Here is a 112,692-nt window from a genome sequence, read left to right as displayed (position 1 = left end):
TGTCTCAAGTGATACTGGCGGTACCGCCTTGCCCTTGAGTGGCCCACGGCCGACTTTGGTTCCCAACAGGCAGGTGCTTAACCCTCGCCCTGCCCAGGCGCCCCCGCTTTGAACTCTAAGCCTTACTCAGAGCAAGGCCTAGGCACCGAAGGAGATGCCAACAGCGCAGGCGCCAGGCTGATCAGCCCAAGCAACGCCATCGCCGCCCCTACCCACAGGGGCGAGCGCAGGCCATGGCCGGCATCGATCACCGCTCCCCCCGCCCAGCTGCCAAAGGCCAGGCCTGCGGTGATCACGGAGGTGTGCAGGGTATTGACCAGCGCGCCGGGTTCGGCGGCTTTCATCACCCGCGCGACCATGGCCGGGTTTAGGGCTACGCCGGTCAGGCCTACCGCAATCAGACACGCCAGGTTCAGAGCAGTATGGGCGCCGGCGAGGGCAAAGCCGGTCAATGCTACTATCAGCAAGGTCAAGCCCCAGCCTAAGGCGGCGAACGTATGGCGATCAGCGATACGCCCGACCACCATGTTGCCTACTAGGTTGGCAACCCCATAGAGCGCCAACAGCGGCGCCACGGCGCCCGGCCGCACGCCTACTTCCTCGATCAGGATGGGGGTGATGTAACTGAACGCGGCGAAGGTCGCACCAATGATCAACCCGCTGGTGAGGTAAGCGCCCCACAGGCTACGGCTGTGCAGGGCGGTCCATTGCGAACGAAGGTTCTGCTGTTGATCGGAGGTGCCTGGCGGCAAGCGCAGGCTTACCAGCACCGTACACAGCACAGACAACACCACGATTACCCAGCTACTGGCTCGCCACCCAAACCCGTGCTCGATCCAGTTGGTCAGCGGTACCCCAGCCACGGGGGACATCATCAGCCCGGCCAGGACCACGGACACCGCCCTGCCCCGTGCCTCCAGGGGCACAAGTTCAGCGCAGAGGGTCATGCACAAGCCCAGGCAGCCTGCGCTGGCAACGCCCATCAGGATACGCGCCAGCAGCAAGCAGTTGTAAGTGGGCGCGGCGGCGGCCAGGGTGCCAGCGGCCACGTACACCACAAGCAGCACGATCAATGCGCGCTTATTACCAATACCCTGGGCAATCAGCAACACGCTGACCACCGGGCCACCCAAGGCCATGCCCAACGCATAAAACGCAATCAGGTTGCCGACCTTGGCCAGGCTCACCGAGAAGGCCTCTGCCAACCCAGGCATGATCCCAGCTACCATAAACTCGGCGGTAACCAGTGTAAAAATCGTTAAACCCAACAAGTAGACCGTTGAAGGCAATGTGTAGCGGTTAGCCATGTTCATCCCAAGAACGCGTGAAAGCCGGCTACCCTAGGCAGATGTGACCGAATGGTCAAACGCTGCTGTTCCTAAAGGTCGATTGATCCACGGTCGTGCTGGTTATAGGTGCGCTGAGTCGACGTTTTAATCCATGCCCCCTGCGCACCCGTATCAGGAAGTAGCCTGATGGGCGCGAACGGGGGCCGCGTTCGTGGGAGCGCTCTCGGCAAATAAGCCCGCCAGGTACCTTCTGTTCTAGTCCTCTGCGGGCAATGCCCAGCTGTGCGCGGGCATTGCCCACTCGTCATCGCTGAGCAGGCAGCCATCGAGCATCGCGGTGAGCGCGGCTTGGTCCATCCCCATGCCGATCAGCACCAGTTCTTGGCGAGCATCGCCCACCTCGCCCTGCCACAGCGCCTGGATCGCCGCTAGCTCGTCAGGCTCGGTAGGCCATTGCGCCTTAGGCACCGACACCCACCACTGCCCTGCCGGCTCCCGTCGACAGATGACGCCTGCCTGGGACCAGGCGTAGGCGTGGCTCGGCTGGTGGGCCAACCAGATAAACCCCTTGGAGCGCACTACCCCCGGCCAACCTTCAGTGACGGCGGCGTGCAAACGCTCTGGGTGGAACGGCCTTCGGGCACGGTATACGAAGCTGCCAATGCCATAGGTTTCGGTTTCAGGTACGTGCTCACCGCGTAATTCGCGCAGCCAGCCGGGGGCGTTGGCCGCCTGCTCGAAATCGAATAACCCGGTATCCAGCACTGTGCCTAAGGGTACTCGGCCAAATTCCGCCGCCTCGATCCGTGCCCGTGGATTGAGCCGCTCAAGCAGGGCCCACAGCCGATCGCGCTCCTCCGGGGCGACCAGGTCCAGCTTGTTGAGCACAATGACATCGCAGAATTCGATCTGCTCCACCAGCAAGTCGACCACGGCACGGGTGTCTTCTTCGCCCAAGGACTCGCCCCGCTCGGCGATGCTGTCCTCGCAGCTGTAATCCCTCAGAAAGTTAAAGGCATCCACTACCGTTACCAACGTATCGAGCCGGGCCACGGCCGACAGCGACACACCCTGTTCATCCGTAAAGGTGAAGGTTTCCGCCACCGGCATTGGCTCGGAAATACCTGTGGACTCGATCACCAGTTGGTCAAAGCGCCCTTCCTTGGCCAAGCGAGCGACTTCGATCAACAGGTCTTCGCGCAAGGTGCAGCAAATGCAGCCGTTGCTCATCTCCACCAACCGCTCCTCGGTACGCGACAAGCCTGCCCCGCCACCCCGTACCAAGGCCGCGTCGATGTTCACCTCGGACATGTCGTTGACGATCACCGCCACCTTGCGGTGTTCACGGTTATTAAGAATATGGTTGAGCACAGTTGTTTTCCCCGCGCCGAGAAACCCGGACAGCAAGGTGACCGGCAGCCGAGCAAATGCGCCCGCGGCAGGGTTGAAAACGGTATCCACGGTAAGCAACTCCTGGCAAAACAGTCGGCGCATAATGTTATGTTATAACTCTTAACATTGAAAGGGCCGGTGGTTTGCTTACAGGGTGATGCCAGGTACAGCGCCCGTCCATCGCCTCAAGCCATTGCTTGCCGACTTTCCGTACAGGGCCAAGGCTCCAATGGCCAAGGTTCATGAATAAAGGAAATCCGATGAAATATGTAAAGCTAGGCTCCACCGGCCTGGATGTCTCTCCCCTGTGCCTGGGCTGCATGACCTTTGGTGAGCCGCAATCGGGCACCCACCCCTGGACCCTCGACGAAACCGCCAGCCGGCCAATCATCCGTCGCGCCGTGGAACATGGGATCAACTTCTTCGATACCGCCAACAGCTACTCGGCCGGTACTTCCGAAGTGATCGTGGGCAAATTGCTGAAGGCATTCACCCAGCGCGACGAAACCGTGATCGCGACCAAAGTGTTCTACCCTGCCAACATGGGCCAGGGCACCTCCAAGCCAAACGAGCAGGGGCTGTCGCGCAAGGCCATCTTCGGCAGCATCGACGCTAGCCTCAAACGCCTGGGCGTAGACTATGTTGACCTGTACCAGATCCACCGCTGGGACTATCACACCCCTATTGAAGAAACCATGGAAGCCTTGCACGACGTGGTCAAGGCCGGTAAGGCCCGCTACCTGGGCGCCTCGTCCATGTTCGCCTGGCAGTTCGCCAAGGCCCAACAGGTGGCGGCAACCAACGGTTGGAGCCGTTTCGTTACCATGCAGAACTTCGTCAATTTGCTATACCGCGAAGAAGAGCGCGAGATGATCCCGCTTTGCCTCGACCAGGGTGTGGGCCTGATGCCTTGGAGCCCTCTGGCCCGCGGCCGGCTCACGCGCCCACGCGGTGTAGAAACCGAGCGCACCCGTACCGACCTGTCGGGGCAGTCCTTCTTCAAGGGCGCCGAAGACCTAGACGGCAAAGTGATCGATGCGGTTGAGCAGCTTGCGCAGGAACGCGGCCTGCCGATGGCGCAGATCGCCTTGGCCTGGGTGTTGCGCAAGCGTGGCGTGTCTGCGCCTATCGTAGGGGCCTCCAAGGTAGGCCAACTGGACGACGCCATCGCTGCGTTGCAGGTGGAACTCTCCGACGAAGACGTACAGCGCCTGGAAGCGCCCTACGTGCCCCATGCAGTGAGCGGGTTCAGCTAAGGCCCTCGCCTGTGCTTAAGCGGGCGGCCTAGTGCCCCGCTTAAGCTAATGGCATACAACCGGCCGGGCTTCGGCTGGCTCGTTATCGTCCCCATGCAAAGAAATCCGAGAGGTTTCTGGCAGCGCCATGCCGCCAGCCATGGCCAACAAGGCAATGACTACCAGGTAAAACGCTGGGGCCAGGTTGCTTCCCGTAAGGCCAATCAGCCAGGTCGCCATCAGCGGCGCGGTGCCGCCGAACAGCGTGTAAGCCATGTTGTAAGTAATGGCCGAACCGGTATAACGCGTACGGGTGGGGAAGGTTTCCGACAGCAGCGCCGCTGTGACCACGTTGCACAGCAGCGCGCCTACCGCTAGTAGCACCACGCCGGCGACGGCTTGGCCCATTTGGCCGGAGCTGGCCAACCAGTAGGCGGGGAATACCGTCAGCATTACCCATAGGCAGGTAAAGCCTATGGTTTTGCGCCGGCCTATCCGGTCTGAGAAGGCGCCCGCGGCCGGGCAGGCGGCTGCGGCAAACACTAAAGCCACCGTAGACACCAGCAACGACTGCGCCCGGCTAAGGTGCCCCACCACTTGCAGGTAGGTCGCAAAATAAGTGGTAAACATATAGAACGACAACGCCGTTAGCGAGATGAACGCCCCTAGGCAGCACATCGCACTGCCGTGGCTGCGCAACGTTTCTTTCAGTGGAGAGTGTGCCTGCACGGCGCCTTCGGCCTGGGCCGCCTTGAAGGCCGGGGTTTCCTCCATGCGCCAGCGCAAGATCAGCCCCACTATGCCCAAAGGCGCGGCCGCCAGGAAGGGCACGCGCCAGCCCCAGGCCGCCATGGCATCCGGCGACAGGCTGGCTTCCAGCACATAGGCGAACACCGCCGCCACGGCGAACGCGGAGAAGGTCGAGACCGGTACGAAGCTGCCGTACCAGGCGCGCTTGTGCCGTGGCGCATGCTCCATCAGGTAGGCCACTGCCCCGGCATATTCACCGCCGGCGGAAAACCCTTGGACACAGCGCGCCAGCGTGAGCAGCATGGGTGCCAACAGGCCGATGCTGGCATACGTGGGCAGCAGGCCGATTACCGTAGTGGCCCCGGCCATCATCAAAATGGTGATCGAGAGAATACGCTTGCGCCCCAGCCGGTCGCCCAGCGCGCCGAACACGATCCCGCCCAGGGGCCTTAAGGCAAAGGCCACGGCAAACACCGCAAAGGTTTTCAGTAAGGCTACGCTGGCGCTGTTACTGGTGAAAAACTGATTGGCGATGATGGTGGCAAGAAAGCCGTAGATCGCAAAGTCGAACCATTCGACGAAGTTACCAATCGCCGAGGCGGCGATGACCTTGCGCAGAGTGGCAGGCGAAACCTGCCCAGGGGTATGAGTGGTCATGGGCGAGCTCCTGGAGGTAATCCTTCGGGATTATCGGCAGATGCCCGCGCCGTTACGTTCGCAAAACGCCCTGCGCATGCCCAAGAACGAAAAGTCCGCCTGCTGGATAGGGCTTTTGTTTCAGTCAGCGATGGGCGGTTCGAGCCGTTGGGCGTTAGGGGCCGTGTAAGCGCGGCCAGGCCCCTGCTCGAACGCGTCGAAGTGGCCACGAATGGATTCGCTGAAGCGGGTGGCAGACACAATATGCTCCTGCCTCAAGGCAATGGGGCTGTACACCTCGATGGCGGCATAGTGGGTGGTGTACTCCACCTTCAGGGTTTCTTCATGACGGTAGCCGCTCAACGTCGGCACCAAAAGAATTTCCTGGTCGATGCCTACCACTTCCGTAGGCGCGCCCAGGGAAATGATATAGCCCACGTATACCTTGCGATCCTCCATGGATAGCATCACATGCTCGCGGTTGCCAAAGGCTTCGTAGAGCATCAACAAGCGCGGGCTGTGCTGCACGGATTCACGCAGCAGGTAGGTGCCCATCACCTGGTCGTCGATCCGGTGGGCAGCGGCTGGTGCCAGGTGCTTGAGGCGTTTTTTCAGGCGCCAGGTCAAGAACTTCGCCCAAGGTGCAGGCAGGCACATGGCCAACAATCCCACTAGGGTAGCGAATGCCGCCACCTGCCCCGTTGGCTGCGTGTCCACCAGGCCCAAGGCCATAAATTGAGTACCGAGCCAGCCCAGCCAGTCAGTGGAGAACGCAGGTATGCAGGTGCTGCGCAGGCAATAACCACCCCAGGCATGGGAGGTGGCACTGGCCATGGTCAGCCAGAAAGCAACGGAGAGGTAAACGCAGACCAACCCATAACGGGCAACTTGCAGATACAGTAACTGGCCTTCGTAGCGATGAAGGCGGTTGTACACGCTGGGGTTTTTCAGGCAAAACAAAAAGCCGCTAACCAATAGCGCGAGTAGCAGCAATACGCCCATCGACGGCCCTTAGCGTTGCGCCGCTACCAGCCTTTTAGTGTTTTCCCGAGAAGCACGTACGCGGGTTTTAAGGTCAGAGATATCCATGGAAACGCAGCCGTCTCGCACTTGCAAGGTTTCGATCCGGCTTAGGGCGTCCAGGAACGCACCGTCCTGTTTCTCCTCGGCCTTGCTCTTTTTACCTATCAAGCTGAATAACATCGCGGCCCCTCCGGGCGGTACTTATGGGCTGAATGTAGCATATTCTTCCAACAGCAACCTCAATCACAGGTTCAGCGGCCAATCACGCCACTTGAACTCGCCTGCGGCGCACCTTTCTACTTTCTGACTTCGAAAGAATCTGGCTGTAAGCACACGGCGCCAGGTTCCCGATCAACGGCTACCTTTTGGCGGCCCAGTAGGCCTGTATATCGGCCTGGAGATTACCTACATGAAAGCGTTAGTCGTGCGTCAACCCGGCGGTCTAGACAACCTGCATTTGGAAGACATCGCCGACCCAGGCGCCCCAGGCCCAGGAGAGCTGCGAGTCGCGGTTCATGCCACCTCGCTGAACTACCATGACCTGCTGGTGGCAAACGGCAGCATTCCTACCGAAGATGGCCGCATCTTGATGGCCGATGGCGCCGGGGTGGTCGAAGCCATCGGCGAAGGGGTAACGGAGTTCAGCGTGGGTGATCCGGTGGTCTCGGTATTCTTTCCACAGTGGCAAGATGGCCTGCCCACCCCTTCTGTAGGGCATTTCCGGCACACCCCCGGGGACGGTACCCAAGGGTTTTCCGCGCAATATGTGGTGCGATCGGCCACGGCCTTCACCAAAACCCCGCGCGGTTGGACCCATGCCGAAGCCGCTACCATCACCACTGCCGGCCTGACCGCCTGGCGTGCCTTGGTTGCCGATGGGCAGCTCAAGGCCGGTGACACCGTATTGCTGCTGGGCACCGGGGGGGTATCCATCGCCGCGCTGCAAATCGCCAAACTGTTCGGCGCACGGGTGGTGATTACCTCATCCTCGGACGAGAAGCTCGACAGGGCCAAAGCCATGGGCGCGGACCATACCATCAATTACCGGGATACCCCTGAGTGGGGCAAAGCCGTAATGGATTGGACCAATGGCCGAGGTGTGGACCATGTCGTGGAAGTAGGCGGCCCTGGCACCTTGGCGCAGTCCATCACCGCCGTACGGGTGGGTGGGCATATTTCGTTGATCGGCGTGCTGACGGGGCGCGGTGGCGAAGTGCCTACTTCCGTGTTGATGGCCAAGCAAGCTCGCCTGCAAGGGCTGATCGTGGGTACTCGCCGCCAGCAGCAGGACTACGTCGCCGCGCTGGAACAAGGCGGCATTCACCCCGTGCTGGATAAAAGCTTTACCCTGGAGCAATTGGCGGAGGCCTTCAAGTTTCAGGAAAGCGGCGGCCACTTTGGCAAAATCGTCGTAGAGTGGTAAGGGCGCTGCGCTAGTAGGCTACTTGATTTAACGCTCCCGCGCGGGCGCCGTGCCCCTGGATACACTGCATTAGCAGTCCAGCACGGCGCCCCATGGTGTTCCGGAACAGAGCCGTCGTGGCCTAATCGAACACATGCAGTAGATCTATGACCGTTGAATGAACGTATGTGGGATGATGGCTGTCTGACATCATTCCAGCGCTTACTGGCCCAGCGAGGCCGACCATGACCGACTTACATCGCCGAAATGCTTATCGCCTATCTGTGTGGCTGTTACTTATCCTGCTCACCGTTGTGGGGCTTGCCGTCCTGTGGGAATTCAAGCTTGAAATCCATGTAATGCGGTGGCTAAACCTGCCTTATGACGGTGATTTCGAAGAAGGCGAACGGTGGAAGTTTGTACTGACTTCGGCCGGGTTTTCCTTAATTTCTCTGATCATACCGGCCATAGTGCTAAAGCGTTTGGTGGCCAATACCCAATCGAGTTACCAGAGCCTGCAGCGTTTGCAGGCTCAAACCGAAGCATTGGCCAAATATGATTCGCTCAGTGGCTTGATCAACCGGCGTGTATTCATGGACCTGCTCCAGGAACAGCTCGGCGAGCAGCACCCTGCCGCGATCATGCTGATCGATCTCGACCATTTCAAAGCCATCAACGATCAGCACGGCCACTCGGTTGGCGACGTTGTACTCAGAGAAGTTGCGCGCAGGCTTGAGACCGTAGCGTGTCTATGCAACGGCAGAGCCGTGCGCTTGGGTGGAGACGAATTCTGCCTGTTACTGTTGTCGTTTGAGGAAGAAAGCGAGCTAAGCAGAATCGCCGAACTGGCTATCGCCAAGCTGAGCGCGCCTATACTGGAAACACGCGAGCCTGTTCGATTAGGGGCAACCATAGGCATTTCTCGATCCTGGACGGACGCCTCCGATCCCTCCGCGCTTCTTCACTGCGCAGACATCGCCATGTATCGAGGGAAAAAAAGCGGCCGCTCGGTGTTCAACTTTTACGATAACGCCTATGAAGGCCAGCGTCGGGCTCAAGACGAACTGGTGGCATGCCTCAAACAGGCTGTCGAACGCGAAGAGATTGTTCCCTTTTTTCAGCCGATCGTCAGGCTGCCTTCGCAAACTGTCGTCGGTTTTGAAATTCTTGCCCGCTGGATGAAGCCCGATGGAAGCCTCGGCATGCCTGGGGATTTTATTCCAGTATTGGAGCGCCTTGGCTTGATCCCGGCCATGACACGTTCGCTGGTCAGGCAAGCCTGCCGGGCAAGCCGCCAATGGAGCGCTGACCTTCACTTGTCGCTGAATGTCAGTGCCGCCATGATTACAGACGAGCTGTTCCCAGAGCGGTTGCTCGAACAACTGAGGGCGGAACACTTTGACTTCGGGCGTTTCGAGGTGGAGATCACCGAAGAAGCCTTGGTAGGAAATCTCGAAGCCGCGCAACGCAACCTGAGCAAGCTTCGTGCTCATGGCATCACGGTGGCCTTGGATGACTTTGGCACAGGGTATTCCGGGCTTTATCACTTGACCCGATTGTCCATCGACAAAATCAAGATAGACCGATCGTTCTTCGAGCCAGGGCAAACTGAGCACCTACCCATGGTGGAAGCGATTCTAGGGATGGCGCGCAGCCTGAAGATGAAGGTGACCGCCGAAGGTATCGAAGATTTTCACCTGCCCCATTTACCCACTTGGCTGGCAGATAACGGCTGTAACTATGCGCAGGGCTATTTTTATGGGCGCCCCCAGGCAAGCGTGCAGATTGCCACAGCCCTTCAAGGGCCATTGTCCCTGGGCCACGCCGCTGTAGGTGAATGAGCAGCCTGGCGGCGAGCTTGCTTTAAGCTTGCACAGGCTTCCCAGGCTGGCCTGGGAAGCGCTAGCCAGGGTTTAACGGCGCGCGGCAGGCTCGTAACGCTGCAGCCAGTGCGCGTAAGGCGCGGGCAATACCCAAGAGGGCTTGTCCACCCCAAGCTGTTTGGCGGCGTAATAGCTCCAGTGTGGGTCGGCCAAGTGGGCGCGGCCCACCATTACCAAGTCCAATTGGTCATTGGCGATGGTGTCCTCGCACAACTGCGGTTCATCCACGCCCCAGGCCGTGGCCACTGGCAAGCCCGCTTCCTTACGCACCCGTTGCGCGATAGGCGCCAGGAACGCCGGGCCCCACGGAATATTCGCCTCGGGCGTGCTGAAGCCGATGCTCACGCTAAGCATATCCAGGCCCGCGCCTCGCATGGTTTTGACCAGGGCGATGGACTCTTTCAAGGTTTGCTCATCGTTACCGTCGAATTCCAGCACACCGAAGCGCGCGGTCAGCGGCAGGTGTTCTGGCCACACTTCACGCACGGCTTCAAGGGTCTCGAGCAGGAAGCGGCCACGGTTCTCAGCGCTGCCACCGTAGGCGTCGGTACGCTGGTTGGCGTGGGCAGAGAAGAAGCTCTGGGCCAGGTAGCCATGGGCAAAGTGCAGCTCAAGCCACTCAAAACCAGCCTCCAGGGCACGTCGCGCGGTGGCAACGAAATCATCTCGCACACGCTCGATGTCTTCGAGGGTCATTTCCCGAGGCACCTGAGGCAGGTTGGCGCCAAAGGCGGTAGCCGAAGGCGACAAGGTTTCCCAGCTGCGGGCGTCGCTGGCGGCAATGTGGTCATCACCTTCCCACGGGCGGTTCGCGCTCGCCTTGCGCCCGGCGTGGGCGATCTGAATGCCCGCCACGGCGCCACCGGCCTTGATGGCCGCAGCGATCTGCGCCATGCCCTCGCCTTGCTCGTCGTTCCACAGCCCTGTGCAGCCGGGGGTAATGCGCCCTTCTGGGGATACCGCGGTCGCTTCTACGATCACCAGGCCAGCGCCGCCACGGGCCAGGCTGGTGTAGTGAGCCAGGTGCCAGTCATTCACGTAGCCGTCATGGGCGCTGTATTGGCACATGGGCGGCACCGCGATGCGGTTGCGCAAGGTAACGGATTTGAGCGAAAACGGCGTAAACAGTTTGGACATGAAAACCTCTGAACGGCTGAAAGCGACCCCTAGCTTAAAAGGGGTGGTTTCCAATCAGAAATCGTCTGCATCGATCCGTTCTATCAGTGTTGGTTATATCGACGTGGATAACTCAGCTTCTCAAGGCAGTGACAGGATGCCCAGGATCAACAGTAGCGCTCGTGTGATCACGTTCAAGGCGGTATCTGGTGGCTAACCTGGCACCAGCGGTGTTAGATTCCGCCCCATGAACGCGACCTACCTTGAACCAACAAAGCCCCTGGGCCTTGATACCTGTCGCGCACCTGTCCGGTATAGGAACCACAATGATTGACCTCACACGACGCCAACTCTTGGCGGGCAGCAGCGTGCTGGCCCTAGGTGCGCTGGCGGGCTGCGATCGCGGGAGCGACCTGGACTTCAAACACGGCAAGAACTTGAGCAACGAAGCGTTCGGGCGCACCTTCAAACTCACCGATACCCAGGGCAACACCAAAACCCTGTCCAGTTACTGGGGCAAAATGCCGATGGTGTTTTTCGGCTTCACCCAGTGCCCCGCGGTGTGCCCAACCACCCTGGCCAGGGCGGTACAGGCCAAGCGGTTGATGGGCAGGGACGGCGAGCGGCTTCAGGTGGTGTTCATTACCCTGGACCCGGAACGCGATACCCCACAGGTGCTGGAAACCTACGTCAAAATCTTCGACCCTTCATTCGAGGCGCTCACAGGCACGCCTGAGCAAATCGCAGCGGTGGCCAAGGAATTCAAGGTGTTCTACGAGAAGGTTCCAGCTGGCGATACCTATACCATTTCCCATACCTCGACCAGCTATGTATACGACTCACGGGGCACACTGCGCCTTGGCCTGTCCCATTCCTTGACCGCGCCGGAATGCGCGGAAGATTTGCTCACCTTGATGGAGTTGTGCTGATGAACCGCTTTGCCTTTACCTGCTTGCTGTCCCTTGCCTGGGCAGGTGCCGTGATGGCCGATACCAAGGTCAGCGATGCCTGGGTGCGTGCCGCGGTGCCGGGGCAGCCTGCGACCGGCGCTTTTATGACGCTGACCGCCGATAGTGCCTCGCGTCTGTTGGCGGTTCGGTCACCTCTGGCGCGTGAGGTACAGATTCACCGGATGCGCATGGACGGTGATGTCATGAGCATGACAGAGGTCAAGGCTGTGCCATTGCCTGCGCATCAGCCGGTATCACTGGACCCTCAGGGCTATCACATCATGCTGATGGGCCTTAACGGCGCGGTGAATGCTGGCGATAAGGTTGCGCTGACACTGACCGTGGAAGACAGCCAGGGCGTACAGCAAACCCTTGAAGTTAGCGCCCCCGTTCGGCCCTTGAATGCCGAGCACGGCGCACACAGCGGGCACTGAAGGGTTAGTGGGCCATCCACTCGATGACGGCGCGCAGGTCGTCATCGGTGCAGGTAAAGCACATGCCCTTTGGCGGCATGACGCTATAGCCTTTTTTTACATTCTCCAGCAGCACCTCGCTTCCTTTAGCCAGTCGCGGCTCCCACGCCACACTGTCGCCTTTTTTAGGGGCGCTGGCCAATTGACCGTCATGACACACCCCGCAGCTGGTTCGGAACACCTCTTCAGGCGTTTGGGCTGCCACTGCCAGTGGCGCGACAATGGACAACACTGCGATCAACGGCGCTTTCAACGGTCACCTCGTTCACGGCCCACAGGGCCTGCTGCCTACAACAGGCCGCGGGCAGTAAGGGCGCGAATCTGCTGGGTGAAGTACGTGACTTCATCCGCGCAGATGGCCCCCGTCACCACCAGGCCGCTTAAATAGCCAAGCAATTCGGCCTGCAGATAACCCGGCGCCTCGGGGCCCAGGGCCCGAGTGAGAAATTCGTTAACCTGGGTTTGATGGCCCCAATTGGGCACACCACAAATATGAATCGCGGCCAGCGCCTTGAAAAAGTCACTGATCGACCGCTCATCAAGAGCGTCGAGTTTCTGATCGGACATGTCACCCTCGTTTACAGCGGATAGGGCCACGACAACCAGACGTCACAACCATGGCGGTGGGTTAACTGTACGCGCTTCGCTTGTTAAGGCAAAGCGCCGCTTCGCTCATTGGCGCGGTCGAGGTTCAATGGAATGGGCGTTCTGGCCAGTTGTGGGGTTCACCCCCTGCCCCCGTTGCATGGCCCCGTGCTGCTGGCCCGTGGGATCACTGAGCTGTATGACCTTGCCCTGCTGCCAGGCATCGGCGCCAGGGGCAACCTGGGGCGCTATGATGTCGGCCCGTTGACGTTTTTCCTCGGCGCTGTTTACGCCCAATCGATGGTCCCGTTCGGCCACCAGCGCAGGGTCGATCTGCCCGTCGGCGGTAAACCCCATCATCAGTTGAGGCACGCCCAAGGGCAGGGTTTTGTCCAGGTCCGTATGCCAGGTGTGCCAGGTTTTACCGTAGGTGTGCACCAGCTTCTCCATCAGCGCATGTTCGGCAGGCGCCGGGATTCCAGGCGCAACCAGCTGGCCGGACTTCACCTCATGCCCGTGGCTGTGCCAAAGAGGTTTCTCTGCCGCCGGCAAGGTGGCAAAAAGCTGCTCGCTGATGATGTATTCAACCCCCATCAACTTGGCATCCTTGACGTTACCGTCATAGATCACGCACTGAATCACTTCTTCGTTAAGGATCGAGCAGTAGTGGTGGGCTTCCATCTGGGCGCCAGGGTGGCCGTTGTAGAAGTGAAACCCGTCCAGGTAGGCATTGAGGGCATCGATGGGCGGCCGGCTTTGCAATAAAGCGGCCCCGCTGTCCAGGGCGATGGTCGACGCTTTTTTGTCCGCCCCTGGGGCGGTCACGTCTGATCGGGTATTGTTGCCGCTACAACCTGCCGTCAGGGCCAGGGCAAGGGTCAACCCGCACAGGCCCACCCCACGTTGGGGCAATATTGTCGAAGGGTATGCTGTAGCACGTTGGGCGTTCATGGCGATCCTGCCTAGGCTATGTGGCTAGATAGACCGCCAGGGTACGGAGGGGGTTCAGGTGCGACAAGGTGTCGCTAGCTTGCCGCTTGTGTCGAAGGGCTATCCGCTCTATTTATGCCCGTTCACTCTTTACCCTGGAGCGTCCAATGCCTCGCCCCTTACAGTATGCCCTGAGCCTGATGGTGTTCTGCGCCCTGGCCCCGCCGGTATTGGCCGATGGCGACGTGGAGGCTGGCCGCGCGATCTTCCAAGCCCGCTGCACCGGCTGCCATGCCATTGGCCCAGGGGCACAAGCGGCATTCGGACCGCAGCTCAATGGCGTGGTGGGCCGTAAGGCCGGTACCAGCGACTATCAGTATTCAGCCGCCATGCAGCAGGCAAGCGTTGTGTGGGACGAAGACACGCTCAAAGCCTATATTGACGACCCTAAGGCCGTGGTACCCGGCACCCGCATGAATTTCTGGTGGATCGGCAGCGATCAGAAACTCAGCGACCTGGTCGCGTACCTGAAGTCCCAGCCCGCACAATGACCGCACATCGCCACTATTGAGCCGATGACTCAAGATTCACCGGTTCCGCCGATAAGAAGGGCAATCTAACTTTTTTCAGGCCCTTCCCATGTTCTTACGAAACGTGCGCATCGCTCAGCGTGCCATGCTGTGCTTTGGTTTCTTTGCGGTATTGATTATAGGTTTCGGCCTGTTCTCCCTGGCGCAGGTTTCGACCATCCGCGCCTCTCAAAACCTGCTGCAAACCAACGTGCTGCCCAGCGTGCAAGCCATCGATAAACTGCGTAACGACATGCTGTCCATCCGCCTGGCCAACAGCACCTTGCGCCAAGCCAAAGACAGTACTGCCGCGGCGGCTGTGGAGCAGCGGATCGAAAAAGCCCGCGCTCACATGGACCACACCCTGGATGCACTGCGCGCCTTGCTGATCAGCGAGAAGGGGCAAGCTACCTTTGCCCAACTGCGTCAGGCCATTGAAAACTACCTCAAGGTACATGACCGCTACCTGACTGCCATACGCGCAGGCCAAGAAGAACAAATTGCCGCCATGCTCTCCAGCACCGGTGAAATGACCACCGGCGCCGAACAGGTAGAAGCATTGATCGATCAGCTCAACGCGCTGATCGATGGCAAGGTCAAGCGCGAGGACGGTAACGCCGCGGCTACCTATGATCAGGCTCGGGAAGTCACGATAATCGTGATCCTGCTGGCAGTGGCCGCCACCGTGGCCTTGGCGCTGTTGTTCACCCGTAGCCTGGTAGCGCCACTCACCCGCGCGGTAGGCGTGGCTGAACGCATTGCCAAGAACGACTTCAGCCAAACGGTGGTGGTGGACGGCAAGGATGAGCCGGCCCGCCTGCTAGCTGCCCTAAGCCAGATGCAAACCAACCTACGGTCCACCGTAACCGAACTGGGTGATTCCTCCAGCCAGCTGGCCTCCACGTCCGAGCAGATGGCCGCCGTTACCGATGAGGCCTTGCGTGGGATTCAGCGCCAGAACGATGAGATCGCCCAATCCGCCACCGCCATGAACCAAATGTCCGCCGCTGTAGACGAAGTGGCCAATAACGCCGTATTGGCGTCCGAAGCCGCCCGTGACTCCAATGCTGCCGCCGAGCATGGGCAGCGCCAAGTGGCCCAAACCGTGACCTCCATTCATGACCTGCAAGGGGCTGTGGACCGCGCGGCCGGTGAGCTCAATGAGCTGGCCGGGCAAGTACGCAGCATTGGCGGGGTGCTGGAAGTGATTCGTGGGGTGGCCGAACAGACCAACCTGCTAGCGCTTAACGCAGCCATCGAAGCCGCCCGTGCCGGTGAAGCCGGGCGCGGATTCGCGGTAGTCGCCGACGAGGTAAGGGCCCTGGCCCATCGTACACAGCAGAGCACCGCGCAGATCGAGGACATGGTGGTGTCGATCCAGACCGGCGCCGATAAGGCAGTAAGCTCCATGACCGACAGCAGCGAGCGGGCCAAGGTCAGCGTAGACGTGGCTCAGGCCGCCGGGGCCGCCCTGGACGCGATCACTGCCGCCATCGCGCAAATCAATGCGCGCAACCTGAACATTGCCTCTGCTACCGAACAGCAGGCCCAGGTAGCCCGCGAAGTGGACCGCAGCCTGGTCAGCATTCGCGACCTGTCTACCCAAACCGCCGCCGGTGCCCAGCAAACCGCGTCTGCGGGCAATGATTTGTCCCGCCTGGCCGGGAACCTCAATGGTACTGTCAAACGCTTCAAACTCTAGAGCCGTTCGCAGGCTAAGGCTGAAGGGCAGCGCCCTCGGCCTGGCCTGCCCGCCCTAGCGCCTGGCGCAAGTAGCGCAGTTGTTCTAAAGAAGGCGGGCGCGGCGGGTCACTGTTGAGCTGGGTTTCCAAGGCTCCGGCCAAGGCGGCCACTTCCGTAGCACCTACCATCAAGGCCGCGCCGTAGATACGATGAGCCAAATGGCCTATGTCGGCCAGCTCCCCTGCCCTTAGAGCAGCCTCCAGGCTTAGCAAATCCGCTTCGGTACTGGTGACGAACAGCCCATGGAGTTGTTTGTTGGGCGCTGCCTCATGGGCCGGCGTGGCTGCAACCCACAGGCTGAGCAAGGCTTGCAGCTCGGCCAGGCGCAAGGGTTTGCTCAGGGTGGCGTCCATGTCGCTAGCGAATACCCGTTCCCGATGGGCGTCGTCATTGGCGGCCGAAATGGCCAGCACGGCCATTCTAGGTAGCGCCATGGCCTGTTCTCGCGCGCGGATCTGCCGCGCCACCTCATAGCCGTCCATGCCAGGCAACTGACAATCGAGCAACACCGCGGCGATATCGGTTTCGGTGGCCAAGCGGGCCAGAGCGCTGGGCCCATCGGCGGCTAATTCGCAGCGATAGCCCAACGCTTCCAGTTGCAAGCCAATGGCTTTCTGGTTAACCGGATGGTCTTCGACCAGCAAGAGCCGAGGCGCTTCACCTTGCGGGGCTTGAGCGCGGGGCAGCGCCGCGCGTTCGTTAGGTTCCAGCGGGGGCTGCGCTGGCTCGACCGGTAGCCGCAACCAGACCCTGGTACCCTGCCCTGGCTGGCTGTCCAGGCCAATTTCACCCCCCATAAGCGTGGCCAGGTCTTTACAGATCGCCAGCCCTAGCCCGCTGCCGCCATAGCGCCGACTGGTGGAACTGTCGGCCTGTACGAAAGGCTGGAACAGTTGGGCTTGACGAGCGGACTCAATACCTACGCCCGTATCGCATACCTGGATCGATAGCAGGTAAGGCGTGTTTTGGCTCAAGCGTACGTTCAGGTCCACCCGCCCTTGGGCGGTGAACTTCACGGCATTGGCCAGCAGGTTGGACAGGATCTGCCGTAGCCGTACCGCGTCCACGCGAACCCAAGGGGCCTCAGGCCCTTCGCAGTGCAGGTACAGCCCAACCCCCTTCGATTGCGCCGACAGCCTGTGGATGTCAGCCACCGCTTCGGCCAAGCTCCAGAGGTCGGTGGGCTGCGGGTCCAGCTCCACCCGGCGGGCTTCTAACCGCGACAGGTCCAGAACGTTATCCAGCAGCTCCAGCAAGTTACCCGCCGCGTTGGAAGCCATCGCAGCCAATTGGTCCTGACGATTTTCCAGTGGGGTGCGTCGGAGCAATTCCAGCGAGGACACAATAGCGTTCATGGGGGTGCGAATCTCATGGCTCATCATCGCCAGAAAGGCGGTTTTCACCCCTTCGCTATGCTGCGCGGCCCTGCGCGCCAAGGTGGCGTGGCGCGCGAATACCATCAGTAACAGCACACATAGACCCAGCGCAAAGAGTTCCCAGCGGTAGTAGCGCAGCAACGTGTGCCAGGACGGCGCGCCAAACTCGCTCTGAGCCACCCAGCGCGCATCCATCTGGTCGGTTTCCCGGGAAGTGAGCGTGCCCAAGGCTTTATCGATGATGCTCTTGAGCATAGGCTCGCTGGGTGTCAGCCCCATGGTGATCACCGCTGGCATGTCGGAAATCACCCCGGACAGGTGAAGCTGATCGAGGTACTTGCGGCGCACCAACGGTCGCAAGGCCTGGTCCAGGCCGATGGCGGCATCGGCGATTCCGTCGTCAACCGCCGCCAGTGCTTCATTAGGGTCGTTGAGCAGCAACAAGTGAATGCCGGGGTAATTGCGCCTGAGGTAGCGCTCATAACCACCACCGCCCTTTACCGCGACCTGTTGCCCCTCAAGCTTGGCGGGGTTGTAGGTGATAGGCCGCGCGGCCTTGGTGATGATCACCGAAGCGCCCACGAAATAGGGCTCGCTGAACAGCAACCGATGACGAAGGTCGTCATCGAGTAGCCGTACGGATACCGCTGATACTGCCTCAAGCTCACCGCGCGCTATCATCTCAAGGCTGTGCTGCAGGTTCGGGCTATTGACCTGTTCGAACACCAGCCCGGTTACCTTGGCAATATGGTCGATGTATTCGCGCGTCAGCCCGCGATGCTGGCCGTGGGTGTCGCGGTATTCCATGGGCCAGTACGGGTCGATGGCATAACGCACGCGCGGATGCGCGCGTATCCAGGCGCGCTCTTGTTCGGTGTAGCCCGCGCTGCGGGCCTCGTCAACCATGGGGCCTGTGCTTTGCGCGGTACTCCAGGCGCAAAGGGGCAGGCCGCCAAGTATCGCAACCAGCGATACCAGCACACCACGGCGGGCCACTTAGCGCCGTTCCAATTGAGTGCGCAGCTTGAACAGCTCGTGGTCGGTGCGCAGCCCAAGCTTGCGATAGGCCGATTGTTTCTGCGCGCTGATGGTTTTGATACTGCGGGAAAACTTGGTCGCGATATTAGTGACTGACAAGCCGTCAAGGCAGCAACGCAGCACTTCCCGCTCGCGCAGGGTCAGGCTTTGGGTACCCACCAAGAACGCGACGGGCTCCTGCTCCTCGGTATCAGGCGTTTCCAATGGCAGGGTGGCGACATTATTGCGGTTGAGCTCGTTTTCCATGCTTGGGTGCAGGTAGATGCCGCCTGCGGCAACTACCCGTACTGCGTCGAGCAGCGCCTCCACGCCCAGCTCCTTGCCAACGAAACCCAACGCCCCGCAGCGCAGGCTCAGCGCCACCGTCGCGGGCGTGTGCAGTGAAGAAATCACGATGACCTTCACTTTGGGGTAGCGAGTGCCAATGGCCTTGATCAGGTTCAGGCCGTCGACTTCACCCGGGCTAAGGGAGTAGTCCAGCACCACAATATCGGCCTCTTGGGTGCGTAACGCCTGGAGCAGTGCGCGGCTGCTGTTATACGTGCCGGCAACGGCGATGCCGGGTTGACTGGCCAACACATGGGCGATGCCGTGGAGGATGAATTCGTGGTCGTCCAGCAGCATCAGCTTGAGCGTGGCTGCTGGTGCTTGGGTCGCGAGTTTCATGCCACGGCCTCCTGTGCATGAGAGAGAACCGGAGCTGCTTGGGCCAGGGTCGACGGCGGGAGGAAAGTGCTCAGAATATTCATGGTGCCAAGCCTCGAAACTTTCGGTTCATGGCGCGCCCCGGGGCGCCCCGTTAGGGAGTTCGCCGGAAGGCTTGGCTCGGGGTAGTCCCGTTTTTTCAGAGCTTAGCTTGCAGAAATTCCAGCACGATTGCCAGAAGATGCTGCCCGCTTTTAAGCCCACCGTTGAACTGGCCGCGCACTTTAGGGGGTGGGCGGAGGCTTTAGTATCGGATTATTCCTAATTTTAACTAACCGTTACATTTTTAGACGGTATGTACACCAGTACATAAGCGTGGGATCCATGCCTGGCAGCGATAGTGGCTATCGACACAGCTAATTAAGCAATGCCGGGCCTGGGTGCTAACGTAGGCCTCGAAGAAAGAAACCGCCAGGCCCATGCATCCCCCCGCCGCGTGATCCGCCTGGTGTGTCTCCCTTCGTCCTTTGGTGATAAACGTTAGCCACCTCCCTCGCGGGCGGTGGCTTTTTTTGCATGATCGTCACGCCGGGTTCATTAGCGCTACCTGCGCGGTCAGGCTCTGACAGGCCGCCTTCGTCTCGGCCAAGGCTTCCTCTAACAAGCGGCTTCGGGCCCGTGCCTCGGCCAGCTCATCGGCCTGGTCGGCAACAGCCTGCTGTTTGGCGACCATTGCCTCGCGCGCTTCAGACAACTGAGCGGTCAGCACTTCCCGCGCGCCTTGTGCTTGTCCATGGGCCGCGGCCAAGCGTGCAACCTCTGCCTGAAGCAACCCGCCCTGTTCGGCGGCCTGGTTGCGGGCCAATTCGCTCTGGGCCAGGGCCGCCAGCAGCCGTTCGTTGTCCCGGTTGAGCCTGGTGAGTTCTTCCTGCCTTACGATCAGCGCCTGTTGCGCCTGGCGCAGTTCGGCCTGTACCTGCTGTACCTGGCCCTCATGACGGCGCTGCTCCTGATCACGCTGCTCGCGGCTGGCGGCGCGGTAATGCTCCAGCGCTTCCCTGGCGTGTTGATGTTTTTCTTCCAGCGAGGCCACTTGCTGTTGTTTATCGGCCAGGCGCACTTCGAGGTCTTCATACGCCTGAGCCAAGCGTGCGTTGCGGGTTTGTTCGGCCTGGGCCGTGGCTTGGCTTTCATGCAAGTGGCCAAGGGTTTGCGCCAAGGCTTCTTCACTCCCAGTCAGGCGTTGTTCAAGGGCTTGGACTTGGCGGGATAACCCTGCGGCCAGGGTGTGGGCCTGCGCGAGCTCGTCATCAAACGCAGCCTGGGCGGTATCGATACGAGCTTGGGCTTCATCATGCAGGCGTTGCGCGAGGGTGCTAACCAGTGAAGTCAGCTCATCGCTAATCGACCCCATGCCTTCAGACAGCGTGCCTTGGGCCTGTTCCAGTTCCTTAAGGTAGCGATGAATGGTGCTTTTCGACCCGGTGTTGCCTAGCTCGATACGGATGGCGTCGATGCTGGGGTTCAACCCACGGGCGATCAGGGCATTGCGCGCCGTTTCGACCACTGCTTTGTTGATGCCGCCACGGGCCATATCCACTCCTGGGTTTCGTTCTGTAGTACATATACTGTAATTACATACTATTTATACAACGCATACAATGGTTTTCATGTTCATCTTTAAACGTGATAATGGCGGCTTATCACAGGTGAGGGAAATTTTCGGTTATGAATCGCGTCGATCAGTACATCCAGGCGGCCACCCGCGCTAACACTCGGCGCAGCTATAAAGCAGCGCTGGAGCACTTTGAAGTCACCTGGGGTGGCTTGTTGCCAGCAACGGCGGATAGCGTGGCCAGGTATTTGGCTGATCACGCTGCCACCCATGCAGTCAGCACGCTGCGCCAGCGCATGGCAGCCTTGGCGCAATGGCACATCAGCCAGGGTTTCCCTGACCCTACCAAGGCCCCCATGGTGCGGCAGGTATTGCGCGGTATCGGTACCCTGCACCCCTCGCCGCCACGGCAGGCGGTGCCTTTGGCGCTCACCCACCTGCGGCAGGTCGTGGAGCGCCTTGAGCTGCAGGCCACCCAGGCACATACCGAGGGCGACCTACCCGGGTTGTTGCGCGCTCGGCGGGATCAGGCATTACTGTTACTGGGGTTTTGGAAGGGCCTGCGCAGTGACGAGTTGGGGCGGCTACGGGTGGAGCACATCCAGGTAGAAGGTGGCGTGGGGCTGACGCTGTTCCTGGCCCAAACCAAAACCGACCACCGTGCGCTGGGGCAACAAAGCCGTATCCCTGCGTTGCGTCAGCTATGCCCGGTCAAGGCCTATAGCGCCTGGATAGCCGCGGCGGGCATTGCCACCGGCCCGGTATTCCGCAAGCTGGATCGCTGGGGCAACTTGGGCGATGAAGGGCTGCACCCCAGTAGCTTCATACCACTGATGCGTGGGGCCTTCGTTCGGGCCGGGGTGGACGCGACCGCGCTGACCAGCCACTCCCTGCGACGTGGCTTTGCGACCTGGGCCATGAACAACGGCTGGGACCTGAAATCGCTAATGAACTATGTGGGCTGGAAGGATATGAAGTCCGCCCTGCGCTATATCGACCCCGCCGAGGCCTTTGGGGGCATGGCGTTACGTTTGTCGTGAGGGCGCCATACCGATATTCAATATGCTGATGGAACTCAATGCCTCGCGGTACCACCTAGCGTTATCAGCAATCTAGGAGGCAGCATGAGCATCGCGACTGTAGCCCGTGCGGCGGCAAAGTTAGTCAGCCAAGAGGTTACCCCGGCGAAGATCAAAGGCGCGGTGGATGTGTGCGCTAAGATCGCCGGCGGTGCAAAACTGCAGATGAAGGATTCGTTGCTTAAGCAATGTGAGTCAGCACCTACCGAGACCGCACTCCAAGCGTTCTCTCTGGTATCAAAGGCGTTCCAAGGGCTGTTTCCTACAAAGGAGGAGGCGCCCCATGCGACAGGCGGTTCATTCAAAATGGATGGCGCTGCCTATGGGGCTCATAAGGTTGAATATGAACGCGACGCAAAAGACCCTACGAACATAGGCTCTCTAAATATCCTCAATAAGGCAGGGGCATCGATCCTGGCCTTGGGTAAGCAAGTGGCCAGTACCGCATTAGATGCGGTGCCAGAACAGCATAAAGACCTTCTCACCGCTGGCGGCTTGCGCAACGCTGCGATCAATAGCCGGTCAAGTTTGAGTAGCGCGCTGATGAATCTGGCATCCCAGGGCTTGGGTAGGTCTCGGCAATCATTTAACGGCGCACCGCCACCTTCTTTTGGCCACCAGGCGCACGCGGATGCGCCCCCGCCGTTACCACCTCGCCCACCGGCAGGCACCTATGACGCAAGGCGCCCCTCAGGGGAGCCGCCAAAACCTCAACCGGCAGGCTCCGCCAACGCGAACGCGCAAACACCGCCTACCCCTAAGCCGAAGGAGCCCCATGAGCTGCTTAACGTGGCCAAAAATGCTACCCGCGCCGAGCTCAAAAAGGCCTATCACACGCTCGCCTTAAGTAAGCACCCTGATAAAAACCCAGAAGCGGCCGACGAATTTGTAAAGATTAAAGATGCTTACGAAACACTGATGAAAGCCAGCGGCTGGCAGTGAGAGCGTAGAGGCCCTTGAAGCCTAATTGACGTGGCAAGCGCTGACGTTTGGCTTCTGGCCTAGGTGATCAAGCTATGGCCCGGTACCTTATTCGCTCATCCGCCTATTGTGGGTGTGCTGACGCTCCATCCATAACACATGGCCATCACGCGAGCGCCCACGGTATCGGCCGCTTGCGTCTGGATTGAGCACTAGTAGCGTTCGCCGTTCTTCGGTTAACAAGGCCAAACCGTCGGGCTTGCTCACCCAGCCGGCGGGTACCTTACCTAACCAATGAACCCCGCAGTCAGCCGCTTCCCGTCCAAGCTGCCCGCCCATACGCAACCGCAGGGCGCACCCCTGCTCGCGCTGGCCCTCGACGAACAGCCACCAGTTCCCCTCCAGTGCCTGGGCGCTTTTGGGGGCCAGGCTAGTGGCCCCCGCTGGCAGGTGCGCCATGGCCAAGGCAGCCAGGCAACAGGCTTTAAACCACGAAGTCACTGACCTGGGCCTCGCCAAGGATCTTGATGGCAAAGTCTGCGTGGTGGTCGCCGTTGAAGTCGATGGCCAGGTGCGTGCCATAGCCTGCGCTACGCAACACCGCGGCCCCTGTAGTACCGTCGAGGGTGTTGCTGAAATGGATCGGCGCGTTGCTGTCGGTATTCAACGCAGTCAGGTCGATATGATCCTGGCCGGTGGCAAAATCCATCAGCCTGTCCACCGCGCCCACTACTGAATCGCTTTGGGTGAAGTACACGAAAGTGTCAGCCCCTTCTCCACCCCAAAGTTTGTCTGCGCCGCCACCACCGGCCAATAGGTCATCGCCTGCGTTGCCGGTAAGCCAATTGTTCACCGCGTTGCCCAGCAGCAGGTCATTGCCACCGCCGCCCACGGCTTTTTCCAGGGTCACGCCTTGGGCGATTGACACATTCCCCACCAGCCCCCCTACGTCTGAGAAGCTGGCCTCGTTCAGGTTGATGCGCTGATTCATGTTGTAGCCGGAGAAGTCCAGCGTATCGACGCCGCCACCGTCCCATACCGAGAAGATCAGCGTGCTGTCCGCGGATGTAGCCGTGGTTTCTACCCGATTGCTATTGGCGTTGAAGCCATAGATCGTGCCGCCGGAGCGGGTATCGGTATTGGCGCCGTACAGCAACTGCATGGCCGCGATATCGTCCATCAAGGGCACGGAGGCGTAGGCGTTAGTGAAATCCTGGCCGGTGAAGTATTCATCCCAGTAGCTCATCACGGTGTAGCCACGTGAGTCCTCGGCGTAACCTGCGTCGTCGTCGTAACTCAGTATGCCGTTCCAGGCATCGTAATCACCCGGGTGCGCCAAGCCTAGGGTATGGCCGATCTCATGCAGCAGGGTCTGCCCGCCGTAATTGTTCACGCCGGCTTGGCCGTTTTCGGTATAACCCGGCCCTACCCAATACCAGGATTCGCCATCACGCACCGTGCCACTGGGGAGATAAGCAAAGGCCGCCTCACCCTTGGACTGGGAATAGCTGGCCATGCTCAGGTGGCCCTCACCGCCTTGGGCTGCCTCGGTGAAGGTCAGGTTGGCGACGTCGGACCAGCCGCGCAAGGCCAGTTTAGTCTGCGCCTGCTGCTGTGCGTTAAACACCAAGAAATCCCCCAGGCCGGTGTCGAACAATGCCGGTTGCGCCTGGGTGAAACTATAGGTAAGGGCAACCTTGCCATTACCGTCTTTGTCGTTGTAGTGAAAACCCAGCCGGGTCATCTGCGTGGCGGCCTGATCCACCGTATAGGACGGATGCCCGGCATTGGAGCCTGTCCCCCGGTCAGATTGATGGCGGAATTGATCAAGGCGCTGGTAAGCCTCGCTAGGGCTAAAGGATTCAACGGCGGTGACAAGCTCAAGGTCGGACATCAAGTAACCCTATTTATAAGGAGAGCGAGCGTAATCAGGTTCACAGGTTATGGCTAACGCTGGGGCCGGCGCCTTCTGGCTACCTGATGCCTCCACGCTGGCATACTCAAAGCAGCTCTGCCATGAGCTTTTTCTTGCTTTGTGAACTGGGTCGATGAAAGGTTTACATAGCGCTAGTCGGTAGCATATTCCACGGGTGCGAGTAGGCTCCGCCGCCTAGGGGTTCCCTCCCCGCGCCCGCTTCAATAAGCAAAGGACTTATCTCTTTTTCGGCTGGATAGCTGGAGGCTTGAGCGGGTTAAGGCCTAACGGTGCAGTTGAGCGTCTATAAGCGCGCCCAAGGTCTGCATGGCCCGTTCGCTGCGCGCGTCCCAGGGGTGGCCATGGTTCAAGCGCACGCACTGGCCAAAACCTTGGGTTGCGGAGAAGATCGGCCCAGGCGCCACGCTGATACCCGCGGCAAAGGCCTGGTGGAACAACGCCAGCGCATCGAGCTTGTGTGGAAATTCGAACCACAGAAAATACCCACCGGCCGGGTGAGTAACCCGAGTCTGCTCGGGGAAGTACCGTGCCGCGGCGGCCAGCATGGCCTGTTGCTGGTCCTCCAGGCTATGGCGCAGCTTGCGCAGATGGCGGTCGTAGCCGCCGTGTTGCAAGTAATCGGCGATGGCGGCCTGGGCAGGCACCGAAGGCGAGATGGTGGTCATCAGTTTCAAGCGCGCGACTTTTTCAGTAAACCGGCCCGCCGCCGCCCAGCCCACGCGATAGCCCGGCGCCAAGCTTTTGGAAAATGACCCGCAGTGCATGACCCAGCCCTGGATATCGAAGCTCTTGACCGGCCGCGGTGGCGTGCTGGCGAAATACAATTCGGCGTACACGTCGTCTTCGATCAGCGGTACCTCGTGCTGGCTGAGCAGGGCACATAACCGCGCCTTGTCGGCGTCCGATAACGTGACCCCCAGGGGGTTCTGGAAGTTGCTCATCAGCCAACAGGCTTTGATCGGCAGGCGCTCAAGGGTGTGCGTCAGCGCGGCCAGGTCAATACCGGCGCCAGGGCGCACGGGGATTTCCACCGCCTTTAGTTGCAGCCGCTCCAGCACCTGCAGGGACGCATAGAACGCCGGCGCCTCGATAGCCACCAGATCCCCTGGTTCGGTGACCGCCTGCAGGCACAGGTTGAGCGCCTCCATGGCGCCGGTGGTGATGACCAACGCTTCTGGTGGCAAATCTACCCCGCTGAGGTTGCAACGCAAGGCGATCTGCCGGGCCAACTCCGGGTTGCCGGTGGTCATATCGGCGATCATGGCGTGGGCCGATAGCCGCTGCACTGCCCGGCCCATGGACCGCCCCAGCCGCCCGAGGGGAAACAGGCTCGCGGCGGGAAAGGCTGAGCCGAAGGGCACGGTGGCAGGGTCACGTAGCGAGCCCATTACCGAGAACACCAGTTCGCTGACGGCTACCTCGGTAGCGGCCGCGGGCGCGTTCACGCAGTGAGGCTGCGCCAGGTGAGGTCGGCCCTGGGGCCGTACGAAATAACCCGAACGCTCCCGGGCCTGGATCAGCCCCCGGTCTTCGAGCAGGTAATAGGCGCGAAACACCGTGGCGGGGCTGACGCTATAGCGTTCGCTGGCCTGGCGCACCGACGGCACCCGTTCGCCCGCGACGAGCACCCCGGAGCGGATCATGTCCGCGATGTGTTCAGCCAACTGTTCGAAACGTTTGAGCTTGTGCGCCATGCCTCCTCCCCCTACTGGGTCCATTGATGTCAGTGCCTGGCGCAGTACGCATACTCACACGCCCATGGGCCCGGTTTGGCCGCGCACCGGAGCGAAGGCACGTGCACGCCTTTGCGCTGTCTAGAATAACCCTGCCGCTGCGCTATACTCCAGGAACGCCTGGCCTGGTAGCTTTCTGAACTCGTGGCGCATGCCCTCATCTGAATGAAAGGCATACACAGTGGAGTCAAAGGCATGAAAGTTGAACACATTGCAGGCCAAGCTAAGGCTGGCGCGGTTACCGAGATCAAATTGGTCGCTATGGAAGGTGGCTCCTATACGATGCACGTGGTAGTCAATGGCGAGTCTGAACGTGTGCTCAATGCCGATGGCGATACCTTGCATGTGGCTTCGGTGGATCAAGCCCGCAAACTGTTGATCGACGTACCCGAGGGCGTGAATCTCTTTATGGTACAGCCCGCGGTATACGACGAAATGGTAGGCCTGGACAGCGGCCCTACCGACTCTCGCGAACAGATTCCTCTTCACAGCAGTAACTGACCCATGGACGCCGGCGCGGCATTTGGCACTCGAGAAGCACTGCTGGCAGAAAATGCCAAGTTGCGCGGCGAGCTGCAAGCCCTGAAAGGGGATGTGTTCGAGGCCAGCGGTGTGGGTTTTTGCATCATAGAAGTGCGCTTTGGCCCGTTGGGTGAGGCGCAGGACTACAAATTCCTCAGTGTTAATCGCGCCTTTGAAAAGCACACCGGCCTTGAGCAGCCTGAGGGTCGCTGGATGCGGGAACTGGTTCCCGATAGGGACGCATTCTGGTTCCAGGTATATGGCAAGGTCGCCCTTACTGGGGAGCCGGCTCGATTCGAAAGCGATGCCCATGTACCAGGCCGTTACTTTATGGTGCAAGCTGCCCGGATTGGCGCCCCGGATCAGCACCGGGTATCGGTGATCTTCCATGACATTACCGAGCGCCGCTCGGCTGAAAAAGCGCTGCGCGATAGCGAACGGCACTGGCGAGGCCTGTTCGAACATTTCGATGAGGCCTTCGCGCTGGCTGAAGTGATCCGTGACGCACAGGGCATCGCGGTAGACTGGCGCTTCTTGGATGTAAACCCCGCCTGCTGTCGCATCCTGGGCCGCACTTCTGAAAGCATTCAGGCCAAGACCCTGCGCGACTTGTTCCCTAACCTCGCCCCTGGTTGGGTCGCCGATGCCGCTCGCGTGGCCCAGACGGGCCAGTCGATGCCGTTTATTCGCCCCCTTGAGGATGTTCGCCGCTGGTATGAAGGGCGTTTGCATCCACTGCCTGCCGACCGCTTTATGGTGATCTTCCAAGATGTGAGCGAGCTACGCCGAGCCGCGCAGCGGCGCGAAGGCCTGCTACACCTGAGCGATCAGTTGCGCGTGCTGGACGACCCTAATGATATCGCGGGCATCGCTGCTCAGATCCTTAGCAGCGTACTGGAGGTCGGGCGCGCTGGGTATTGCCTGATTGGCCAGGCACCTGGCCAGTTCCAGGTGCAGCGAGACTGGTCCAGTGATGGCCGGCCCTCCATAGCCGGCGCTCATGACCTCAAGGCCTATGGCAGCTATGTTGATAGCCTGTTCGCGGGCGAGCCCATCATGGTCAGTGACGTGCTGTCAGACGCCAGGATTCTACAGCCCGCCCAGTTCGAGGCCTACCAGACGCGGGCTTTCATTAATGTGCCTTTAATGGAGGGGGACCGGCCGGTGGCGTTGATTTTCGCCGATTGCCGTTACCCTCGCCTGTGGAGCCAAGAGGACGTGGACTTCACCCGAGAGCTGGGCGAGCGTACGCGTACCGCCATCGAGCGGCGACGGGCCGAACAGCAATTGCAACAGCTCAATGCGCACTTGGAACACGCGGTCGCCGAGCGCACACGCGACTTGCTGCGCTCCGAGGAGCAGTTGCGCCAATCCCAGAAAATGGAAGCCGTGGGTCAGCTCACGGGGGGTATTGCTCACGATTTCAATAACCTGCTCACGGGGATCTCCGGCAGTCTGGAACTGCTGCAAAACCGTATCGCCCAAGGCCGTACTCAGGACCTTGATCGCTATATCAATGCCGCCCAAGGGGCTTCTCGGCGCGCCGCCGCCCTCACCCACAGGCTGTTGGCCTTTTCCCGCCGTCAGACCTTAGCCCCCAAGCCTACGCAGGTGAACCAACTGGTCCATGGCATGGAAGAGCTGATTTCCCGCACGGTGGGGCCGGCGGTGTCGGTGCTGGCCGACCTGAGCACGGATTTAGGGAGTGTGCTGATTGACCCTCACCAGCTTGAAAACGCTTTGCTGAACCTGTGCATCAATGCTCGGGACGCCATGCCCGACGGCGGCACGCTGACCATCAGTAGCCGTAACCGCAGCATCGATGAGCGCGGTAGTCAGGCTTTCGACTTGGACGTGGGCGAGTACGTTGCCTTGGCGGTGGCTGACACCGGCATGGGCATGGCGCCTGACGTGGCTGCCAAGGCATTTGAGCCTTTCTTTACCACCAAACCCCTCGGCATGGGTACTGGCCTGGGCCTGTCCATGATTTACGGCTTTATTCGCCAGTCCGGCGGGCAGGCCCGTATCCATTCCCAGGCCGGCAAGGGCTGCGTGGTCACCCTCTACCTGCCCCGGCATCATGGCCAGGTAATGGACGTTGCACCTGCACCCACAACCGCGCTGCCACGGGCAGAAGTAGGTGAAACCGTATTGGTGGTGGATGACGAGCCCACGGTGCGGATTATGGTCACCGAGGTACTGGAGGACTTGGGGTACCATGCGGTGGAAGCGGCCGATGGCCGTGCTGGCTTGCAGATTCTCAACTCAGGGGCCAAGATCGACCTGCTGATCACTGATGTTGGGTTGCCGGGAGGCATGAATGGCCGGCAGATGGCCGATGCGGCGCGGGTACAGCGGCCAGCGCTGAACGTGTTGTTCATTACCGGCTATGCCGAATCCAGTGTATTTGAAAGTGGCCCGGCGCAGCACGGTATGCATGTGCTGACCAAGCCGTTTTCAGTCGATAGCCTGGCAAGGCGTATTCGCGAGTTGATCGAAAACGCCAAACCCTAAGGCCCCCAGGTAAACCCTGGGGGCACAACTACGGAGGTTAAGCGGTGTGTTCGGTGTGGGTCGCAACGCCCAGCATTTGAACGTCGGCGCCATCACCGTGCGGGGCGAATACGAACTGGTCGTTGTTCAAGGTATGGCTGTAGTCCCCTACCAGGGTCACCTGAAACTTATGGCCCTCGGTGTCGGCCTCGCTGCTACGCACGTAGGTACGGTCGTTGCCAGCGTTGTAACTGACCTTCAGAGTGCCATCGGTGCCATTGCCCAGGCCAGTAAAGCCCAATGCGGACACATCCAGCAGATCCCGCCCCACTGAGAAATCGGTGATCAGGTCCGCCGAGCCTACGTAACTGTCACTAACGTGGTCAAAGCGGAAGGTATCGGCACCCGAGCCACCGCTGAGTTTGTCACTCCCAGCGCCCCCTACCAGCAAGTCGTCGCCTACGCTGCCTGCCAGTACATCGTCGCCACCCAGGCCGTAGAGCTTGTCATTCCCCCAGTCGCCGTAGAGCGTGTCGGCCCCGGACGTGCCGGTGGCCTCCACGTGAGCGATGGGTTGTGAGTTATCGGTTTGGGTAGGGTTCGGGTTGGCGAACAGCACATTGCTGGCGGTCAATTCCGACAGGTGGTTACCCTTAAGCAGGATCTCGAAACGGTTTCCATCGGCGTCTGGTTCCAGGGACTTAAGCGCGGTGTAGTCGCCGGCCAGGTTCAATACCACTTTGAGAGTGCCGTCAAAACCATTGCCCAAGCCAGTGAAACCCAGGGCAGACACATCGATCTTGTCATGGCCGTTGCTGTTGAAGTCCACGATCAGGTCGCGCTGGGCATAGCTGCCACTGGCGTCGTTACGCAGACTATCGCTGACGTTGGTGTATACAAAGGTGTCAGCGCCGGTACCGCCAGAGAGTGTGTCGCCGCCCGCGCCACCGTACAGCCGGTCGGCGCCGCCATCTCCTTGCAGGGTGTCCCGGCCAGTGCCGCTTGCCAGGGTTTCGTCTGCCGCGGTCCCGTTGAGCGTGTCGTTGTAGGCGGTGCCACCGATCAGCGACGCGAAGTTATCCGCGCCCAGGGTATTGAGGTGGTTGCCGCTCAGCGCTAGCTGGAAACGGTTGCCTTGGCTATCGGCATCCAGGCTGGCCAGGTAGGTGGTGTCGGTACTTGCGTTGTAGGTTGCCTTCAGGGTGCCGTTATGGCCATTGCCCAGGCCTGCCAACCCAAGCGCGGTGAGGTCCAGGCGGTCGGTGGCGTCATTGAAATCGGTGATGCGGTCGCTGAAGGACTGGGACCCATTGCGGTAGCTGTCACTGACCGCGTTGAAACGGAACACATCACTGCCGGTACCGCCGGTCAGCGTATCAACGCCCGCGCCACCCACGAGTACGTCGTTACCGGCGCCACCGTCGATGCGGTCACGGCCTTCGCCACCGCTGATCAGCTCGTCGGAACGAGAGCCTACCCAGGTATCCGCCCCGGCACTGCCGCGCAGGATCAGCATGTCGCTGTTGTTATACACCTGGCTTTCGCTGCCTACGGCATTGATGTCACCGGCAGGCGTACCGTTGATCACGTTGCCGAACACGATGCTGCCATTGACCACACCCTGGTCCGCTGGAATCTCCGCCACGCCCCAGGTCGCATTGGGACCGCCGGTGATCAGGTTGTCGTAGACCAGGTTCTGGCTGGCCTCGTTGCCGCCCTGGGTGCGAATCGCGACTTCAGCGGTATCGAGGGTCTGGGCGTTGCCGTGGATAACGTTGTCGGCGACTTCCACATGGGTAGTGCCTTGCAGGTTCACCCCAGAGCCGCCATTGCCGTGGATGTCCAAGCGGTACACACCGCCGTATTCCACACCGCGCACCCGTACGCCATCACCGGCGTTATCGTAGACGTCACCGCCGATGGTGCTGAAGAAACCGGTGTCCACACCGTTTTCGTTATGCACGTAGATGCCATCCGCGCCGTTGCCAGAGGCTACGGTATCGGTCAGGCTCATGGCTTCGCTGCCAAGCGCGGCGTTAACGCCGTTACGGCCGTTGTTCAAGCCGTGGTTGTCCTGGAAGGTCAACGCCGGCAATGCGCCGCCCAAGGTGAAACCATCGAGCGTGTTATTGGACGCCGTGCTGTTGCGCACGGTGAGGTTCACCACCGGGTCAGTCAGGTCAAAACCACTGCCGCTGAAGCCCGAGGCGGCCACGCCATCGATCAGCAGGTTGGTAACCGTGCCCGCACCGGCCTGGGACCACCCGCTGATCATGCCAGTGCCGGCGGCCTGGTTACCCTCAAGGCCCAGGTTGCTGACGGAGGCGTCGCGCAGGTTGCTGCCCGCGGCAACGCCTAGCAGCGAGGACGTAGGCGCACCTGCGCCATCGGCCAGCTTGAGTACGCTCTCGCCTGCGCCATTACCGGTCAGGTTGACGTTGCTCTTGAGCGACAGGGCATTGCCCGACCCGTCCGCATCGGAAACCACCCAGGTTCCAGTGGGCACGTACACTTGTCCACCGCCCGCCGCGGCCGCGGCGTTTATGGCCTTCTGGATGGCAGCGGTGTCGTCGGTACCGTTGCCCTTTGCGCCATAATCGCGGATATCAAATACAGTCATGCATAGCTCCTGTGTGGGTCATGAGGCGGCGAGCCGGCCTGGCCACCCTCCCCGATGCGTCTTTGGTCGGCTTAATCGAATGCCGGCGAAACCATGTGACCAAAGAACGCTCTTATAGTTGGTTCAGCATAGGCCACATCCGACGGAACGGCTCCTGGTAAGGCCCCTGGATCAGCGCCTGCTGACCAGGCGATGCCCTGTTATGATGGCCGCCCACCGGGAACTCCTTACAAATCGGCCAAAAGGGACCAGGGTTGCGATGAACCAGCAACTTGCTGCGCACTGCCAGCATTTTTTACATGGCGGCGAGCTAGGCGAGCTGATTCGCCAGCACGATTGGAGTAACAGTGGCCTGGGCCCTGTGGCGCACTGGCCGCAAAGCCTTAAAACCATTACCGGCATGCTCTTGGCCTCCCCGCTGCCTATCGTGCTGCTATGGGGCCCCAAGGGCATTATGATCTACAACGATGCCTACTCAGGCTTTGCCGGGGGGCGCCACCCCCAGTTGCTGGGGTCGGAGGTGCGCGAGGGCTGGCCGGAGGTAGCGGACTTCAACGACCATGTGATGCGCGTGGGCTTGAGTGGCCAAACCCTGGCTTATAAAGACCAGGAGCTAACCTTGCACCGCCACGGCAAGCCCGAGCAGGTGTGGATGAACCTGGATTACTCTCCGGTGCATGACGAAACCGGCCAACCCGCCGGGGTGATCGCGATCGTGGTGGAAACCACCGAGCAGGTCATCACTCGCCGCAACTTGCAGCACAGCGAGCAGCGATTGTTGTTCCTTGATGCCCTGGCCAAGGAAACCGCCCGTAGCAGCAACGCGGACGTCATCATGGCCATCAGCACGCGGATGCTGGGGGAGCATTTGAAGATCTCCGTATGCGCCTATGCGGACATGGACCCTGATCACACGGGGTTTACCGTACGCGGCAATTGGCATGCGCCAGGCGCCCGCAGCATCGTTGGGCATTACGATCTGGCCAAGTTCGGTAGCCTTGCGCTAAGCCATCTGCGGGCCGGTCTACCCCTGATACTCGAGGACGCCCTTGGGCAATTGAGCCCAGCCGAGGCTCAGATCTACCGCGAACTTGGCCTGGCCTCGACCATTTGCATGCCATTGGTCAAAGATGGCCGGCTTACCGCGCTGATGGCGATCAACGACAGCGTGCCGCGGCAGTGGACCGCGGCGGAGCTGTCACTGCTGGCGGAAGTGACCGAACGCTCATGGGCGCATATCGAGCGAGTGCGTGCCGAAGCTCGTCGGCGAGAAGACGAAGAGCGCTTCCGTCAGGAACTTGAGGCTCGCGTCGGAGAGCGGACCGAAGCCCTGCGCATCAGCGAGGCCAATATCCGCCGCACCGAGCAAGCGCTGCAACAGGCACAAAAAATGGAAGCGCTGGGCAATCTCACGGGAGGTATCGCCCATGACTTTAACAACCTGCTTATGGCCGTGCTGGGCAGCCTGGAGCTGCTGCGCCGGCGCATGCCCGCCGACCCTCTACTCACGCGCTTGCTGGACAACGCCAAGGCCGGGGCCGAGCGTGGGGCAACGCTTATCGCGCGGATGCTGGCCTTTGCCCGCCGCCAGGAACTGCGCGCTGAGGCGGTAGAGGTCAAGCAATTGGTCAACGGCATGGCTGAGCTCTTGCAGCGTTCACTGGGCCCTACCGTTGAGTTGGAACAGGCCTTTGTCCACGTGCCGGCCTGGGTACGCACCGATCCCAATCAATTGGAAGCTGCCCTGCTCAACCTGGCGGTCAATGCCCGGGACGCCATGGGCGGCCAGGGCCGTATCGTCATGGGCGCACACTTGGAGCAGGTGCCGCCTTCCGACCCTCGGTTGGCTCCCGGTAATTATTGGTGCCTGGGGGTGACCGATACCGGCGAGGGGATGGACGAACATACCCTCAAGCGCGCTACCGAACCCTTTTTCACCACCAAGGGCGTGGGCCAAGGCACGGGGCTTGGGCTGTCGATGGTGCATGGGTTGGCGGAGCAGTGTGGCGGCGCTCTGCGGCTTCGCAGCAAGGTAGGCCAGGGCACTACGGTGGAAATCTGGCTACCGGCGATCAACGCCCCCGCTGCCTTGCGCCCTGCCGCTGACGACCCCATGGCCCCCGCCACCCTCGACGCGCCTTCGTTGAGCATCTTGACCGTGGACGACGACGATCTAGTACTGACCAATACCGTAGACATGCTCGAGGACCTTGGCCATAGGGTACAGGCTGTCGGCTCAGCGCGGGAGGCTCTGGACTGTTTGTCACAGGCGCCCTTCGATCTGTTGATCACCGACCACGCCATGCCCCGGATGACAGGCGCGCAGTTGATCGAGCAGGTACGCGAGCGCTATCCAACGATGGCCATTATTTTGGTGTCGGGGTATGCGGAGTTGACGCCAGGGCAGCGCATCGAGGTCCCTCGCCTGCCCAAGCCCTTCTCCCAATCGCAACTGCGCGAGGCAATCAACGAACGAGTAGTGGGCTGAGCCTGCCCTGTTACCAGGGCAGGTGCGCCAGGCTGGGCTATCAGCGCTGCTTAAGCCGATCGATGATCACCGCCAGCAGCAAAATGGTGCCGCGGATCACATACTGGTAGAAGGTGTCGATGTTCTTTAGGTTCATGGCGTTCTCGATGATCGCCAGAATCAGTACCCCGGCGATCACATGGCGCATCATGCCAATGCCGCCTGCCAGCGATACACCGCCCAATACGCAGGCAGAAATCACCGTCAGCTCGAAGCCTTGACCGATCATGGGCTGGCCAGAGGTCATGCGCGAGGCCAGGACCACGCCAGCCAGTGCCCCGACCAGGCCATGCACGGCGAAGATCACGATCTTGGTACGGTCCACCGCCACGCCCGCCAGCCGCGAGGCTTCCTGGTTACCGCCAATGGCCATGGTATTACGGCCATAGGTCGTGTAATTGAGCAACCAGCCGAAGAACAGGAAGCACAGCAGTGTGATCACAATAGGTACCGGCACACCGTAGAACTGCCCATTTCCGAAAATGGAAAAGTCCTCCTGCATCACGCCCACGGCCTTACCATTGGAAAAGATATAGGCCAGCCCACGTACGATCTGCATGGTAGCCAAGGTAGTGATCAGCGCGTTGATCCGCAGCTTGGCGATCACGATCCCATTGATCAGCCCCACGATCAAACCCATGCCCAGGGCCGCGCCTACGCCCAGGGCCACGCTATCGGTATCGCGCATCACGATGGCCGCAATCACCCCGGCGCAGGCGATTACCGACCCCACCGACAGGTCGAAATGCCCCGAGGCCAGGCAGAACAGCATGGTGCAGGCCGCGATCCCCGTGGTGGAGATGGCCAGCCCCAGGCCACGCATGTTCAGGGGCGAGAGGAAATTATCGATAAAGATCGCCGAGCAGGTAAAGATAGCAATGGCCGCCAGCAACATGACCCAGTCATCGAGAAACCGCCGCATGTTCAAACGGTGGCTGGACATCAACGGGGGGTGGGGTACGCTAGCCATGGTTCACCTCTTGTTCTGAAGCCACACGGGCACCGGGCAGGGCCAGTTGTAGCAAGCTTGATTCGTTGGCCCGGGCGCGGAGCAGCTCGCCTGTGAGGGCGCCCTCGCACATGACGATCACACGGTCGGATATGCCAATCACTTCCATCAGGTCACTGGACACCACGATCACCACCACCCCTTTGGCGGCCAGGTTATGGATGATGTCGTAGATCTCTGACTTGGCGCCTATGTCGATGCCACGGGTAGGCTCGTCGAGTAGCAGCACCTTCATTGGCAGGGACAGCCAGCGGCCAAGAATAGCTTTCTGCTGGTTGCCGCCTGAGAGGTACATGATTGCCTGGTCGGCCGAAGGGGTTTTGACATTCAGCGCGCGGATTTGCCGTTGCGCGTTGTCTCGCTCCCAGCGGCCACGAAGCAGGCACCCCAGGCGGGAGTGGCGCGGGCGGGCGCCAATATTGATGTTTTCACCCACGCTGGCCAGGGGCACGATGCCTTCTTTCTTGCGGTCCTCGGGGCACAGCAGAATGCCCGCGGCAATGGCATCGCGAGGGGTATTGAGGGTAAGGTGCCGCCCTTGCAGCGCGACCTCGCCCGCGCTGGCCGGCGTCAGGCCAGACAACAGCCGCAACAGCTCGGTGCGGCCCGCACCCACCAAACCGAAGAACCCCAGCACTTCACCCTCGCGGGCGCTGAAGCTTACCGGCGAGCGCAGGCCAGGGCCGAGCAACCCTTTCACGGCCAAGGCCACGTCCCCGTGGGGGCGCTCCCGGTAGTTGTAGATGTCCTGGATGTCCCGGCCCACCATGCAGGTGACCAGCTTGTCGTGGGTAAGCTGCGCCATGTCATGGAAGGTCTGCACATAGCGGCCATCCTTGAACACCGTCACCGCGTCGCAGATGCGGAAAATCTCTTCCATGCGGTGAGACACGTACAGCACCACGCGGCCCTCATCTCGCAGGTGGCCGATAATCTCCATCAGCCTGTCGATTTCCCGCGCCGACAGGCTACTGGTGGGCTCGTCGAAGGCGATCACCCGGGCGTCATGGGACAGCGCCTTGGCGATTTCAACCAGTTGCCGCTGCCCCAGGGACAGGTTCCCCAGGCGGGTTTGCGGATGAATCTCCTCCGCCAGCCCACGCAGTAGCTCCTGCGCCCGTTGATGCATGGCGCGGCGATTGACAATCCCCAACCGCGAGGGGAAATGCCCCAGCAGCAGGTTCTCGGCCACGCTCATTTCCGGCACCAGGTGCAGCTCTTGATGGATCACCGCAATGCCACTGGCCAGGCTGTCAGCGGCGTTACGAAACTTCAGGCTGTGCTCGCCCAGCCACAGTTCACCCTCGGAGGGCGTATAGGCGCCTCCGAGGATCTTGAGCAAGGTGGACTTGCCCGCGCCGTTCTCACCCATCAAGGCGTGTACTTGCCCAGGGTGTGCGGTGAAGCTGATATCAGCCAACGCCCGTACCCCCGGGAACTGCTTGCCGATACCTTTGAACGACAGCGCCTGAGCGGTGCCGGCTTGCGCTACGGTGGACAACATCGAAAAGCTCCTCGCGCCCAGGCTCAGTTCCACAAGCCGATTTTTTCAAGCTCTTGCTTGAAGTTAGCTCGGGTAATGAGTGTCACTTCGTCCATGGCGGTGTACTTCGGCGGCTCCTTGCCGGTAGTGACCCACTCGAAGACCATGGTGGCGGTACGTTCGCCTTCGATGTGCGGGCTAGGCAGCATCGAACCGAAGAAGCCACTGTCAGGCTTTTTCAGCTCACCAATGGCATCGGTGCCATTGATGCCGATGCCAATCACATTGGCGGGCTTGAAGCCGGCGCTTTCAGTGGCGCGCACGCCGCCAAGCACGGTGTTGTCGTTCATCCCGCCAACGATCAGGTTCTTGGCCGCCGAGGGCAGCTTGACCAGCGCGGAGTTGGTGGCGTCCATGCTGCCGGGCACGTCCAGGGTTTTCTGGGGCGCATAGACGATATGGTCCTCAGGCAGGCCGGCCTTTTTCAGTGCATCCACCGAACCGTCGGTGCGCTTCTTGCCAGTGTCGAGTTCGTTGTAGGTGTTGATCACCGCCCAGGTGTCTTTCCAATCCCAGCCACGGTTCTTGGCTTCACCGGCCATGGCCGCGCCCTGCTTTTGGCCTACTTCAAAGGCCGCCATGCCCAGGTAAGGCACGTCTTCCATAAAGTTGCCCTTGGCGTCCACGAAGCGGTCGTCCACGGTCATCAGCTTAAGGTCGTTGGCCTTGGCCTTGGCCACGATGGCAGGGCCCAGGGAAACGTCTGGCGCGCAGATCACAAAGCCCTTGGCGCCGTTGGCGGCAAGGCTGTCGATAGCGGCCAAGGTCTTCTCGCCGTCAGGCACGGCGATTTTGAGCAGCGTAAAGCCTTTTTCTTTAGCGGCCTTTTCCGCGAAGGCCCATTCGGTCTGGAACCAGGGCTCTTCGGCCTGCTTGACCAAAAAACCGATTTTGACAGGCTCGGCGGCCATTGACTGGCCCGCCCAACCCAATGCGGCGGTTGTGGCTACCGCGCCACAGAAAACACGAAACCCTTTGGACAGGGACATGGCTCACTCCTTGTTTTTGTTAGAAAGCCGAGCGGCACCGGCAAGGCCGATTACCGCGAATTCAGTCAAGCACAGCGCAACGGGGGCGGTGTAACAAAGTGTCACCCACGTGCTTATTTAGAGCAGGCCTCAGCAAAACGGTGGCAGGGCCGGCCGGTGACACCCACCTCGGCGCTAAATACGCCGCCATCCAGTGCAGTGGCGCCCGACGCTGGCTGGGCCGAGGTCAGGTACAGAGTGGCCAGATCAGGGCCGCCAAACACGCAACTGGTGGGGTGGCTGACCGGCACATCGATACGTCGATCTAGGCTACCGTCCGGTGCGAATCGCAATAGGCACCCGCCACCCCAACGGGCATTCCACAGGTAGCCCTCGCTGTCCATGGCTGAGCCATCCGGCGCGCCGGGGCCATCCACGGCCCACAGCTCACGCTCGCCCAGGTCGCCATCGGGCCGCAAGGGATAGCGGTATAACTGCCCTGCCCGGCTGTCGGCGGTGTAGAGGTAACGGCCATCCGCGCTCCACTCCAAGGTATTGGGAATGCCCAACCCCTCCAGCAGCCGGGTGACCTCAGGGGCGCCCTGGGCACCGCCGGCAGTCAGGCGAAACAGGCTGCCGCTATCGCGTGTGACGGGGATGTCCTCGCCAGCCGGGCCCAGGTTATTTTGCATGGTACCCAGCCAAAGCCGCCCTTGGGCGTCACAGCGGCTTTCGTTGGCACGGTTGCCGGGCACAGGATCCACGTGGCTGAACAAGCGCAGCTGGGGATGGTCTGTGGGAGAGGTCAGATCAAGGCGATAGACACCGCTGGCCAGTGTCACCAGGGCGTCGCTTTGCTCGCTTGGAATAAAAGCCGACACTGGCTCTGCCAGTTGCCAGCGTTCCAGCCTGTGCCCGCTTAAACGGCAAGCTTGGTAACCCGCGATGTCGACGAAATACAAGGCGTGGGTGAAAGCATCCCAGAACGGGCCTTCAGCCAATTTGAAGCGGTGGGTCGTAACGGGGTGCCAGTGCATGGCGCCTCCTTTTTATTGTTGTGTACCCAGCGAACCGAAGTTAGCGGGCTTCAAGCATTAAATAATATTACTATTTAGCTTTCAAGCCCCAAAATTTGCGGTCATGCACGCTAATGATGGCAGTTGCTGTTGAAATTGGTATGACTATATTCAAGAGGCTACCCGCTTGGGTGGCCCCGTTCGATTAATAACAACAAACCCTACGGAGACGCCCCATGAACGCTATTTCACCTCGCGGCCAAGTTGCCAGCCTCGCATTGACGCTCGGCCTTGTCGCCGGAAGTGCCCATGGCGCAGGCCTGACCCAGGAGCACGTGAACTTCGCCAAGCTCGACGACGGCACGCCGGTGGAGCGCTATGTGCTGCGTAACAGCCATGGCATGCAAGCCAGCATCTTGACCTATGGCGCCACCTTGCAGTCGCTGCTGGTGCCTGACAACAAAGGCAACCTGGCCGATGTGGTACTGGGGTTCGATGACCTTAAGGGTTATCAAGCCCATGGGGATGTATATTTCGGCGCCACCATCGGCCGCTTCGGCAACCGCTTGGCCAAAGGGCAGTTCAGCCTGGATGGCAAGCAGTACCAAATACCCGTCAACGACGGCCCCAATGCCCTGCATGGTGGCCTCAAAGGCTTTGACAAGCGTGTGTGGAACGCCAAGCAGACCGACGAAAAAGGCTGGGTGGGCGTAACCCTGACCTACCGCTCGGTGGATGGCGAAATGGGCTTCCCCGGCAACCTGAACGTGGAAGTGCAATACAGCCTCAACGACCAGAACGAACTACGCGTGCGCTACAAGGCCACCACGGACCGCAGCACCGTGCTTAACCTCACCAACCACAGCTACTTCAACCTGGCCGGTGCCGGCGAAGGGGATATCCTCAATCAGGTGGCGACCCTGCATGCCGCCAGCTATACCCCTATCGACGAAACCTTGATTCCTACAGGCGAGCTTGCGCCGGTGGCCGGTACCCCCATGGACTTCACTAAACCCACGGCCTTCGGCAAGCACATACGCGACGACCATGCGCAACTGAAGTTTGCCGAGCCCAAACAGCGCGGCTTCGACTTCAATTGGGTGCTCGACAGCGCAGGCGACCTGAACAAGCTCGCCGCCGAAGTGCTGGACCCGGCATCAGGTCGGCGCTTGCGCCTGTACACCACCGAGCCAGGGGTGCAGCTGTATACCGGGAACTTCCTCACCGGGTTTACCGGCAAGGGCGGCAAGACGTACCCGCACTGGGGCGCGTTCACTCTGGAGACCCAGCACTACCCTGACGCGCCCAACCAACCGAACTTCCCCAGCACGCGCCTTGACCCGGGCAAAATCTACACCCAAACCACGCTGTTCAGCTTCCGCCAGTAATGAGCCCTGGCGCCTCGGCCATTCGTGCGTGCGTACTTGGCTTGCTAGGCCAGCGCGCGGTCACAGCGTCTATCTGCCCGTCGGAAGTCGCCCGCGCGCTTGCGCGGGATGACCCCTCGGGTTGGCGGGTACTGATGGAGCCGGTGCGTGACCAGGCACGGCAATTGGCCAGCGACGGGGTGGTGGTGATCACCCAGGGCTCACGGGAACTGGCGCCAGACGGCCCGTTCGAGGGCCCTATTCGCCTGCGCCGTGGCCCGGGGTTCGCTTCTCAGGATAACGGTTGAAGGCCAAGATTTTCGCACACCCATAGGGCATCCGGCACCGCCGCCCCCGCAGCGGTGTTATCAAAAATGCACCAGGCCGGTACCTTGGCCGCAGCCAGGCGATCTACCACCGATTCAAGCCGCGGCTCATCGTAAGGGGAATAGTAGATCTTCGGCGAGCCGTGCAAGCGCACGTAGACCAGGCCATCCCAGCCAAGGGGACCCTGCTCGCCCAAGGGACTGGGGTCTGCTTCTACCCAGCCAATCTGCAAGGCTTCCAGCAGCTCACCGGCGTGTAACCAGCTGGCATGGCGTGGTTCCAGAGCTACTGGGCCGCAGTAGCATGCTCGCAGGTGCTGAAAGAACGCCAGGGCAGCCGCCGGATCGTAAGCCAGCGAAGGCGGCAATTGCACCAACAGGCAACCCAGTTTCTCACCCAAGGCCATGCACTGGGCTAAAAACGCCTCTAGCGCGGGCGCGCAATCGCGCAGCCGCTGCTCATGGGTGATCTGCTTAGGCACCTTCACTGAAAAGCGGAAGTGCTCAGGCACCGACGCTGCCCAGCGCGCGTAGGTGTCCGGGCGATGGGGCCGATAGAACGAACTGTTGATCTCTACGGCGTTAAAGCGGCTGGCGTAACGCTCCAAATGGCTGCCTTCGGCCTGAAAGCGTGGCCACTGCTCGCGCGGCAGGCTCCAGCCAGCGCACCCAAGGTAGAGATCAGTGAGGGTTGAGGTGGTCATGCTGCTCAGACCGAGCCCATGCCCTTGGCGTTCCGTCGGCATACGTTGAGGGAAACCTGATCGCCCAGTACACTGCGCGGCATCTAAATGCCACTATGGATCCTTTTCATGCGCCTGCCGCTGCTTTTGGTGACCGCGCTTTGTAGCTTTGCGGCCGATGCCTACGCCGACGCCTATAAATGCACCGGTACCGATGGCAAGGTGAGTTTCAGCTTCGTGCCCTGCCCCGTGGCCCATGGCAATACCGAATGGGCCCGCAAGGTGGAGCAGGCGCGCTGGGTCAGTGTGAACCCCGAAGACGCCAAGCCGGAAGTGATCAACAAGCGCGCCACGGACATCCTGCGCGCCAGCTATCGCACCAAGGTGCGTTACACCGTTCATTACCTGCCAGGGGCAGTAGCGCCACCGCCTAAAAAGCCTAAGGTCAAGGTCAAACCCATGCGCTGCCTCAATGAAGCGGGGCGAACCGCCTGTGACAGCCTTGCCCGCCCTTGAAGTCAGATCTCCATCCCCTCCCTAGGCCAAGGCATCTGGCTTTCATTCATGATCGACACCGCGTATCGCTTTCCCAGGCATGGCAGCTACCGCGGCTGCTTGGCCATCACGTTGCTTGCCATGGCGGGCCTGCACCACCAGCTTGGGGATCAAGTCCCCTTCCGGCAGCAACTTCCAGAAGCGAGTGGGCATGTGCCCCTGCATGATGCTCGGATTGACCCGCGCCGGGTTGAAGGTATGGGCGTAATAGGCTTTCCATAGGGCATGGGTGTCATCCCCTCTGCCCCGTGCCAGCTCTCGCCACGCCGGCGGGCAGTGCCGTTCGTAGTGCAGCGTGCCGCCGTCGTAGAACACGCCATCTCGAGGCGTTGCAATCAACCAGCGCTCGCGGCCCATCCGCCCTACGAAATGTACGGCTGCCTGTTCCAGAATATCGTGGGCTGGCTCATGCCAGGCGACGAAGGCCGGGCCCTCAGCGGGTTCAGGCTGCTCCACGAAGCGCAGGAAGGCGTGCAAGTGATGGGCCTCGCGGCTGACCTGCTTCACTCGCCGGTGCAGCTCCGAGCCTAGCGCGTCCCCTGCCAACATGGCGGTTCGGTCACCCTGGCTGACGCGCCATAGCACTTCGTACAACAGGCTCCAGCGTTGCTCCCCCAGGTATTGCGCTGCGCTCTGCAATAGCTCAGGCAGCGCAGCAGGGATTTTCGATCGATACGGCCCCAGGGCTTCCGGCAGGCCATGGGGGCCACTGAACAGGTCTGCTTCACGCTCGCCATTCCAACTGACCTCGCAAGGGTCCACCTGATGGCTGAGCAGCCAGCGTGCCTGCTGTCGCCACTGGCTGAACAGGCCGTCGCAATCCAGGCAAATCACCCCCACAACCCCAGCTGCTGGGGCTGAGGGCGTTCCATCAGGGATTGGCGCAAGGCCAGGCTGCTGGACTCGCCCTGGGGCGGGTGGTAGTCGGCGGTGACCACAAAAGGCCGGGCCTTGGCCAGTACGCAACGCAGCCGCGCAAGGTCTGCATAGCGAATCCGCCGTTGCCGTCGTAGTTCGATGATGCGCTTGGTGGTGCGGATGCCGATACCGGGCACCCGGGCGATCATCGCAGGTTCAGCGCGGTTTAGGTCCAACGGGAACATATCCCGATGTTCCAACGCCCAGGCCAACTTGGGGTCGATGTCCAGGGCCAGGTTGCCCGGGCCGCTGAGCAACTCCCCAGCGGTATAGCCATAGCCACGCAGCAAGAAGTCCGCCTGGTATAGCCGGTGTTCGCGCATCAGCGGCGGCGGCGCCAAGGGCACGCTGTTGGGGCTGTCCGGGATAGGGCTGAAGGCCGAGTAATACACCCGGCGCAGGCGGAAGTTACCGTACAGGGATTCGGCGCTGCGCAAGATGGTGCTGTCATCGGTGGCATCGGCGCCGATGATCATCTGGGTACTTTGCCCGGCTGGGGTGAACGCCGGCGCCTTGGGCTCGCCCGCCACGGCCTGCTGGCCCTGGTGAATGGTGTCCATGGCCTGGTGAATGGTGATCAGTTGTTTTTCCGGCGCCAACGCCTGTAGGCTTTCGCCGGTGGGCAACTCCACGTTCACGCTCAGGCGGTCGGCATAGCGCCCGGCTTCTTCGATCAAGGCCGGGTCTGCGTCCGGGATGGTCTTGAGGTGAATATAGCCCCGGAACTGGTGCTCTTCACGCAAGCTACGGGCCACGCTCACCAGTTGCTCCATGGTGTAGTCGGCCGAGCGAATGATGCCGGAGCTTAGGAACAACCCGCTGATGTAATTGCGACGGTAAAAATCCAGGGTAAGCCGTACCACTTCATCCGGGTTGAACCGCGCTCTTGGCACATTGCTGGAACGGCGGTTCACGCAATACTGGCAGTCGTACAGGCAGAAGTTGGTCAGCAGTATCTTTAACAGGGATACGCAACGGCCATCGGGGGTATAGCTGTGACAAATCCCCATGCCATTGGTGGAGCCCAGGCCGTTCTTGCCTTCAGAGCTGCGCTTGGGCGCGCCGCTGCTGGCGCAGGAGGCGTCATATTTGGCGGCGTCGGCGAGGATGCTTAACTTGTCGATCAACTGCATGGCAGGCCCGGTCACTGGTTTTATGTACAGTAACGGGTATGGGATATGACCTCAAGCACCCTTGGTCGAATGTTGTACAAAAACCGTACGGCTATTGCGAAGCGGCTTGAATTCGCGCCTTGACCAGGTCACAGAGTTGGTCAAGGGACCAGGGCTTGGAGATAAAAGACGCGCTACGAGGAAGGTCCGAGCTGGCTTCGAAGCAATACCCACTGGTGATGATTACCGGGACTTCAGGATTGCGATCACAGATGGTTTTAGCCAAATCCCAGCCATTGAGCACACCAGGTGTTCTAACATCCGTAAGCAACAGGCCTATCTGGGGGCAAGCCTCGAATGCCAGCAGCCCCGCGTCGGCAGTGCTTACCGCCTCCACGCGCATGTCGGCATCCGTCACCACCTCCACCATCAAGGCACGCAGCAGCTCATCATCTTCAACGATGAGCACAAGGGGTCGAGGCTGGAGCGAGGTGAATGTTTGGGTATTCATGAAAGATAGGACCGCTGCATCAACCCTACGATCCTTATCATTTGAAATAAACTTTCCGACCAATTTTATTAATTAGGGCCCAGTATTTTATCGGGCCCACTTGTACAAGGCCGGTATAAGTTAAATCACATACCGTCTTGATGCTCACCGTGCTGGAGGCCCTATTCGCCAGCTTCGCTGGCGCCTACAAGATGATCTGCCCAACCTTCGGGCGCAGTTCACGGGCTTTACTTATGTTCGCGCGCTGCTGGCAACCTGGGTATGACGCAAGGTAGGCAACAGGAATAGAATCGCCAATAGGCAGGCGGCCACCAGCATGACGAAGCCACCGTCCCAACCGAAGTGGTCCACGGTATACCCCATGGCCGCACTAGCGGCTACCGAGCCCCCCAAGTAGCCGAACAGGCCAGTAAAGCCGGCCGCGGTACCGGCAGCCTTCTTAGGGGCCAACTCCAAGGCTTGCAAGCCAACCAGCATTACCGGCCCATAAATCAAGAAGCCAATAGCGAAGAGCGCGGCCATATCGACCCTTGGGTTGCCTGGCGGGTTGAGCCAGTACACCAAGGTAGCCACGGTCACCAGGGCCATAAATACGATGCCGGTCAGGCCGCGATTGCCACGGAAGATTTTGTCGGACATCCAGCCGCACAAAAGCGTACCTGGAATCCCTGCCCATTCGTAAAAGAAATACGCCCAAGAGGTGGTGTCGACGCTGAAGTGCTTGGCTTCTTTCAAATACGTAGGGGCCCAGTCCAGTACCCCATAGCGCAGCAGGTAAACAAAAACGTTGGCCAGGGCGATGTACCACAGCATTTTGTTACGCAGCACGTAGTGCACGAAGATCTGCTTGGCGCTGAATTCCGCTTCGTGGCTCTCGTTGTAGCCTTGGGGGTAGTCGTTCTTATAGGCCTCGATCGGTGGCAGGCCTACCGACTGCGGCGTGTCGCGCATGGTCGCGAACGCGAATACCGCGACCAGCACCGCCACGGCGGCAGGCACGTAGAAGGCAGCATGCCAGTCATTGGTCCAGCCAAGGCCTAGCAGGAACAAAGGGCCGATCAAGCCGCCACCCACGTTATGGGCCACGTTCCAGGTAGACACCACCTGGCCGCGCTCTTGCTGCGACCACCAATGCACCATGGTCCGCCCACTGGGCGGCCAGCCCATGCCCTGGGCCCAGCCGTTGACAAACAGCAACAGGAACATGAGGGTCACGCTGGAGGTAGCCCAATGCGCGAAACCGAACACAAACATTACCGCCGCTGATAGCAGCAACCCAAAGGGCAGAAAGTACCGTGGGTTGGAACGGTCTGACACCAGCCCCATCAGGAACTTGGACAGCCCGTAGGCAATGGCGATGGCGGAAATAGCCACCCCCAACTGCCCCCTCGAATAGCCCTCTTCTTCGATCAGGTAAGGCATGGCCAGAGAAAAATTCTTGCGCAGCAAGTAGTAACCGGCATAGCCAAAGAAGATACCGGCGAAGATCTGCCAGCGTAGGCGGCGGTAGGTGCTATCGATGCGTTCAGCGGGTAGGGGCGCCTGGTGTGCGGCGGGGCGGAAGAAGGCAAACATCGGGGTTCTCCAACTCTTTTTGTTATATGCGAAAGCGAATATTACATTTTCATTACAGAAAGATGTATCCGATTTCATGGCAAAAAGTGTTGCATTTGAACCAATAGACAGGTGGCGATGCACTTGAAAGGCTGAATCGTATAAAGCACAAAACCCGCCGAAGCGGGTTCTTTCAATGCCATCAGCGTCCTGCTGCCGGCCTCCTAGGCCATGGCCGATCATCCATGATCCTGAAACACGTCCTGCGTTTCAGTTGATGGGGTCAGAATACGGTGTTCCCAGGCGCCCGGCGAGAGCCAATCGCTGTGTTGGCGTGTAAGCCATTGGCTATAGGGGAGCGAGGTTATCCTGCAACCTGCCGTCTGGGGCGCGGGTGAACAGCACGCCACACGCATACAACCCTTGACAGGGTAGAACGCTCGTTCTACCTTTGCGCATGACCACATCAAGCGCAGATACCCGCAGTAAGATCCTCGCCACCGCCGAGCGGCTTATTTATGAGCACGGCATTCAGGCCATGAGCATGGACCTTCTGGTCAAGTGCTCAGGCGTGGCGCGTAAAAGCATCTACCGCTACTTCGCCACCAAGGAAGATATCGCCGCCGCCGCCCTGGAGGCCCGGGATGAGCGCTGGATGACGTGGTTCTGCGAGCACACCGAGCGCGCTGCCACGCCACGCCTGAAGATTCTCGAAATGTTCGAAGTGTTGTCGGCCTGGTTCGAGACCGCAGGCTTTCGCGGCTGTGCCTTTATCAATACCTGCGGCGAGGTTGGTGACCCTCAGCACCCGGTGCGTTTAATTAGCAAGGCGCACAAGCTGCGACTGCTGGGTTATGTGCAGGGGTTATGCGAGCAAGCGCAACTCCCCTGCCCCCACGAGGCCGCTCAGCACTTATTGATTCTGCTAGACGGCGCTATCACCGTGGCCAGGGTGGCGGGCGACTTTAGTTCAGCCCGACACGCCAAGGCGATGGCCGTGATCCTGCTGGATCACCCAACCCCTGTTTGCTAACCCACCTGCCCCTACAACCAGCCGGAGGTCCACCATGTCGAGCAATTCCACCCGCCCACCGCTACCACCGTTCACCCAGGCCTCGGCTATTGAAAAGGTCCGCCTGGCCGAAGACGGCTGGAACAGCCGTGACCCGGCCAAGGTAGCGCTGGCCTATACCACCGATACCCGCTGGCGTAACCGTGCGGAATTCGTCACCGGCCGCGAGCAGGCCCAGGCGTTCCTTGAGCGCAAGTGGAACAAGGAACTGGAATACCGGCTGATCAAGGAATTATGGAGCTTCACCGAGAACCGCATTGCCGTGCGTTACGCCTACGAATGGCACGACGACTCGGGCAATTGGTTCCGCTCCTATGGCAATGAAAATTGGGAGTTCGCTGCGGATGGTTTGATGACCAGGCGCTACGCCTGCATCAACGACATGCCCATCAGCGAGGCGGAACGCGCATTTCGCTGGCCCTTGGGGCGTCGCCCGGACGAACACCCTGGCCTCACTGACCTCGGCCTCTAGCACATCCTATCGCCTGGCTGTGTACGCTCTAAGCGGCACAGCTGGGACTCCTTATGGATAACAAACACATTTACTTATATTTCATATAGTTAGTAAATAACACGCCTCATGTCGGCACTTCAGCCGTGTAATTGACTCCGCGTTAGAAAACCCTTCAACACCCCGTGCCTGCGGCCTGCACAATGGCACATTGCCCAGATTTAAGGTTTACCCCTTTAAATACAGGCGTTTCCAGCATCAGCGGGATCCACCAATAAAAATTTGTCAGTAGTAGCATAGGGACAGCAACTTCCTTCGTTTCGCTCGGTCACAGGGTCAGTGCGAGATAGGCACCTGCCATATTTCTCGAAAACGACAAACATTTGACACTTACGTATTGGCAGCGGAACCGACCCGGTGGCCGCGGATCGGCGGTGGATGAAGGAGCGAACGATGATCTTCAACGTTAAAGATTACGGCGCGGTGGGTGATGGTGTTACCGATGACACCGCCGCCATTCAGGCCGCGGTGGATGCAGCTTCCGCGGCAGGCGGCGGTCAGGTCTACGTGCCGACCGGTACCTACATTGTCACCGGCGGCGAAGAGCCTTCCGATGGCTGCATCATGCTCAAGAGCAATGTGTATATGTACGGGGACGGCATGGGCGCTACCACGCTCAAGCTCGCCGACGGCTGGAACGAGGCGGTCACCGGTATCGTACGCTCGGCCTATGCTGAAGAAACCCATGATTTCGGCTTGAGCAACCTCACCATCGACGGTAACCGCGCCAACACCAGCGGGAAGATCGACGGCTGGTTCAATGGCTACGCCCCCGGCCAGGAAGGCCAGGACTCCAACGTGACCCTGGACGGCGTGGAGATCAAAGACTGCGAAGGCTACGGCTTCGACCCGCACGAACAGACCGTAAACATGGTGATCGAAAACTGCGTATCCCATGGCAACGGCCTGGATGGCTTTGTGGCCGACTACCTGATCGACAGTACCTTTAAGAACAACGTGGCCTACGGCAACGATCGCCACGGGTTCAACATCGTCACCAGCACCAACGGCTTTAGCTTGGTAGACAACGTGGCCTATGGCAACAGCGGCGGCGGGATCGTGGTGCAGCGTGGCAGTGAGGACATCCCCTCCCCAACCAACGTCACCATCAGCGGCGGCTCCGTGTATGACAACGCCGCCGAAGGCATTCTGGTGAAAATGTCCAACGACGTAACCGTCACCGGCGTGGACATCCATAACAATGGCAGCGCCGGTATTCGCCTGTACGGCTCCTCGGGCGTGACCGTGGTGGATAACACCTTGACCGCTAATGGCCAGAGCAACCCTGTGCCTGAGATCATCATTCAGTCCTACGATGATACCGCTGGCGTGTCGGGCGATTTCTACGCCGGCAAGGGCAATGTGATCGAAAGCAACACCATCGTCGGTGGCTCTAACTCCACCTACGGCGTGGCCGAGCGCAACGAAGACGGCACCGACGCCAATGCCGTAGTGGGCAACACTATCTCCGGCACCACCAAGGGCAGCACCCTGCTCTACGGCGATGGCAGCTATGTAAACGCCCAGGTACCGCTGCATGAAATCACAGGTACGGCGGGTAATGACACGTTGGTCGGCACCGCGGTGGCGGATCTGATGCTCGGTGGCGCGGGCAAAGATACCCTCAGCGGCGCCGGTGGCGCGGACGTGATTGTCGGCGGTGCCGGTAGCGACAAGCTCACCGGTGGCGACGGCGCGGACACCTTCCGCTTCGACGCGGTGACCGACAGCTACCGCAGCAGCACCACCTCCTACACCGACCTGATCACCGACTTCAACGCCAAGGAAGACAAGATCGACCTGGGCGCACTGGGCTTCTCTGGCCTGGGTAATGGCACCAACGGCACCCTGACCATCGTCTACAACAGCAGCAACGACCGCACCTACATCAAGAGCCTGGACGCAGACACCAGCGGCAACCGCTTCGAACTGGCCCTGGCGGGCAACCTGGTTTCGAGCCTGACCGCCGATAACTTCGTATTCAAATACGTCGTACAAGGCACCGAACAGGGCGATACCCTCACCGGGACCGCGCAGAATGAAACCCTGTACGGCTTGGGCGGCGCCGACACCATCAACGGTGGCGCAGGCAACGATGTGATCTACGGTGGCGCCGGTGCCGATACCCTGAGCGGCGGCGCGGGGGCGGATACCTTCGTGTTCAGCGCGGTCAGCGACAGCTTCCGTAACTACAACGCAGGCGGCGCCAACCAGGGCGACTCGATCCTGGACTTCGACGTGACAACTGACAAGATCGACCTGTCGGCCTTGGGCATCACCGGCTTGGGCAGCGGCAACGACCACACCCTGCAGTTGGTGCTCAACAGCGACGGTACCCGCACGTACCTCAAGAGCCGCGACGCGGACGCAGACGGCAACCGCTTTGAGTTCTCCCTGGCGGGCAACCACATGACCGACTTGACCTCGGCCAACTTCGTGTTCGCCACCCCGGTCACGGGCATCACCCTGCAAGGTACGTCGGGCGTGGACGTGCTCAATGGCACCACTGGCGCCGACACCCTGGTCGGTGGCGCGGGCGCGGACAAACTCACCGGCGGCGACGGGGCGGATACCTTCCGCTTCGACACCATCACCGACAGCTTCCGTACGGCGACCACCAGCTCTGACGACCTGATCTTCGACTTCAATGCCGCCGAAGACAAACTGGACGTGTCCGCGCTGGGCTTCACCGGCCTGGGCGATGGCCATGCCAATACCCTGACCCTGGTGTACAACGCCACCGCGGACCGCACCTACGTCAAAGATCTGGACGCCGATGCCAACGGCAATCGCTTCGAAGTCGCGCTCAGCGGTAATCACACCACCGACCTGACCGCCGCGAACTTCGTATTCGCCAGCACCACTCCGGCCAGCACCACTGCCCCGGACACCACCGCTCACTCGGATGTAGGCACTACGCCTGAAGTGGTCGTTTTGGGTACCACCGACCCAGAGCACCACGCCACCACGGCCTAAGGCCAGGCCCCGCCTTCGCGCGGGGCTTCTTCTGTTGTGCCAGGGGCCGTCAGCGCGCGGCTCCGTTGGCCGCCCCCTCCAGCCACTTGGCCAGGTCCTGGGTTTCCGTGAGGCTGATCGAGTGCCCTACGCCTGGGTACGCATGGAACACAGGGTTTACCCCGGCGTTAAGCAACGCATTACGCGCGTCGGTGGCTTCCTGATAAGTCAGCACCGGGTCTGCGGTGCCGTGGCCGATAAATACCGCAAGCGAATCAAACCCATTCAAGCCCGGCAGTGTTGCGCGCAAGCCCGCCGTGAGCTTGCCACTCAGGGCTGCGATACCTGCCACGGCCTGTGGATAGCGCAGGGCAAGCTCATAACTCATCATCGCCCCCTGGCTGAATCCCACCAGGTAAATCCGGTTCGGCGCCACGTGGTATTTGTCACCCGCCTTGGCCACGAAGGTGCGCAGGCGCGTCAGGCTGCGGCTAACTTCATCTTGCACGCCCTCATAAGGGCCGTTACCCGGGGTTTTACTGAACCACTGATAGCGGCCCTCGCCCAGCGGCATGGGGGCCTGTACCGACAGGTAGGTGTAGGCAGCGGGAAGGCTATGGCGAAGCGCGAACAGATCGTCTTCATTGGCGCCATAGCCGTGCAGGAAAATCACCAGCGGCTTGGCGGTAACCTCGGGTGCTACTTGGGCCAGGTAATTAAGGCCCAGGTCATTTTGCAGCGCGGGCTGGGCCTGGGCAAAGGTTGCGATCAGAGGCAGCAGTAAAGCGGCTAGCCACTTCATAGGGCGGAGGCTCCTTGGGGCGAATGGGTGCCGCCCAGGGTATCACTCCCGTCCGATCAAGGCCTTGCCGCGTATCAATACCGCCAGATCACATCCACGAAGGCCCGGTGCATGTAACTGTCCACCTGGCTGCCGTAAGCATCGCCCGGCTTGAACACGCCACCGCGCAAACGCACCAGCGCGGAAGGCTCGTCGATGGCTTGGCTCAGCGACGCAGGCAGCAGGCCTTGCTTGAAATAGCGCGTCATCACCAGGTCGACCTCCTGACCCAGGTCTTTTTCGCCATCGCGCAGCGGCAAGCTGCTGCTCGACAGCAATGCGTTGGTTACGCTGTCGTAGTCGTTGTCCACCGCCGCCACGCCGCGGCTGGTAATGCCCTTGTCGCCATCTACCCGCCAGAAGCGGTGGTAGATCAGGCTGGCGTCGTAGTCCTCGCGAAGGCTCCAGGAGCCAAACAAGGTGGCGCTTTGCAGGTTGTTCATGTCACCCCGGAACGCTTCACCGAAGCGATGAACTCGGGTGTTGACCCCAGTGAAGGTAGAACGGTTGCTCTCCAGGCCATTTTGCTGGTAGTCGCCGCTGGCGCGGGTATAAGCCGCGCCCACTTGCCAGCTTGGGTCCAGGCGCAAGCGCACGCCCAGGTCGGTGGCCCAACCGCTGACGTGATCATTCGTGGACGCTTCACTGGGCAGGTTGCCGTTGCTGTCGAGGCTGTTGACCGTGTCACGGTTACCTTTAAGGCCCGTCAGGCTCGCCCAATAATTGAGCGTGTTGGTATTGCCACGGGCACGGTAGGCGTCGCTGCTGGCCTCAATGCCAAACCAGGTCAAGTCGCCGTTCTGGGTTTTGGCCAGAGGATCGCGGCCCTGCCCCTGCACCGGATAATCCAGGCTGCCGTTATCCCGGCTGTGATGGGCACGCAGCCCGATCCACTGGCCGGGGTTCCACTGCCAGGCGGCGTCACCGAACAGGTGCAGGCGGTCTTTGTCCGTGGGCGACAGTTCGCTCAGGTCGGTGCGGTAGTCGCTGAAGCGCTCAGCGGTACCCAGGTTAGCCTTGAGCAGGGTGGTATCGAAGGTCCAGGCCAAGGCTTCGATATTGGTGTCGCGCCACTGCCCGTCGTCGTTACGCAGGCGCTGACGGCCGAGCTTGAGTTGTTCGCCCGGGTAAGGCGTAAGGCCTCGATAGCCCACCCAGAACTCACGCATGGCCAGGTAGCTTTTCTTAGGCTCGCGGTCGCTGTTGCTGATCTGGGCGTCTTCACTGGTGTTTTGCTGCAGGGTATCGGTTTCGATGATGTCGGTGGCCGTGACCGCCTGCCCCATGGCGTAGGCGCTCCAGGCGCCACGCTGGAAGTAGGCCCATGGGCGCAGATCAAGGCCTAGGCCATTGACGTCACCACCGGAGGCGGTACCCAGGTCACGGTCCCCCTCGGACTGTGCAGTGGCTTTGATTTCCAAGCCAAACTGGCTGCCCTCGGGCTGCGCTGCCGTAGCGGGCAGCAGCCATGCCAGGGAACATCCAACGCCGACGCCGGCCGTGACCCAGTGCTTCATGTTCGTTCCTTTCAGTAAGGCAGATAATGCCGGGTGCAGGCCCGGTCTTCGAGGCGGCGGCGATAATAGCTTTCGGCCAACGCGGTGAATAGTCCCTGATGCATGCCGTTCAACCCCTCGCGGGTGAACATTTGAAGCCCAGGCACTCAGAGCATTACACCCGGCTTTTCGAAGGATGCGCCATGACCGATGTCACCTCACCCAGCCATAGCAGCATTTGGGCCTGGCCCCTGGCCGAGTTTCGAGACGCGCTGGCCGGCCAGGCTCCGGTTCCCAGCTGTGGGGCCACCGCCGCGGTATGCGGCAACTTGGGGTTGGCCTTGGTCACCATGGCCGTGGCCAAGAGCCAGGCCCGGTACCCTTCAGCGCCGCTGGCTGGCTTGCTGAACCAGGCTCAGGCCCTGATGCCTCGGCTGGCCGCACATGCGGACGCGGACATGCGCGCCTTTGGGCGTTTTATCGAGGACCTGCCCCATACCGAGCCTGAAGACGCCCAGCGCCAGGCAGACGTAACGCGCATGACCGAAGGCGCGCGGCGCGCCGCCGAAGATGCGCAGCAGGCACTGGAACTGTCGGTGGCCGCCGCGCCCCTGGCTACGCAAGGGCTACGGTGTGACGTATTGGCCGGTGGCCAGATGATTCACGCCAGCGTACAGGCGCTGTTGCTCAATCTGGCTGAAGACCTGCCCTTGCTCACCGATAAGCCCACCGCGCAGGGGTTCGAGGCGGCGCGCGCAGGGTTGGCCCAACGTGCGCAGATCGCATTGGAGACATTGCGCAGCATGCAGGAGTAAGCGCTGGGAAAGCGGTTAGTCAGGTTAGGATTTACGGCTCAAATCAGGGGCAAGTAGGCAGGCAGGCACTGTTTGGCGCCGCCTGCCTATGATCGCCGAGGGCACTACAGCGTAGAAATATCAGGGTCGTAGGCGCCATCCATCAAAATAAACACAATACGGGCCATTTCTTCGGTGCGGTTGCTCCAGGCATGATTGGTGCCGCGCTGCACTACTACATCTCCCGGCCTGATCAGGGTTTCGCCTTCATCCATTATCAGCCACAGCTCGCCCTGTACCAGAATGCCGTAGTCCAGGGTTTGCGTGCGATGCATCAGGTTGTGGCGCTGGGTGTCGCGCGGTGTACCCCCATGGCCTACGTCCTTGAAGGCCTGCTCGATATCACCTTCCTTGGCTTGGTTCTGGATGCTGTCGGGCGGAATATCCACCACCCTTATACGGCTGCCACCTTTTTCAGGTGCAAGGCTCAGCGGCTTGCCTTCGGTAGGGTCTGGCTCGTTACCCAAGGTGACGGGCAAACCTTTGGTGCTCCACACCTCCTGAAACCACATGCCTGGGATGATCGGAATGGGAAACTGCGAAGGTACCGGCCCTTCGCTGGAGATGATCGCCTTGCCGGTGCCATCGTGACCGGTGACAACCCGTTTGATTGGTGCGAGTCGCTGCATGGTACCTCCTTTGAAAACGAAACCGTAGCATAGCGACGCCGCCCAGGCCTGCCGACCCTAGGGCGGTATCAGAATATGACCAAATCTACTCAAGCCCTACCCTAACGCCACGTGTTCCGGGATAGCTGCCGTACCTAACGCCACCACCTCTGGCACAGCCTCGTTCGCCCCTTCGGCCGCCAGATGAGCGCCCACGTGGGAGCTGGCGAAGATAAACTGCGCATCGTGCAGGGCCTGCTTGAAATCCCCGACCAGGGCCAGTTCAAAGCGGTGGCCGTTGTCATCGTAGTCATAGCTTTTCAGATAAGTCTTTGTACCGGCCTCGTTAACGTGTACGGCCAGGGTGCCGCGATGACCATTGCCCAGGCCGGTAAAGCCCAGTTGGGCCAGGTCGATACGATCTTCGCTGGGGTCGAAGCCATGGATGGTATCGCTGGCGCCTTTGCTGGCGGTGCGGTAGCTGTCGTCCAGGGCTACAAAGCGGAAAACGTCGGCGCCCGCCCCACCCCGGAGCGTGTCGCGCCCAGCGTTGCCTTGCAGCACGTCATCGCCGCCAAAACCGTATAGCTGTTCGCTGGCAGAAGTGCCTTGGATCAGGTCGTTATTGGCTGAACCGGAAACGACATAGCCTTTGCCGCTACCAAAGGTGGTGTCCAGGCTGCCGTCGGGGTTAAGGCGTACCACACCGATGTCATTATCGTCCACCACGCTGTCGCCCGCGACCAGGATTTTGCCATCCTTCAGCAAGGTGACCGAGCGCGCCGAATCATAGCTGCCCTGGGTATCGATGGAGGCTACCCCGCCCTGTCCAAAACTTTTATCGTAACTGCCATTGGCGTTGAGCCGGACCACTTGGAAGTCTGCATAGCCTTCATTACTGCCAGCCAGTACGATTTTGCCGTCCGCTTGCACGCTCAGGTCGCCTCGGTAATCAGACAGCACAGTGTTGCCAAACACCACGTGCCCGCCCGCGCCAAAGCTCTTGTCCAGCGAGCCGTCGGCGTTCACCCGGGTCACACCGTAGTGGTAGCCGCTGCCTGAGTCGAAGTCCCCTGCCAACAAGAATTGCCCGGTGGCCAGTTCGGTCGCGTGCACTTCACCGTTGAAGCTCAGGCCACTGGCCAGATGGGCAACGCCCTGGGTGCCGAAAGACGTATCCAGCGTGCCATCAGCCCTGAGCTGTACCAGCACCGCGCCTTCATCCCCGCGGCTAAAGAGGATGGTGCCATCGGCATTGACCCGGATGTCCGCGTCGCGGCTGCCGACACCTAGCGCAATGCTTGCCCGGGCATTGGCATTGAACAGCGCGTCGGGGTTGCCGTCGGCGTCCAACCGAGTCAGGCGGAACGTCCATTCGCCGTTCACGTACGCAGGCGATTGCACCAGCACGGCGCCATCGGGTTGTACGGTCAGGCTGTAGCCTTCATCGATAGACACCTCGGCGCTGATCACCTGGCGGCCGTCGGTACCAAAGCTGCGGTCGAGGCTGCCGTCCGCGTTCAAACGCACCACGCTATAGTCGTAATCGGTCTCGTAGACACCACCATAAAAACTGAACCCGCCCACCAGAATCTTTCCATCCGGCCGCACGCTGATGCTCTGATTGGTGTCGGTGAACCCGGCCACGTCGATGACGACGCTGCCGGGCGCGTTACGGGTAACGAAACTGGCGGTTTCGACAGGGTTGTAGGGGGTCATGGAGCGTCCTTGATGTATGAAGCATGGGTTCGGAGCACTGACACTAGCGGGTTTTGGCAGCCCCGCAAGTGGCGTGTTCAGGGCTCCGACGTCGCGCCCATAAACCGGCCACGGCGCCCGCTTGCGCCCAGGCCATCCACGGCTCGGTTCGCACCGGTTTGGCTAGCCTGTACGGCACATCAATGTAGTGCTGACTTGGTCAGTTGCTCTGCCGCGCGAAAATAGCGGAGGCTGCGGGGGGTGATAAGCCGCAACAGCAACCCCTTACGCGTGTTCGCCGCACGGTTGTGGCAGGTGCCTGAGCCAGGCCAGGGTATCGTCGAAGGCCATGGGGCGGCTGAACAGGTAGCCCTGAACCAGGGTGCAGCCCAGGCAGGTAAGCGCGGCCATCTCCTGCTCGGTCTCCACCCCTTCGATCACGCATTCCAGGCCCATGTCCTGTGTCAGCGCCACAAGGGATTTGACGATCTTGTAACTGGCCGGGTTGCGGTGTATTTCAATGACGAAGCTGCGGTCAATCTTGAGCTTGGTCAGCGCCAGGGCATGCAACTGGCTCAGGCTGGAATAGCCGGTGCCGAAGTCGTCCAAAGAGATGCCGCAACCTAATTGGCGGAACTGGGCGATGGCCTGGTGCATCTGGCCCATGTCCTGGACGATGGCGGTTTCGGTGATTTCTAGATCCAGCCGGTCGGGGGGAAACCCGGTATTGCGGATTACCTCAACGATCTGCCCCACGCTTTCATTAGAAGCGCAGTCATGTACCGAGAGGTTGAAGGACAAGCGCACACTCGGCGGCCATTGGCTGGCCTGCAGCAGGGCCTTGCGCAGTAACGGCAAGGTCAGGCGAGTGATCCAGCCGCTGCGCTCGGCCACGGGAATGAACAACCCTGGGGACACCGCGCCCAGCTCTGGGCTGTTCCATCGGGCCAGGGCTTCGAAGGCCACTGTTACATGGGTAGAGGCGTCGACGATGGGCTGGAATTGCAGGTAGAACTCACGCTCCAGGTCCGCCCGGCGCAACGCCTGCTCGGTCATGGCGTCCTGGTGCAGCTGCTGATGGTGGGCGGCGGAGAATAGGCAAGGCTCTCCGGGGTTCTGGCGTTTGCCTTGGTAGAGGGCGTAGTCGGCATATTCGAACAGCTGGGCGGCGCTGCCTTGGGTATGTGGGTACATCACCACGCCTAGGGTAGCGCCCACTTGAATCGGCCCCGCGGCCAATACAAATTCTGCGCGAAGCTGCTGGCACAGTTGGCGGCTTAAGGCATACACCTGCTCGGCATCCAGATTACCGGTGAGAATGACCGCGAACTCATCGCCGCCCAACCGGGCGATATGGGTCGTCTCACTGGTATTCAGCGATAACCGCTGGGCCACCAGGGTCAAAAGCTTGTCCCCTACCCCGTGGCCGTACAGGTCGTTCACCGGTTTGAAACCATCCAAATCAATAATGCCCACGGCCAGGCGGGTTCCCTGAGCATGGGCCCGCTCCAGAGCCTGCTCCAAATTGCTGAAGAACTGCCGGCGATTGGGCAGGCCTGTCAGGCTGTCCTGGTTAGCCAGGCGCAGGTTTTCATCGCTTAGTCGTTCGGTTTGCGCCTGCACGTTGATCAAGCGGGTAAAGGTACGGTAGTTGTTCTGCAACACCACCAGCATGGCGATGGATACCAGCAGGATATTGATCGCCGTGGCGATAAAGGTCGGGTTCTGGGTTGAGGCGAAAAACACCACGAAGGCGACATCCACTACGGCAGTAGTGATGAGCGCCGCTGGCAGCAAATGCATCATGCAGAAGATGCAGACAATGACCGTAATGGCCATAAAGAACGCCACATGGGCTTGAGCGTAGGCGCTGCCGTAGGGATACAGGGCCAAGGACCAGGCGGTAAAACCAATGGCGATAAAAATCACCAGGCGGTTGGTTCGGGTAAGCATGGCATGAATCACAGCCTCGTCTGGCAGGCGGCCCGCGAATCGCCACCACATCAGCGCACGGCCGGCGGACACGATGGACAGCACCAGGGGTACACCCAGGGTCAGCCAGGCTGGCGCGCTGGCCATATGGGTGATTGCCAGTGCCCAAGTGTTCACCAGCAGTACCAGGTACATCATCGGCAGCTGGCCAGAGAGCGCGGTGAATTGCGCCCGCAGCAGGCGCGGGTTGTCGCTGGGCACCGATACCAGGCTGGCAAGTTTGCCCAGCAGGAGTCTAGTCATCGCGATATATCTCGAGCGCGCGCCCCGCGTGGGGCTGGCGGTTGATTCGAATGCGGCTTGGGTGTCTTACCCATGTGATCGCGTATCGGCCTGGCTCGAGGTTTTCTTGAGGCAAAGATTATGGCTTGACGAGGGTAGGCCCGCCCGACGCGGGCCTGGCATTGCCATCAGTGTGCCGTGAGCGCTGCGCCGGTGGCCGGCGCATTGTGCTCGGCGGTCAAGTTATAGAAGGTGACTCGCCCACCCTCGGTGGCATAGCCGGTGTTGTCCTGGGTATACACACCCGCTTTGAAATACAGGTCCTTGGTTTTCCAGGCCGGGTCCAGTTCCCGGCTCCACTGAGTGTTGGCGGCGTTGACCACCAGGCTGCCATTGGGGTTGAGGTGAATGCTGTAGCTGAACTGCGCCGCCAAGGGTACGCCAGAGGTTATCTGGATGACCGTGGGCTCGTCCTGGTCTGGGGTGGGCCTGAGCTTGGCGACGATATTGCCCAGCTTGGTCTTTTCTTTGTACTGATACTCCAACTTCAGTAAGGGCTCATTGCTACCGAACTGATGAATCTGCCCGATCACCACCTTTCCAGTGGAGGGCACCTGATTGACCATCAATGTAGCCCGCAGCAAGTTGTCGGCATCGGGGTACTTCCAGTTGTGTACCCGGCCGTCGGGGTAGGTTTCTCGCAGTTCGGATCGGGGAAACTTCGCGCTCTTGGTTACCGAACCGGTCACCGGCGCCCAAAAGAACAACGTGCCGGATTCGGCATGGAAGTACGGGTCTTTGTAGCCTCCGGCCAAGGCCGGGGTATCAACGATGATCGCCGGGCTGCCAACCGGTACGCTTAAGTTCCAGACAGTTAAATCCACCATGGAAAGTCACCTGCTGAGGTATCCATCGAATAGTCCTGGGCGCACGACCCCGGCAGCTGCCAGGGTGGGCGTTAACTATTGGAATAGATCAAGTTCGCGCAAGGGGTAGAAGCCGCCGAAACCGCTGGTCTGGTTGTGCTAACCCATTGAAATAAAACTCCTAATTGCCGACCGTTAGTCGGCACCTGCCTCTCCCGTTGGGCTTCGCCGGCAAGCGGAACGCTCTAGGCAGGCCATCAGGGAACTCCCGCCGAAGGTGCCGCCCTAAGGCACACATCCGCGAACCCGCACCTTTTGACACACGTTAAGGATTCAAGCGTTCATGTCTGCAAGTATTACTCCGGCTGCCAGTACCCCTACAGGGCAGCGGACATCAGCGCGACGGCTGATTTTCATTTCTGTATTAGTGGCGACCATGGGCGCCCTCGCCTTTGGCTACGACACAGGGATTATCGCCGGCGCCCTGCCCTTTATGACCTTGCCCATCGATCAAGGTGGGCTAGGGCTCAATGCAGTCAGCGAGGGGTTGGTCACCGCGTCCTTGGTCGTAGGCGCAGCCTTTGGCTCCTTAGCCAGTGGCTATGTGTCTGACCGTTTCGGTCGACGGCTGACCCTGCGAATACTGTCGGTGCTATTTATCGCGGGCGCCTTGGGTACGGCTACCGCGCCATCGGTACCCTTTATGATTGCCGCGCGGTTTCTGCTGGGCATCGCGGTCGGCGGCGGCTCGGCCACCGTGCCGGTGTTTATCGCCGAAATCGCCGGGCCGTCGCGCCGCGCCCGCTTGGTGAGCCGTAACGAGCTGATGATCGTCAGCGGCCAATTATTGGCGTACGTGTTAAGTGCGGTCATGGCAGCCTTGCTGCACACCCCAGGCATCTGGCGCTATATGTTGGCCATTGCCATGGTGCCGGGCGTGCTCTTGCTGATCGGCACCTTCTTCGTTCCACCCTCGCCGCGTTGGCTGGCCGCCAAGGGTCGCCTCAACGAGGCCGAAGCGGTACTGGAGCAACTGCGCGACACCCAGGCCGAGGCTCATCGTGAGCTGGAGGAGATGAGGGCTCAGGCCAAACAGGCGCATACTCGCCCACCCATTGGTGAGCTGTTGCGCCAACGCTGGGTGATCAAATTGTTGTTCATCGGTATTGGCTTGGGCTTTACCGCGCAGCTGACCGGGGTCAACGCCTTTATGTACTACACCCCGATCATCCTTAAGACCACCGGCATGGGCACCAATGCAGCCCTCACCGCCACCATCGGCAACGGGGTGGTGTCGGTGATCGCAACCTTGCTGGGCATTTGGGCGATCGGCCGCTACGGCCGGCGGCACTTGCTGATGATCGGCCTGGTGATGGTCATTCTGATGCAAGCAGCCTTGGGCTGCGTACTGATGTTCATGCCCCAGAACCTGGCTCAAAGTTATACGGCACTGGGTTGCATCCTGGTGTTTCTACTCTTTATGCAGATGTGCGTATCGCCGGTGTACTGGTTGTTGATGGCTGAATTGTTCCCCATGCAAGTGCGCCGGCTGCTCACTGGCGCGGCGGTGTCCATGCAATGGCTGTTCAACGCCTCGGTAGCGTTCAGCTTTCCAATTGCCATCGATGCTCTGGGCAATCCAACGTTCTTTGTGTTTGCCGCTATCAACATTGGCTCGCTGGGCTTCGTCTACCTTTGTTTACCGGAAACTAAAGGCAAGTCATTGGAACAGATTGAAAAGCACTTGAAGAAAGAGCTGTAAGTCCTTGAAATTCGCTCACCGGTCTGGCCCTAGCCCGGTGAACGAATGCCTAATTTGGTTTCTAGGTTATTGCAGCAAGCGACTGATATTTCTATCAATCCGCATAATTTCGCTTTGGAATGATACTAACGGGCATCTATTTCACGGATGACGGGTGTAATTTGGCAGTAGTACAGGCTATTGGATGGAACGTTCCTCGTGATAAGCGCCATCGCCCCCACAGTGACGTTATTGCCAATCCTCAGGTGGTCGCCAATTATGCAGACGTTGGCGCCCAAATTAACGTTGTCGCCGATTTCGATCAGACCCACCTCTCGTCCAACAATGCCAATGGTGGTGTTTTGCCGGATAACAAAATTCCGGCCGATCTTTGCGCGCCCCGTGATAACGATACCCACGCGGTGCATGATCCGCAGCCCCATCCCGATGTCGGATTCGAGCGAAATATCCATGTTATGCCGGCTGACCAGCGCCACCTGAATGCGTTTGGCAAGGCGCGGGTAATTGATCAGGCCGGGGGGTTTACGGCTGAAATACTGACCCAGCCGAAACCAGAATAGATAGTGGTTGGTTTCCTTACGCCTGATCCTGCGCCAGCAACGATAGGGGCGAAAGCGGCTACCCCCGGTAACCTCTACTCGCCAAAAATCTACAAGCTCCTGAAAGGTCACGCTACTCGTCTCCCCTGCGGCTTATGCGAAAAGCACGCAGGGTGCCATGGGGCGTTCGAGCTGTCACGCTGGACGGGCCTTCGTAAGCGGATGCCGAACACACCTTTCGTACTCACTTCTTCAACAAGTGCCCTTCGGTTATTTAGTTTTTTTATACACCATAAGCCCACTGATACAGATCAGCCCCATGCCCACCAGCGACCACCGATTGGGCCAGTCACTGAACAGCACCACCCCATAGACTGCCGCGAAAATGATTTGCAGATAGCCCAACGGCGCCAGTATTGCAGAAGAAGCATAGGTGTAGGCTTTAGACAGGAGGACATGCGCGCTCAGCCCCATCCCACCCAGCACTATCAATGACAGCCACTGCACTGCGGTGGGATAACCCCAGTAAAAAGGCACCACGGCACTCAACAACGCGGTGGCGAATACGCCTACATAGAAGCTACAGACCAAGGGGCTATCGGTATCACCCGCCAGTTGCGTCAATAGCTGGTACAAGGCAAAGAAAAACGCCGTCGCCAGAGGAAACAGCATCCACACCGAAAACGCATCGCTGGCGGGGTTGATGATCACCAGTACACCGATAAAACCTACCGCGACAGACAACCACTGAGAACGGCTGGCCCGAATGCCAAACAACAGGGGGACAGCAGGGTAACGAACGCTGGCGCAAGAAACACCAATGCGGTGGATTCCGCGATGGGTACATGGGTCAGGCCAAACAGGAAGGTAAGGCTGTCCGCCAACAGGCAAAACGCCCGCAGCACATGGAGCCATGGCCGCTGGGTATGAAAGCGTCGCTCCCCTCGTGATTTGAGAATCACAGCGGTCACTAGCCCCGAGTGCACCAGGTAGCGGACCCAGGCCACGAACAGTACTGGCAGGCTGAAGATCAGGCTTTTGGACAATGTATCGTGGGTTGCGAACACCATCGCTACCGCTGCCATCAACCACATGCCAGAAACATGGCCGGCGCCATGCTTGGCGTTCACCGGCATTTCCCCGCGGCGCCATAGCAAAAATCCACTGATACCCTCACTGCTTCGCCAACCTATATTGATCATTTGAACTGCTTGGTTTCCTGGAACGGGCAATAGCCGAAAAAGCGCTATGGCACTTGCGCCATGGGCGTGTTTCTCTTATCGCAAGCGTTCGTTCGCTCTCGCTTTTACCGCCTGTAAGCTGCGGGTGCAACTGGGCTGCGTTAGCCTGCCCGCAGCGCGCGTTCCACCGCCGCCTTGTCAATCACCGACCACACGGACAGGATTTTCCCCGCTTCGAACGTGTAAAACACGTTCTCGCTGAAGGCCACTCGTTGCCCATGGGTTTGCAGGCCGAGAAAAGCTCCACTGGGCGAGCAGTCGAACAACAACTTCGCCGCAACCAGAGGGGGCTCCACTGCCAGCAGGCTGAGATTGAAGCGCAGGTCGGGGATAATCTTGACGTCTTGCTCCAGCATCGCCCGATAGCCCGCCAAGCCAACAGCCTCGCCGTTATAACGCACGTGAGCATCCACGAATTCGCCCAGGTCCGCCCATCTACGTTCGTTCAGGCACTGAAGGTAGGCGCGATAGAGGGTATGTAGGTCCATGGGGTCAGGCTTCCTATCTTGGGCTGGGGTTTGAATGAACATCTGCCGTCGAGCGGCCTCAGAGAGTGATAGCACAGGATGCGACGCATCTATTCATTACCTTTGGAGGCTACGCACTATGAAGATCCTGATGGTTCTTACCTCTCACGATCAGCTTGGCGACACCGGCAAAAAAACCGGTTTCTGGCTCGAAGAATTCGCCGCGCCCTACTTTGCCTTTGTGGACGCCAGAGCCAAAATAACCTTGGCTTCCCCCAAAGGCGGTCAGCCGCCCTTAGACCCTAAGAGCGATGCCGAAGACGCCCAGACCGAGGCCACCGAACGCTTCAAGGGCGACAGCGACGCGCAAAAAGCGCTGGCCGGCACACTTCCGCTGGGCGACATCGACCCTTACGACTTCGATGCCGTGTTCTACCCCGGTGGCCATGGCCCACTGTGGGACTTAGCCGAAAACAAGGACTCGAAAACCCTGCTCGAATCCTTCTATGCCTCCAACAAGCCCATCGCCGCGGTATGCCACGCGCCGGGGGTATTCAAAAACGTGAACGCACCGGACGGCACCCCCGTGGTACAGGGCAAGAGGGTTACCGGCTTTACCAATAGCGAAGAACACGGCGTAGGCCTGACCGACGTAGTGCCCTTCTTGGTCGAGGACATGCTTAAGGCCAAGGGTGGCGAGTACTCCAAAGGCGCCGACTGGGCCAGCTACGTGGTAGAGGACGGTCACCTGATCACTGGGCAAAACCCAGCCTCCTCCGAGGCTACCGCCAAGGCGCTGATCGCTCGCTTGAAAAATGAAGTGCAACCATGAGTGCCTATAAGGCCCTGGTGGTCGGTTCTAGCGGGATCATCGGTAGCGCCTTGGTTGACACGCTGGCGCAAACGCCGGGTTGGGAGGTGCGAGCCATGCGCCGCACCGAAGTAGCGGGGGTGCCAACCCTAGACTGCGACCTAAGCGATGCCCAGGCCACACGCACGGCCCTGGCCGCTGCCGCCGACACCACTCATGTGTTTTATGCCGCGCTGCAAGCCCGCCCCGACTTGGCCGAAGAGTCCCACATCAACGCCACGATGCTACGCAACCTGCTCGATGGTTTGAAAGCCGTGGGCGCGCCATTGCAACGGGTGGTTCATTACCAAGGGGCCAAGGTGTACGGTGTTCACCTTGGCCCCACCCGCGCGCCCTTCTATGAAGAAGACCCACGCCATGTGGCGGCCAACTTCTATTACGCCCAGGAAGACCTTTTGCGTGAACGTCAGGCCAGCGATGGCCTGGCCTGGACCCTCCTGCGGCCAGATGTGGTGGTTGGCGATGTAGCCGGCAACCCTATGAACATTGCCATGGTCATGGGTGTGTTTATGAGCCTGAGCAAGGAAATGGGCGTCCCCATGCGTTTCCCTGGGTCGGAGGCTGCCTACCGTGGGGTGCTGGCCCAGGTTACCGACGCCCATTGGCTGGCACGGGCAAGCCTTTGGGCTGCGCTGAGCCCCGAGGCGGTCAATCAGGCATTTAACCTGGTGGGCGAACCCTTCCGTTGGGAGCGGATCTGGCATAAGGTCGCCGCGGCCTTCGAACTGGAGGTGGCCGAGCCCCAGCCGTTCTCTTTGAGCAAACAGATGCCTGGGCTGGCTGATGTATGGGCGCGTTTGGTAAAAAAGCACGGTCTCGCTACCTTGTCCTACGAGCGCTTGGTGGGATGGCCTTTCGGCGATTTCGTGTTCAACACCGAGTTCGATATGGTCTCGGACATGAACAAAGTGCGCCGGGCGGGATTCACTGAAACCGTAAATAACGAAGAGGTGTTTATAGGCGCGCTGCGGCGCCTGATGGCCAAGGGGCATATCGCCCTTTAAACAGCAGTAAGCCAAGCGTTTCAAGGGTAACGGGGCGTGCAAAAGGGGCTAAGGTAAATGCTGCCTCGGCCGATAGTAGCGTAACGGCAGCACCCCCTCCCCTGGATGGCCCCTATGATAAAAACAATTCAAGCCCGCTACACCGCAACCTTCCTCGGTTTTATTTTATTGATCGCGGTGTTGACCATTGTCGGTATACACCTGTTTATCACCCCCGCGCTCACAGCGACCGATGAGCGCCACCTGATCAACGAGGGTGGCAAGATCGGCAACGTGATCAAGACCGAACTGGCACGGGTGCAAGCCCAGCAGCGGGTAATCACCGAAACCGTGCCGCAATTGGACAGTGACGCTATCGACCGCTTGCTGCCAGCATTGGTCAACCAGTACGGCGAACTGAAAGTCTTTGGCGGTGGGGTTTGGCCGCTGCCGGATAAACGCACCCCAGGCCGGGCCAAGCACAGCACGTTCTATCATCGAGACAGCGGTGGCAAGCTGATCGTTAACACCCACTGGAACTCACCTGAATCCCAGAATTACTTCGAACAGCCCTGGTACCTGGGCGGCCTGAAGGCACCCGCCGGGCAGTGCAACTGGGCCAATGCCTACCGTGACGATGCCAGCCCGGAGCCACGCACCAACTGCGCCATGGCCATTACCAAAGACGGCGCCGCCTATGGCGTATCCACCATCGACGTGACCCTGGGCTTTTTCAATGACCTGGTCGCGAGCACGGAAGCACAAATCCACGCCTTGCTGATGATCGTGGAAAAAGACGGCAAGGTATTGAGCAACCAGCCAGAGATCCCTGGCAACAACGTGCTTAAGAACCTTTCGGACCTGGCCGCCCAGTACCCCTTTGCCAAAGCGCTGCAGCAAGCCCTGCAAGCGCCAGCTCATGCAGGGGTGACCAAACAGACCTACACCGGCGCCGATGGCCAGGAGTACAGCCTGTTCCTGCAACCGATCGAGGGTACGCCCTGGTCGATGGCCGTGGCCCAGCAAACCCGCGAACTCACCGCTCAAAGCCGCAAGGTGCTGACCACCTTGGCCGCCTTGCAGGTCCCTATGGTGATCGTGCTGTTGCTGATCATGGTTTTTGCCCTGCGTCAGTTGATGAAACGCCTGGCGGTGCTGCGGGCCAATATCGATACCCTGTCTGCCGGTGATGCTGACCTGACCAAGCGCATTATCATCCGCGCCGAGGACGAAGTGGGCGCGGTGGGCCACTCAGTCAACCGCTTTATCGTCTACCTGCAAAAGCTGCTGACCGAGGTGTCCGAGTCCTCGGCCGTTATCGCCCAGGGGGTGGACCAATTACGTGGCCAAGCCCAGGGCACGAACCACATCCTTACCCGCCATGCCAGCGAAACAGACCAAGCGGTGACGGCCATCACCGAAATGAGCTCCACCGCCGATGACGTAGCGCGCAATGCTGCACAAACCGCCAGCATGACCCAAACCGCCAATGAAAATGCCCGCCGTTCCAAGCTGGTGGTAGACGACGCCTCCAATAGCGTGCGAGAGCTGATCAGTGAAGTGGAATTGGCCACCACCAAGGTGCAGGCCATGGAGCAGGACGCCGAGCGGATCAACGCCGTACTGGCGGTAATCGGTGAAATCGCTGGGCAGACCAACCTGCTGGCGCTCAACGCCGCTATCGAAGCGGCCCGCGCGGGGGAACAAGGCCGAGGCTTTGCCGTGGTGGCCGATGAAGTGCGCGCCTTGGCCGGGCGCACTCAAGCCAGTACCTCGGAGATCAACGAGATGCTGGCCCGCTTGCAGCAAGGGGTAGGCGCCGCCGTGGTGGCCATGGAAAAGACCAAACAAAGTTGCCAAGCCACCGCCGAGAAAACCGCCAAGGTCAACGAAGGCCTGGATGGCATGGCCGACTCGGTGGTGCGTATCAACGACCTTAGCACCCAGATCGCCACCGCCGCCGAGGAGCAAAGCGCGGTGAGCGAAGAGGTGAACCGCAATATGGTCGCGGTGCGGCATATCGTCGAGGAGTTGGTGGCCGGTGGCGCCAAGAGCGAGCAAAGCACCGCCGCGCTGGCGGCCTCTAACGAGACACTGATCGCGGTGGTACGCCGCTTCAAGCTGAGGTAACCCAGCCTCGAACCGGTCAACCAGGTTCGAGGCTCAGGCCAGGGTTCGGCTTCTCGATGGCGGTGTTGCTTCATATTTGGCCCAGATGCGCCGCAGGTGACGGGCCGAGCCAAAGCCTGCGCGTTGGGCAACGCTTTCCATGTCCAGGCCAGGGTGGCTGAGCAACTCCCGCGCCAAGGCTACCCGCAGGCGGTTGAGGTAATCCAGGGGGCTAACCCCGGCCTGCTCGTTGAACAGCCGACCCAGGTGCCTGACGCTGGTAAAGGCCAGGCCCGCCATGCGTTGCACGGTCCAGTCACCGGCGGGGTCGGCTGCTACCGCATCCTGTACCCGGTGCAAGGCCGGGTGCAGGTGGTTGCGCCCACTCAGCCAAGGGGACAATTGCGGATCACTCCCCGCTCGACGCATATACACCACTAGGTCCCTGGCCACGGCACATGCCACCTGCGCGCCACGCAGCTGTGCCAGCACGTGCAGCATCAGATCGAGCCCAGCGGTCACCCCGGCGCTGCTGCTGATGCAACCGTCGGTGACGTATAAGCGGTTTTCCAGCACCGTGGCCGTAGGCGCCAGCGCTTGCAACTGCAGGTACAGGCCATGGTGGGTGGTGCATTGGCGGCCGTCGAGCAAACCTGCCCGGGCCGCGCTCAGCGCGCCGCTGCACACGCAGATCACCTGCAGGTTCGCAGGGGCCACCACGTTTTGTAGCCAAGGTGTCAGCAGCGCGCTGGCCGCGTCATAGGCCGCGCCCTGTTCGAAACGCTCCGGGCGGATCGAACCTACCAGCACCACCAGGCTGCCCGCTGGCAGGCTGCCTGGCAGAGGGGCCAGGCCCGCCAGTGGCAAGCCGATGGAGCTCTGTACGTCTGGGAACGGGCACAGGTAGCGCAGTTCGAAGCCCAACTCGCCTTGGCCGGCGTCCCAGGCCAGGCGGGAGGCCAGGCGCAGTACTTCCGCCGGCCCCACTAGGTCGAGCATCAGCACCTGGGGCAGCACCACGAAATACACCGGCGTGGCCATGGCTTAGCCTTCCAAGGCCTGGGGCACGGTCAAAATACGGGCAAACCGCCCCTCCAGAACCAGTTCGGTGCGCTCGCGGATCTCCGCTGGGCTGTACACCCGGCCGGTGCCCTTGTGGGTCATGGGGAAGGTCAGGGTAGCCTCGCTTACGTAATCCACTGCCCAGCCGCTGTCGGAGGCGTGGCGGGTAGTGGTTTCGCAGCATTGCTCGGTGCGAATGCCGCTGACAATTAGCCGGGAAATCCCCCGTTGCGTCAACCAGGCGGCCAGCGGCGTGCTGGCCAATGCGCTGTGATAGTACTTGTGAAAGGTCACCGCCGGGTCGATGGTCAGCTCATCCAGCGTTCGCACATGGCCAGAGGCCAAAGAAAAATGCCCTTGCTCACTCACATGGAAAATACGTACCACGGGAATGCCCTGCCGAACGCAGCCGTCAATCAGCGCCTGTTGTTTTTCCAGGTAAGCGGGCAGGTCCGCTTCGAGCCAATAAGGCGCGTGACGGAATGAGGTTTGAGCATCGATCACAAGTAGCGCGCTAAGGGTCATGGCAAGTCCTGGCCAGTGGTTAGAGTAACTATCGCAGGGCATAGCCTAACCGTGAAGCAGCCTGGGCCAACAGCACGCAGGCAGACACACTCAGGACGTTTTCGGACATTGCATCGCCGGTTGGCTGCAAACCGGGCTACCATCTGCGGCGGCACACCGGTACAGCCAGGTTCACTGGCGGCCCGCCGGGTTTTCGTTCAATCGCTTATGGTTTTGCCTATGTCCGCTCCTGCCCCCCTTCCCCCTACTGGCCCCGTGCGCCCAGGCCTTGCTGCGCTGATACGCGCGCTATGGCCGGCACGGCCCTCCATTGATGCTCGAGAGCGGCTACGTGCTTGCGTGGGGGCAGGCTTGGGGGTTGGGTTCGTTGCCCTGCTGGCCGCCTTCACACGGGAACACGGCCCGCTGGCCTTGGCCCTGGCCGCCCCCCTTGGCGCGAGTGCGGTGCTGGTATTCGCGGTACCTTCAAGCCCTTTGGCGCAGCCGTGGTCAGTAGTAGGCGGCAATACCTTGTCGGCCTTGGTGGGCATTGCCTGCGTCAATTTCATTCCCTTCGCACCCCTGGCCGCGGGGTTGGCGGTAGGTTTGGCGATCGCCGTGATGCTCACCCTGCGCTGCCTACACCCACCGGGCGGCGCCGCGGCCCTGCTGATGGTGCTGACTGGCCGCAGTGAATTGAGCTTCGCTTTTAATCCTGTGTTGCTGGACGCGGTACTACTGGTGGCCGCCGGGCTGCTGTACAACAACCTCACCCGGCGGCCCTGGCCTTACCTGCCCACCACGGCCGTTCCTCCCACGCGCCTGCACCGGGGCGACCTGGACGCCGTACTGGCCCGCTACAACCAGGTGCTGGATATCAGCCGCGGCGACCTAGAAGCGTTGCTCGACCAAGTTGAAGCCTTGGCCTATCAGCGCACCATGGGGGAAGTGCGTTGCGCCGACGTGATGACCCGAGAGCCCCTGGCGGCGCGGGTAGAAATGCCATTGCGCGAGGCCTGGGCATTGATGCGCAGGCATCGGATCAAAGCACTGCCAGTGGTCGACGGCCGCAGGCACTTGCTGGGCATCCTCACGGTGGCGGACTTCATGCGCCAGATCGACCTGGATGTCCACGAGGGCATGGCCTGGCGCCTGCGCGCGTTGGTGCGCCCACGCCCTGCCCAGGCCCGCACCGTAGGGCACATCATGACCCGCACCGTGCGCGTTGCCAGTGAAGACCGGCTGTTGATCGATCTGGTTCCGGTATTTTCGGAAAACGGCCACCGCCACATCCCCATCATCGACAGGCAGCAACGGCTGGTGGGCATCATCACCCAGTCGGACCTGATCAAGCGTTTGTACCAAGCGGTGCGTAATTAATTAAACGCGGCGGGGACGGCCGAGCCCAGCGGTGGTCTGTATAGCCATGCGTCTGAAAATAATCATTGCTAAAGGGGGCACTGCATGGCTTTTACCGACCAGTACGTGGAAGCGATCATTCGTTTGGAGGTTACCCTCTGGGGTGCTCATGCCCGGCTGCGCGCCGATTCCGACGCCGAGGCCTTGCATGACCTGCGCATTGCCGTACGGCGCCTGCGTAGCTTGCTGGTTCCGGTGCGAGGGGTGGCCAGCATGGGGGCGCTTCGCGATGCCGCCGCCCATGTGGGCCGCCTGACTACACCCTCCCGTGACCTGGAGGTGATGGCTGAAGAACTGACCCATCGAGGTTACCCCAACGCTGCCACCACCCGCCAAGCGAAACTGCAGGCTCATTACAGCCGAATTGCCCAGGCCCCTGCGCTGGATGCGCTGTTCAAGGCACTGGACCGGTGGCCAGAGGCGTTTCGGGCCTGCAAGCTGGGCAGCGATGCCGCGCGCTTGACCAAGGCGGTGGAAAAATCCTTGGCCAAGCATTTCTACAAGCTGCACGCCGCGGTGGAAGACCCGCAATTCGATCGCCACCAGCTGCGTATCTTGGTCAAGCGTACTCGTTACCTTACCGAAGCCTTCCCCCAGCTCTCGCCGCTGTCAGCCAAGGGCGCCAAGGCGCTTAAAGCCGTGCAGGCGGCGCTGGGCGCCTGGCATGACCATCACCAATGGTGCCTGAAGGCAGAGGTAGAGCCGGACCTGCGCCCTCTGCGGCCGCTTTGGGAGCAGGCCCAGGCGAAGGAACTCGCCCAGGCTGAGGTGGCTTTGGAGAAGCTTAAGGCGCTGTTGCCTCGGCGCTGACCTCGCGGATGGGTGGTTCGGCGACGTTCAGCTTGCGCATCAGGTGGCGCTTTTTTTGATGGTGTCCCTGCATGCGCCGCAGCAGATCATCCAGGGTAGCCACCGCCTTATGCACGTACGGGCCCTTGTTGAGCATCACGCAGTCGGCCCGCACGCCCATCGCCGCATCGGTGATTTCCGCCCGGCTGGGCGCGCCGGTCTTGGCCTGGGACTCAAGCACCTGGGTGGCCCAAATCACCGGCACATGGGCCGCTTCGCACAGGCAGAGCATTTCTTCCTGCAGTTCCGCGGTGCGCTCAAAGCCTGCCTCCACCGCCAGGTCGCCGCGGGCGATCATCACCCCGAAGCGCGGGTTGCGCATGCCAGCGAGCAGTAGCTCAGGCAGTTGCTCGAAGCCCTGGCGGGTTTCAATCTTTAGCACCATGCCTAAGTGACTAGCGCTCAGCCGTTCAAGGTGCTCAAGCAGTAGTTGCACGTCTCGGGCGCGGTTAACGAATGACAGCTCCACGATATCGGCATGGCGAGCGGCGAAGTTCAAGGCATTGATATCGTCTTCACCCAGAGCATCGATGCCCAAATCGGTTGCTGGCAGGTTAATGCCTTTGTCAGCCTTGAGCTTTGCCCCACCGGGCGCATGCTGGATTCTTACCTCAAGGGCCTCTGGGGAGGCGGTCACTATCACCCCGCCGATCTTCCCGTCGTCGAACCAGATCGGGTCGCCAGGCTGAGCGGCGGTGAAGACTTCGGGCGAGGTGCAGCCGATCTGGGCCGGGGTCACTACTTGCCCGGCAGCATCGACACAGGCAGAAGCACCCGGCGCTTCGCCCAGCGTGAGCATCAGCAGGTCACCTTCATGCAAGCGGATGGTTTCGATGGCCGCCGGTACTTCCAGAATACGCCCTGCCCGCTTGCCACCCTTGGGTTGCTTGCACTTGAGCTTCAGCCCAGGGGTCAGGTAGGCCGTTTTATGCAGCGTGACCCAGCAGCCTTGGGGCGTGCATTCCACCACTTCCAGCGCACGCTTAGCCTCCCGGGCATCGCGCAGTTTGAACACGTCCCCTACCTGGCAACCGCTGAGCAACTCTGCCGACACCCGAACCGTTTCATCGCCCGTGTAGGGCTCGGCGGTGAGGAACAGCCGGGCCGGTTCACGCACCGCGCCAGTTTCCGCGCGCTCGGGGCGTACCTTCAGCACCGCCGTACCCTGCCCTACGGGCCCTGTGCGCAGTTTCGGCCCCGGCAGGTCCATCGCCACCAGGCAAGGCTTGCCCAATTGACGGCTGGCGGTCCTGCCGTGATCCACCATGGCCGCCCATTGCTCGGGGCCGTCGTGGGCACAGTTGATGCGTTGGCAATTCATGCCTGCCACGAGTAGCCGCTCGATCAAGGCATAATCCTGGGTCGCCTCGGTAGGCATGGTCACCATGATGCGCGCCGCACGGCCTTCAGGCTCTGGGCCGAACAAGGCCAGGGCATGGTCCTTAAGGCTACCTGCCTGTGGCGCGGCGGCCAGGCTGGCTTCAGTACCCACGGGGCCATCACCGCCGGCCAACTGCTCCAGGACCTGAATGACCCGGTCTACCGAGCCCAGCACGTCGCTCTCGCAGCGCCCCAGCGACGACAACCCCAGGGCCGCCAGGCGCGTTTGTAGCACCCGGATGTCATGCCGGCGCAGTGCAAGATAGCCCAGCAGGTTGGCCGCGCTGGCCTGGTAACTAGGGTGGATGACTGATAGGTCGATCGCCGCGGCTGAGGCAATCTCTTTGCGCAGGAACGTCAAGGACCTGAGGGCGGCACTGATTTCACTGGCGCGGGCCGCCTGTTCGGTAGGGGCAATGGCTGTCATGAGAGCTCTCGGCAAGTCGGTTCAGCCAAGGCTAGGCGCAGCTCGTTACGCTTTTCTTACAGCGCCCTGCCAGCGGTCGCCAGGTTGCCCCTGCTGACATATAAAGTTCACGTAATTGCTTCTTCCACGTATCAGTGGACCCGTTACACTGGAGTCTTTTTCCAGGGGATAGGCCTATGCGCCGGGTGGTGTTCAATCAAAAGGGAGGCGTGGGCAAGTCCAGCATCGTCTGTAATCTGGCTGCCGCCAGCGCAATGGAAGGCTACCGCACCCTGGTAGTAGACCTGGACGCTCAGGCCAATTCCACCCACTACCTGACTGGGTTGATTGGCGACGATATCCCACCAGGCATCGCCGACTTCTTCAAGCAGATTCTCGCTTCTGGCACCGGTGGCAAAAAGAACCGGGTTAAGATAGTGGAAACGCCTCACCGCAACTTGCACCTGATCACCGCCAGCCAGGAACTGGCCGATCTACAGCCCAAACTGGAGGCCAAGTTCAAAATCAACAAGCTGCGCCGCCTGCTCGACGAAGTAGCCCAGGACTACGACCGTATTTACCTGGACACTCCACCGGCCCTGAACTTCTATGCCTTCAGCGCCTTGATCGCCGCTGACGCGGTACTGATTCCGTTCGATTGCGATGCGTTTTCGCGCCAGGCGCTGTACCAGGTATTGGCTCACCTAGAAGACATTCGCGAGGACCACAACGAGCACCTGCTGGTCGAGGGCATCGTGATCAATCAATATTCCAGCACTACCGCGCTGCACGCCAAGCTGGTCAACGAGTTGATCGCCGAAGGCCTGCCGGTGCTGCCCACCTACCTGAGCGGTTCGGTTAAGATGCGCGAGTCCCATGAACGCAGCCTGCCTCTGGTGTACCTGGACCCTCGGCATAAACTCACCCAGCAGTACCGTGCGCTGCTGCACGTGCTGGAACACCCCGAGGGGCTTGGCCACAGCCGGCCGCGGGATTAGGTTTTGCAGCCACATCACTCGTAGCTACCGTTTTGTTCCTCACTTCGCAAGCGGGATTGCTGTAGGCGCCGTCGCGCAGCAAAGTGCCCGCGTAGGCGAGCCACCTACAGGTACAGGCTCTCTGGCCCGGTCACCAGTGCCTCGATGCGTGTGCCGGTGGCTTGTTCTTCGTTACTGAAGCCGTCAAATTGCGCCAACGCCCCGAAGTGCAGACCAGTCAGGGCTTCGATAGCCAGCACGCTTCGCCGGTAGGTACGCAGGGCGCCGAACGTCAGGTCCAATTGGCCCAGCTCACGGCTCTGATCGATCATATAGGCACTGGTCGAGGGTTTGCCGTCGTCACCCAGATAGGCCACAACCTTCCAGTAGGCTTCCGGGATTTTCACGCCGCGATACACGCGGTCGTTGTCGTTGAACACCGGCCCGGTAAAGACAGTGGCCCGTGCTTCCCAACGCTGGGTGTTGTCCAGAATATAGTCTTCCAGTTCCAGCCAGGTTTTCTGATTGAAGGCGCTCATTTGTGGCGAGCAATTGGTGAAGTGAAAGGTATCTGCGTTGGCGGTGCTTGCCTCCGGGCCCCAGTTAGGGTCTTGACGGCGCACCAGGTGGCCGCGATCCAAGCCATTGCCGGCATACAGGGCATCACCGATTTGAGCGTCCACGGGCAAACGCCCGTCATAGGCCCAGCTGTCACGGCTGCGCGGCACTTCTACATGGGCTTTGCCGTCGATATTGACCCCCACCCAGCGCGCCATGCGCCGGGCACGGGACATGGCAACGGAAAAATGGGTATAGCGCAACTGCCCGTCCTGCCCGTCGATTGGGTAAAGGTCGGCGCTAACGGTCTCGCTGGCGCTGGGCCAAGGCACCACGAAGTCACCCAGAAATTCTGGCGCATACCCCCCTCGGCCCTGTAGCGCCTCGGCAGGGGTCACCCGTGCGCTTTCCCCGCCCCTGGCGTCTTGAAGCAGGCCAGCACGGGCGGAGAGCACAGGGTTAAGGTCGGCCAACCGAGGCCGGTATTCCAATTGCAACGAAGGCTTGCGCGCGGGCACCGGAACGTCCTTTTTAAAATGAGGGCCCCGGCAGTGCAGCACAGTTAGATGACAATCAGGCGCACGGCCTGGTCATCCTCGATCACCAGCACGGTAATATCGCTCACCGTTGGCGCCGGAGAACCCATGGCTTGGTCGGGGGTACTGGTCTCTACCTGGCCCTCGAAGCGCGGCAGATAAAGCTCGACGGTCGTACCCTGCCCCGGCGTGGATGAGATGTTCAGCTGCCCACCTGATTGGCGGGCGAAGCCATAAACCATGGACAGCCCAAGGCCAGTACCCTCGCCGATTGCCTTCGTGGTGAAGAACGGCTCGAATACCTTGCTGACGATGCTCGCATCCATGCCCACGCCGTTGTCGACCACGCTGATTCTTAGGTATTGCGCTGGTGCCAGGTCCAGGGCCATGCCCAGGGTTGCATCCACGGTTTCGTTGCTGGCGGTGATAGAGATCCGCCCGCCATTGGGCATCGCATCTCGCGAGTTGACACATAGGTTGAGCAAGGCATTTTCCAACTGCCCTGGATCGATCAATGCCGGCCACAGCCCTGGCTGACCGCTGACGCTCAGGTGGATGGAAGGGCCTACGGCGCGCTGAATGAGCTCATGCATGCCGCTGATCAGTGCGTTGACAGCCGTGGCCTGGGGAGCCAGCACCTGGCGGCGGGAAAACGCCAGCAAGCGGTGCGTCAACGCGGCGCCGCACTGGACTGCCCCCAACGCAACCGTCACGTAGCGGCCAAGGTCATCGAAGCGCCCCTGGTCGAGTTTTTTAGGCAGCATTTCCAGGCAACCCGAAATACCGGCCAGGAGATTATTGAAGTCATGGGCGATGCCACCGGTCAACTGCCCGACCACTTCCATCTTTTGGGACTGACGCAATGCGTCCTGGGCTTGCTCACGCTCGTGGACCGCGCCCTTGATCCGCTGCTCCAGGGTAGCGTTAAGCTCCAACACCGCTGCTTCGGCCTGCTCGCGGGCGGTGACGTCCACCAACATACGGCCTTGGCGATCTTTGGCGTACACCACCCCAGGCACGGCCTCGGTGAACATGCGCAGCAACGCCGTGGCGCGGTCGCGCAAGGCCAACTCGATGGCCTCGGCCGCGCCAGGAACATCTTCGGGGTGAATCGGTGCCATCGTTTCGATCAGCGACAGCCCGTCGATGCATGCCTGAAGAGGAAGAACACCTGAGCGCACCCCGCGTGCGGTGCAGTGTTCAGCCCTGGGTCGAGCGCAGAATTTACCGCCTCAGGGGGCTCCTGCATAGGCGCAACGCTATTGTAGCCAAGCTAATTCCTGCGGCGCCACGCCCAGCACCCGCCCGGGCTGGGGTAGTTAAGTGCTCTACCCCAGCCAAGCCACAGTTCATTCTGGGGCAACTCATTTAGGGGTATACGTATTTCAGTACATAGAGACTCAACTCGCGAAACACATCGGCAGGGACCTTGGGCAGTAGGGCCTGCGCTCGATTCAGGGTCTTGCAACTGGACTTAACCATTTTTCCCCGCACGTCCGGGTCGATCATGCCCGCATGCACCACCTGAGCATACTGAAGATAGGAACAAGGGAAATTCGCCTGCGGATTACGAACGATGCTGAAAGAGGCATTTACATCGGGCAAACGAGCGAAGGGTCTGCCTTCATGATCGGGTTCGGGTGTGAGCTGCAAGGGCGCGTTACAGCGGCTATGGCACAGCGGTAGGCTTTCCATGTCCGTCTGCATGCCACGGTGATACAGGGTAATCTTAGAGCCCGGGACTTGAGTGCAGGCATCCTCGAATGCATCCAAGATCGCCCGGGCATTGAGCTGTGAAGCTTCTATCTGTGATAAAGGCAGGAAACGCTCAAGCTCGCCCTGTTCGATACTCTTAACGCCACGGTCCAGGGTTGCCCAGTGACTGAATTCCTTCTGGCAGGCGATCAAGTGCACTTCGAACTGGTAGCCTGCCTCCACCGCACTGGGGGGGAAGGTCGCAAAATTCGGACTGTCCAGCGCGGTTTCCATGATGATGTTGTATCGGTTGGCGAAGGCATAGGTGAATACCCTGTGGCCTAGCGCCCACACAAACGGCTCGGTGTGCTCATATACGTGAAGAACGCCCTTGTCTTCCATCTCTGCATAACGAGGATGCAGCCTGCGAAAGGCAGGAAGGTACAGCCGCACATAGTTGTCATAACGCCCGCTTGGCAGCAGGTTGTTCTCCAGCAGGTAGGTTTTGCCAGAGCCCTGGGCACCTGCCACGATTAGCATTTTGGGGCTGGGCTCGCAGCCCCCACATGGAGAATCCCGGGTAATGCCGAAAAGCGATCCGCTAAGCTTGCTGAACGCCTTATCCAAGTCCGCTTCGGTATAGGGGTATAACGCCGTCATGATGATGATCTCGAAAGCTGCCGAAAGTAGCTGGCGAGCACTCTACGGCCCATAACGGCGCCTGGGCGGTAAGTAGATATACCACCGTTACAGGTTCGGGCCTGTTCAGACCGCAGTCTCTCCATGACGAGGCACCGCGCGTCAGCGAACGGGAAGCCTGCGGCGTCCATTGCTAAGCGCGCTAAAAGATTGCGCTTTTCCACCTGTCGGTATTTGTACACACAGGCTAAAGTGTACAAATAAGCCGCCGATGCTAAATCGTCACCTCCCACTTTGGCATAGGCCCGCATCATGTTCTTCAACAACCAACTCAAAACAGAACTGGCTACCCTTCGTGAAGAATTAGCATCGTTCAAGCAAGTCCGGCATGGTTTGGACGAGGACATGATCGTGATGCACCTCGATGCCGAAGGAAAGATCGAGACTGTCAACGCCAACTTCGAGCGCGAGATGCTCCATCGCTCAAGTGAGCTCCAGGGCCGGCCGTTGTCGGAGCTGGTGCCGGAGGATGTACGTCATGATGATTTTCATCGCCGGGTGTGGGGTGCGTTGCGCAACGGCGACAACTTCAGCGGCGCCTTGCGCCTACTGCGCAAAGATGGCAAAGAAGCCTGGCTGCGGGTGCTGCTGCACCCTATTCGCCGCTCAGACAACGCCCTGACCTCTTTTGTGATCTATGCCAGCGACCTGACCCGGACCATTGAAACCTCGCGTATGCAGGAAGGCATGATCAAGGCACTGATGCGTTCCACCGCGGTCGTTGAATTTGACCTACAAGGCCATGTGCTGGAAGCCAACGACCGCTTCCTGCAAGCGATGGGTGTGCGCCTGGAGCAAATCAAAGGCAGACACCACCGGCAGTTCTGCACCCCCGAAGATGCCAGCTCCGAAGAATACCGGCAGTTCTGGGAGCGCCTGCGCTCGGGTGAGTTCGTTGCCGGCCGCTTCAAGCGCCTGGACGCCGCAGGCCGCACGGTATGGTTGGAGGCCTCTTACAACCCGGTGTTCGACGCCAGCGACCGCCTGGTCAAGATCGTCAAGTTCGCCACGGTCATCACCGACCAGGTGAACGGGGAAATCGCCGTGGCCGATGCAGCCACCGTGGCCTACTCCACCTCAGTGCAAACCGACAGCACTGCCCAGCGTGGCGCAGACGTGGTTCAGCAAACGGTAACGGTGATGCGTGACCTTGCTCGCCATATGCAAGACGCTGCCGAAGGCATCGAAGCCCTGGACCAGCAGAGCCAGATCATCAGCACCATTATCAAGACCATTAGCGGCATCGCCGAGCAAACCAACCTGCTGGCGCTCAACGCCGCCATCGAAGCGGCACGTGCCGGTGAGCAAGGGCGGGGCTTTGCCGTGGTGGCCGACGAAGTGCGTCAGCTCGCGTCGCGCACCACCCAGGCCACGGCGGAAATCGCCGACGTGGTGCAAAAGAACCAACGTTTGGCCTCGGATGCGGTAACGGTCATTGGCACTGGCCGGCGCCAGGCCGAGGATGGCCTGGAACTAGCCAGCCAGGCAGGTTCGGTGATCGTGGAAATCCAGGACGGCGCGCAAAAGGTGGTCAGCGCCGTGGAGCAGTTCGCCAACCGCCTGACCCGTTAAGCCAGGGCGTTCAAGGTAACCAACAGTTGCGCAGGAATCACCAAGCGGCTTGCCGCCAGATTTTCGCGCAAATGCTCGCGTGAAGAGGTGCCGGGGATTAACAGCAGGTTGGGTGAGCGTTGCAGTAGCCAGGCCAAGGCCACGCTCATGGGCGTAGCGCCAAGCTCGACAGCCACCGCTGACAACTGCTCGGACTGCAGCGGCGTAAACCCGCCCAAGGGAAAGAACGGCACATAAGCAATGCCTTGCTCGGCCAGTTGGTCGATCAGGGCGTCATCGGTTCGATGGGTCAGGTTGTAGTGGTTCTGTACACACACCACCGGGGCAATACCTCTGGCTTGCTCAACCTGGGCCGCCGACACGTTGCTCAGCCCCAAATGACGTATCAAACCTTGTTGCTGCAACGCGGCCAAGGCGCTGAACGGGGCTTCGATAGAGGCTTCATCCGGCGCATGCAAGGTGCCCCAGGCCCTGAAGTTCACCACCTCCAGTACGTCCAAGCCCAAATTACGCAGGTTGTCATGCACTGCCTGGGTAACCTGCTCCGGGCTTTGTGCCGGGTTCCAGGAGGCGTCCGCGCCGCGCTGGGCACCGACCTTGGTAACGATCACCAATTCATCGACGTAGGGGTACAGCGCCTGGCGGATCAGCCGGTTGGTTTCGTGAGGACCATAGAAGTCTGCGGTATCCAGGTGAGTCACGCCTGAGTCGATGGCCTCGCGAAGCACCGCCTGCGCTTCACCTGGGCGCCGGGGCGGGCCGAATACCCCAGGGCCAGCCAGTTGCATGGCGCCGTAGCCCATGCGGTTAACCGAGTGGCGCCCCAGTACGAAGGTGCCTGCCGCTGCTATGCCGTTCATCTGTGTTCCCTCTAAAGGTAGGTGCCGAAGGCTGAGGCCTCACAGTACCCCCTGGCGATTGGACTGATAATCCGTTGTAATCGGCACGGGCTGTACGGAATGGCGGACAATGATCACCACGCTCCAAGACTTGCTGGCGTTTATCGCCGTGGTAGACGCTCAGGGCTTTCGCGAAGCGGCCAGGGTCAGCGGCCGCTCGCCTTCGAGTTTGAGCGACGCGGTACGACGAGCAGAAGCTCAGCTTGGGGTGCGTCTGCTCAACCGTACTACCCGCAGCGTGCGCCCCACCGAGGCCGGCGTACGGCTGATGGAGCGCATCCTGCCAGCACTGAATGAGGTGGAAGTTGCGCTGGATGTGGTCAACGACTTTCGCGAGCGGCCCGCCGGCACGCTGAAGCTGAACGTACCGCTAAGCGCGGCGCGGCTGGTATTGCCCGCGCTGATCACTCCCTTCCTGCGCGTCTATCCCGACATTCACCTGGAACTGGTGGTAGAAGAAAGTTTTGTCGACGTTCTGGCCGCTGGCTGCGACGCTGGTATTCGCTACGACGAGCGCCTGGAGCAGGACATGATCGCTGTGCCCATCGGCCCACGGGTACAGCGCTGCGCCACCGCCGCGGCCCCGGCCTATCTGGACGTCCATGGCCGCCCGCAACACCCCAAGGACTTACTTAACCATGCCTGCCTGCGTGGGAAATTCCCCAGTGGCGCGGTGGCGCTCTGGGAGTTCGAGCGCGATGGCGAAATCATCAGCCTGGACCCCACCGGCCCACTGACCCTGAGCATCGGCGGCGCGGTAGAGCTGGCCATAGACGCGGCCCGACAAGGCTTGGGGGTGATTCACCTATTTGAAGACTGGCTACGCCCGCACCTGGAAAGCGGCGCATTGGAGCCGGTGCTGCAACCCTGGTGGCAGCCGTTCAAGGGGCCATTTTTATACTACCCGGGCCGCCGTCACCTGCCCGCCCCCCTGCGGGCCTTCGTAGGTTTTATCCAACAGGCCAACGCTGCCGATCAGGCAATCGATACCCGTCGATAAACTGTCCTGCCTGCATAGGCCCCTGCGCTTAAGCGTTTCCACTCGCACTGACTACGAGCGCTTCCTTTGAAGCGGCCCGTGCCGGCGACATGGGCCGGGGCTTTGCGGTAGTGGCGGACGAAGTATGCAAGCTGGCGGAAATCACCCGCAAGAACGCAGGGGAAATCGGTGTGGACATCGAGCTGCTGTCTGGCGAGATACAGCGGGTGGCTCAGCAGATCGAAGACCAGTCCACCGCCGTGGGTGACCTGCGGGAAATGCTCGGCACTCTGGAGGATTCCAGCCGGGCGACCGAGGGTACTGCTCAGCGTACCAAAACCATCGCCGACACCCCTCACCGGCTTGACCCACGCCTGAGGCCCAACGCGCGCCTAACCGGGCGCGCCTTGGGACGGATCAATACTTCCAGGTGACCGAGGCCATCAGGTTGCGCGGCGCGCCATAGCTGCTGGCCGTCTGGCTGTAGAGCGAGCGCAGGTACTTGCGGTCGGTAACGTTGTTGAAGTTCAGCGCCGTGCTCCAGTGCTCATCGAACTCATAGTTGGTGAGCACATCCAGCACCGCATAGGCGCTTTGGCGGATGTCGCTGTTATTGTCGTTCTCGATCGCGCTCTGCCAGCTTAGCCGCGCCCCCACCTTGGCCTGGGGCAGGCTGGGCAGGCGGTACGTGGCCATCGCCCGCAAGGCGTGGGTGGGCACATAGCGGCGGGCATGGTCGCCGTCGGCGTCGTCGATATGCACGTAGGTGTACCCGGCCAGGAGGTCGAGCCCCGGCAGAGCCTCGCCGGAAGCTTCCAACTCGATGCCGCGGCTCTTGTAGCTCACCGCGTCGTACTCATATTGGCCATGCTCGTTGAGCACAGGGTTGGCGGCCACGTTGCTCTGCTGGGTCTTGAACACAGCGGCGGTCACGTCCAGGCGCTTATCCCGCAGACTACCCTTGACCCCGGCCTCCAGGCTCTTGCCTTCCAAGGGGTCCAACAGGTTGCCGTCCGAACCGATATAGCTGTACTGCGGGTTGAAGATACGGGTCCAGCTGGTGTACAGGCTCCACTCGTCGGTCAGGTCATAGACCAAGCCGGTGTAAGGGGTGACCTTGCCGTGTTCGCGCAGGCTGTGGTCCGCGCCGTAGCTTAAGCCTGAGCCGTCGGCGCTGAGCATCCGCGCGCCAGCGATCCAATGCAGGTTGTCGGCCAGGCTAAAACGTGCGCCGGCGAACAGGCTCTTCTGCCGGTCTTCGAAGTTCTGGGTATTGCCGTCACTGGTAAATGGAAAGCCCAGGTTGGGCGTGTTGCCGGCCAGCAGATCAGAGAAGGAGGTGTCGAAATAACCATCCCTTGCGGTATCATATTCCCGCGCCTTTTGGTGAGTGCGGCCATAGGTGGCGCCCAGGGTCAGCTGGTGCTCGCGCCCGAGCAGGCTAAACGGCCCAGAGGCCTTTGCCTCCCCTATCAGCTGGTGAGCTTTGCTGCCGGTATGGGCGGCGAACACGTTGGCCGTGTCATCGGTCACGCTACTCACGTACAGCATGTTGGTGTCTTGGTATTCGGTAATACCGGTGGCCATCAAGGTGGCATTCCAGCCATTTTCAAAGGCGTGGGTCAGCTCGGCGAAGGCCTTTTGGGTATGCATGTTCCAATAGGTCCAGTCCTGGCCTACGTTGGAGCTGCGGCTACTGTAATGGATGGTCTGGCCCTTGCTGTCGATTAGCGGCAGGTTACCCCAAGTACTGCCGTTCGAATCGCTGTTGTGCTGCGACACACCCAGGGTCAGCGTGTCCACCTCGGACAGGTCGAACGCCAATAGGCCGGCGGCCACGGTTTTTTCGTGGCTATAGCGGTCCATCCAGGAGTTGCCCTTGTCGTGGGCGTAAATCAAACGCCCGCGTACATTACCTGTAGAGGTGAGGGGCCCGGACAGGTCCATATCGATACGGCGGCTGTCCCAGGAACCAACGCTTGCGTTGACTTGCGCCTGGGGGTCGCGGGTGGGGCGCTTGCGCACGAAGTTGACCGTGGCCGAGGGGTTGCCAGTGCCGCTCATCAAACCGTTGGCGCCGTGGAGCACATCGATCTGCTCGTACTCGGCCATGTCGATGTCGCCGATCAGCAGCGTCTGGGCGAACGGCATGCTCATGCCGTCGTATTCGAAGGTACCGATATCAAAGCCCCGAGAGGTGAATTCGGTGCGGTCCGACTCGCTTTGTTCCACGGTCACCGAGGGCGCCGAGCGCAGCGCGTCCTTGACGCCGTTGATCTTGAAGTCGTTCATCTGTTCACGGGTAATGACCGTGATCGCCTGCGGCGTTTGCTGATTGGTCAGCCCCAGCTTGGTGGTGCTGGACGACGCCCTGCCCTTATACCCTTCACTTACGGTGGGCTCCTGGGTGGAGCTGTCCTGAATCTGGATCACTGGCAAAGTAGTAACGTCGTCGGCATGGGCCAACGGCAAAGCGCCGCAGGCGCCAGCCAGTAACAAGGTAGCGGGAAGACGGGGTTTCAAGGTCGCGGTTCCTAACAGCGTGTGAGGACCGGGATTTTGAAACAATTCTCAAATGGTAACCAGATGCAACTGCAACAATTTGTCGACTTTATTTTCACATTCCTGTTTATATCGGAGCGCTGGGCCAGGCCTAAATCTCGTCCGTTTCACAGGGAGCGCCTACAAACTGACTACGAAACGCTGCATTCCGCTTTTTTCAAGATTCTAAAAAAAGCCCTAGCTCCCACGGCAAGGCTATTGCTGAAACGCTTCACCCGCGCTATATAGGCTTTACAACTCCAATAAAGGCTTTCCCATGAGCGCAATCAAATCTGTTTTCGCCCTCACCTGCCTGGCGGCGGCCACCCCGGCCCTGGCCTGGGACTATGTACTGCTGGATGCCGACCAAGCGCCAGCGCCCTTTAGCCTGTCCAGTACTGCCTTGAATGTGAAAACCGCCAAACCGTTCACGATCACCCAGCGGCTTCTGCACGGTGGGCGTCAGGAGGGGGTAACAGCGATCGACATCGACAATGGCACCCTCAAACTCACCGTGGTGCCTACCCGGGGCATGAACGTGCTCAAGGCGCAGGTGGGCGATGTGCGCATGGGCTGGGACTCACCGGTGAAAGAGGTGGTCAACCCCGCATTTATCAACCTCACTGGGCGCGATGGCCTGGGCTGGCTGGAGGGCTTCAATGAGTTGGTGGCGCGCTGCGGCTACGAATGGGTCGGTCACCCTGGCGTGGACAACGGCGAAATGCTGACCTTGCACGGGCGCGCGGCGAACATCCCCGCCAGCCGAGTGACCCTGCATATCGACGAACAGCCGCCCTACACCATCCACCTGCGTGGGGAGCTTAAAGAGCAGGCGTTCAAGAAGGTGGACTTTACTGTGGCCACGAAGCTGACTACCGTGCCCGGCAGCAGCGGCTTCGACCTTGATGACACCCTGACCAATAACGGCGACTACCCCAAGGAATACCAAGCCCTGTACCACAGCAACTTCAGCACGCCGCTGCTTGAGGAAGGCTCACGTTTCGTAGCGCCGGTCAAACATGTTTCCCCGTTCAACGATAAAGCCAAAGCAGAGCTGGCCCGTTGGGACCTGTACTCTGGGCCTACCTCAGGCTATGACGAAACCGTATACAACCTGGTGCCCTATGCCGATGCCCAAGGTAAAACCCTGACCGTGCTGCATAACAAGGCCGGCACCTTGGGGGTAGCGGTGGGCTTCGATACCCATACCCTGCCGGTGTTCTCGTTGTGGAAAAACACCGATACCCAGGCCCAGGGTTATGTCACCGGGCTGGAACCAGGCACCAGCTTCTCCTACAACCGTCGCTATCAACGCGCCTTAAACCTGGTTCCCACCCTCGCCCCCAAGGACAGCCGCCACTTCAGCATCAGCTACACCCTGCTGGCGGATAAACCTCGCGTGGATAAGGCCTTGGCCCACGTGAAGCAAATTCAGGGCGACCGCCCTACTGAAGTGCGGGATACGCCCCTGGCGACCGTTAGCCCGTAATACGCATTGTTGTAGGAGCCAGCAAAGCTGGCGAACAGTGCGTCATTGCTTGCCTGCGCCGTCTCTTCGCAAGCTTGCGCTCGCTCTCATCAAACAAAACATAACCTATTGATTTAAAAATCTGAATCACCCCGCTTTAACTGGCGCTATGCGCGGACGTGTCGGCCCTATTCGCCAGCTTCGCTGGCTCCTACACGATGACCTGCGCACCTGCCCAACCTTCGGGTGCATCAGTGTGTAGGCGTGAGCGAAGCTGGCGAAAGCTGCACCGCGAGGGTTGCTGTCAAGCGTCATACACCCCTGTTTGCTGCGCGACAGCGCGGCGCCTTGGCGGCGGGACGGCTCCTGCAAGCGTATGAATCAGCTGTCCTTCTTCAACAACCCGCCTAACGCGGCAAAGGGGTTGTGGGTGGCCTTGGCCACCGAGGGGGTGCTCAGCGAACCTTCGGCGAAGTATTGCTGGTCGGTGTAGCGGGAATGCTCGTTGTCGTGGCAGTACAGGCACAGCAACTCCCAATTGGAGCCATCCTGGGGGTTATTGTCGTGGTTGTGGTCGCGGTGGTGGACGGTAAGTTCGCTCAGGCGTTTGCCGGTGAACTCACGGGCGCAGCGGCCGCATACGTGCGGGTACATCTTGAGGGCTTTATCGCGGTAGCCACGTTCACGCTCGCGCTGGTTGTCGGCGAGGATTCGGTCGAGCTTCGATGTGTCGGTGGCCATGGTGCACCCCTGGTAGATAAAGGCTGCATTTTATAGTGCCATGCCTGCTTGCGCCATGGCACGGGTCTGTTCGTCTCCCCGACGCAGCCCCAAGGAGTGGTGGCCTGGGACGTGGAAGTCACCAACCAGTTAAGTAAGGTAATGGCCAGTTACGACATTCTGACCCTAGTGGCCAAGGCGTAAACGAGGCGGCCACTTAGCGGATAGTGCATAAAAAATGAGCAGTTGTTCTGCCACTGATCGCAAACTAAGGTACCATCTGTCGAGTGATGGCACAAAGATATTACTCGCGCTGTCATAGCTCCATTCGCTATTTCGACCCGGTGCCCCATGCCAGCCTCTTCCATTCACCGCCCCGCGCCCCAAGACCTGCAAATCTTGGACGGCATTGAGCGAACCATCGCCTCGGGGATCCCCTCACTACGTTTTGAAGCCGGTTTGGAGCAGCATTACCAAGAGGAAACGCTGTTGACGCGCAAGCGCTTTCTGATCCCAGTGGGGATTGGCGGCACCTTGGTGTACATCCTGTTCCTACTCAGCGACTGGTTGTTGATGCGCGACGCCTTTGAATACGTCGCCTTCGGCCGCTTGTGCGTAATCACGCCCATGGTCATCGGCCTGTTGGTACTCACCCAGCGATTGCGAGCGCGCTGGGCCCTGGAGGCGATTGCGGCCACCGGCACGGTGCTCGCCTCGCTGATGCCTTTGCTGGTGATGATTCACAGCCACAGCCCGTACCGGCTGCACTACCAACTGGGCATGCTGCTGCTGATGGTCTATTGCACCATGATTCAGCAACTGCCCATGCGTGTGGCCGCCGCCGCGCTATTGGTGATGATGGTCATTCAGTTGAGCACCACGCACCTGGCCCACTTTATGGACTTCGTGGCCTGGCAGGCCAACGCCGTGCTTTATTTGTCTACCGTTTTGCTGCTGCTGATGGCGTCGTATTTCCTTGAGCGGGGGGCTCGCCTGAGTTGGCTCTTTGCCCTGCGGGGGCGCCTGCTGCAGGACCAGCTTACCGACATGGCACGCACCGACCCGCTGACCCGGCTGTTCAACCGCCGCTACCAGGGCGAGATTACCCAGCAGATCTGGACTCGCGCCCAGGCCGCGCCCACCCCGGTGGCGATCATTCTGCTGGATATCGATCACTTCAAGGCCTACAACGACAACTACGGCCACCTACAGGGTGACACCTGCCTCAAGCACCTGAGCAGCGCGATTCAGCAAGTGGCTGCCGACCATGGCGCCTTGGCGTTCCGTTTCGGCGGCGAGGAAATACTGGTTATCAAGGTGGGTGTGGACGCCGGCCAGGCCCGGGCCTTGGCCGAGGCCATGCGCGCCGCGGTCGCCGCCTTGAACGTACCGCACCCGGTGCTCGGCGCGGATGCCCGGGTGACCATCAGCCTGGGCATGTCCAACGGCATCGCCCCCTACAACCAGGCCGACAGCCTGATCGGCGCCGCCGACTGCGCGCTCTATGCGGCCAAGCGCGCGGGCCGGGATTGTTTGCGCAGTGCCAGGCCGGAGGCCGTCCCTTTCTAGGCCATGGGTCACATGTGACGCGGATGATCTAGCGTCTTGAAGGATTGACACACCAGATCGCCCAGAGGACAGGGACGTCGGACGAAAGCTATTGACTATCAATCCTGCAGAGCTTGGCTCTACTCATGTTTGTCAAGCCTGATATCTTACCGGATAGCCTCGCCCGTGATTGACTGACGTATTTCGCGTGCGTCGCGCGCAGGAGGCGCGCCAAACTGCCTTAGGTATTCGCGGCTAAACTGTGATGCGCTTTCATAGCCAACAGCGAACGCCACGTCAGACGCGCGATGCTCGCCTGCAAGCAAAAGCTGGCGAGCTTCCTGCAACCTAAGCTGCTTCTGATACTGGATAGGACTGAGGCCTGTTATCGATACAAAATGGCGATGCAGGCTCGCCCGACTCATCCCGCTTACATCGCACAACACCTCAATGCGAAGTCTAGTGGTGTAGTTATCCCTGATCCAAGCAGCCGCTCGGCGGATGCGACTTAATGCGCCATCGGGTTGGGCAATCTGGCGCAGCAGCCGGCCTTGGGGGCCCTGTAGTAGACGATAGAGCAATTCCCGTTCGACCAAGGCGCTAAGAATCGGGATATCGGCAGGCGTATCAAGTAATGATAATAAGCGGAGTAATGTGTCCCGAAGCGAGGCGGTCATCGGGTTTAATGTGATGCCCATGCCCTTTTGTTCGCTCTCGCGAGCCGGCGGCATGGTCGCCGCCAGTTCCGCCAGTATGGCCGCATCCAGCACGAGCGATACCGCAACATAGGGCTGCCCTCCTTGAGTATCAAAAATCTGTCCGATCAAAGGCAGGTCAAGGGCGCTGATGAGATACTGCTCACTGCTATAACTCAGAAGATTGTCGTTAATAGCAACGCGCTTCGACCCTTGCAGGATGAAGCAGATCATTGAGCGATATAGGCATGGCGCTTTATCTGTAAAGCCTTGGCCGACGCAGATGTCCACACGCGGGATCTGCGTGGCAGTCAAACCCGGTGGCGCATGGCGCAGGGCTATCTGAAGATGCTGTGCAAGGTCGTTATTCATGAGCCGAGTATGCCTTAGTCCCGCCAACACGGAGCATGACTGATACAATCATGCAATAAATTGAGCGTATTGAGCGTGGGCTATAAACCGGTCATTGCCTATCTTGGGCAGGTCAAGAAAGCGCCGACAGGCGCGCGTAACCTAGCGGAGACAGCCCATGACCAACCAGATAGCACTCATCACCGGCGCCAGCCGCGGCCTTGGCCACAACATGGCGCTTCACCTCGCCAAACGGGGCGTCTACATCATCGGCACCTACCGCAGCGGCGTGGCAGAAGCCGAGACGCTGAAGCAGGAGATCGAAGCGCAGGGCGGCAAGGCTACGATGCTGCCACTCGACATTACTAATACCGCCAGCTATCAAGCTTTTTCAAACGCACTGATTGATACGCTGAAGACCGACTTCGGCCGGGAGCGCTTCGACTTCCTCGTCAACAACGCAGGCAATGGCCTCTTTGCGAACTTTATTGACGCGACCGAAGACCAGTTTTCCTCACTCGTCGCCACGCACCTGCGCGGCCCAATTTTCCTAACTCAAAAGCTATTACCACTTATGGAAGACGGCGGCCGCATTCTGAACGTTTCCTCCGGCTTCGTGCGTTTTACATTACCGGGATACAGTGTTTACGCGGCAGTGAAGGCCGCAGTTGAAGTGCTCACCCGTTACATGGCTTTAGAACTGGGGTCGCGCTACATTCGGGTGAATGCAATTGCACCGGGCGCCATCGCAACTGATTTTGGCGGCGGTGCGGTGCGCGATAACAAGAAGGTGAACGCCTACGTAGCACAAGGTATCGCCCTGCGCCGTGTAGGCCTGCCGGATGATATAGGCGGTGCGGTTGCCGCGATCCTGTCCGATGACATGTCCTGGGCTAACGGAACGACTTTTGACATCTCGGGCGGACAGTTATTGTAGCCACAGTCACACCATTTTCCACCAGCGTTGCGATCTGTCTATTCTTGGTGCCGAACAATAAGTTGCCTTTCCAATGCCCTGGGACAGCCCGGTCTGCAACCGTTGCCCGCCACTCACTACTCGACACCGGGTCGATTATCTTGCCGTAGGTGAGTTTTCGTGCTGCACGTTCGATTTTTTATCGATTGCGCCTTAGCTCCAGTCTTCATAGGATTTTCCAACAGCCCAACAACTTGGCTCAAATAATAAGAGGACTCCCCGATGACGGTTGTAGAGAAGAAGGTCGCAGTTGTAACAGGCGGTGCAATGGGTATTGGCGCGCAAGCAGCCTATGCACTGGCGGACAGTGGCCATCATGTCATCATCTGCGATATTAACGCGGGGCAGGCAGAACACTTTGCCCAGAGCCTCCGAGACCAGGGGTTGTTTGCCACCTCGCGTCAGATGGACGTTGGGATGCCTACCTCAGTCACGGATGCTTTCGCCTGGATCGAAGCGCAGTTTGGCCGCTGCGATGTGCTGGTTAACTCCGCCGGCATTGCGAAGACGATGCCGTTTCTGGAGTTCGATCTCGACGTCTTCAGCAAGACAATGCTGATCAACGTTACAGGGACCTTCATGTGCTGCCAATTGGCAGCACAGCTGATGTGCAAGAACGAATTCGGCAGAATCATCAATATCGCTTCGGTAGCCGGCATGCGTGCGGTGGGCAAAGGCAGAACAGCTTATGGCACCTCTAAGGGGGCGGTTATCGCCTTGACCCGGCAAATGGCGGTAGAGCTCAGTGACTACGGCATTACCTGCAATGCCGTCGCTCCAGGGCCAGTGGATACACCAATGACCAAAGAGCTTCACAGCGACACGTTCCGCAAAGCTTATAGCAAGGCAATCCCGGCTAAACGCTACGGCACCACCCAAGAGATTGCCGGGGCGGTAAGTTATCTGGCGTCTGACGTTGCTGCCTATGTCAATGGGGTCGTCCTGCCGGTGGATGGGGGCTTCCTGGCGTGGGGGGCGGGGGACATCTGACCGCTTATTTTTTTATGGTGCGCTCATTCGGCACCCAGTGGCCGGATGCCTGAGTCGCTGGCTGCCATTTCCTCGGTGATCCATCTGACCAGGTCCACAGTGTCGCGGCGCATTTTTGCGCCAGGGGAGATCCATAGCACCAGTTCCCCTGGCCCTTCGACAAACCCAAAAGGTGCCACTAGCGCCCCGCTGTCCAGCTCGGCCTGCACTAGCATTCGGGGCACACAGGCAAATCCTAGCCCCACCTTGGCTGCCTGGATCAACAAGTAAAAGTGTTCGAAAAACTCCATTTCATGCGGCTCGACCATGGTCGAGTTCGTGGTGGAATACCACTCCTTCCAGGCATGAGGCCGAGTTTTGGTAGCGAGCAGCTTCTGATTATTCAGGTCAGCGACTTCCTGCACGTCGGATGCCGCCAGATACTCGGGTGAACATACCGCGCCTATCCATTCTCGGCCCAAAGGAACAGGCACAATACCGTAGGGTGGCTCGATGCTTCCCAAGCGTATCGCCACACTGACCCCTTCAAGGGCGAAGTCGATGGGGCCGTGCCCGGTCTTGAGTCCCAAGGCCATCGTTGGAAAGTTGCTGTGGAACCTGGCCAACCTAGGAAGCAGCCAGTGCATCATTATCGATGCGGAGCAGGACAACTCCAGTGGGCGCGGCCGCAGCTCATCAATGCTTTCCTGGATCATGTTGAAAGCCCGTCCCAACCCTGCCGCCAACCGCGCACCTTCAGGCGTGAGCTTTGTACCGTGTGCGTTGCGACTGAGTAGCACTACACCCAGTAAATCCTCAAGCGTGCGGATGTGTCTGCTGACCGCCCCGTGGGTCACGGAGAGTGCGTCCGCTGCCTCGCTGAAGGTACCTTTGCGCGCGACCATTTCAAACGCCCTAAGGGCATTCAGGGAGGGGCGCAGGGGGGAGGACATGTGAGCACCTCAGTAAAGGGGTGGCCTTGGCACGACCGGTAGTGCCCAGCCAAAGGCTATTGTGAGTTTTTGTCAACCTGGCAAGAAATCATATCGCTAGGCCAAGAGCATGGTCAATGTATATTGGAAATATGGCCGTTTCTGCAAGGCAGGCTCGCTTTATAAAATAAAATCAAAAAGAGGCACTATCATGGTCGATCAAAAATCCGGGCGGGAAGAGTTTTCCGCCCGCTTCTTCGTAGAAAGTAGCTATCCAATTGAGCGCGTCGGCGAAGTTATTGCCGGCGAGCAGTCTAGTGGCACATTCATTTCACTTCCGGGTGAATCCGCCGAATTAAAAGAGCGGTCCCGCGCTCGCGTTATTTCGGTCAAGGCTCTACCAGATGTAGCTGTTCCGTCCCTGCACAGTGCATTTCTTGAAAGGCGTAATCCTTCCGATAAATTCCACCGCGGTGAAGTGACGATCGCTTTTCCAACTGCGAATATAGGCACTAATATCCCTGCCCTGTTGACCACCATCGCCGGCAACCTTTTCGAACTTGGGGAAGTCAGTGGCTTGAGGGTGCTTGATGTTGATCTGTCCGAACAGTTTGCCGAGGGTTTCCAAGGTCCACAATTCGGTATCGACGGCACGCGTAAACTGTGTGGTGTTCATGGCCGCCCAATCATCGGCACTATTATCAAACCCAGCATTGGCTTGACACCTGAGCAGACAGCTAAAGTCGCGGACGAACTCTGTGCAGGCGGAATCGACTTCATGAAAGACGATGAGTTGCTGATTGACCCCACCTATGCGTCTTTTGACGCTCGTCTTCAGGCAGTGATGCCGATACTCCACAAGCATGCAGATCGTCTGGGACGCATGCCTATGTATGCCATCAATATTTCAGGCAGTATAGACGAAATGTTACGCCGTCATGATGCAGTACTGGAGGCGGGCGGAACCTGCGTGATGCTCTGCCTAAACTGGGTAGGTCATTCTGCGGTGGAGCATATTCGCAAGCATTCCCAACTGGCTATTCATGGTCACCGCAACGGCTGGGGGGCATTCACGCGCAATCCTCAACTAGGCTTCGCATTTGAGGTATACCAGAAGATCTGGCGGCTGGCTGGCGTCGATCACTTGCACGTCAATGGCATTCAAAGCAAGTTCTGGGAGCCGGACGAGTCGGTGATTTCTTCGGCATTGAGCTGCCTGCGCCCTTTCTCTGGTGTGCAGCCAATTGTTCCGGTGTTCTCCTCGGGCCAGTGGGCAGGACAGGCTCCCGCGCTGTTCGACAAGCTGCAGTCCGTAGACCTTATGCACCTGGCAGGCGGTGGCATCATCGGGCATCCGCAGGGTACCGAAGCCGGTGTCCAGAGCATGCGCGAAGGATGGGAAGCCGCAATCCAGGGAGTGTCGCTACAGCACTATGCTGAAGGCCGGCCGGCCTTGAGCGCCGCCTTGGATAAATTCGGAGGGCAGTGATCATGCTGCCGCTCACTCAATCCAAACTTCATTTGGTGTTCTACGGCGACGACTTCACTGGCTCGACTGACGCCCTTGAAGTGCTTACTGCGGCGGGCCTCAGGTGCGCGCTCTTTCTGGCGCCACCTTCGCCTGAAATGCTGGCGGACCTAGGCGAATTTGACGCTATCGGGATTGCTGGCGACAGCCGTGGACTATCGAATATGGAAATGGACGAGGTGCTACCTGCCACTTTTGAGGCAATCAAGCGGCTGGCCCCGTCCATCGTACATTACAAAGTGTGCTCTACCTTCGACAGCGCGTCCAACGTGGGCAGTATCGGCCACGTTATCAACCTGGCGTCCCGCGCCTTTGGCACCGCAGGTATCCCGATCATTGCTGGAAACCCGGCACTCGGCCGTTATTGCGTGTTCGGTAACCTCTTTGCGCTGTCCAAGACAGACCATAAGGTTCACCGCATTGACCAACATCCGATTATGCGAGCTCACCCTATTACGCCTATGCGAGAAGGGGACCTGAGTGTTCATATCGGTGAGCAGGATAACCTTTCCATCGCGAAGATCGATATTCTGCAACTGGACCAGCCTGCAAATCTAACGCATTCGGTCAGCGAAGCTTCAGCTTCCCACGATGCGGTGTTAGTGGATGGCGCCACCGAAACGCACATGACTATTGCCGGGCGTGTACTCACGGAGTTGTCAAAAGTGCACGCCCCGGTATTTGCGGTTGGCTCATCTGGCGTCGAATATGGACTGACGCAGCACTGGCGCTCAATTGGGCTGATGGCTAGCGGTAAATCTCAGGTTATGCCCCTGACGCCAGCCAAACAGGTATTAGTCATTTCCGGTAGCGCTTCGCCTCTAAGCGAGGTGCAGATTGACACTGCTTTGCGCAGCGGGTTCGTTGAGCTGGCCATAGATGCCGCCGCGCTTGTTGCCAGCACGCAGCAAAGCGGCGCCGTGCAAGACAGGGTGGCCACAGCGATCTCCTACCTGAAAGCCGGCCGCTCAGTGCTAATCCATACCGCAAAAGGCCCTGAGGATCCTCGCATCGAGCAGATGATCGAATCCATGGTTGCCAAAGGCACACCTCGTGATGAAGCCAAGGTTCGCGGTGGCAAACAGCTCGCTGTTGAATTGGGCCATATGGTTCTAGATATTTTAAAAGGCTATAGACTGGACCGGCTTGTAATTTCAGGTGGAGATACGTCCAGCCAAATAACCAAAATTCTTGACCCAAACGCCTTGGTTATCAAGTCCGATATTTCACCAGGGGCACCTCTTTGCCAGGTGCACTCCAACAAACCTTATCTAGCCGATCTTGAGCTTGCCTTGAAAGGCGGGCAAATGGGCGACCATGACTATTTTGTAAAGGCGCTAAGAGGAAACCTTCACGCCTGCAATTAAGTTAAAACTCCATTGCATACCCAAAATAACAACAGGTGGAACTATGCAAACCTCTCTTTCGAGCAGTATCCCCGCACATCAAGACCACAAACGTCAAAATGAACAGATCCAGCAAGACAACCAGGAACATTTAAACGAAGCAAAGAAGAAGTCTATGAAAAACGTTGTGGCCGGAAGTTTGTTCGGTACGGCGCTTGAAACCTATGACCTCTACCTTTACGGCACTGCGGCCGCATTGATTTTTGCGCCATTGTTTTTCCCAGGAACTGACGAAGCTGTCTCGCGTCTGGCGGCACTTGCGTCTTTTGCGATCTCATTTGTGGCGCGGCCGCTGGGATCGTTGGTGCTTGGGCACTTCGGCGATCAGATAGGCCGGAAAAAACTGCTTTATCTCACCCTGATCGTCATGGGGCTCAGCACCGTAGGTATTGGCTTGCTGCCCACCTACGCGAGTGCCGGAATCTGGGCGCCCATCGCGCTCTGTGTACTGCGCTTTATCCAAGGCTTTGCGTTCGCCGGAGAGTACAGCGGTGCTGTGCTCATGCTTCTGGAGCACGCCCCCAGGCGAAAACGCGGTTTCTATGCTGCCATCAATAATATTGGCCCAGTCTTCGGGTTTATCACTTCGGCGGGCCTGCTCATGGCCGTGAGCGGCATGCTCTCTAATGATGCCTTCTACACCTGGGGCTGGCGGATCCCGTTCATTGCCAGCCTTGCGCTGTTAATTGTGGGGATCTTTGTCCGGTCCAAGGTTCCAGAGTCTCCGATATTCCAGAAGACTGCCCAGAAGCGCGCAGCTGCTACCAAACCGGGTCAATCACCAGCCATGCGCCTCTTCACCCGGTATCCCAAACAGCTGCTACTGGTGGCGGGCGCTAATATCTGCCATTTCTCCACCTTCTACCTATTCACCGTGTTTGCACTGAGCTATGGCAAGAAAGAGTTGGGCCTCTCCAACGCCTTTGTACTATCCGTAGCAATGGTCGCCATCTGCACGCACTTGGTCATCGTGCCATTCGCCGGCGCCCTAGCCGACCGAATTGGCCGACGCTCCATGATGCTGATCGGCTTTGCGATAACTGCCCTGGCTGCGTTCCCCTTCTGGCACCTGTTCTCCACTGGCGAATTTCTGCCGATGGTCGCGGGATCGTGCTTGTTCATGGCAGGCTACGGACTTGTGTATGGTGCCGTGCCTTCCTTTACCGGCGAGGCCTTTGGCCCTAGTGCCAGGTTTACAGGGTTCGCCATGGCTACAAACATTGGCGGTATCTTGGGCGGTGGCACAGCGCCTATCGTAGGGGCATTCTTGCTCAGCCACTACGGGTCACCTTACGCCATAGCGTTGTATACGATTGTACTTGCAGGGCTGTCTGCCCTATGTGTGTATCTTTCTAGGGAAACCAAGGACATAGACATCGCCGATGAGTGATGGCTTGTGGGCCGCTTCGGGGCCAGGCTGCGTGAAAACGCTAACCGAAAAACTAGGTGCGCGTTCCTGCGCAAAATCTGAGGCTGAGTGCCGGGTGAACAGACTCGAATTTGACGTAGGAGCGCGGTTTTGAGGCCAGTTTTCGACTGTCCCTGTCCCATACCTACCCGCGTAGCGCCCTGAAAGACTTCTTCTCCTCGATAGCCTCCCAGCACAGAAAGCCGCTTTGGGTCGGTTGCGGCCTGTCGCCACTGGCAGCAACCGACCCAAAGCTGCCCTTCAAAAAGGACAGCTAACGGCCAAAAGTGGCATTACTGAAGGCGTAAGGTGCCGCTTCTGGGCGTTTCCGACACATCGAACCCTAGCTGTCGGTCCTGAAGGTACAAAAGATATCATTGGCCACCATGCTGAAAGCGATAGGTAGCCGCCTTAAGGAATTAGGCTGACCAAGGTAAACACATCGCCCTAGCGATACTGCTCTCGGATGGACGTCGCCATGTCCATTGCGGCTTGGCCAGCGCTTGGCGAGACGTGAAGTTCGATTGCGAAATCCGGCAAGGGGGGCAGTCCGGATTCTGCCCCGAGCATGCGCACGTCGTCAGGCATGAGCGAGCGTAGCCATGGCGTCAACGCGAGACCGCTCCTGACGGTAGAAAGCGTCGTATCTACCGAGGCGTTTTCGAAAACTACGCGCCAACTGATGTGCGCCTGTCTTAACGTTGAAAACACCATGCGGCGAAACGTGCAGGTCGGCGTGACGAAACACAACGGCAAGGGCCTTTGGCTGATCAAGTCGTCCGATGTTCCTACCCACACCAAAGGCTCTAGGCATAGGCGTTCACCAATACTCTCGCCCTCGGGACATTGGCTGATTGATAGATCGACAAGACCTCTGGAAAAGTCGGTCATCAAGTCAACCGAAGAGCCCGATACTACCGTGACATCGACGTCGGGATGGCGCCGTGCGTGGGCCCTGAGAATAGGCGCGAAGTGCGCTCCCGCCATGTCGTACGGCACGCCAACCCGTACACTTTTACGAAGGCCCGGCCCGATCATTTCTTCACAGACGAGGTCGCTCAGGTCCAAGAGACGACGGGCTTTGGGTAGAAGATCCATTCCACGGTCGGTCAACCGGGTACCCAGCGGATCACGCTCCAGCAACCGGCAACTGAAAAAGCATTCAAGCCGCTTGATCTGCTGACTGATAGCACCCTGAGTCAGATGCAGTTGGCGCGCGGCTCCGCTGATGCTGCCCGCTTGGGCGACAAATACGAAAGTACGCAGCAGAACAAGATCGACAGTGCGAAGCGTGGACATAACGGGGAGCCAATACAGTCGCTAATACCCCTATTATGAACCTTCGATATGGCGCGTGGCTGGCCCAACGTAGAGTAAGGCTCTTTTTTACGGAGCCGCCTCATGACCCTCAGCGGGAACAGCACGAATATACAGTCAGCCCTCGCCAAAGTAAGTGAATATTGGTCACCGCAGGTCATCGGTCAGGTCAATGACCAGTACATCAAAGTTGCCAAGCTTAGAGGGGAGCTGATGTGGCATTCCCATGCGGATGAAGACGAGATGTTCTTGGTAGTTTACGGCACGCTCAAGATCCAGTTGGAGGATCGGGACGTAGTCCTCCAGCCCGGCGATTTTTGTGTGATCCCCAAACAAACCCGCCACAACCCTGTCGCCGAAGAAGAGTGCGGGATCGTGCTGATCGAAACGGTCTCCACCCTGCATACGGGCGATAAAATCAGCGCGAGAAGCGTGCCCATCGAAAAGCAGCTGGGTTCTTAGGTTCAAGGGTAGTGTGCCTTGGCCGGTAGCTGCCTACGGCAACGGCAGCTTTGGGTCGGTTGCTGTCGGTCACTACCAGGAAGGTGACTCAAGGCTGAAGCTTGGCAAAGTTCCGAATCGGAACCTCCCCCTACAGCTCCACGGCAAAGCCCTTCACACCCAGGCCTTCGGCAAAGCGGCCCACGGCGGTCAGACTCGCCCAGGTGCGCAATACCTCTCGCCTGGAGCGCACGGGCAGCCACCGGCTACCGGCACCGCCTAGGCGAATGGCCAGGGTCCACTTTTCGTTGTGCCGGCTGACCAGCACCTCGCGCACGGCACCGCCCTCGAGCATTGCGCGCAAGGCGTCTTCATGGATGCCTTGGCGCATGGTCCACCTCCTGTTGCCACTGCTTGAGCAATTGGCTCAATTCGCGCCAGGGGTATTGCGGCAGGTCACTGCGCAGCGTGCAGTCGGGCGTGTGATGAGCATTAAAGGGCTCCTCCGCCTGGTCAATACGTTGGCCAGCCCCACAGCGTAGGCAGCGTACATACGGCTCTTCAATCTCCCACCGTTGTTGCAGCGCTCGATACGGGCCTCGGCCGAGTGCGGTGTGTCCATGCTTACCTCCTGTAGGGTCTGAAACCAGCGCTGCGCGTAATGGTACGGCAGGGGGTGGGGGTCTGGTCACCAAGGGTCAGCAAAAAGCCCGCCGAAGCGGGCTTTGGTGTGGGGGTCGATTTACCAATCTACCGATTATCAAAAGCATACCCAAAGGTCGTTTTAGCAATTAGCCATATTGACATAATCATTATTTATGCCTAACGTAAACATTGTCCACACTATGTCACCACTGTATACATAAAATTTTGGAGCGTTTAATATGGCCTCGCCAGTCCTGTCTTTTCGTGTGGAATCTGAGTTGATTAATCAGCTCGACCAGCTTGCCAAAGCCACTGACCGGGATCGCCAGTACCACCTCAAACGCGCTTTGGCGCGCTATGTCGAGGCTGAGTCCTGGCACTTTCGTGCGGTTGCTGAAGGTATTGCAGATGCGGAAGCAGGCAATCTTATCGACTTGGATGCCGTAAAGGCTAAGTGGGTGGCTCGTGCCGAAAATCGCATTAACCAGCAAGGCGGACAGTGACCTCGAGGGTATCTACGAGCACTACGAGCCCCGGCTAGGCGCCGAAAAAGCAGAGGACGTTGTCTTCCAGGTGTTGGAAGCGCTGGGCCGACTGGAGAGCTTTCCGCAGCTGGGGAAAGCGTCGGACATTCCTGATTGCCGCGAGCTGATTTTTTCGAAATTTCCCTACCGCGCCGTCTACACCCTCAAGGTCAAGAGCGACACCATCCTGGTGTATCGAATTTTGCACCAACACGCTGAGCGTCCAGAAGACTGGTAGTGTGATTGGTAGCTGCCCCTTGAGAGGGTTGCTCCGGACTCGGCCCTTTGGCCTTGTCGGAGCTGTTCATTCAAAGCCTAATATTGCCAGAGCGGATAGGCATCCTGATTGCCGAGATTCTTGAGGCATGCCCAGGACAAAGGCCTTTCGTCGTCAGCATCTTCAGAGGTGCTAACCTCGCCCGCTTTGAATGCTTCTCGCGCTGCCAAGGCCTTCCAGCTATGTATGATAATGTCCTTTATCATACATAGACCCATCGTCGGTGAAGGATCATCCATGACAGACCTGCTCAAGCTAGATGAAGCTGAACAAGCCCTCGCGTTGGCCCAGCTGCCTACCCCCTTCGCGGTATTGTTCGAACGTGGCGACCTTTCGGTCGAATTATTTGCTCCGCGTGTAAAGGACACTCAAACGCCACATGCCTAGGACGAGCTGTACATCGTCAGCTCAGGGACTGCCACTTTCCGACGCGATCAGATGTACACGGAAGTGAAGGTAGGTGACCTCCTGTTCGTGCCTGCTGGTGTCGATCATCGCTTTGAACGGTTTAGCGACAACTTTAGGACTTGGGTGATTTTCTTTGGCCAGGCACAACCCTGTGCCGGGTTCGACCAAATCGGATGACTCACCATGACGCCTGCCATTTTGGTATCAGGCTCAACCATGCCAGCATTGGTCAGTCAGGCCGGTGATCGAGCAAGTATGCGCTTCCTGGAGTTCTTCACGGCCAACATCCGTAATCCCAACACCCGACGCGCTTATGCCCGTGCTACCGATGAGTTTCTGACCTGGTGCGCTATGGTCGGTGTGCCCAGCCTGACGGCTGTCACCTCCCTGCACGTTTCGACCTGGATTGAGCTGCAGTTACAGCGGCTATCGGTGCCCTCGGTCAAGCAACGGCTTGCAGCACTGCGGCATTTGTTTGATTGGCTGGTAGTGGGCCAGGTCGTGACACACAACCCTGCAGCATCGGTACGCGGCCCAAGCCACACTAGCCGAACTGGCAAAACACCTGTACTCGACCCGAGCGAGGCGCGCCAGCTGCTAGACAGCATTGATACCAGCACACCTGCCGGCCTTCGTGATCGAGCATATGGGCTAATGGTGTTTTCGTTTGCACGGATCGGGGCAGCACTGGCTATGAAGGTAGAGGACGTATATACGCAGAACCGCCGGCTATGGGTCCGGTTGCGGGAGAAAGGTGGCAAGCAGCACACGATGCCCTGTCACCACTCATTGGAGGAGTATCTGCATGCGTACCTGGTTGGGACTGCTATCGACGTGGACAGCAAGGGTCCGCTATTCAGAACTCTAGCGAGAGGCACCAAGCAATTGAGCAGGACCGCCCTTCCCCAGGCGAACGCTTACCTGATGGTACAGCGTCGAGCTGCAGCTGCTGGAATTGATACCCGGATAGGCAACCACACCTTTCGAGCAACAGGTATCACGGCCTACCTGAAAAATGGCGGCTCACTGGAAAGCGCTGCTGCTATGGCCAATCATTCCTCGACGCGCACTACTCAGCTTTACGACCGCCGCAGTGACGAAATCAGCTTGAGTGAAGTAGAGCGCATCCGAGTCTAGGTGCCCAAGGTACTCATGCCCCTCCTTAGTAGAGCGCAACACCCGCGTGATGGAAAGCGTATGAGTTTATGAGTTTATGAGGATGTGGCCTTTTAAGCTTGGTATCGACATATCCTTCTTAAAACCTACATTGAGTCATTCTGCGGAGTGCGACAGGCCGCTATCGACCCAAAGCGGCCATTGACCGTGCAAGGTGTCAGACCTAGTGATCGTCCGCGCTGATGAGCTGTCTGGGGAAGATGGAGTGCGTTGACGAGCCTATGCAATTCGTCTAGTACATGACAGCAACAGTCGTGCTGGTCTAGCCGATGGGCTACTGCCTGAATTGCCGACCCGAAAGCGAGCAATTCAACCTACTCAGGATAAATACTGTGCCTAAAGCTTCCAAAACTGCCCTGCAAGCCGCGCTCGCTGAGCAGGTCACCGTTCACAATCGAGGCTCTTTCATTACCTACACGGGTACGTCGGGTGACGACGTAATTACCGGTACCTCTTGGGTAGATCACATATTCGGCGGCGCCGGGAATGACACCCTTAATGGAAATGGCCGTAACGACACATTAGTAGGCGGCGCCGGGGTCGATAACCTCACTGGTGGCGCCCTCCCCCGATCTGGGGCGAAATACGTATTCACGTCGCTCACCGATAGTTACGCCGATGCCCAGGGCTCTCACTCGGACCTGATTACCGATTTCTTCGGCCCATACGATGTACTGGACCTGAGCACTCTTGGCCTGGAGCGGATCGGTAACGGCCACAATGGCGATCTGGACGTCAGCTATGATGCAGCCACGGACATTACCTACGTGCGTTCGCTAGACAAAGATGCCGACGGCAGGTTCTTCGAGGTGCGCCTGGCAGGCGATTTCCAAGGTCAGCTAAGCACGGCCAACTTCGTACTACGCCATGACGGCACAGCCGGCAACGATACCCTGGACTTCAACTTCAGCACCAAGCGATACGTGCTCAACGGCCTGGACGGCGACGATACGCTGACTGCCGGGAAAAGAGAGAGCGTACTGGATGGTGGGGCGGGTGCGGACCATCTGATCGGCAATTACGGAGACGACACTTTTCTCTATCATCAGCTCAGCGACAGTTTTGTCAACGAAGCCTCGGGTGTGTCCAGCGTTGATCTTATAAGCGAATTCAATCTGTTCGATGGGGATATATTAGACGTTTCGGCGCTTGGCTTCACTGGCTTGGGCGATGGCTACAACGGCACGCTGAATTACGCCTATGACAAAACCGTAGGGCACATCGTAGTGCAATCGTTCGAAGCCGATTCCGAGGGCAACCGCTTCAAGGTGTATATCGACCAGGGCTATCGCGCCACTGGCGGCGCCTCTCAAGATGCGGATGGTTTTATCTTCGCCGGTGATAACAGCCATGTCGATGCCGATCAGACCCTTACCGGGAGACCGATCAAGGATGCACTCTATGCGGGACGGGACGGCGGTATCCTGATCGGCGGCGGTGCGGGCGATGCGCTCACGGGCTATGAGGGGGTCGTTACCTTCCGCTATCTGGACAGCAGCGACAGCCTTCGTGGCTATGGCACCTCTGACCTGATCACGGACTTCGATGTGGCCCAGGACAAGATCGACGTAGCAGCCCTCGGCTATACCGGCTTGGGCGACGGCCACGATGGCACCTTGAAGCTGATCTACGACACAGACCTTCAACGCACCTACCTCAAGGATTACGACCTCAATGCCGAGGGCCAGCGCTTCGAAATCGGCTTGGTAGGCGGCTACACCAGGACCTTCACTGCAGCCAACCTGGTCGTTGCGAGCGACGTTTCCACAGCTGAGCACGTTTCTGATGCGCCTATTGAGTTAGTAGGTATTGCGCCTAGTGATATCCATGTTGCGTAGGTGAGAAGCCGCTATAGGTAGCCGTCAGTAGTCCTTACCTACTGACGACTACCGTTCCAAGGTTGCTGTTAACGAACGGCCGCAATGGGTCCAGGCTGTGTGAAAACGTTTTTGGATGCGGAGGACAGTGAAAACCGACCTCCAAACCGCGCTCCTAAGCGAAATCCGAGTCTGCTCACCCTTCACTCAGTCTCAGATTTAGCGTAGGGACGCGTACCTAATTTTTCGGTTAGCGTTTTCACACAGCCTGGGTCAGTAGCGGTCTGTGGTGACAGGCAGCTTCCGACCCATAGCGGCCGTTCGCTAACGCCACCCTTGGAACAGTAGCCGGCAGTAGGGAAGGACTACTGACGACTACCTAAAGCGGCCTCTCACCTAAGCCGCATAGATATCACTAGGCGCAACACCTACTAATTCAACAGGCGTATCGGAGACGTGTTCAGCTGTTGAAACGGTGCTCGCAACAACCAGGTTATCTGCGGAGAATGTCCTGGTATAGCCGCCTTCCAAAGCGATCTCGAAGCGCTGACCCTCTGCATTCAGCTCGTAGTCCTTGAGGTAGGTGCGGTGCAGGTCTGTGTCGTAGACCAGCTTCAAGGTACTGTTGGTGCCATCGCCCAGGCCCGTATAGCCGAGGGCCGCCACGTCGATCTTGTCCTGGGTTACGTCGAAGTCCGTAATAAAGTCGGCGGCACCATGAACGCTGTCGCTGCTGTCCAGATAGCGGAAGGTATCTACCCCAGTATTACCCGTCAGCGCATCGCCGGCACCGCCGCCAATTAGAATACCCCCTTCATATCCCGTATGAAGTTTATCCCAAGTCGGCTTCCCGGTGAGGGTCTGCTCGGCATCGTTATGGTTGTTATCCCCGGCGAAGATAAAACCATCGGCATCTTGGTAAGCAATGCCACTGTGGCGGTAGTCCTGGTCGATATACACTTCGAAGCGGTTGCCCTGGGCGTCGGCTTCGAACGACTGCGCCACAAAATGCCCTGCGGTTTTGTCATAGGTATAATTCAGCGTGCCGTTATAGCCATCGCCCAGGCCAGTGAAGCCTAGCGCGGAAACGTCCAACACGCTGCCGCCGAACAGGTTGAAATTGCTGATAAGGTCAACGCTGGACACACCCGAGGCGTCGTTGACGAAACTGTCGCTGAGCTGGTGATAGAGGAAAGTGTCGTAGCCGCTATTGCCGATCAGGTGATCAGAACCTGCGCCACCATCCAGTACGTTGGTGAATTTCCCGCCAGTCAGTGTATCGTCGCCGTCCAGGCCATTGAGCGCATATTGCTTGGTGCTGAAACTGTAATCCAGGGTATCGTTGCCGGCTGTGCCGTCGTGGCGCAGTGCAAAGTTATACGTGCTTAGCTGGCCTTGAAAATCGCCCGCCAGGCGCACCTCGAAGAAATTGCCGCTGGCGTCTTTGTCCAGCGAACGCAGGTAGGTAATGTCCGTCGCAGCGTCATAGCTGACGGCCAAGTCGCCATTGTGGCCGTTACCGATCCGCTCCAAGCCAAGGGCGGTTAGGTCCAATCTATCGTATGGCCTGAAACCGGTTATCAGGTCGGAGTGAGAGCCCTCGGCATTGGCGTAGCTGTCGGTGAGCGACGTGAACACGAATGTCACCGAGCCTCTACTGGCTGCGCTGCCTGTGAGGGTATCGACTCCAGCGCCGCCTACCAATATGTCGTCGTTGCCGCCCTGGCCATTCAGGGTGTCGTTCCCGGCGCCGCCGAATAAATGATCATTCAACCAGGTGCCGTTAATTACGTCATCGCCCGACGTACCAGTAGAGGTATCGAAAGAAGGCCGATGGTGAAAGGTAACCTGCTCATCGAGCGCGGCTTGCAGGGCAATTTTGGAGGCTGTAGGCACAGTATTGATCCTGAGTGGGTTGAATTGCTGGGTTTGGGTCGGCAATTCAGGCAGTAGCCTACCGGGCTAGACCAGCACGACTGTTGCGGTCATGTACTAGATGAATTGCATAAGCTCGTCAACGCGCTCCATCAGACAGCTCATCAGGGCGGCCGATCACTAGGTCGTTCACCTTGGACGGTCAATGGCCGCTAAGGGTCGGTAGCAGTCAAACGAGATCCGCTGCTTCCGACTTATAGTGACCCTTCAGCCTGAGAAAAACACCTTTGTGCAGTGGCTCGCCGTCGACGTTAATGAACGATTTCGAGCTAATATTATGGCTATTTACCGCTCAACATGTCTTGCGGTAGGGGTCGGTTTCGGTCTGAAATTGCCCTGATCTACAGGAAGTTTCGCTAGTACTGTTATTCCGCGTCCTGTGCGTGGATCACTGAGTTGAATAGTCATCTGGCTCTGTTGCTCGGTCACTGAGTCCAGCTTAAAGCCTCGCATGTCGGTCTCGAGGGAGTCGCCCGCCGTGTCCACTCTTACGACGATTCGCCAAACCTGCTGGAAATTGTTCAACTGGCGTTTGTTAATAAGCAGTAGGGTAGAGATTTCTGACCGGACGTCCACCTTGTAGATAAAAGCAGAAGCTTCTTCGCATAGCACGCCTCCCTCCGGTGAACTGTGCGGATAAAACAGCTTGTCTCCGATTCGGAATGGCCACCGCAGACTACTGAAGGGTGCCACCGCCGCTGGAAGCATTACCCAGCCATCTCCATTTGGGCAACCGCCGTTGCGGCTTCGTGAAGTCGAACGCGAGCCCGCTGTCAGCGCGATGATTTGGCCATTGTAGGTCGCTAAATCATCCTTCCATACCTGATCCTCGAAAGCGGGCGACTTTACCGGCAGCCCGAGGGCCGAGATCAGCAGAGCGCGTGGCTGCCCCTCCGGTGCTGGAAAGGATGAAAAATCTGGGCAGTTGCGGCGACTGCGATCAAGTTTCCAGTCCTGTTGGACCAGTACTCGGCCACCGTCCGCTATCAATACCGCGGTCAGGAGTGAAGCCTCTTTCCGTATTACAAGCCGTGCGGCAGAAGAGCCAGTCGCAGGGACTGAGGTCATTAGATGCTCCTCTCCCACACGACTCAGGCTGTAATCTCTGTTCAAAAAACGAATACTGGGGATACCCCATTTCAGCATCTGTTCCAGATCAACGAACGGGTAGAGGTCTGAATCATTTGTCGATTCGATGTCCAGAGTCAGCGGCCCGGTGAAGTCCTGGATCGGCTGCTTGGGAGGCTTTACCTCCACCGTGCACACATCATCTCGTTTGAAAGCGAAGCCCTCCAAAGCATCGAGTTCCGTGTGGTTGGCGGTCTGTCGCTGCTGGATAGACAAGTAGCAGGCTGCCACGACTACCAGTACGCTGAGAGTCAGACCAATGGGACGTAACCAGGGCTGGGATCGAACGATGGAATCAGGCGCGGCAGGATTGGATATCTTGACGCTGCCACAGGCAGCGAGAAGTAAAGTCATCGAGAGCAGCCATAATACAGCCCCCCAACCATACCCGTAGACAGTGAACTTGCCACCACCTTCGTCTGCTAGGTAGGTATCTATCCGCCAAGTGTCGAGCGAGATCAGAAAAGCCAGAGGTCCGGAAATCTCGGCTGTGCGTTTCAGGCTTACCCGACCAAGCGCCCGAAAGAAGAGTAGGTTGGCAAACCAAGCGAAGGTACTGCCGCTCCCCAGCCATCCAAATAGCAATAACTCAAAGCCATGCCACATGTGCTGCTGACTAGCGCCCAAGCTGGCGCATCCCAAGGAGACAGCCCAACACCCGAAGGCCAGAGTGCCTAGGGCATTGGTGGATAGCCACTGTGGCCTGATCTCTGAGGATAGCGTGTGAGAACGGGCGCAATAGACCTGGAGGAGCAAGCCAATCATGGCAGCTCCAGCCACGTCGACCAGGGGCAAGTCGTTGTGCCTGAGATAAACGATGTATACGGCCATCCAGGCCCCACCGTTGAGAATCCAGAAAGCGCAGGCGGCAAACTCTTTGCGAAAAACAGAACCGTGACCCGCAATTATTCGTTGAAGCACCATGAGAAGCGTGGCGAGGATAAAGCCTGCACTCAAGCCAAACACGTAAGGAAAAAGCGTTCTAATGAAACCGGGTATCAGGTCTGCCGACGGCACGGAATGGTCCTTGGGAGAGCAGCGTGGGCTGGCTCATACAATAGTGGTATGAGTCTTACTCATTCTGTGTTTCGGCCAAAGCCCTAGGTGCTTGAGGGCTAGTCACTGCTCTGAAGAGAATACAGAAAGATTCATCCTGATTGAGAAGACTAGGATTCCTCCTCGCGATGGTTCAAAAGCTCGCTTCGAGGCAATCGCCATCGCAGAGCAACGTCCGCTTAGGGTCGGTTGCAGCCTGTCGCCATCGGCAGCAACCGACCGATTCTGTTGAAAAAGTCGGACTCGGTTTTCATGGCAGAAAAGCACGCGCATGAGATTGAAAACTTGAATTCCCAGAGAGACATTCGGACACAGATTTCACGTAGCAACGCGCAAAACAGACCCCTCCACCGATCAGGTTCTTGGCAATTTGAGAAAACCGACTTTTTCAACAGAATCGGCCAGAAGCAGTCTATCGCTGCACTCTCTAAGCTCGAAGAACCAGCAAGCCAGCTATCAGAATCTACACCCTGAACCAGGAAGGCGTTGAGAACCTGCAGGCGACCCTGCATGCCTGCTCTGACCTAGAGCAGCAGGCCGCCCGGCTCAAGCAATTGGTCGGCAGCTTCCGCATTTGACCTGGCGTATGCCACATTAACGGGGCATCTGAAAGCGCGGCGGTGTCATCCGTCTCGGGCTGATCACTAAGGCGCCCTTTCGGCCAATTGCAACCTTAGACAGCGGTTCGCTTTCAGCTAGGGTAGATATCATCAGACAGGCAAGCACAACGCCAGGCGCAGCACGCATACCAGGCCGCAGGCGCTGAGCTGAAAGCACCGCACGGTAGCCGCTGCCGAACTCGCAGCAAGTGCATAAGAAGCGGCATAAACATGACTAAGCTCTAGCGAAGCTAGCCTGATTTGGCGCCTGGATCCTAGAAGCAAGCGGCTAAATGGACCCTCACCGCTTTGCGTTCAAAATCAGAAAGATTCAGCAAAGGTCTGCCAGTCATCTTCGCGGCCTCATCCCAACGGCGTAGTTGTAGGCTGTCGTTAAATAACGGGTCGAGCTCGAATGCATCCGCTTCAGTATCGCTCATCGGACCACCCTGCCATGACAGCGTCTGGCAGCTAGCCGGGCTTAGCCCGGCCAGATAACCTGCTTCGCGCAGGCATAGGTAGCGCTTAGCATCAACGTGCCGCGCCATCAGACCGCAGAGCCGATCAGGGAAACCCCGTTGGCGAAGCCAGTGGGCGCCGACATGCTCGTGCCACATACGTCCGAGCCCAGCCATGCTGATGTGGTCCGCCGATGGGCCACAGAAGTGGCCAATGTCGTGGCAAAAGGCGGCTAGCATCAGCTCATCATCTGCCCCTTCTGCCAGTGCCAACTCGGCCGCCTGTGTCATATGTTCGAGCTGGCTGATGGGCTCACCAATGTAATCCATGTCGGCTTGCAGACGGCACAGTGCGAACAGCTCGGCGACCGCCGCCTCGGCGGTCATGCGGCCTGCGCTCTCGGCCACTGGCCTTGGCCAAGTAGCGCGGCAATGGTGCGTTCGCCCAAGCCCAGGCCAACGCTCATGCCGACGCCAGTGTGCATCAGCACCGCAGTCACGCCCTCGGCCGCCTTGAGTACGCTGAACTGCCCCGGCCCGCGCGCGCCATACACGCCTTGCCACCGCTCCAGCACTTCAAGCTCGCCCGCCAGGGTGTGTTCGGCAAGGTCGATCAGAATGCGGTCGACTTCCTCGGCGTTGAACGGCCCGACATCGCTGCCATAGTCATGGGAGTCGCCGATGATCAGTTCGCCATAGGGGGTCGGACTGACCAACAGGTGGATGCCATAGGTTTCCAAGGCAGGCTGCTGGCGGCGGATTTCGGCACGTATCGCCTCGGCCTCCGGCAGGTCGGCGAAGGCGTTGTAATGCACGCAACTGAGTCCAGTGAGCACGGCATGTTCTAGCGCCAGTGGCTGCTTGAGGCGTGCGCGCAGCATCTGCAAGCGACATACCTGCGGCTTGAGTGCCGCCAAAGGCTCGGCCAGCAGCGTCTGGTAGTCATGCCCCGAGCAGACCAGGATTTGCGGCGCGCGGAAACGTCCTGCTGTAGTGAGCGCACTTCCCGATTCGACGTCACGCACCAGGGTAGAGAAGTGAAACTGCACGCCCAGGTTGCTCAGGTGCTCGACGATTTGCGGCAGCGCCTCGCGTGAGTAGAGTTGCTGATCATCGAGCCCATGCAGCGCAGCCCGATGGTGAGCAAAACGGCCGTCATACAGTTCCTCCAGCTCAGCACCGCGCAGCAGGTCGACGCGGTAATCCATTTCGCGCGCGCGGCCGGCACAAAAAGCTTCGAGCATCGCCTCTTCAGCCTCGGTGCGGGCGAATAGCAGCGAGCCTTTCTGTTTGAGCGACAGACCTGCTGCTTGAGCTAGGTCGCCCCACAGCGTGCGTGACTGACGTGCCAGATCGAGCATCACGCCCGGTGCTTGGCCAGTGACCAGTGCTTGGCCGAAATTACGGATGGATGCGCCACGTGGCGTGTTGGTGCGCTCGAACACACGAACCTTGAGACCGCGCTTAACACCGGCCCAGGCGTGGGCAAGCCCCAGCATGCCGGCGCCAACAATTAGCAGGTCACAATCTTGCTGACTCATAGAAAACTCCTGAATCCAGACGAGAGACCGCGCTGAGCGGCCTGCTACAAAACGATGGGGGTACCAGCAAATGCCGCCCGGTATGGTTACTTGGCGACGGGCTCGGACTTGCCGTCATAACGCTTGCGCCACTCGGCCAAAATCCAGTCACGGTTCTCCGAGGCCCAAGCAAAGTCGTTCTTGATCAGGCGCTGCTCGTAATCGGCGGGAAGCTCTTGAAAGCGTTCGGCGATGCCCGGTTGGGCGAGTACGGCAAAGTTGACCTTGTACAGGTCCATTGCCTCGCGGCTGGCGGAGAAGTCGGCAAGCTTTTTGGCGGCTTCGAGCTTATCGGTACCCTTGACGATGCCAGTCGCCTCGATCTCCCAACCCAAGCCTTCTTTCGGCAGCACGATGTCCAGCGGCGCGCCTTTGCGCTTGAGTTGCACCGCGGGGTACTCGAAGGAAATTCCGATGGGAAATTCGCCGGCCGCCGCCTGCTTGCAAGGCTTGGAGCCGGAGTGCGTGTATTGGCCGATATTCTGGTGCAGCTTGTCCATGTAGGCCCAGCCGCCGTCCTCTCCAAATGTCTGCAACCAGGCGCTGACATCCAGATAGCCAGTGCCGGAAGACGCCGGGTTGGGCATGACGATTTTGCCCTTGTAGACAGGGTCTGTGAGGTCTTCCCACTTGACCGGCTTGGGCAGGCCCTGCTTTTCAGCCTCGATGGTGTTGAAACAGATGGTCGCGGCCCAGACGTCCATGCCCACCCAAGCTGGCGGATTGGCCGGGTCTCGGTAGTTGGCTCCGATTTTGTCGAGGTTAGCCGGCGCGTAGGGCACCAACATGTCCTGCTGCTTCAGCACAGCCAGGCTGGAGCCAGCCAGCCCCCATACCGCGTCAGCCTGCGGGCGATCTTTTTCGGCCAACAGCTTGGCGGTCACGATACCCGTGGAGTCACGCACCCACTTGATGCGGATGTCCGGGTTCTGCTTTTCGAAGGCTTTCTGGTAAGTGTTCAGTTGCTCCACTTCCAAAGCGGTATAAACGGTCAGTTCGGTTGCGGCTTGAACGTGCAGTGCGCAGGCGGCGAGCAAACCGGCAGCCATTACGGTGAGTTTGAACATGATGAAGCTCCTGGAACGGCGTTGGTTGTATGTGCGGGCGGTTCAGGGACGGCCATGAATCAGGTCAGCAGCCTTGCGGGCTTTCCCCTCGTGCTAGACGCTGGTTGATGGCCTCCACCACCGGCGGCAGATCCGCCAGGGTGTCGATCAGGTAATGCGGGCGGCTGTCCTTGAACAGCGCATCAATGCGCTTGCGCTCAGCGGCCAGGCGCTCAGCGGGCAGCGCCTGGTATTGCTCCCAGCTCAGGCCGAGAAAGTTGCCGGAGAAGCGCAGCGCCACGGTCCACATGCCGGCACTGCGGCCTTCGAGAATGCCGGGCTCGGTGTCGTCGACCTTTACGCAGGCGGCCACATCATCGAGCCCCAGAGCGATGACGTTGGCTAGCGCCTGTGCCGGGCTGGGGCGGCCTCTGGGCACCTCATCGGTGGCGACCACATGGTCGGGCTGGTAGCCAGCGGCTGCAGCCAGCTCCACGACCTTTTGCATCACCACCTGTGGATAGCCGGAGCACGTGCCAATCTTCAAGCCGTGTTCGCGCAGCACCGTCACCGCCTCCAGCGCGCCGGGTATAGGCGCCGAATGCTCACCGACTTTTTCGATCTGCAGGGGCATGAAGCGCTTGTAGATAGCTGTGACATCCTCGTCGGTCGGCAGGCGAGCGAAGCGATGCATGAAGCGCTCGGCCACGGCTGGCTGGTCGCACAGCGTGCGGATGTGATCCCACTTGCCCATGCCCATGGGCCCCCGTGCTTCTTCCAGACTGATCTCGATATCGAACTGGGCGAAGGCTTCAATGAAGATGCGGGTCGGCGCAAAGGAGCCGAAATCTACGACGGTGCCGGCCCAGTCGAGGATGGCGGCTTGTAGCCGTTCAGGGTGCTGATAGCGCATGAGGTTCTCCAGAAAATCAATGATTGGCAGCGGCGCGCCAGGCCTGGGACCGACGCAGCAAGCCGCGCGAGGCCCCGGCCAGTAGCAGCGAGACGCCAGCGGAAGTGAGCAGGATCAGGGTCGACATGGCCGCGGCACCGCCGACGTTGCCTGCGTCGTCCATGTTCAGCACGGCGACCGAAGCCACCAGGCTGTCTGGGCTGTAGAGGAAAATCAGCGCCGACACGGTGGTCATCGCCGAGACGAACAGGTAGCGGACGATGTCCAGCAGGGCCGGCAGGCACATCGGCAAGGTCACCCGCAGAAAGTGGCTAAACAGCGGCACCTTCAGCGACAGGGCTGCGGCCTCGAACTCACTGTCGAGTTGCCGCAAGGCGGTGGCTGCGGTCATCTGCGCGGTGGTCAGAAAGTGCGCAACGGTGCAAATCACCAGTAGCGTCAGGCTGCCGTACAGACCATTCAACGGGTTGTCCGGTAGATTGAAGAAAAACACGTAGCCAAGCCCAAGCACTAAGCCCGGTACCGCCATGGGGATAAAGCACAGCAGGCGCAGTGTTTGCGTCAGCGGGTTCTGCCGAGTCTTCTCCAGCAGGTAGCTGCCGATGAAGATCAAGGCACTGCCGAACACGGCGGACGCGATCGCCAGCGTCAGGCTGTTGCGATAGGCCAACCAGCCGCCAGGCAGTTCGGAGAAGGCATAGTTGTGCAGCGAGAGCGACAGGTCGTAGGGCCAGAACTTGACCAGCGACGAATACACCGCCATGCCGAAGACCCCGAGCAGCACGGCGCAGACAAACAGCACCAGCAGCATGAAGGCGCCATCACGCCTGCGATGAGGCTTCGGAGCATAGGCTTGTGCACGACCACCCATGGCATCGCGCTGGCGACGGCGCAGCCACAGGTCGACCGTGAAGCTCAATAGCGCAGGCAGCAGCAGGAACAGACCAATCAACGCGCCGCGACCGAATTGCTGCTGCCCAAGCACCACCTTGTAGGCTTCCAGCGCAAGCACCTGATAGTCGCCACCCACCACCACCGGCACACCAAAGTCGGTGATGCACAGGGTGAACACCAGGCACCCGGCGGCGAATACGCCCTGCCGGCTACCTGGCCAAGTGATGCTGCGAAAGGCGCGCCAGGGTGAGGCACCCAGGCTTGATGCAGCGTCGAACAAACGAGCATCGGCCAGCGCCAGGGCGCTGAGCAGCACCATCAGTGCGTGGGGAAAGGTGTAGATAGCCTGTCCCAGAACGACGCCCCCAAAGCCGTAAATGCTGTCCGGAATGATGTCGCGTAGCAGGCCCTGATTGCCGAACAGGTAGATCAGGGCGATGCCGGGCAACATGGAAGGCGCAAACAAGGGCAGCAGGGAGATGCCACGGAACACGCCTTTACTCGGCACACATGTACGCTGCAGTGCATAAGCGAACCCGTAAGCAAGCGGCACCACAATCAGTACAACCGCCAAGGCACTTTTCAGACTATTGCCCAGCAGCCAGCGGAAATTGGCGCTGCCGAACAGCTCCACGGCTGCGGCTAGGCCTCCGCCTTGTGACGGATCGCCGAAAATGCCGCGCCAGAGCATGGCCAGCAAGGGCAGCACCACAGCCAATAGCAGCAACACCAGCATCAGCCACTGGCCGCCCTGAACGAACAGGAGGTCAGCCCGATCCGCAGGGCGCTGGCGCGTCGAACCGCGAAACATCGCCATGACCTGTTCCATCAGGCGAAGACCTGCAAGCTGTGTGGCGGCAGGGCAACGCGGATCTGGTTGCCGTGCAATGGCGGCATGGCTTCAGGCGCCATTTCGGCCAACAGGGCATGGCCTGGCAGATCGTCCAGCTCGAAGCTCAGGCGGCAGCGGTTGCCGAGAAAGGTCATGTCCCGCATCCGCGCGGAGAACAGGTTGTCCTGTTCGGACGCGGGGTTGATGAGGATCGCCTCGGGCCGGCAGAACAGGCGACCGTGCTCGCTATGCCCGGGTTTAGCCAAACGCAGGCTGAGCCCGCCGACCCGCGCATGGGCACCATCACGTTCGTAAGGCAGCCAGTTACCCTGGCCAACGAATTCGGCGACGAAGGGCGTGGCGGGCGCATCGTAGATCGCCTGTGGCGCCGAATACTGCTCGACCCGACCCTGATTCATCACCGCGATCCGGTCGGCCA

98 protein-coding genes and 7 pseudogenes (1 of these 105 only partly in view) are annotated in these 112,692 nt (G+C 59.7%); 48 read left to right on the top strand and 57 right to left on the bottom strand.

The annotated features are described in order from the left end of the window. Positions 1-122: 122 nt before the first annotated feature. Together ACWKV4_RS07185 and zigA are read right to left on the bottom strand one after the other, a co-directional pair. Complete coding sequence (locus tag ACWKV4_RS07185; RefSeq protein ID WP_483831381.1) at positions 123-1,307, bottom strand: MFS transporter; 1,185 nt, start codon at positions 1,305-1,307, stop codon at positions 123-125. Between the two features lie 237 nt (positions 1,308-1,544). Continuing rightward, on the bottom strand, positions 1,545-2,750 hold the full coding sequence (zigA, locus tag ACWKV4_RS07180) for a zinc metallochaperone GTPase ZigA (protein WP_483831380.1): 1,206 nt from the start codon (positions 2,748-2,750) through the stop codon (positions 1,545-1,547). Between the two features lie 191 nt (positions 2,751-2,941). Between zigA and ACWKV4_RS07175 the strand changes: the two genes are divergently transcribed. Then, positions 2,942-3,937, top strand: a complete 996-nt coding sequence (locus ACWKV4_RS07175; protein ID WP_483831379.1) for an aldo/keto reductase — start codon at positions 2,942-2,944, stop codon at positions 3,935-3,937. A gap of 45 nt (positions 3,938-3,982) precedes the next feature. Here ACWKV4_RS07175 and ACWKV4_RS07170 read toward each other — a convergent pair whose 3' ends face one another. The 3 genes from ACWKV4_RS07170 to ACWKV4_RS07160 all read right to left on the bottom strand — a co-directional run bounded on the left by ACWKV4_RS07170 (position 3,983) and on the right by ACWKV4_RS07160 (position 6,505). Then, the gene (locus tag ACWKV4_RS07170) at positions 3,983-5,323 is read right to left on the bottom strand and encodes an MFS transporter (protein WP_483831378.1); all 1,341 of its coding nucleotides are present in this window, start codon (positions 5,321-5,323) and stop codon (positions 3,983-3,985) included. A gap of 120 nt (positions 5,324-5,443) precedes the next feature. Beyond that, a complete protein-coding gene (locus tag ACWKV4_RS07165; RefSeq protein WP_483831377.1) occupies positions 5,444-6,304 on the bottom strand; it encodes a hypothetical protein in 861 nt (286 codons plus the stop codon). Between the two features lie 9 nt (positions 6,305-6,313). Next, positions 6,314-6,505: a hypothetical protein gene (locus ACWKV4_RS07160; RefSeq protein WP_483831376.1), complete on the bottom strand. Its 192-nt coding sequence runs from the start codon at positions 6,503-6,505 to the stop codon at positions 6,314-6,316. A gap of 229 nt (positions 6,506-6,734) precedes the next feature. Between ACWKV4_RS07160 and ACWKV4_RS07155 the strand changes: the two genes are divergently transcribed. Both ACWKV4_RS07155 and ACWKV4_RS07150 read left to right on the top strand, forming a co-directional pair. Next, positions 6,735-7,748 (top strand): zinc-dependent alcohol dehydrogenase family protein, encoded by a 1,014-nt coding sequence (locus ACWKV4_RS07155; protein WP_483831375.1) that lies wholly within the window; start codon positions 6,735-6,737, stop codon positions 7,746-7,748. Between the two features lie 224 nt (positions 7,749-7,972). Further along, positions 7,973-9,568 carry a putative bifunctional diguanylate cyclase/phosphodiesterase gene (locus tag ACWKV4_RS07150; protein ID WP_483831374.1) on the top strand — a complete coding sequence of 532 codons (1,596 nt, stop codon included), beginning with the start codon at positions 7,973-7,975 and terminating at the stop codon, positions 9,566-9,568. A gap of 72 nt (positions 9,569-9,640) precedes the next feature. Here ACWKV4_RS07150 and ACWKV4_RS07145 read toward each other — a convergent pair whose 3' ends face one another. Beyond that, complete coding sequence (locus tag ACWKV4_RS07145; RefSeq protein ID WP_483831373.1) at positions 9,641-10,747, bottom strand: NADH:flavin oxidoreductase/NADH oxidase; 1,107 nt, start codon at positions 10,745-10,747, stop codon at positions 9,641-9,643. Positions 10,748-11,052: 305 nt separating this feature from the next. Here ACWKV4_RS07145 and ACWKV4_RS07140 point away from each other — a divergent pair, with 305 nt between their 5' ends. Further along, on the top strand, positions 11,053-11,655 hold the full coding sequence (locus ACWKV4_RS07140; RefSeq protein ID WP_483831372.1) for an SCO family protein: 603 nt from the start codon (positions 11,053-11,055) through the stop codon (positions 11,653-11,655). Continuing rightward, positions 11,655-12,110: a copper chaperone PCu(A)C gene (locus tag ACWKV4_RS07135; protein WP_483831371.1), complete on the top strand. Its 456-nt coding sequence runs from the start codon at positions 11,655-11,657 to the stop codon at positions 12,108-12,110. The genes ACWKV4_RS07140 and ACWKV4_RS07135 overlap by 1 nt, the downstream gene beginning before the upstream one ends. A 4-nt stretch (positions 12,111-12,114) precedes the next feature. Here the strand turns inward: ACWKV4_RS07135 and ACWKV4_RS07130 are convergent, their stop codons facing one another. The 3 genes from ACWKV4_RS07130 to ACWKV4_RS07120 form a co-directional block, all read right to left on the bottom strand. After that, positions 12,115-12,402 carry a c-type cytochrome gene (locus ACWKV4_RS07130; RefSeq protein ID WP_483831370.1) on the bottom strand — a complete coding sequence of 96 codons (288 nt, stop codon included), beginning with the start codon at positions 12,400-12,402 and terminating at the stop codon, positions 12,115-12,117. A gap of 35 nt (positions 12,403-12,437) precedes the next feature. Further along, a complete protein-coding gene (locus ACWKV4_RS07125; protein ID WP_483831369.1) occupies positions 12,438-12,716 on the bottom strand; it encodes a hypothetical protein in 279 nt (92 codons plus the stop codon). A 105-nt stretch (positions 12,717-12,821) separates the two neighbouring features. Beyond that, on the bottom strand, positions 12,822-13,685 hold the full coding sequence (locus ACWKV4_RS07120) for an OBAP family protein (protein WP_483831368.1): 864 nt from the start codon (positions 13,683-13,685) through the stop codon (positions 12,822-12,824). Between the two features lie 146 nt (positions 13,686-13,831). Here ACWKV4_RS07120 and ACWKV4_RS07115 point away from each other — a divergent pair, with 146 nt between their 5' ends. The 3 genes and pseudogenes from ACWKV4_RS07115 (at position 13,832) to ACWKV4_RS07105 (ending at position 15,935) form a co-directional block, all read left to right on the top strand. Continuing rightward, the gene (locus ACWKV4_RS07115; RefSeq protein WP_483831367.1) at positions 13,832-14,215 is read left to right on the top strand and encodes a c-type cytochrome; all 384 of its coding nucleotides are present in this window, start codon (positions 13,832-13,834) and stop codon (positions 14,213-14,215) included. A gap of 88 nt (positions 14,216-14,303) precedes the next feature. Beyond that, positions 14,304-15,077 (top strand): annotated as a pseudogene (locus tag ACWKV4_RS07110) (MCP four helix bundle domain-containing protein); the annotation flags it as partial. Next, entirely contained in the window at positions 15,072-15,935 is an 864-nt protein-coding gene (locus ACWKV4_RS07105; protein WP_483831470.1) for a methyl-accepting chemotaxis protein, read from the top strand. The pseudogene ACWKV4_RS07110 and the gene ACWKV4_RS07105, both read left to right, overlap by 6 nt. A gap of 13 nt (positions 15,936-15,948) precedes the next feature. Here ACWKV4_RS07105 and ACWKV4_RS07100 read toward each other — a convergent pair whose 3' ends face one another. The 3 genes from ACWKV4_RS07100 to ACWKV4_RS07090 form a co-directional block, all read right to left on the bottom strand. After that, positions 15,949-18,348 (bottom strand): ATP-binding protein, encoded by a 2,400-nt coding sequence (locus ACWKV4_RS07100; RefSeq protein WP_483839544.1) that lies wholly within the window; start codon positions 18,346-18,348, stop codon positions 15,949-15,951. After that, positions 18,349-19,056, bottom strand: a complete 708-nt coding sequence (locus ACWKV4_RS07095) for a response regulator (RefSeq protein WP_483831365.1) — start codon at positions 19,054-19,056, stop codon at positions 18,349-18,351. Positions 19,057-19,618: 562 nt separating this feature from the next. Continuing rightward, positions 19,619-20,629, bottom strand: coding sequence for a DNA-binding protein (locus ACWKV4_RS07090; RefSeq protein ID WP_483831364.1), 1,011 nt, complete (start codon positions 20,627-20,629; stop codon positions 19,619-19,621). Positions 20,630-20,763: 134 nt separating this feature from the next. Between ACWKV4_RS07090 and ACWKV4_RS07085 the strand changes: the two genes are divergently transcribed. Continuing rightward, positions 20,764-21,690 carry a site-specific integrase gene (locus ACWKV4_RS07085; RefSeq protein ID WP_483831363.1) on the top strand — a complete coding sequence of 309 codons (927 nt, stop codon included), beginning with the start codon at positions 20,764-20,766 and terminating at the stop codon, positions 21,688-21,690. An 84-nt stretch (positions 21,691-21,774) separates the two neighbouring features. Further along, positions 21,775-22,671 carry a J domain-containing protein gene (locus ACWKV4_RS07080; RefSeq protein ID WP_483831362.1) on the top strand — a complete coding sequence of 299 codons (897 nt, stop codon included), beginning with the start codon at positions 21,775-21,777 and terminating at the stop codon, positions 22,669-22,671. Positions 22,672-22,758: 87 nt separating this feature from the next. Here the strand turns inward: ACWKV4_RS07080 and ACWKV4_RS07075 are convergent, their stop codons facing one another. The 3 genes from ACWKV4_RS07075 to ACWKV4_RS07065 form a co-directional block, all read right to left on the bottom strand. Then, entirely contained in the window at positions 22,759-23,151 is a 393-nt protein-coding gene (locus ACWKV4_RS07075; protein ID WP_483831361.1) for an AprI/Inh family metalloprotease inhibitor, read from the bottom strand. Beyond that, complete coding sequence (locus ACWKV4_RS07070; RefSeq protein WP_483831360.1) at positions 23,135-24,544, bottom strand: serralysin family metalloprotease; 1,410 nt, start codon at positions 24,542-24,544, stop codon at positions 23,135-23,137. Before ACWKV4_RS07070 ends, ACWKV4_RS07075 begins: the two co-directional genes overlap by 17 nt. 305 nt (positions 24,545-24,849) lie before the next feature. Continuing rightward, entirely contained in the window at positions 24,850-26,280 is a 1,431-nt protein-coding gene (locus ACWKV4_RS07065) for an aminotransferase-like domain-containing protein (RefSeq protein WP_483831359.1), read from the bottom strand. Between the two features lie 234 nt (positions 26,281-26,514). Between ACWKV4_RS07065 and ACWKV4_RS07060 the strand changes: the two genes are divergently transcribed. Next, on the top strand, positions 26,515-26,820 hold the full coding sequence (locus ACWKV4_RS07060) for a DUF6482 family protein (RefSeq protein WP_483831358.1): 306 nt from the start codon (positions 26,515-26,517) through the stop codon (positions 26,818-26,820). A 3-nt stretch (positions 26,821-26,823) separates the two neighbouring features. Further along, on the top strand, positions 26,824-29,355 hold the full coding sequence (locus ACWKV4_RS07055) for a response regulator (RefSeq protein ID WP_483831357.1): 2,532 nt from the start codon (positions 26,824-26,826) through the stop codon (positions 29,353-29,355). A 37-nt stretch (positions 29,356-29,392) separates the two neighbouring features. On the opposite strand, the gene ACWKV4_RS07050 is transcribed toward ACWKV4_RS07055, so the two are convergent. Beyond that, on the bottom strand, positions 29,393-31,954 hold the full coding sequence (locus tag ACWKV4_RS07050; protein ID WP_483831356.1) for a M10 family metallopeptidase C-terminal domain-containing protein: 2,562 nt from the start codon (positions 31,952-31,954) through the stop codon (positions 29,393-29,395). Positions 31,955-32,213: 259 nt separating this feature from the next. Between ACWKV4_RS07050 and ACWKV4_RS07045 the strand changes: the two genes are divergently transcribed. Continuing rightward, complete coding sequence (locus ACWKV4_RS07045; protein WP_483831355.1) at positions 32,214-34,442, top strand: ATP-binding protein; 2,229 nt, start codon at positions 32,214-32,216, stop codon at positions 34,440-34,442. A 40-nt stretch (positions 34,443-34,482) separates the two neighbouring features. On the opposite strand, the gene araH is transcribed toward ACWKV4_RS07045, so the two are convergent. The 4 genes from araH to ACWKV4_RS07025 all read right to left on the bottom strand — a co-directional run bounded on the left by araH (position 34,483) and on the right by ACWKV4_RS07025 (position 39,038). Beyond that, positions 34,483-35,451: an L-arabinose ABC transporter permease AraH gene (gene araH / locus ACWKV4_RS07040; protein WP_483831354.1), complete on the bottom strand. Its 969-nt coding sequence runs from the start codon at positions 35,449-35,451 to the stop codon at positions 34,483-34,485. Next, positions 35,444-36,994 (bottom strand): L-arabinose ABC transporter ATP-binding protein AraG, encoded by a 1,551-nt coding sequence (araG, locus tag ACWKV4_RS07035; protein WP_483831353.1) that lies wholly within the window; start codon positions 36,992-36,994, stop codon positions 35,444-35,446. The genes araH and araG overlap by 8 nt, the downstream gene beginning before the upstream one ends. Positions 36,995-37,017: 23 nt before the next feature. Continuing rightward, on the bottom strand, positions 37,018-38,022 hold the full coding sequence (locus tag ACWKV4_RS07030) for a substrate-binding domain-containing protein (RefSeq protein ID WP_483831352.1): 1,005 nt from the start codon (positions 38,020-38,022) through the stop codon (positions 37,018-37,020). Positions 38,023-38,135: 113 nt separating this feature from the next. Then, a complete protein-coding gene (locus ACWKV4_RS07025; protein WP_483831351.1) occupies positions 38,136-39,038 on the bottom strand; it encodes an SMP-30/gluconolactonase/LRE family protein in 903 nt (300 codons plus the stop codon). 215 nt (positions 39,039-39,253) lie between these two features. Between ACWKV4_RS07025 and ACWKV4_RS07020 the strand changes: the two genes are divergently transcribed. Both ACWKV4_RS07020 and ACWKV4_RS07015 read left to right on the top strand, forming a co-directional pair. After that, entirely contained in the window at positions 39,254-40,405 is a 1,152-nt protein-coding gene (locus ACWKV4_RS07020) for an aldose epimerase family protein (protein ID WP_483831350.1), read from the top strand. Then, complete coding sequence (locus tag ACWKV4_RS07015; RefSeq protein WP_483831349.1) at positions 40,405-40,692, top strand: DUF3253 domain-containing protein; 288 nt, start codon at positions 40,405-40,407, stop codon at positions 40,690-40,692. The genes ACWKV4_RS07020 and ACWKV4_RS07015 overlap by 1 nt, the downstream gene beginning before the upstream one ends. Here the strand turns inward: ACWKV4_RS07015 and ACWKV4_RS07010 are convergent. Next, a complete protein-coding gene (locus ACWKV4_RS07010) occupies positions 40,677-41,414 on the bottom strand; it encodes a DUF72 domain-containing protein (RefSeq protein WP_483831348.1) in 738 nt (245 codons plus the stop codon). The two genes, ACWKV4_RS07015 and ACWKV4_RS07010, sit on opposite strands and share 16 nt — an antisense overlap. A 108-nt stretch (positions 41,415-41,522) precedes the next feature. Between ACWKV4_RS07010 and ACWKV4_RS07005 the strand changes: the two genes are divergently transcribed. Continuing rightward, a complete protein-coding gene (locus ACWKV4_RS07005) occupies positions 41,523-41,909 on the top strand; it encodes a DUF4124 domain-containing protein (RefSeq protein WP_483831347.1) in 387 nt (128 codons plus the stop codon). 42 nt (positions 41,910-41,951) lie between these two features. On the opposite strand, the gene ACWKV4_RS07000 is transcribed toward ACWKV4_RS07005, so the two are convergent. From ACWKV4_RS07000 to glpT, 4 genes are all read right to left on the bottom strand, one after another. Then, positions 41,952-42,782 (bottom strand): TIGR03915 family putative DNA repair protein, encoded by an 831-nt coding sequence (locus tag ACWKV4_RS07000; protein ID WP_483831469.1) that lies wholly within the window; start codon positions 42,780-42,782, stop codon positions 41,952-41,954. Continuing rightward, positions 42,779-43,999, bottom strand: coding sequence for a putative DNA modification/repair radical SAM protein (locus tag ACWKV4_RS06995; RefSeq protein ID WP_483831346.1), 1,221 nt, complete (start codon positions 43,997-43,999; stop codon positions 42,779-42,781). Before ACWKV4_RS06995 ends, ACWKV4_RS07000 begins: the two co-directional genes overlap by 4 nt. 91 nt (positions 44,000-44,090) lie before the next feature. After that, positions 44,091-44,489: a response regulator gene (locus ACWKV4_RS06990; RefSeq protein ID WP_483831345.1), complete on the bottom strand. Its 399-nt coding sequence runs from the start codon at positions 44,487-44,489 to the stop codon at positions 44,091-44,093. A gap of 231 nt (positions 44,490-44,720) precedes the next feature. Continuing rightward, positions 44,721-46,064, bottom strand: a complete 1,344-nt coding sequence (glpT, locus tag ACWKV4_RS06985) for a glycerol-3-phosphate transporter (RefSeq protein ID WP_483831344.1) — start codon at positions 46,062-46,064, stop codon at positions 44,721-44,723. Positions 46,065-46,500: 436 nt separating this feature from the next. On the opposite strand from glpT, the gene ACWKV4_RS06980 reads away from it, so the two are divergent. The 3 genes and pseudogenes from ACWKV4_RS06980 to ACWKV4_RS06970 form a co-directional block, all read left to right on the top strand. Continuing rightward, positions 46,501-47,076: a TetR/AcrR family transcriptional regulator gene (locus tag ACWKV4_RS06980; protein ID WP_483831343.1), complete on the top strand. Its 576-nt coding sequence runs from the start codon at positions 46,501-46,503 to the stop codon at positions 47,074-47,076. A gap of 34 nt (positions 47,077-47,110) precedes the next feature. Beyond that, on the top strand, positions 47,111-47,587 hold the full coding sequence (locus ACWKV4_RS06975; RefSeq protein WP_483831342.1) for a nuclear transport factor 2 family protein: 477 nt from the start codon (positions 47,111-47,113) through the stop codon (positions 47,585-47,587). Between the two features lie 432 nt (positions 47,588-48,019). After that, positions 48,020-50,479, top strand: a pseudogene (locus ACWKV4_RS06970) (glycosyl hydrolase family 28-related protein); the annotation flags it as partial. Between the two features lie 172 nt (positions 50,480-50,651). On the opposite strand, the gene ACWKV4_RS06965 reads toward ACWKV4_RS06970, so the two are convergent. Both ACWKV4_RS06965 and ACWKV4_RS06960 read right to left on the bottom strand, forming a co-directional pair. After that, positions 50,652-51,383 carry an alpha/beta hydrolase gene (locus ACWKV4_RS06965; protein ID WP_483831341.1) on the bottom strand — a complete coding sequence of 244 codons (732 nt, stop codon included), beginning with the start codon at positions 51,381-51,383 and terminating at the stop codon, positions 50,652-50,654. A gap of 74 nt (positions 51,384-51,457) precedes the next feature. Next, complete coding sequence (locus ACWKV4_RS06960; protein WP_483831340.1) at positions 51,458-52,939, bottom strand: alginate export family protein; 1,482 nt, start codon at positions 52,937-52,939, stop codon at positions 51,458-51,460. A gap of 182 nt (positions 52,940-53,121) precedes the next feature. Here ACWKV4_RS06960 and ACWKV4_RS06955 point away from each other — a divergent pair, with 182 nt between their 5' ends. Continuing rightward, positions 53,122-53,733: a cyclodeaminase/cyclohydrolase family protein gene (locus tag ACWKV4_RS06955; protein WP_483831339.1), complete on the top strand. Its 612-nt coding sequence runs from the start codon at positions 53,122-53,124 to the stop codon at positions 53,731-53,733. Positions 53,734-53,837: 104 nt separating this feature from the next. Here the strand turns inward: ACWKV4_RS06955 and ACWKV4_RS06950 are convergent, their stop codons facing one another. The 4 genes from ACWKV4_RS06950 to ACWKV4_RS06935 all read right to left on the bottom strand — a co-directional run bounded on the left by ACWKV4_RS06950 (position 53,838) and on the right by ACWKV4_RS06935 (position 59,179). After that, positions 53,838-54,401, bottom strand: a complete 564-nt coding sequence (locus ACWKV4_RS06950) for a cupin domain-containing protein (protein ID WP_483831338.1) — start codon at positions 54,399-54,401, stop codon at positions 53,838-53,840. A 96-nt stretch (positions 54,402-54,497) separates the two neighbouring features. After that, a complete protein-coding gene (locus ACWKV4_RS06945) occupies positions 54,498-56,099 on the bottom strand; it encodes a calcium-binding protein (protein ID WP_483831337.1) in 1,602 nt (533 codons plus the stop codon). A gap of 264 nt (positions 56,100-56,363) precedes the next feature. Further along, positions 56,364-58,313 carry a putative bifunctional diguanylate cyclase/phosphodiesterase gene (locus ACWKV4_RS06940; RefSeq protein WP_483831336.1) on the bottom strand — a complete coding sequence of 650 codons (1,950 nt, stop codon included), beginning with the start codon at positions 58,311-58,313 and terminating at the stop codon, positions 56,364-56,366. A 167-nt stretch (positions 58,314-58,480) separates the two neighbouring features. Continuing rightward, positions 58,481-59,179, bottom strand: coding sequence for a polysaccharide lyase family 7 protein (locus tag ACWKV4_RS06935; RefSeq protein WP_483831335.1), 699 nt, complete (start codon positions 59,177-59,179; stop codon positions 58,481-58,483). A 322-nt stretch (positions 59,180-59,501) separates the two neighbouring features. On the opposite strand from ACWKV4_RS06935, the gene ACWKV4_RS06930 reads away from it, so the two are divergent. Then, positions 59,502-60,920 (top strand): sugar porter family MFS transporter, encoded by a 1,419-nt coding sequence (locus ACWKV4_RS06930; RefSeq protein WP_483831334.1) that lies wholly within the window; start codon positions 59,502-59,504, stop codon positions 60,918-60,920. A 125-nt stretch (positions 60,921-61,045) separates the two neighbouring features. Here the strand turns inward: ACWKV4_RS06930 and ACWKV4_RS06925 are convergent, their stop codons facing one another. The 4 genes from ACWKV4_RS06925 to ACWKV4_RS06910 all read right to left on the bottom strand — a co-directional run bounded on the left by ACWKV4_RS06925 (position 61,046) and on the right by ACWKV4_RS06910 (position 63,188). Continuing rightward, entirely contained in the window at positions 61,046-61,591 is a 546-nt protein-coding gene (locus ACWKV4_RS06925; RefSeq protein WP_483831333.1) for an LbetaH domain-containing protein, read from the bottom strand. A 138-nt stretch (positions 61,592-61,729) separates the two neighbouring features. Beyond that, the gene (locus ACWKV4_RS06920; protein ID WP_483831332.1) at positions 61,730-62,236 is read right to left on the bottom strand and encodes a DMT family transporter; all 507 of its coding nucleotides are present in this window, start codon (positions 62,234-62,236) and stop codon (positions 61,730-61,732) included. After that, the gene (locus tag ACWKV4_RS06915) at positions 62,188-62,661 is read right to left on the bottom strand and encodes an EamA family transporter (protein ID WP_483831331.1); all 474 of its coding nucleotides are present in this window, start codon (positions 62,659-62,661) and stop codon (positions 62,188-62,190) included. Before ACWKV4_RS06915 ends, ACWKV4_RS06920 begins: the two co-directional genes overlap by 49 nt. A 140-nt stretch (positions 62,662-62,801) precedes the next feature. Next, on the bottom strand, positions 62,802-63,188 hold the full coding sequence (locus ACWKV4_RS06910; protein ID WP_483831330.1) for an ester cyclase: 387 nt from the start codon (positions 63,186-63,188) through the stop codon (positions 62,802-62,804). Positions 63,189-63,306: 118 nt separating this feature from the next. Between ACWKV4_RS06910 and ACWKV4_RS06905 the strand changes: the two genes are divergently transcribed. The 4 genes and pseudogenes from ACWKV4_RS06905 to ACWKV4_RS06890 all read left to right on the top strand — a co-directional run bounded on the left by ACWKV4_RS06905 (position 63,307) and on the right by ACWKV4_RS06890 (position 67,151). Continuing rightward, positions 63,307-63,999 carry a type 1 glutamine amidotransferase domain-containing protein gene (locus tag ACWKV4_RS06905; RefSeq protein WP_483831329.1) on the top strand — a complete coding sequence of 231 codons (693 nt, stop codon included), beginning with the start codon at positions 63,307-63,309 and terminating at the stop codon, positions 63,997-63,999. Next, positions 63,996-65,042: an SDR family oxidoreductase gene (locus tag ACWKV4_RS06900; protein ID WP_483831328.1), complete on the top strand. Its 1,047-nt coding sequence runs from the start codon at positions 63,996-63,998 to the stop codon at positions 65,040-65,042. Before ACWKV4_RS06905 ends, ACWKV4_RS06900 begins: the two co-directional genes overlap by 4 nt. A gap of 105 nt (positions 65,043-65,147) precedes the next feature. Beyond that, positions 65,148-66,290, top strand: a pseudogene (locus tag ACWKV4_RS06895) (HAMP domain-containing protein); the annotation flags it as partial. Between the two features lie 153 nt (positions 66,291-66,443). Next, on the top strand, positions 66,444-67,151 hold the full coding sequence (locus ACWKV4_RS06890; RefSeq protein ID WP_483831468.1) for a methyl-accepting chemotaxis protein: 708 nt from the start codon (positions 66,444-66,446) through the stop codon (positions 67,149-67,151). Between the two features lie 33 nt (positions 67,152-67,184). On the opposite strand, the gene ACWKV4_RS06885 is transcribed toward ACWKV4_RS06890, so the two are convergent. Together ACWKV4_RS06885 and ACWKV4_RS06880 are read right to left on the bottom strand one after the other, a co-directional pair. Further along, complete coding sequence (locus tag ACWKV4_RS06885; protein ID WP_483831327.1) at positions 67,185-68,171, bottom strand: GlxA family transcriptional regulator; 987 nt, start codon at positions 68,169-68,171, stop codon at positions 67,185-67,187. A gap of 3 nt (positions 68,172-68,174) precedes the next feature. Next, positions 68,175-68,717: a cysteine hydrolase family protein gene (locus tag ACWKV4_RS06880; RefSeq protein ID WP_483831326.1), complete on the bottom strand. Its 543-nt coding sequence runs from the start codon at positions 68,715-68,717 to the stop codon at positions 68,175-68,177. A 219-nt stretch (positions 68,718-68,936) separates the two neighbouring features. Between ACWKV4_RS06880 and ACWKV4_RS06875 the strand changes: the two genes are divergently transcribed. Beyond that, a complete protein-coding gene (locus ACWKV4_RS06875) occupies positions 68,937-70,076 on the top strand; it encodes an HPP family protein (RefSeq protein ID WP_483831325.1) in 1,140 nt (379 codons plus the stop codon). An 84-nt stretch (positions 70,077-70,160) separates the two neighbouring features. Beyond that, on the top strand, positions 70,161-70,925 hold the full coding sequence (locus ACWKV4_RS06870; protein WP_483831324.1) for a CHAD domain-containing protein: 765 nt from the start codon (positions 70,161-70,163) through the stop codon (positions 70,923-70,925). On the opposite strand, the gene ACWKV4_RS06865 is transcribed toward ACWKV4_RS06870, so the two are convergent. Beyond that, complete coding sequence (locus ACWKV4_RS06865) at positions 70,900-72,771, bottom strand: pyruvate kinase (protein ID WP_483831323.1); 1,872 nt, start codon at positions 72,769-72,771, stop codon at positions 70,900-70,902. The two genes, ACWKV4_RS06870 and ACWKV4_RS06865, sit on opposite strands and share 26 nt — an antisense overlap. 176 nt (positions 72,772-72,947) lie before the next feature. On the opposite strand from ACWKV4_RS06865, the gene ACWKV4_RS06860 reads away from it, so the two are divergent. Then, positions 72,948-73,748, top strand: coding sequence for a ParA family protein (locus tag ACWKV4_RS06860; protein ID WP_483831322.1), 801 nt, complete (start codon positions 72,948-72,950; stop codon positions 73,746-73,748). Between the two features lie 104 nt (positions 73,749-73,852). Here ACWKV4_RS06860 and ACWKV4_RS06855 read toward each other — a convergent pair whose 3' ends face one another. The 3 genes from ACWKV4_RS06855 to ACWKV4_RS06845 form a co-directional block, all read right to left on the bottom strand. Then, positions 73,853-74,803 (bottom strand): DNA/RNA non-specific endonuclease, encoded by a 951-nt coding sequence (locus ACWKV4_RS06855; protein ID WP_483831321.1) that lies wholly within the window; start codon positions 74,801-74,803, stop codon positions 73,853-73,855. A gap of 44 nt (positions 74,804-74,847) precedes the next feature. Next, entirely contained in the window at positions 74,848-75,942 is a 1,095-nt protein-coding gene (locus ACWKV4_RS06850) for an ATP-binding protein (protein ID WP_483831320.1), read from the bottom strand. Between the two features lie 247 nt (positions 75,943-76,189). Continuing rightward, complete coding sequence (locus tag ACWKV4_RS06845) at positions 76,190-77,176, bottom strand: zeta toxin family protein (RefSeq protein WP_483831319.1); 987 nt, start codon at positions 77,174-77,176, stop codon at positions 76,190-76,192. Between the two features lie 291 nt (positions 77,177-77,467). Between ACWKV4_RS06845 and ACWKV4_RS06840 the strand changes: the two are divergent. Both ACWKV4_RS06840 and ACWKV4_RS06835 read left to right on the top strand, forming a co-directional pair. Continuing rightward, positions 77,468-78,232, top strand: a pseudogene (locus ACWKV4_RS06840) (PAS domain-containing protein); the annotation flags it as partial. Between the two features lie 123 nt (positions 78,233-78,355). Then, a complete protein-coding gene (locus ACWKV4_RS06835) occupies positions 78,356-78,787 on the top strand; it encodes a methyl-accepting chemotaxis protein (RefSeq protein WP_483831467.1) in 432 nt (143 codons plus the stop codon). Here the strand turns inward: ACWKV4_RS06835 and ACWKV4_RS06830 are convergent. Further along, positions 78,784-79,647, bottom strand: a complete 864-nt coding sequence (locus ACWKV4_RS06830; RefSeq protein WP_483831318.1) for an aldo/keto reductase family oxidoreductase — start codon at positions 79,645-79,647, stop codon at positions 78,784-78,786. The two genes, ACWKV4_RS06835 and ACWKV4_RS06830, sit on opposite strands and share 4 nt — an antisense overlap. A gap of 109 nt (positions 79,648-79,756) precedes the next feature. On the opposite strand from ACWKV4_RS06830, the gene ACWKV4_RS06825 reads away from it, so the two are divergent. Further along, complete coding sequence (locus tag ACWKV4_RS06825; protein ID WP_483831317.1) at positions 79,757-80,686, top strand: LysR family transcriptional regulator; 930 nt, start codon at positions 79,757-79,759, stop codon at positions 80,684-80,686. 59 nt (positions 80,687-80,745) lie between these two features. Then, positions 80,746-81,099: pseudogene (locus ACWKV4_RS06820) on the top strand (methyl-accepting chemotaxis protein); the annotation flags it as partial. Here the strand turns inward: ACWKV4_RS06820 and ACWKV4_RS06815 are convergent. Beyond that, positions 81,083-83,188 (bottom strand): TonB-dependent siderophore receptor, encoded by a 2,106-nt coding sequence (locus ACWKV4_RS06815; protein WP_483831316.1) that lies wholly within the window; start codon positions 83,186-83,188, stop codon positions 81,083-81,085. The pseudogene ACWKV4_RS06820 and the gene ACWKV4_RS06815 overlap by 17 nt on opposite strands. Positions 83,189-83,483: 295 nt before the next feature. Between ACWKV4_RS06815 and ACWKV4_RS06810 the strand changes: the two genes are divergently transcribed. Beyond that, positions 83,484-84,695 (top strand): aldose 1-epimerase family protein, encoded by a 1,212-nt coding sequence (locus tag ACWKV4_RS06810; protein WP_483831315.1) that lies wholly within the window; start codon positions 83,484-83,486, stop codon positions 84,693-84,695. A gap of 360 nt (positions 84,696-85,055) precedes the next feature. Here ACWKV4_RS06810 and ACWKV4_RS06805 read toward each other — a convergent pair whose 3' ends face one another. Next, the gene (locus ACWKV4_RS06805; RefSeq protein ID WP_483831314.1) at positions 85,056-85,415 is read right to left on the bottom strand and encodes a YajD family HNH nuclease; all 360 of its coding nucleotides are present in this window, start codon (positions 85,413-85,415) and stop codon (positions 85,056-85,058) included. A 48-nt stretch (positions 85,416-85,463) separates the two neighbouring features. Here ACWKV4_RS06805 and ACWKV4_RS06800 point away from each other — a divergent pair, with 48 nt between their 5' ends. Both ACWKV4_RS06800 and ACWKV4_RS06795 read left to right on the top strand, forming a co-directional pair. Next, positions 85,464-85,598, top strand: a complete 135-nt coding sequence (locus ACWKV4_RS06800; RefSeq protein WP_483831476.1) for a hypothetical protein — start codon at positions 85,464-85,466, stop codon at positions 85,596-85,598. A 147-nt stretch (positions 85,599-85,745) separates the two neighbouring features. After that, the gene (locus ACWKV4_RS06795) at positions 85,746-86,963 is read left to right on the top strand and encodes a GGDEF domain-containing protein (RefSeq protein ID WP_483831313.1); all 1,218 of its coding nucleotides are present in this window, start codon (positions 85,746-85,748) and stop codon (positions 86,961-86,963) included. Between the two features lie 146 nt (positions 86,964-87,109). On the opposite strand, the gene ACWKV4_RS06790 is transcribed toward ACWKV4_RS06795, so the two are convergent. Next, positions 87,110-88,009 carry an AraC family transcriptional regulator gene (locus tag ACWKV4_RS06790; protein ID WP_483831312.1) on the bottom strand — a complete coding sequence of 300 codons (900 nt, stop codon included), beginning with the start codon at positions 88,007-88,009 and terminating at the stop codon, positions 87,110-87,112. Positions 88,010-88,166: 157 nt separating this feature from the next. Here ACWKV4_RS06790 and ACWKV4_RS06785 point away from each other — a divergent pair, with 157 nt between their 5' ends. Beyond that, positions 88,167-88,925, top strand: coding sequence for an SDR family NAD(P)-dependent oxidoreductase (locus tag ACWKV4_RS06785; RefSeq protein ID WP_483831311.1), 759 nt, complete (start codon positions 88,167-88,169; stop codon positions 88,923-88,925). 16 nt (positions 88,926-88,941) lie between these two features. Here ACWKV4_RS06785 and ACWKV4_RS06780 read toward each other — a convergent pair. Next, a pseudogene (locus ACWKV4_RS06780) lies at positions 88,942-89,073 on the bottom strand (IS30 family transposase); the annotation flags it as partial. Between the two features lie 113 nt (positions 89,074-89,186). Here ACWKV4_RS06780 and ACWKV4_RS06775 point away from each other — a divergent pair. Next, positions 89,187-89,954, top strand: coding sequence for an SDR family NAD(P)-dependent oxidoreductase (locus ACWKV4_RS06775; RefSeq protein ID WP_483831310.1), 768 nt, complete (start codon positions 89,187-89,189; stop codon positions 89,952-89,954). Between the two features lie 23 nt (positions 89,955-89,977). Here the strand turns inward: ACWKV4_RS06775 and ACWKV4_RS06770 are convergent, their stop codons facing one another. Next, positions 89,978-90,886, bottom strand: a complete 909-nt coding sequence (locus tag ACWKV4_RS06770; RefSeq protein ID WP_483831309.1) for a LysR substrate-binding domain-containing protein — start codon at positions 90,884-90,886, stop codon at positions 89,978-89,980. Positions 90,887-91,076: 190 nt separating this feature from the next. On the opposite strand from ACWKV4_RS06770, the gene ACWKV4_RS06765 reads away from it, so the two are divergent. From ACWKV4_RS06765 to ACWKV4_RS06755, 3 genes are read left to right on the top strand one after another with little or no spacing between them, the layout of a single operon-like run. Then, the gene (locus ACWKV4_RS06765; RefSeq protein ID WP_483831308.1) at positions 91,077-92,354 is read left to right on the top strand and encodes a ribulose-bisphosphate carboxylase large subunit family protein; all 1,278 of its coding nucleotides are present in this window, start codon (positions 91,077-91,079) and stop codon (positions 92,352-92,354) included. 2 nt (positions 92,355-92,356) lie between these two features. Further along, on the top strand, positions 92,357-93,760 hold the full coding sequence (locus ACWKV4_RS06760) for a four-carbon acid sugar kinase family protein (protein WP_483831307.1): 1,404 nt from the start codon (positions 92,357-92,359) through the stop codon (positions 93,758-93,760). A 43-nt stretch (positions 93,761-93,803) separates the two neighbouring features. Beyond that, positions 93,804-95,189, top strand: coding sequence for an MFS transporter (locus tag ACWKV4_RS06755; RefSeq protein WP_483831306.1), 1,386 nt, complete (start codon positions 93,804-93,806; stop codon positions 95,187-95,189). 465 nt (positions 95,190-95,654) lie between these two features. On the opposite strand, the gene ACWKV4_RS06750 is transcribed toward ACWKV4_RS06755, so the two are convergent. After that, positions 95,655-96,506 carry a LysR family transcriptional regulator gene (locus ACWKV4_RS06750; RefSeq protein ID WP_483831305.1) on the bottom strand — a complete coding sequence of 284 codons (852 nt, stop codon included), beginning with the start codon at positions 96,504-96,506 and terminating at the stop codon, positions 95,655-95,657. A 102-nt stretch (positions 96,507-96,608) separates the two neighbouring features. Here ACWKV4_RS06750 and ACWKV4_RS06745 point away from each other — a divergent pair, with 102 nt between their 5' ends. Further along, positions 96,609-96,986 (top strand): cupin domain-containing protein, encoded by a 378-nt coding sequence (locus ACWKV4_RS06745; RefSeq protein ID WP_483831304.1) that lies wholly within the window; start codon positions 96,609-96,611, stop codon positions 96,984-96,986. A 130-nt stretch (positions 96,987-97,116) separates the two neighbouring features. On the opposite strand, the gene ACWKV4_RS06740 is transcribed toward ACWKV4_RS06745, so the two are convergent. Further along, entirely contained in the window at positions 97,117-97,356 is a 240-nt protein-coding gene (locus ACWKV4_RS06740; RefSeq protein WP_483831303.1) for a hypothetical protein, read from the bottom strand. A gap of 493 nt (positions 97,357-97,849) precedes the next feature. Between ACWKV4_RS06740 and ACWKV4_RS06735 the strand changes: the two genes are divergently transcribed. The 6 genes from ACWKV4_RS06735 to ACWKV4_RS06710 all read left to right on the top strand — a co-directional run bounded on the left by ACWKV4_RS06735 (position 97,850) and on the right by ACWKV4_RS06710 (position 101,833). Further along, entirely contained in the window at positions 97,850-98,113 is a 264-nt protein-coding gene (locus tag ACWKV4_RS06735; RefSeq protein WP_483831302.1) for a CopG family ribbon-helix-helix protein, read from the top strand. Continuing rightward, positions 98,076-98,372: a type II toxin-antitoxin system RelE/ParE family toxin gene (locus ACWKV4_RS06730; protein WP_483831301.1), complete on the top strand. Its 297-nt coding sequence runs from the start codon at positions 98,076-98,078 to the stop codon at positions 98,370-98,372. Before ACWKV4_RS06735 ends, ACWKV4_RS06730 begins: the two co-directional genes overlap by 38 nt. 276 nt (positions 98,373-98,648) lie before the next feature. Continuing rightward, positions 98,649-98,798 carry a hypothetical protein gene (locus ACWKV4_RS06725; protein WP_483831300.1) on the top strand — a complete coding sequence of 50 codons (150 nt, stop codon included), beginning with the start codon at positions 98,649-98,651 and terminating at the stop codon, positions 98,796-98,798. Between the two features lie 6 nt (positions 98,799-98,804). After that, positions 98,805-98,996, top strand: coding sequence for a cupin domain-containing protein (locus ACWKV4_RS06720; RefSeq protein WP_483831466.1), 192 nt, complete (start codon positions 98,805-98,807; stop codon positions 98,994-98,996). 6 nt (positions 98,997-99,002) lie between these two features. Beyond that, positions 99,003-99,956 carry a tyrosine-type recombinase/integrase gene (locus ACWKV4_RS06715; protein WP_483831299.1) on the top strand — a complete coding sequence of 318 codons (954 nt, stop codon included), beginning with the start codon at positions 99,003-99,005 and terminating at the stop codon, positions 99,954-99,956. 371 nt (positions 99,957-100,327) lie between these two features. Next, positions 100,328-101,833: a M10 family metallopeptidase C-terminal domain-containing protein gene (locus tag ACWKV4_RS06710; protein WP_483831298.1), complete on the top strand. Its 1,506-nt coding sequence runs from the start codon at positions 100,328-100,330 to the stop codon at positions 101,831-101,833. A gap of 375 nt (positions 101,834-102,208) precedes the next feature. On the opposite strand, the gene ACWKV4_RS06705 is transcribed toward ACWKV4_RS06710, so the two are convergent. Both ACWKV4_RS06705 and ACWKV4_RS06700 read right to left on the bottom strand, forming a co-directional pair. Beyond that, complete coding sequence (locus ACWKV4_RS06705) at positions 102,209-103,708, bottom strand: M10 family metallopeptidase C-terminal domain-containing protein (RefSeq protein ID WP_483831297.1); 1,500 nt, start codon at positions 103,706-103,708, stop codon at positions 102,209-102,211. A 324-nt stretch (positions 103,709-104,032) separates the two neighbouring features. Next, positions 104,033-105,892, bottom strand: coding sequence for a hypothetical protein (locus tag ACWKV4_RS06700; protein ID WP_483831296.1), 1,860 nt, complete (start codon positions 105,890-105,892; stop codon positions 104,033-104,035). Positions 105,893-106,392: 500 nt separating this feature from the next. Between ACWKV4_RS06700 and ACWKV4_RS06695 the strand changes: the two are divergent. Then, positions 106,393-106,509, top strand: a pseudogene (locus ACWKV4_RS06695) (hypothetical protein); the annotation flags it as partial. 296 nt (positions 106,510-106,805) lie between these two features. Here ACWKV4_RS06695 and ACWKV4_RS06690 read toward each other — a convergent pair. The 6 genes from ACWKV4_RS06690 to ACWKV4_RS06665 form a co-directional block, all read right to left on the bottom strand. Next, on the bottom strand, positions 106,806-107,375 hold the full coding sequence (locus tag ACWKV4_RS06690) for an HD domain-containing protein (protein WP_483831295.1): 570 nt from the start codon (positions 107,373-107,375) through the stop codon (positions 106,806-106,808). Further along, positions 107,372-108,529: a TIGR03364 family FAD-dependent oxidoreductase gene (locus ACWKV4_RS06685; RefSeq protein ID WP_483831294.1), complete on the bottom strand. Its 1,158-nt coding sequence runs from the start codon at positions 108,527-108,529 to the stop codon at positions 107,372-107,374. Before ACWKV4_RS06685 ends, ACWKV4_RS06690 begins: the two co-directional genes overlap by 4 nt. An 86-nt stretch (positions 108,530-108,615) precedes the next feature. Next, positions 108,616-109,635 carry a putative 2-aminoethylphosphonate ABC transporter substrate-binding protein gene (locus ACWKV4_RS06680; RefSeq protein WP_483831293.1) on the bottom strand — a complete coding sequence of 340 codons (1,020 nt, stop codon included), beginning with the start codon at positions 109,633-109,635 and terminating at the stop codon, positions 108,616-108,618. 64 nt (positions 109,636-109,699) lie between these two features. Further along, on the bottom strand, positions 109,700-110,527 hold the full coding sequence (phnX, locus tag ACWKV4_RS06675) for a phosphonoacetaldehyde hydrolase (RefSeq protein ID WP_483831292.1): 828 nt from the start codon (positions 110,525-110,527) through the stop codon (positions 109,700-109,702). 16 nt (positions 110,528-110,543) lie between these two features. Beyond that, a complete protein-coding gene (locus ACWKV4_RS06670; RefSeq protein WP_483831291.1) occupies positions 110,544-112,238 on the bottom strand; it encodes a putative 2-aminoethylphosphonate ABC transporter permease subunit in 1,695 nt (564 codons plus the stop codon). A gap of 11 nt (positions 112,239-112,249) precedes the next feature. Continuing rightward, positions 112,250-112,692, bottom strand: partial view of a putative 2-aminoethylphosphonate ABC transporter ATP-binding protein gene (locus ACWKV4_RS06665; protein WP_483831290.1) — the 3' end only. 598 nt of this gene lie beyond the right edge of the window; the window shows 443 of its 1,041 coding nt (coding positions 599-1,041); its start codon lies beyond the right edge, outside the window; it ends in the stop codon at positions 112,250-112,252.

This window comes from Pseudomonas artemisiae (assembly GCF_057128685.1).
This window is presented reverse-complemented; position numbering and strand designations above follow the sequence as displayed.

Excerpts from the sequence above, each read along its gene's own strand:
- ACWKV4_RS06850 (WP_483831320.1), bottom strand. The coding sequence starts at position 75,942 with ATGGCACCGATTCACCCCGAAGATGTTCCTGGCGCGGCCGAGGCCATC.
- ACWKV4_RS07055 (WP_483831357.1), top strand. The coding sequence starts at position 26,824 with ATGGACGCCGGCGCGGCATTTGGCACTCGAGAAGCACTGCTGGCAGAA.
- ACWKV4_RS07155 (WP_483831375.1), top strand. The coding sequence starts at position 6,735 with ATGAAAGCGTTAGTCGTGCGTCAACCCGGCGGTCTAGACAACCTGCAT.
- ACWKV4_RS06810 (WP_483831315.1), top strand. The coding sequence starts at position 83,484 with ATGAGCGCAATCAAATCTGTTTTCGCCCTCACCTGCCTGGCGGCGGCC.
- glpT (WP_483831344.1), bottom strand. The coding sequence starts at position 46,064 with ATGTTTGCCTTCTTCCGCCCCGCCGCACACCAGGCGCCCCTACCCGCT.
- ACWKV4_RS06955 (WP_483831339.1), top strand. The coding sequence starts at position 53,122 with ATGACCGATGTCACCTCACCCAGCCATAGCAGCATTTGGGCCTGGCCC.
- araH (WP_483831354.1), bottom strand. The coding sequence starts at position 35,451 with ATGGCTAGCGTACCCCACCCCCCGTTGATGTCCAGCCACCGTTTGAAC.
- ACWKV4_RS06805 (WP_483831314.1), bottom strand. The coding sequence starts at position 85,415 with ATGGCCACCGACACATCGAAGCTCGACCGAATCCTCGCCGACAACCAG.
- ACWKV4_RS07090 (WP_483831364.1), bottom strand. The coding sequence starts at position 20,629 with ATGGCCCGTGGCGGCATCAACAAAGCAGTGGTCGAAACGGCGCGCAAT.
- ACWKV4_RS06980 (WP_483831343.1), top strand. The coding sequence starts at position 46,501 with ATGACCACATCAAGCGCAGATACCCGCAGTAAGATCCTCGCCACCGCC.
- ACWKV4_RS07025 (WP_483831351.1), bottom strand. The coding sequence starts at position 39,038 with ATGCACTGGCACCCCGTTACGACCCACCGCTTCAAATTGGCTGAAGGC.
- ACWKV4_RS07150 (WP_483831374.1), top strand. The coding sequence starts at position 7,973 with ATGACCGACTTACATCGCCGAAATGCTTATCGCCTATCTGTGTGGCTG.
- ACWKV4_RS06995 (WP_483831346.1), bottom strand. The coding sequence starts at position 43,999 with ATGCAGTTGATCGACAAGTTAAGCATCCTCGCCGACGCCGCCAAATAT.
- ACWKV4_RS06690 (WP_483831295.1), bottom strand. The coding sequence starts at position 107,375 with ATGACCGCCGAGGCGGCGGTCGCCGAGCTGTTCGCACTGTGCCGTCTG.
- ACWKV4_RS06870 (WP_483831324.1), top strand. The coding sequence starts at position 70,161 with ATGGCTTTTACCGACCAGTACGTGGAAGCGATCATTCGTTTGGAGGTT.
- ACWKV4_RS06940 (WP_483831336.1), bottom strand. The coding sequence starts at position 58,313 with ATGACTAGACTCCTGCTGGGCAAACTTGCCAGCCTGGTATCGGTGCCC.
- ACWKV4_RS06670 (WP_483831291.1), bottom strand. The coding sequence starts at position 112,238 with ATGGCGATGTTTCGCGGTTCGACGCGCCAGCGCCCTGCGGATCGGGCT.
- ACWKV4_RS07020 (WP_483831350.1), top strand. The coding sequence starts at position 39,254 with ATGAACGCTATTTCACCTCGCGGCCAAGTTGCCAGCCTCGCATTGACG.
- ACWKV4_RS06965 (WP_483831341.1), bottom strand. The coding sequence starts at position 51,383 with ATGAAGTGGCTAGCCGCTTTACTGCTGCCTCTGATCGCAACCTTTGCC.
- ACWKV4_RS07080 (WP_483831362.1), top strand. The coding sequence starts at position 21,775 with ATGAGCATCGCGACTGTAGCCCGTGCGGCGGCAAAGTTAGTCAGCCAA.
- ACWKV4_RS06935 (WP_483831335.1), bottom strand. The coding sequence starts at position 59,179 with ATGGTGGATTTAACTGTCTGGAACTTAAGCGTACCGGTTGGCAGCCCG.
- ACWKV4_RS07105 (WP_483831470.1), top strand. The coding sequence starts at position 15,072 with ATGCAAACCAACCTACGGTCCACCGTAACCGAACTGGGTGATTCCTCC.
- ACWKV4_RS06680 (WP_483831293.1), bottom strand. The coding sequence starts at position 109,635 with ATGTTCAAACTCACCGTAATGGCTGCCGGTTTGCTCGCCGCCTGCGCA.
- ACWKV4_RS06915 (WP_483831331.1), bottom strand. The coding sequence starts at position 62,661 with ATGATCAATATAGGTTGGCGAAGCAGTGAGGGTATCAGTGGATTTTTG.
- ACWKV4_RS06950 (WP_483831338.1), bottom strand. The coding sequence starts at position 54,401 with ATGCAGCGACTCGCACCAATCAAACGGGTTGTCACCGGTCACGATGGC.
- ACWKV4_RS07170 (WP_483831378.1), bottom strand. The coding sequence starts at position 5,323 with ATGACCACTCATACCCCTGGGCAGGTTTCGCCTGCCACTCTGCGCAAG.
- ACWKV4_RS07060 (WP_483831358.1), top strand. The coding sequence starts at position 26,515 with ATGAAAGTTGAACACATTGCAGGCCAAGCTAAGGCTGGCGCGGTTACC.
- ACWKV4_RS07095 (WP_483831365.1), bottom strand. The coding sequence starts at position 19,056 with ATGAAACTCGCGACCCAAGCACCAGCAGCCACGCTCAAGCTGATGCTG.
- ACWKV4_RS06825 (WP_483831317.1), top strand. The coding sequence starts at position 79,757 with ATGATCACCACGCTCCAAGACTTGCTGGCGTTTATCGCCGTGGTAGAC.
- ACWKV4_RS07185 (WP_483831381.1), bottom strand. The coding sequence starts at position 1,307 with ATGGCTAACCGCTACACATTGCCTTCAACGGTCTACTTGTTGGGTTTA.
- ACWKV4_RS07005 (WP_483831347.1), top strand. The coding sequence starts at position 41,523 with ATGCGCCTGCCGCTGCTTTTGGTGACCGCGCTTTGTAGCTTTGCGGCC.
- phnX (WP_483831292.1), bottom strand. The coding sequence starts at position 110,527 with ATGCGCTATCAGCACCCTGAACGGCTACAAGCCGCCATCCTCGACTGG.
- ACWKV4_RS06725 (WP_483831300.1), top strand. The coding sequence starts at position 98,649 with ATGACAGACCTGCTCAAGCTAGATGAAGCTGAACAAGCCCTCGCGTTG.
- ACWKV4_RS07125 (WP_483831369.1), bottom strand. The coding sequence starts at position 12,716 with ATGTCCGATCAGAAACTCGACGCTCTTGATGAGCGGTCGATCAGTGAC.
- ACWKV4_RS06755 (WP_483831306.1), top strand. The coding sequence starts at position 93,804 with ATGCAAACCTCTCTTTCGAGCAGTATCCCCGCACATCAAGACCACAAA.
- ACWKV4_RS06835 (WP_483831467.1), top strand. The coding sequence starts at position 78,356 with ATGCGTGACCTTGCTCGCCATATGCAAGACGCTGCCGAAGGCATCGAA.
- ACWKV4_RS06860 (WP_483831322.1), top strand. The coding sequence starts at position 72,948 with ATGCGCCGGGTGGTGTTCAATCAAAAGGGAGGCGTGGGCAAGTCCAGC.
- ACWKV4_RS06750 (WP_483831305.1), bottom strand. The coding sequence starts at position 96,506 with ATGTCCACGCTTCGCACTGTCGATCTTGTTCTGCTGCGTACTTTCGTA.
- ACWKV4_RS07145 (WP_483831373.1), bottom strand. The coding sequence starts at position 10,747 with ATGTCCAAACTGTTTACGCCGTTTTCGCTCAAATCCGTTACCTTGCGC.
- ACWKV4_RS06745 (WP_483831304.1), top strand. The coding sequence starts at position 96,609 with ATGACCCTCAGCGGGAACAGCACGAATATACAGTCAGCCCTCGCCAAA.
- ACWKV4_RS06880 (WP_483831326.1), bottom strand. The coding sequence starts at position 68,717 with ATGACCCTTAGCGCGCTACTTGTGATCGATGCTCAAACCTCATTCCGT.
- ACWKV4_RS06905 (WP_483831329.1), top strand. The coding sequence starts at position 63,307 with ATGAAGATCCTGATGGTTCTTACCTCTCACGATCAGCTTGGCGACACC.
- ACWKV4_RS06685 (WP_483831294.1), bottom strand. The coding sequence starts at position 108,529 with ATGAGTCAGCAAGATTGTGACCTGCTAATTGTTGGCGCCGGCATGCTG.
- ACWKV4_RS07030 (WP_483831352.1), bottom strand. The coding sequence starts at position 38,022 with ATGTCCCTGTCCAAAGGGTTTCGTGTTTTCTGTGGCGCGGTAGCCACA.
- ACWKV4_RS07115 (WP_483831367.1), top strand. The coding sequence starts at position 13,832 with ATGCCTCGCCCCTTACAGTATGCCCTGAGCCTGATGGTGTTCTGCGCC.
- ACWKV4_RS06945 (WP_483831337.1), bottom strand. The coding sequence starts at position 56,099 with ATGACCCCCTACAACCCTGTCGAAACCGCCAGTTTCGTTACCCGTAAC.
- ACWKV4_RS06845 (WP_483831319.1), bottom strand. The coding sequence starts at position 77,176 with ATGACGGCGTTATACCCCTATACCGAAGCGGACTTGGATAAGGCGTTC.
- ACWKV4_RS06830 (WP_483831318.1), bottom strand. The coding sequence starts at position 79,647 with ATGAACGGCATAGCAGCGGCAGGCACCTTCGTACTGGGGCGCCACTCG.
- ACWKV4_RS07135 (WP_483831371.1), top strand. The coding sequence starts at position 11,655 with ATGAACCGCTTTGCCTTTACCTGCTTGCTGTCCCTTGCCTGGGCAGGT.
- ACWKV4_RS07065 (WP_483831359.1), bottom strand. The coding sequence starts at position 26,280 with ATGGCGCACAAGCTCAAACGTTTCGAACAGTTGGCTGAACACATCGCG.
- ACWKV4_RS07140 (WP_483831372.1), top strand. The coding sequence starts at position 11,053 with ATGATTGACCTCACACGACGCCAACTCTTGGCGGGCAGCAGCGTGCTG.
- ACWKV4_RS06715 (WP_483831299.1), top strand. The coding sequence starts at position 99,003 with ATGACGCCTGCCATTTTGGTATCAGGCTCAACCATGCCAGCATTGGTC.
- ACWKV4_RS06910 (WP_483831330.1), bottom strand. The coding sequence starts at position 63,188 with ATGGACCTACATACCCTCTATCGCGCCTACCTTCAGTGCCTGAACGAA.
- ACWKV4_RS06875 (WP_483831325.1), top strand. The coding sequence starts at position 68,937 with ATGTCCGCTCCTGCCCCCCTTCCCCCTACTGGCCCCGTGCGCCCAGGC.
- ACWKV4_RS06790 (WP_483831312.1), bottom strand. The coding sequence starts at position 88,009 with ATGAATAACGACCTTGCACAGCATCTTCAGATAGCCCTGCGCCATGCG.
- ACWKV4_RS06795 (WP_483831313.1), top strand. The coding sequence starts at position 85,746 with ATGCCAGCCTCTTCCATTCACCGCCCCGCGCCCCAAGACCTGCAAATC.
- ACWKV4_RS06865 (WP_483831323.1), bottom strand. The coding sequence starts at position 72,771 with ATGACAGCCATTGCCCCTACCGAACAGGCGGCCCGCGCCAGTGAAATC.
- ACWKV4_RS07045 (WP_483831355.1), top strand. The coding sequence starts at position 32,214 with ATGAACCAGCAACTTGCTGCGCACTGCCAGCATTTTTTACATGGCGGC.
- ACWKV4_RS06930 (WP_483831334.1), top strand. The coding sequence starts at position 59,502 with ATGTCTGCAAGTATTACTCCGGCTGCCAGTACCCCTACAGGGCAGCGG.
- ACWKV4_RS06775 (WP_483831310.1), top strand. The coding sequence starts at position 89,187 with ATGACGGTTGTAGAGAAGAAGGTCGCAGTTGTAACAGGCGGTGCAATG.
- ACWKV4_RS06760 (WP_483831307.1), top strand. The coding sequence starts at position 92,357 with ATGCTGCCGCTCACTCAATCCAAACTTCATTTGGTGTTCTACGGCGAC.
- araG (WP_483831353.1), bottom strand. The coding sequence starts at position 36,994 with ATGTTGTCCACCGTAGCGCAAGCCGGCACCGCTCAGGCGCTGTCGTTC.
- ACWKV4_RS07160 (WP_483831376.1), bottom strand. The coding sequence starts at position 6,505 with ATGTTATTCAGCTTGATAGGTAAAAAGAGCAAGGCCGAGGAGAAACAG.
- ACWKV4_RS07085 (WP_483831363.1), top strand. The coding sequence starts at position 20,764 with ATGAATCGCGTCGATCAGTACATCCAGGCGGCCACCCGCGCTAACACT.
- ACWKV4_RS06785 (WP_483831311.1), top strand. The coding sequence starts at position 88,167 with ATGACCAACCAGATAGCACTCATCACCGGCGCCAGCCGCGGCCTTGGC.
- ACWKV4_RS06890 (WP_483831468.1), top strand. The coding sequence starts at position 66,444 with ATGAGCTCCACCGCCGATGACGTAGCGCGCAATGCTGCACAAACCGCC.
- ACWKV4_RS07175 (WP_483831379.1), top strand. The coding sequence starts at position 2,942 with ATGAAATATGTAAAGCTAGGCTCCACCGGCCTGGATGTCTCTCCCCTG.
- ACWKV4_RS06765 (WP_483831308.1), top strand. The coding sequence starts at position 91,077 with ATGGTCGATCAAAAATCCGGGCGGGAAGAGTTTTCCGCCCGCTTCTTC.
- ACWKV4_RS06900 (WP_483831328.1), top strand. The coding sequence starts at position 63,996 with ATGAGTGCCTATAAGGCCCTGGTGGTCGGTTCTAGCGGGATCATCGGT.
- ACWKV4_RS06975 (WP_483831342.1), top strand. The coding sequence starts at position 47,111 with ATGTCGAGCAATTCCACCCGCCCACCGCTACCACCGTTCACCCAGGCC.
- ACWKV4_RS07050 (WP_483831356.1), bottom strand. The coding sequence starts at position 31,954 with ATGACTGTATTTGATATCCGCGATTATGGCGCAAAGGGCAACGGTACC.
- ACWKV4_RS06990 (WP_483831345.1), bottom strand. The coding sequence starts at position 44,489 with ATGAATACCCAAACATTCACCTCGCTCCAGCCTCGACCCCTTGTGCTC.
- ACWKV4_RS06770 (WP_483831309.1), bottom strand. The coding sequence starts at position 90,886 with ATGTCCTCCCCCCTGCGCCCCTCCCTGAATGCCCTTAGGGCGTTTGAA.
- ACWKV4_RS07010 (WP_483831348.1), bottom strand. The coding sequence starts at position 41,414 with ATGACCACCTCAACCCTCACTGATCTCTACCTTGGGTGCGCTGGCTGG.
- ACWKV4_RS07015 (WP_483831349.1), top strand. The coding sequence starts at position 40,405 with ATGAGCCCTGGCGCCTCGGCCATTCGTGCGTGCGTACTTGGCTTGCTA.
- ACWKV4_RS06885 (WP_483831327.1), bottom strand. The coding sequence starts at position 68,171 with ATGGCCACGCCGGTGTATTTCGTGGTGCTGCCCCAGGTGCTGATGCTC.
- ACWKV4_RS06740 (WP_483831303.1), bottom strand. The coding sequence starts at position 97,356 with ATGCGCCAAGGCATCCATGAAGACGCCTTGCGCGCAATGCTCGAGGGC.
- ACWKV4_RS07165 (WP_483831377.1), bottom strand. The coding sequence starts at position 6,304 with ATGGGCGTATTGCTGCTACTCGCGCTATTGGTTAGCGGCTTTTTGTTT.
- ACWKV4_RS07120 (WP_483831368.1), bottom strand. The coding sequence starts at position 13,685 with ATGAACGCCCAACGTGCTACAGCATACCCTTCGACAATATTGCCCCAA.
- ACWKV4_RS07070 (WP_483831360.1), bottom strand. The coding sequence starts at position 24,544 with ATGTCCGACCTTGAGCTTGTCACCGCCGTTGAATCCTTTAGCCCTAGC.
- ACWKV4_RS06735 (WP_483831302.1), top strand. The coding sequence starts at position 97,850 with ATGGCCTCGCCAGTCCTGTCTTTTCGTGTGGAATCTGAGTTGATTAAT.
- ACWKV4_RS06960 (WP_483831340.1), bottom strand. The coding sequence starts at position 52,939 with ATGAAGCACTGGGTCACGGCCGGCGTCGGCGTTGGATGTTCCCTGGCA.